Consider the following 111,163-nt stretch of genomic DNA (forward strand, 5'->3'; position numbering starts at 1 on the left):
GCGGCGGAGGCCCAGGAGCACGCCGAGGAGGCACACGGGCACGCGGCGGAGGCGCACCGGCGCGCGGCCGCACGGCACCGGGAGTCCGCCGGGCTGCACGAGCATGTGGCCGACGTGCTCGAGGGCCACGACCGCGAGCAGGAGGCGGCGGCGCACCGCCGGGCGGCCCAGGAGGGCCGCGCGGCGGCGCGCGACGCGCAGCAGTCCGCCCGGGACGAGTAGCCGTGCCACCGCGAGAGGACGACGACGCGGCCGGGCGGGGTGCCCCGGACGGCCGTTGCGGAACGTCCGGTCCGGCGCGACACTCGTCGGTCCCCGCCGGACCGCACCGGTGGCCGCGGCGGGCGCGAGAGTGCTGGGGGAGCGCCGTGGAGGCGTGGGAGCGGTCGCTGTCGGGCGGCCTGAGGCTGAGGGTGCTGCGCACGGACGAGGCCGTCGTCGTACTGGCCCTGGCCGGCGAGATCGACCTGGCGAACTGCACGGAGCTCGACGTGCTGACCGCGCAGGTCGCCGCCGACCCCACCGTCGAGGACCTGGTCGTGGACCTGACGGACGTCGGGTTCCTCGCGGCGTGCGGCGTGCGGTGCCTGGTGCGCACGCGGAACCGGGCGTCCGCGCGCCACCGGCGGATGCTGCTGGTGGTGGCGCCGGACGCCGGCCTGCTGCGGAGGGTGCTGACCCTGGTGGACGGCTTCGAGATCGTCGACTCGCTGGCGGAGGCGGGGGTCGCTGCCGCGGACCTGCCGTAGTCCCACCCCGGTCCTCCGGTTCCGCCGCGTCGAGCCCGCGGGTTTCACTCGGCCCTCCCCGGGCAGCACTGCGGACACCGGACGGAGGGAGGAGCGGGATGTCCGCGACCACCGGGGGGCCGACGACCGTGGCGACGCAGAGCGTCGCGCAGCTGGGCGGGCCGCTGAGCGTCCTGGCGCGGCAGCGCGCCGATCACGAGAAGCTCGACGCGCTGATGGCGCGGGCGCGGGAGACCCTGCGGGAGGGCGGGGCCGAGCACGCCCGAGCCGTGCGGGCCATGGCCCGGCTCGTGTTCACCCACGCCTTCGCCGAGGAGGCCGTCCTGTTCCCGGCCGCACGCCGCGTGCTCCCCGAGGGCGACCCGCTGACCGTGCGCATCGAGAGCGACCACCAGGAGGTCGACGAGCTGATGACGCGGCTGGACCGGTCCTCCGCCGACGACCCCGGGCACGCCGAGCTGCTGGAGCGGACGATCGCGGTGCTCGACCACGACGTGCGCAGCGAGGAGGACGAGCTGCTGCCCCGCCTGCAGGCCGAGCTGAGCCCGCGCGAGCTGCGCGGGCTCGGGCTGGCCTGGGAGGTCGTGCGGCGGATCTCCCCGACGCGACCGCACCCCACGGTCTCCCGGCGACCGCCGGGGCAGACCTTCTCGGCGCTCCCGCTCACGGTCCTGGACCGGGCGCGAGACCAGCTCCAACGGCTCGACGAGGTGACCGCGCGGCGCTTCAGCGGGCGGTTGGACACCGTCGACCAGGCGCTCGCCGGCCTCGCCGGAGCGGTCGAGCGGCTGCCGGTCATGCAGCGGGGGGAGCGACCCGAGACAGACCGCTGACCGGGCCGGCGCTGGTCAGCCCAGCAGCCCGGAGAGGATCCGCCGGAGCGCTGTGGGGAGCGGGTCGCCCTCGGCGGCCCCCGCCCGCAGGGCGGCGAGGTGCGGGTGCCGGCCCTGGGCAGCGACGTGCGCGAGGTACCGGGCGCTGCGCTCGGTGTCGACCCGGGCGGCCTCGGCCCGCGCGGCCGACGCGACGACCGCGGTCAGCATCGCCCAGGCCAGCATCTTGTCCCCGTCCGCGGCCGGATGGTCGGCGAGCACGGCGAGGACGTGCTCGGTGACGTCGGCGCCGTTCGGGCCGACGACCGCGCGGGTGAGCACCAGCTCCGGCAGCCACGGGTGACGGCGGTGGATCCCGCGGGCCTGCAGGCCGACGTCGACGAGATCGGCGAGCCAGTCGCCCGACGGCGGCGCGAGCTCGTACTCGGCGCAGACGTGGTCGGCCATCAGGTCGAGCAGGTCGTCCCGGGTCTCGACGTACCGGTAGAGCGATCCGGCGCCGGTGCCCAGCTCGGCCGCCACGCGCCGCATCGAGACCTCGGCCAGCCCGTCGCGATCGGCCAGCCGTACCGCCGCCTCCGTGATCTCGGCGCGGGAGCGGCTCGCGGGTCGCCCGGCACCGGACCTCGCCGGCCGCAACCAGATCGGCACGGGTGCCCGCGGTGGGGTGCCTTCCGGCTCCGTTCCCATCGCACCTCCGCGCCGGCCGTTCGCGAACACCGTACCCGGTGGCTGCGCGAGGGGCTCAGCTCCGGTCCAGTCCCGTCCCGAGGTGGGAGAGCGCCTCGTCGATCTCCCGGCGCAGGACGGCGAGGGGCGGGCTGTCCACCGGGTCGGAGGCGTGCTCGAGCCAGCGGTCGAGGACGACCCGCAGCGCGGCCAGCGCCGCGGCGGCGCACAGCTGCGGGTAGATCGACCCGGGGCCGTCCGCCGACGCGAGGCCGACGCGGTCGGCGACGGCGGCGGCGAGCGCCCGCTCCTGCGCGGTGAGCACCGCCATCTGCTGCGGCACGAGCGACGGGCTGTCGCGCATCAGCCGCAGGGCGCGGAGGTGGTCGCGGCCGGCGGCGTCGTGCCGGTCCATGACGACGAGCACCGCCTCGCGCAGCGCCCGCAGCACCGACTCGCCGGGCGGCCGGGCCCGGAACTCGGCCACCAGGGCCTCCGCGCCGGCGGCCGCGGCCGCGACCCCCGCCTCCTCCTTGCTGGAGTAGTGGTTGAAGAAGGTGCGCAGGGCGATGTCGGCCTCGCTCGCGATCTGCTCCACCGTGATGCGCTCGACGCCGTGCCGGACGGCGAGGCGCAGGGCCGCGTCCCGCACCGCGGCGCGGGTGGCCAGCTTCTTGCGCTCCCGGCGCCCGACCTCGTCCATCGCGACCTCAGGCCCAGGTCACCGGGAGCGAGTGCACGCCGAAGATCAGCATGTCGTTGCGCAGCGGCACGTCGGCGGCCTTCGCGGCGAGCCGCAGGCCCGGCAGCCGGGTGACGAGCTCGGCGAACCCCACCCGCATCTCGATGCGGGCCAGCTGCTGGCCCAGGCACTGGTGGACGCCGTGGCCGAAGGCCAGGTGCGGCACGCGCTCGCGGCCCAGGTCGAGCCGGTCGGGGTCGCTCCAGTGTCGGGCGTCCCGGTTCACCTCCGGAGTGGCGACGACGACGGTCGCGCCGGCCGGGATCTCGACGTCGCCGACGGTGACGGTCTCGGTGGCGATCCGCGTGACGCCGAGCTGGATGATGCTCAGGTACCGCAGCAGCTCCTCCACCGCCGTGTCGACCAGGCCGGGGTCGGCACGCAGCGCGGCGAGCTGGTCGGGGTTCTGCAGCAGCGCGAAGGTGCCCAGGGCCAGCATGTTCGCGGTGGTCTCGTGCCCGGCGCCGAGCAGCACCAGCGCGACGTCGATCAGCTGGGCGTCCGTGAGCGGCGGCGCGGCCTCGTGGACCAGGCCGGAGAGGATGTCGTCCGTCGGGCGTGGAGTCGGCGTTCGACGCCACGGCGGTGTTCTCCTGGAACCGCGCCCGGTCGGCGTGGTCGACGCCCAGCAGCTCGCAGATCACCAGCGACGGGAGGGGCAGCGCGTAGGCGGGGACGAGGTCGGCCTCGGTGCCGGCGGCCTGCATCGCCTCGATGTGCTCGACGGCGATCTCGGTGATCCGCTCCTCCAGCGCCTTCATGCGGCGCACGGTGAACTGCCCGGTGAGCAGCCGCCGGATCCGCGTGTGCTCCGGCGGGTCCATGAAGATGAACATGCCGTCCTGGCGCGACTCGATCGGCGCCGGGCACACCGGCTCGCCGCGCTCGGCCGCGTGCACGTCGTGCAGCGATGCACGGTGTGCAGCGACCGCGCTCCGGGTGCGCGGTGGCCGGCGTACTTCCCCTACTCCGGCCACCGCGCCGCCCGACCGTATCAGGCCCTCGAACATCAGTTCGACAGGAGGGTGGTGGTCCGTGTCCGGCCGCACCGCGGGCATCGCCGCCCTCGCCGTCACGTACCGCTCCCGAAGCTCGACGCACCGTTTTCGTCGGACCCCCGACCTAACCTGGCCGCGTGGATGCCGGCCGCCTCGAGTCGTCACGGTCGCCGCACGCGGTGGATGCCGGGCGTGCGGCGCTCGTGCGGGCCTTCGCCGAGCTCCGCGGCAGACCGGTCGACGAGACCGAGGTGCGGGCGGTGCTCGAGAAGGCCGACGGGCTCACCCGCGTGGAGCTGAACGCCCTGTGGCGCAGGCACGAGCGGGCCCCGCACACCGTGGACTACCGCTCGCAGCTGGCCCTGGTGCTCCGGTTCGTCGAGCTGGGGGGCCCGGAGCGCCCAGGCTGAGCCGAGGGGTCAGCCGGCCGGCGTGTAGGTCAGGTGCACCACGCCGTTGGCCAGGCCCCGGCTCCCGGCCAGGGTCATCGCCCGCCGCGGCCCGCCCTCGGGGAACAGCCGCGGGCCCTCGCCGACCGCGACCGGGTAGACGAACAGGTGCAGCTCGTCGAGCAGGCCGTCCGCCAGCAGGGCGCGCACCAGGGTGCCGCTGCCGCTGACGTAGAGGTCGCCGTCCACCCGGGCCTTGAGGTCCCGGATCGTGTCCGGGTCGTACTTGCCGATGATCGTCGAGTTGTTCCAGTCGGCGGTCTCCAGCGTGCCGGACACGACGTACTTGGGGGACTCGTTGAAGAACGGCGCGCCCGGGTCGTCCTCGGCGGTCCGGCCGGACCAGGCCGGCGCGAACTCCACGAAGGTGTTGCGCCCCAGCAGGATGCCGGTGCACGAGGACATGAAGCCGCCGATCTCGGCGCCCAGCTCGTCGCTGAACTCGTAGTCCAGGGTCCACATCGGCGCGCCGATGACGCCGTCGAGGGTGGTGAACTCGTGGACCTTGATGCGTCCCATCCGTGGCCTCCTGGGTCGGGCGGTGCCGGGGGCTTGCCGCCTCTCGTGTCGTCGGACGGTGGACCGCCGACCACCCCCGATCTCATCGGTCGTCGCGCAGCGGGGCGCGCGCGGGGGGTGCCCGAGGCGTCCGGATGGGCCGTGTGGACCAGGGGGCAGCGGGTACACGGGCCCGTGACCGACACGCAGCAGGAGGATCTGGCCGGTCGGTTCCTGCAGGTCGCACGGGAACTGGAGGCGGAGCCCGGATCCGTCGCGACCCAGGAGCGGATCACCCGTGCCGCGGTGGACGACGTGCCCGGCTGCGACCACGCCGCGCTGTCCGTCGTGCTCCGGCACGGCCCCATCCGCACCGTCGCCGCGACCGACGAGCTGCCGGAGCAGGTCGATGCCGTCCAGTACCGGACCGGGCAGGGGCCGTGCCTCGGGGCCATCGAGGACCGGGAGCCCTACTGCACGGGCGACCTCGCGACCGAGCGGCGGTGGCCGCAGTTCGCCCGCGCCGCCGTCGCGGAGACGGGCGTCCGCAGCATGCTCTCCTTCCGTCTCTTCGTCCGCGACGACACGATCGGCGCGCTGAACCTCTACTCCCGCGCGACGGACGCCTTCGACGACCGATCGTTCGCCCTCGGCGCGCTGCTGGCCGGGCACGCGGCCCTCGCCGTGAGCGCGGCCCGCGCCAAGGAGCACGCGGGCGAGATGGACCGGGCCCTGGCGACCAACCGCGAGATCGGCATCGCCATCGGCATCCTCATGGCGGGGCGGCGGCTCACGCGGGACGCCGCGTTCGAGGAGCTGCGCCGCACCTCGCAGGCATTGAACACCAAGCTGCGCGCCGTGGCCGAGTTCGTCGTCGCGACGGGTGCGCTGCCCGGCAGGCCCGCGTCCGGGCGAACCGGGCTCCGGCGTCGGGTTTGACCCGCCGTCCCGGGGGCACAGGGTGCCCGGGCGCTGGACAGCCGTGGTGGGCGCCCTGGGTGCCGGGAGGTGGTGCTCCCGGTGCACGAGGAACCCTGCGGGGAGCGCTCCGCAGGGTTCCTCCGTGTCCCGGGCCGTGTACCGCCTGCGGCGCAGGAGGTTCGAGCTCACCGGGGCGGGTACGCGCCTGGCGTCCGCACGATCCGACGACCGGAGGTGACCGCCATGGCGACCGGGGAGACCGGCTTCAGCGACGTGATGTACGACCTCGTGTCCGTCCAGTACCACGCCCTCAAGGGGGGACACGACTACGGCCAGTACGTCCGGGACGCCCGCAACGCGGGCTACGACGACGTCGCGTCCTTCTTCGAACAGGTCATGGAGGAGGACTCGCGCCGCGCAGCCCGCTGCCACGAGCTCCTGCGCGACCTCTCGGGCAAGGAGGACACAGGGAGCACGTCCTGAGGTGGTGAGCGTCCTCGACACGACGGCCGTCGAGCCGCCCGCCGCGGGCGTGCTCGACGGCCTCTCCGCACGGGGAACCCGGCTGGACATGGTCAGCGGTGCCCTGCTGCAGCGCGGGCAGCCCGGTCACCTCCGTCTTCAGCCGCCGGGACCGGGTCGGCCCTGGCGCTCCTCCCGCGACCCGCACGCCACGAACGTCGAGATCGGCGGCAGCCACCTCGGCCTCCTCTCCGACACCGACGCCAAGCGGCGGTGGCCGTGGCGCTCGCCGCGCACGAGAAGGAGGCGGCCGGCACCGGCCGTCCGGGGGCAGACGCCGGCTGAACCCGGACCCCTGAGGACGCCGGGTCACGACGCGTGCCGCCGGTGGACGGTGTGCGGTTCGTCGTCCCGGGGTGGGGTACTCCCGGCCGGTGGCGATCATCCGGGGACTCCTGAACGGGGCGATGGCGGGCGCGGCCGGCACCACGGCGCTGAACGTGGTCAGCGGTACGGATGCGCTGGTCCGCGCCCGGCCGGCCAGCCGCGTGCCCGAACAGCTGGTCGCGGCCGTGGCGGGCCGGGCCGGTGTGGCCGTGCCCGGGGGCCGGGCCGAGCGCCGCAACCGGCTGGCGGCGCTGGGTCCGTTGGCCGGCACCGCGACCGGGGTGGTGGTCGGCGCCGTCGCCGGTGGGCTGCGGGCGGCCGGGCTGCGGCTGCCGGGGCCGGTCGGCGGACCGCTGCTCGGTGCAGCCGCCATGCTCGCGACCGACGGCCCGCTCGCCCTCACCCGGGTCTCGGACCCGCGGACCTGGTCGGCCGCGGACTGGACCGCGGACGTGCTGCCGCACCTGGCCTACGGCGTCGCGACCCACGCCGCGCTCGTCCGGCTCGAGCGCGGCTCGCCGGTCGCCGCGCCGACCGCCCCGCTCGCGCGGCCGTCGACGCTCGTGCGGGCCGCGGCCCTCGGCGCCGCGAGCGGCGCCCGCAGCTCGGCGGGCACGGCCGCCCTCGCCCTGACCTCACGCCCGACGGACGCGGGCGCCGCCGCCCGGATCGGCTCGCGGCCGGGCACGACCGTGGCCGGCCTGCTCGCGGCCGGCGAGGCGGTCGTCGACAAGCTCCCGATGGTGCCCAGCCGCCTCGGCGCGCCGGGCCTGGTGCCGCGGCTGGCGCTGGGCTCCACGAGCGCCGCCACGATGGCCCGCCGGGACGGCGAGGACCCGGCGCTGCCCGCCCTCGTCGGGATGGCGGGCGCGGCCGGTGCGGCGGTGCTCGGCGTGCGGGCGCGGGCCGCCGCCGCGCGCCGCCTCGGCTCCGACCGGCCGGGCGCGGTCGCCGAGGACGTGCTCGCGGCCGCACTGGCCTGGTTCGGCGCCCGCCGGCGCTGAGGCCGGCCGCACGCCGGCGGTGAGGTCCCGACCGGCGGGACCTACCCGTCCTGCCGGGCCTCCGCGCCGGACTCGCCGGCCATGCCCTCGTCCTGCCCCGCGGGCCGGCCGACGAACTCCTCCGAGGTCCCCGTCCCGGTGGTCGAGGCGGCGTCGCCGCGCTCGGTCGGGCGTCCGCCGGTCTCCCGCGAACGGGCGGTGTGGGTGTCCGGGCTCACATCGTCCTCGGACGTCTTCGGTCGGCCGAACACGTTGCGGATCTTCTCGAACATCCCTGGTGGATACCCCGGCGGGAAGGGCGGGAACCCGTCGGTCACGGACCGTCACAACAACTACGGAGAGTAGTAGTCGGGGAGGAGGAGTTTGCCCTGATCCCCAGCGGTGATTCGTCCACCATGACTCCGGCTTGGACTCCGCCGGCCGCGGTCCTCTTCGACCGCGACGGCACGCTCGTGGTGGACGTCCCGTACTGCGACGACCCCTCCGCGGTGCGGCCGATGCCCAGTGCGCGCCGCGCCCTCGGCATGCTGCGCGCGGCGGGGATCCCGGTCGGCGTCGTGTCCAATCAGTCCGGCATCGGCCGGGGCCTGCTGCGCCGCACGGACGTCGACGCCGTCAACCGCGAGGTCGAGCGGCAGCTCGGGCCCTTCGCCACCTGGCAGATCTGCCCGCACGCCCCCAAGGACGGCTGCGCCTGCCGCAAGCCCGCCCCCGGGATGGTGCTGGCCGCGGCCGCGGAGCTGGGCGTGCCGGCGCGACGCGTCGCGGTGATCGGCGACATCGGTGCGGACGTCGGCGCGGCCCACGCCGCGGGCGCCGCCGCCGTGCTGGTGCCCACGCCGGTGACGCGCGTCGAGGAGATCCACGCCGCCCCCGTCGTCGCCCCCGACCTGGTCCGGGCCGTCGACCACCTCCTGTACGGCCCGTTCGGGGCGGTCGCGTGAGGGAGGTACTGGTCGCGAGGCTCGACGGCGCGGGGGACGTGCTCCTCGCCGGCCCCGCGGTGCGGTCGATCGCCCACTCGGCGCGGGTGACGATGCTGGTCGGGCCGGCGGGGGAGGAGGCCGCACGGCTCCTGCCCGGCGTCGCCGAGGTGCGTGTGTGGGCCTGCCCCTGGGTGCTGGGGGACCCGCCGCCGGTGCGCCGGGAGGAGATCGACGCCCTGGTCGGCGACCTGTCCGGGTTCGACGAGGCCGTGGTGCTCACCTCGTTCCACCAGTCGCCGCTGCCGCTGGCCCTGGTGCTGCGGATGGCCGGCGTGCCGCGGATCACCGGCGCCTCGGTGGACTACCCGGGCGCCCTGCTCGACGTCCGGCTGCGACCGGGCGAGACGCTCGACGAGGACCAGCCCGAGCCCGAGCGCATGCTCGCGATCGCCGACGCCGCCGGGTACCCGCTCCCGCCGGACGACGACGGCCGGCTGCACGTCCGGCTGCCGTCCCGGCAGCGGGTCGCGGACGTGGTGGTGCACCCCGGCGCCGCCGTCGACGCCCGCCGCTGGCCCGCCGGGCACGCGGCCGAGGCCGTCCGGCTGCTGGCCGCGGAGGGGTGGCGCGTGGCGGTGACCGGCGGCCCCGGGGAGCGCCAGCTCACCGCGCAGGTCGCCGGCGACCACGCCCTCGACCTGGGCGGACGCACCTCGATGGCGGAGCTGGCCGCGATCGTGGCGGGGGCGGACGCGGTCGTCGTGGGCAACACCGCGGCCGCCCACCTCGCCGCGGCCGTCGGCACCCCGGTCGTCTCGCTGTTCGCGCCGGTCGTCCCCGCCGTGCGCTGGCGGCCCTACCGGGTGCCGCAGGTCCTGCTGGGCGACCAGGAGGCCCCCTGCCGCGACACCCGGGCACGCGAGTGCTCGGTCCCCGGTCATCCCTGCCTGGCCTCCGTACGGCCCGACGACGTCGTCGCGGCCGTGCGGGCGCTCGCTCCCCGATCCGTCCGCCGCACTGGGCCCCTCACGGAGGAGATCCCCGCGTGAACATCCTGATCTGGCACGTGCACGGCTCCTGGACGACGGCGTTCGTCCAGGGCCCGCACCGCTACCTGTTGCCGACCCTGCCCGAGCGCGGGCCCTGGGGCGGCGGGCGACCCGCGGCCTGGGACTGGCCGGCGTCCGCTGTGGAGTGCTCACCCGCCGAGCTCGCGGAGTCCGACGTGGACCTGGTCGTGCTGCAGCGGCCGGAGGAGCTCGAGCTGGCCGCCGAGTGGCTGGGCCGGATGCCCGGTCGGGATGTGCCGGCGATCTATTTGGAGCACAACGCCCCGCGCGAGGGCGCGGCGACCACGCGCCACCCGATGGCGGACCGCGACGACCTGCTGCTGGTGCACGTCACGCACTTCAACGCGCTCATGTGGGACGCCGGGAGCACCCCGACCGCCGTGGTGGAGCACGGCGTGCCCGACCCCGGGCACCGGTACACCGGCGAGCTGGCGGCGGCGGCGGCCTGCATCAACGAGCCGTTGCGGCGCAACCGGATCACCGGCACGGACATCGTGGCCCGGCTGGCCGCGGACGCCCCGGTGGACGTGTTCGGGATGGGCACGGACGGCCTCGGCGACGCGCTCGGCGTACCGGGCGTCCGCGGCTGCGGCGACCTGCCCCAGCACCGGATGCACGCGGAGCTGGCCCGCCGCCGGGTCTACCTGCACACCGCGCGCTGGACCTCGCTCGGGCTCTCGCTGATCGAGGCGATGATGCTCGGGATGCCGGTCGTGGTGGTCGGCACCACGGAGGCGCCCGAGCGCGTGCCGCCGGCGGCCGGCGTGGTCTCCGCCGACCTGGAACGGTTGCGCCACGGGCTGACCGAGCTCGTCGCCGACCCGGACGCGGCCGCCGCCGCGGGCCGGGCCGCGCGCGAGGCCGCCCTCGCCCGCTTCGGCGTCGAGCGCTTCCTGCGCGACTGGGAGGACGTCCTGGCGCGCCTCACCGAGGCCCCCCGCACCACCTCTCGCGCTGTCGCGGTGCCCAGCCCCGCTCTCACCGGAAGGAGCTGACCCATGCGAGTGGCCATGGTGTCCGAACACGCCAGTCCGTTGGCCGAGCCCGGCGGGCCGGACTCGGGTGGCCAGAACGTGCACGTCCGGGAGCTGAGCCTGGCGCTCGCCCGGGCCGGGCACGACGTCACCGTGTACACCCGCCGCGACGACCCGGACCTGCCGGAGGTCGTCGCGTTCGGGCCGGGTGCGCGGGTCCGGCACCTCACCGCGGGCCCGGCGCGACCGGTGCCGAAGGACGACCTCGTGCCGTTCGTCCCGCTGCTGGCCCAGCAGCTGGAGCGGGCCTGGCGGGCCGATCCGCCGGACGTCGTCCACGCGCACTTCTGGATGTCCGGGCTCGCCGCCCGGGGCGCCGGCGGTCTGCTCGGCCTGCCGCTGGTGCAGACCTTCCACGCGCTCGGGCACGTCAAGAAGCGCGAGCAGGGGGCGGACGACACCAGCCCCGCCGGCCGCATCGCGGCCGAGGAGACGTTGGTGCGCACCGCCGACCGGCTCACGGCGTCCTGTGAGGACGAGCTGTTCGAGCTGCTCCGCCTGGGCGCCAACCGCCGCCGCATCTCCGTGGTGCCGTGCGGGGTGGACCCCGAGGAGTTCGGCCCGGAGGGCCCGATCCCGCGGCGCGGCCGGCGCAAGCGGCTGCTCGCGCTCGGCCGGGTGGTGCGGCGCAAGGGCGTCGACGAGGTCGTGGAGGCGCTGCGGGAGGTGCCCGACACCGAGCTCGTCGTCGCCGGTGGCCCGCCGGCCGGGGTGGACCTGATGGCCGACCCGGAGCTCACCCGGCTGCGCGAGCTCGCCCGCCGGATGCGGGTGGCCGGCCGGGTGCGGTTCCTCGGCGCCGTCCGCAGACCCGACGTCCCGGCCCTGATCCGCTCGGCCGACGCCGTGGTCTGTGCGCCCTGGTACGAACCCTTCGGCATCGTGCCGCTGGAGGCCATGTCCTGCGGCCGGCCCGTCGTCGCGACTGCGGTCGGCGGCATGAAGGACACCGTCGTCGACGGGGAGACCGGGCTGCTCGTGCCGCCGCGGGATCCGAACGCGCTGGCCGAGGCGCTGCGCGCGCTCCTGGAGGACCCGCAGGCGGTCGCCGAGTTCGGCGCCGCCGGGCGCCGCCGGGTGCTGTCCCGCTACACGTGGGCCAAGGTCGCCGCGTCCACGGCGACCGCGTACCGCGAGGCGATCGCGGGCCGCGAGGGCGGTGCCGCGGGCTCGGTGGGCTCCGTGTCCGCCTCCCGCGAAGCGTGGACGGGGGTGCGGTGATGGCCGACGAGCCCCCGACCACCCCGACCCCGCACCAGGTGCTGGGCGGCCACGTCGACCGGCTGGAGGCGGCGCTGCCGGCGCTGCGTGCCGCGGCGCCGGCGTTCGTCCGCTGGGGTGCGACCCTGGCCCGGCTGCTGCCGGCCGGCGGGCGGCTGCTCGCCGCGGGCAACGGCGGCAGCGCCGCCGAGGCCCAGCACCTCACCGCGGAGCTGGTCGGCCGGTTCGACGGCGAGCGGCAGGCGTTGTCCGCCATCGCCCTGCACGCCGACACCTCGTCCATGACCGCGATCGGCAACGACTACGGCTACGAGGAGGTGTTCGCGCGGCAGGTCCGCGCGCACGGCCGGTCCGGCGACGTCCTGCTGCTGCTGTCCACCAGCGGCCGCAGCCCCAACCTGCTCGCGGCGGCCGACGCCGCCCGCGAGCTCGACATGGAGTGCTGGGCCCTCACCGGGCCCGGCCCGAACCCTCTGGCCGGGCGCGCCACCGACGCCGTCTGCCTGCCGGGTGACACCGCGACGGTGCAGGAGTCGCACCTGGCCGCGGTGCACATGCTCTGTCGGGCCCTCGAGGCGCAGCTGCCCGCAGCGCCGGGTGTCCCGGCCGAGCTGGTGACCCGGCACCACCTGACCCACCGCCGGGCACCCGCCCTCGACCCGACGATCTCGAGGAGACCCGCATGACCCTCACCGACACCACGGCACCGGCCGCGAGCTCCGCGGCCACCCCGCAGCTGCCCACCTCGCGCCCGCTCGGGACCGTGCTCGTCACCGGCGCGGCCTCCGGGCTGGGCCGCGCCGTCGCCGAGGCGGTCGCGACCGCCGGCGGCACCCCGCTGCTGATCGACCGGGTGGACCCCACCCACGGCCTGACCGAGGCGGCCGATGCCGCGCACGCGGTCGCCGACCTCGCCGACACCCGCGCCGCGGAGGAGGCGGTCCGGTCGTTGGTCGAGCGGGCGGGCGGCGTCGACGGCGTCGTCACCTGCGCGGGCACGGACGCCTGCGGACGCATCGACGACGTGTCCGCCGAGGACTGGGAACGCGTGATCAAGGTGAACCTGCTCGGCACCGCCGCGGTCGTCCGCGCCGCGCTGCCGAGCCTCAAGGAGCGCCGGGGGCGGATCGTCACCGTGGCCTCCACGCTCGCCCTGCGCGCCCTGTCCGACGCGTCGGCCTACTGCGCCTCCAAGTTCGGCGTGCTCGGGCTGAGCCGCGCGCTGGCCGCGGAGCTGAAGGGCGAGGTCGGGGTGACGACCCTGATCCCGGGCGGGATGAACACCGCATTCTTCGACGGCCGCACCGAGCAGTACCGGCCCGGTCCGGACGCCAAGCTCAACGACCCGCGCAACGTCGCCGCCACCGTCCTGTTCGCGCTGACCCGGCCCGAGGGCTGTGAGGTCCGCGAGCTGGTGGTGTGCCAGTCCGAGGAGCCGTCGTGGCCGTGAACCCGTCGCCGGGCCCGGCGCAGGGCCGGGCCCGGCCGCGCCCGATCGCGTGCGCCCCGCCGGCGCCCGTCAGCGCCGCCGCCCGGATCCGGGACCGGCGGCCCCGCGTGCTGGTGCTCGGCGACGTGCTGCTCGACGGCTGGATCCGCGGCAGCGCGCGCCGAGTCGCGCGGGACGGGCCCGTGCCGGTGGTCGAGCCGTCGTCCGTCGAGGTCGCCCCGGGCGGGGCCGGCAACGCCGCGGTGGCGCTCGCCGCGCTCGGCGCCGACGTCGAGATCGTCTGCACGGTCGGCGACGACCCGGACGGCCGCACCGTGCGTTCGGCGCTCGCCGAGGCCGGCGTCCGGACGGACCGGTGCGTGCTCGACCCGGCCCGCGCGACCGCGGCCAAGCGCCGCATCGTCGCCGGGGACCCGCCCGGGCAGCCCGTGGCCCGCTACGACGTCGTGCCCCCGGGCCTTCCCGGCAGCGCCACGATCCGTGCGCTGGCGGACCAGGCCACCGCGGCGCTGGCCGACGCGCCCGACGCGGTGCTGGTCGCCGACTACGGGCTCGGCGCGCTGTCGCCGGCCGTGCGCCGACGGATCGCGCGGGCCCGGACCCGGATCCCGCTGCTCGTCGTCGACGCGCACGACCTGGCGCCGTGGGCCGGCCTCGAACCCGACGCGGTGACCCCGAGCGTCGAGGAGGCCGCGGCCGTGCTCCGCGTCGACCTGCCCGAGCAGGACCGGCTCGCCTGGGGGCTCGAGCACGCGGAGGCGCTGCGGACGGCCACCGGCGCCCGGGAGGTGCTGCTGACCCTGGACGTCGACGGCTCCGTGCGGCTGCCCGGCAAGGACCTGGGCGGCACGCCCGCGCGCCGACCGGCGGGGGAGCACGCCCCGCCGTCGGGCGCCTGCGGGGCCGGCGACGTGTTCGCCGCGGCCTGGACCGCGGCCGTCGCCTCCGGGACCTCCCGGGATCAGGCGCTGTCGCTGGCGCAGACCGCCGCGGACGTCGTCGTGACGTTGCCGGGCACCGCGGTGTGCACGGCCGCGGCGCTGACCTGCCGGCTCGCCGCGGGCGACCCGGGGACCGTGCTGTCGCACCGGGACCTGCTGACCGTGCTCGGCGAGCACCGCGCGGCCGGGCACCGGATCGTGTTCACCAACGGCTGCTTCGACGTGCTGCACCGCGGCCACGTGGCCTACCTGCGGGAGGCCGCCGAGCTCGGGGACGTGCTGGTCGTCGCGCTGAACAGCGACGCCTGCGTGACCCGGCTCAAGGGCCCGACGCGGCCGGTCAACCCGCTCGAGGACCGGGCCGGGGTGATCGGTGCGCTGGCAGCCGTGGACCTGGTGACCTCGTTCGACACCGACAGCCCGGTCGAGCTGCTCGACCTGGTCCGGCCGGACGTCTACTGCAAGGGCGGGGACTACACGCCGGAGATGCTGCCGGAGACGCCGGTGGTGGAGCGGCTGGGCGGGGAGGTCCGGATCCTCGGCTACCTCGCCGACCACTCCACGAGCGCCATCGTGGCGCGGGCCGCCGAGGGGGCGGCCCGGTGAGCCGGGCGGGTGCCGGGGCCGGTGTCGTGGTGGTCGGCGACGTCCTGCTGGACGTCGACGTGCACGGCACCGTCGAGCGGCTGTGCCCGGACGCGCCGGTGCCCGTCCTCGACGTCGCCGGCGAGGTGGCGCGGCCGGGCGGAGCCGGGCTGGCGGCGGCGCTGCTCGCCGGATCCGGGGCGGCGACGACGCTGGTCACGGCGCTGGCGGACGACGCCGACGCCGACCGGCTGCGCGGGATGCTCGCTCCGGGTCTGGCCGTGGTGAGCGGGCCCGCGACGGGCGGGACGCCGGTGAAGTGCCGGTGGCGCTCGGCGGACGGGCCGCTGCTGCGCACCGACCGGGGCTCCGGGCGGCCCGCCGACGACTTCGGTGCGGCCGTGCGGACCGGACTGCGCCGGGCGATCCTGCGCGCCGGAGCGGTGCTGGTGTCGGACTACGGCCGCGGCGTCACGGCCGACCCGCAGGTGCGGCGGCTGCTCGCCGACGCGGTGGCGGCCGGGACGCCCGTGGTGTGGGACCCGCACCCCAAGGGCTCCGACCCGGTGCCGGGCGTGATCATGACGCCCAACGCCGGGGAGGCGGCGGGTGCGCTCGGCTTGCCGGGCGGGGATCCCGTCGGCTGCGCGGCGGAGCTGCGGCGCCGCCGGGAGAGCCGTGCGGTCGTGGTGACCCGCGGCGACCGGGGCGCGGTGCTCGTGACCGCGTCCGACCGCGTCGCGGTCCCCGCGCTCGACGTCACCGGCGGCGACCCCTGCGGTGCCGGCGACGCGTTCGCGGGCCGGCTCGCCGCCGCGCTCGCCGCCGGGGCCGCGCTGCGGACCGCCGTGGAGAGCGCGGTCGAGGCGGCCGGCCGGTTCGTCGGGGCCGGCGGTGCCGCGACCGTCCGGTGCGTCGACGGACGGTGGACGCAGGTGGCGGCCGGGGTGACCGAACGCGCGTCCTGAGCCCGTGAGCGCGAAGTGCCGCCAGAGCGGCACTTCGCCCTCACGACCCCGTTGTGCCGCGGGAACGTGATCAGCCGCGCGGGGCCTCGTCGTCGTCGATCGGGACCTCGCGGTGCTGCTCGAGCACGTCGTACGGGTCGGCCTCGGTGTTCGGGTCGATCTCCTCGGCGTCGAGACCGGTGCCGCGGTCGTTCACGTCCTCGAGGTCCGCGGCGGGATCGGTCGCGATCTCGTCGTGGCCGATCATGTCGGGCCGGGTGACGTCGTCAGGGGTGCTGTCGCGGGTCGGCTCGTTCATGAGGCCTTCGTACCCGCGGCGGTCGGCTCGACACACCCCGTCGGGCCGGTGACGTCCAGGCAGGCCGCCTCGACCTCGTCCACCCCGATCGCGAGCAGGGCCGGGTCGGGGTCGTCGGCGAACGGGTCGCCGCGGCGGACCTCCGCGTGCGTCAGGGCGCGGTGCGGACCCGCGGGCGGGCCCCACCGCTCCGGGCCGACCGGCCCGAACAACACCACGGACGGCCGACCGAACGCGGCGGCGAGGTGGGCGATCCCGGTGTCCCCGCTGACCACGAGCGCGGCCCCGGCGACCAGCGCGGCGAACTCGGCGATCGAGGTCCGCCCGGCCAGGACGCGGTCGTCGGGCAGGCCGGCACCCGCGGCCACCCGCTCGGCGAGCGTCCGCTCCGCGGGCCCGCCCGTGACGACGACGGGCCCGAGCGGGGCGAGTCGGCGCGCCAGTGCGGCGAAGCGGTCGGCGGGCCAGCACTTGGCGCCGAAGGCGGCCCCGGGATGGACGACGACGGGCCGCGGCGGTCCGGGCGGGGTGTGCGGGGGTGCCGGGAGGCGGAGGTCCTCCGGGTCGGCCGGGGTTCCGTGGGCGGCGAGCACGCTGCACCAGCGGACCCGCTCGTGCAGCACGTCGAGCTCCTCGGCGGGCGGTCCGAGCCAGCCGAGCTCGGGCCGGCCGAGCCCGATCCGGAGGCGGGGGTCCAGGGCGTCGAGGGCGCGGTGGCTCTGTGGGCCGGCGCCGTGCAGGTTCACAGCGATGTCCACGGGACCGGGGAAGGCGAGGGCGTCCGGCGCGGGGGTGGGCAGCACCTCGTCGACCGCGCCGGTGAGCGCGGCGAGCGGCTCCAGCACCCCCGCGGTGGCCAGCACGACGCGGTGGTCCGGGTGGTGCCGGCGCAGGGCCCGCAGCGCGGGCACGACGGTCAGCAGGTCGCCGAGGTTCAACGCGCGCAGCGCGAGCAGGACGGGAGCCGACACGGTGATCGACTACCCGCTGGCCACCGCACCAACCGTCAGCGAGAACGCTGAAGCCCGGAGCCCGACTCGCTGAAGCCCGGAGCCCGACTCGCTGAAGCCGAGAGCGCGACTCGCGGGAGCCGAGAGCCCGACTCGCTGAAGCCCAGAGCCCCGACTCGCGGGAGCGGGCCTACTTCAGCGGGGCGAGCTGCACCCGCTCGGCCAGCACCTGCACCGCCTCCTCGCCGCCCGTGCCCAGCCCGTGCCGCACGACGTTGAGCGCCCCGCAGGCCGCCCCGGTCCGGAGGATCTCCTCCCAGGACCCACCTGCGGCCAGCCGCGCCGTCATCCCGGCGGTCTGCGAGTCGCCGGCCCCGCGCGGGTCGTTGGCCTGCACGGGGGGCGGGGTGATCGTGAGGATCTCGTCGGCCTCGCCGTCGAGGGCGAGCGCCGGCTCGCCGGCCCGGCTGACGACGACGGCCCGCGCGCCGTCCTTGATCAGCTGCCGCATCGCCGGCACGACGTCGTCGATCTCGGTGGACGAGGCCCGCTCGTGCGCCACGAGCTCCTCGTCGCTCACCTTCAGCAGGTCGACGCCGGCCTCCACGACCGCCTCCATCCGCTCGCCGGCCAGGTCGGCGACGACCCGCACGTCGTTGGCGCGCAGGTCGCCGGCCAGCCGCCCGTACAGCCGGGCGGGCACGACGGTCTCGGACTGCGGCCCGGACAGCAGCACCGTGCCGGCGCGCAGGCCCTCGGCGAGGGTGAGCTCGTAGAGGCCGTCGAGCTCGTGCCGGTCGAGCGGCGCCGGGAGCTCGGCGGCGATCTCGACCCGGCCCTCGTCCTCCGGCTGCCGCCGGTCGTGGACGTAGCCGCCGTTGCGCGCCGCGGTCTCGACGTACCGCAGCTCGACGCCGTCGATCGCGATCATGCGCTCCAGCAGCCGGCCGGTCTCCCCGCCCAACCCGGCGCACAGTCGCACCGGCGCGCCCAGCGCGGCGAGCATCCGGGCCTGCCACACGCCCTGTCCACCGGCGTGCACGTGCAGCTCGGGCTGTCCGGCACGGTCCTCGATGGTCACGGTGACGATGGGGGAGGGAGCGAAGACGACGACGGGCGGGCACGAATCCGACATACCGGTCCCGTACCCGCCCCTCCGCACCCCTACTCGGGGCCCGGGCTCACGTGTCGACGCGTCGCACGTGGTCCGGCCGGCTCGGGGACGCGGTGTCGGCGTGGTCGCGGCACCGGTCGGTCTCGGGCCGCACCTCCAGCCTCTCGTCGTCGATCTCCTTGCCGCACACGGCGCAGCGGCCGTACTCGCCCGCGTCGATCCGCTCCAGGGCGGCGACGACCTGTGCGCGCTGCATCCGCAGGGTGCCGCGGGACAGGTCGTTCTCCATCGCCTCGGCGGCCCGCGACCCGCGGTCGCCGAAGTCCATGCCGCCGGCCAGCTCGTCCGAGTCGCGCTGCTCCGCCTGGTCGCGCGCCTCCTGCTCGGCCTCGTGGTCGAGCCGCTCGAGCTCGGCGGTCAGCTTGTCGCGGGCCTCGGTGGTGTTCATGCACTGGTCCTCTCGTCGGTCAGGCGCGCGGCACGGGCGAGGCGCTCGGGGACGAGCAGATCGGGGTCCTCGGTCAGGCCGCGCAGGGCGGTCAGGGTCGGGTGGCCGGCGTCCAGCAGGGCGCGGTCGCTGCCCGGCTCGGCCCGGTCGCCGGTCTCGACCTCGCGCAACAGCAGGCCCTGGCCGTCGGAGTCGTCCACCAGGGTCTGCACGACACCGCGCGGGTCGAGCGGGGCGAGCCGCAGCTCGCGGTGCTCCTCGAGGGGCCGGTCGGGCACGTTGAGCGAGAGCGTGGTCCCCAGCGGGCTGTCGAGCAGCAGCTCCAGCACGCGCGGGAGGTAGCTCACCGCGGCGTCCCAGTGCTCCTGCTCCTCGGCACCGAGCGCCACGTTGAGCGACACGGCCAGGCCGCGCCGGTCGTGCAGGCCGGCGGTCAGGGCGGCGCCGACCGTGCCGGAGTGCAGCACGGCCCGTCCGACGTTGCCGCCCCGGTTGATCCCCGAGAGGACCAGGTCCGGCCGCGGGTCGAACCAGCCCTGCAGGCCGGCGACCACGATGTGGGCGGGCGCGGCCCGCACCGCGTAGGCGGGCAGTCCGGACGGGCCCTCCACCTCCCGCACGACGGTCCGGCCGTCCTCCTGCACGGCGGTGATGGAGGCGCTGGCCCCGGAGAACTGGTGCTCGGGGGCGGCGATCACGACGTCGAGCCCGGCCTCGCTCGCGGCCTCGGCCAGCACGGCCAGGCCGGGGGAGTCGATGCCGTCGTCGTTGGTCACGAGGGCACGGGTGGCGCGCGTCATCGTCGGGGAGTACCCGCCCGCCCGGCTCCGACACCGCCGTCCGACCCGCCGTCCGACCCGCCGTCCGGGTGTCCGCCCGGGTCCGGTGCGGGATCGGTGTGCTCGTGCCAGCGCTCGGCTGCGGCCTCGTCGAGCCCGGTGAGCCGGCGCAGCCAGCGGGGCAACGGGGCGGTGTAGGCCGGGCGCGGCGGCTCCCCGGTGCCGGCCGGCCCGGGCAGCAGCCGCTCGACGGCGGTGATCAGTCGCAGGGTCGTCGACGGCGCGAGCGCGTGCACCCGCGACCCGACGTGGGCCAGCGGGGTGAGGATGATCTCCGGTGTGCCGCGCAGGGTGGCGCGGACGAGCCGGCGGGCGGCGTGCTCGGCGTCCGACGAGACCAGCGGCAGCGACGCGCCGACGGTGAACCAGGACCGCTCGGCCCGGGCCTTCCCGGTGACCAGCGCGTTGCGCGAGGACCCGGTGCGCATCAGACCGGGCACGGCGACGGTCACCGAGACCCCCTGCCGCCCGGCCTCGAGCCGCAGCCCCTCGGCGAACCCGACGGCGGCGTGCTTCGCGGCGGTGTAGGGCAGCAGGTGCGGGGCGGGCAGCTTCCCGCCGATCGAGGTCACCGCGAGGATCCGGCCGCCGGTGCGGGCCAGCAGCGGCAGCGCCGCGAGCGCGGGCCGGACCAGGCCCCAGAACATGACGTCCATGGCCTGGACGTAGTCCTCGTCGCGCAGGTCCGGCTGGGGTCCGACCTGGATGATGCCGGCGTTCGCGACCAGCACGTCGAGCCGGCCGAACTCGCGCTCGGCGGTCCCGACGAGCTCCTGCGCCGCCTCCGGCCTGCCGACGTCCGCGCCCACCGTGACGACCCGCGCGCCGCGGGCCTCGAGGTCGGCGCGGGCGGGCCGGAGCCCCTCGACGTCCCGGGCGCAGACGACGAGGTCGTGGCCGCGGTCGGCGAGCTCGCGGGCGATCAGGAAGCCGAGGCCGCGGCTGGCGCCGGTGACCAGGGCGACCGGGCGGGCGGCTGCGTCGGTGGAGGCCATGCCTGAGGGATGCCCGGCACCGCGCCGTCGACACACCGGCGCTGCTCGCATCCCGGGCCGCTCGTCCCGCTCACACGAGGAACAGCTCGGCGTCCGCGCATCCCGCGCCGGTGTCCGCGCGGCCCTCGGCCAGCTCGGCGACGGCCCGGTCCTTGCGGTTCAGGGCCGTGCCCGTGAGGGCGACGGCCGCGAGCCACGGGTCACAAGGGCCGGGCACCACGACCCTCACCGTCCCCCGGAGGCGCCCACCTGCACGGACACACCTGCGCGTCTACCCGGTCGACCGGCGGCCATGCCCCGCGCGCACCCCGACCGGGGCATCGACGCATGCGGGCGGGCCGCCCGGGTAGCCGCCGGGACGAACAGTCCCCGACCCCGAGAGGTGGACGAGCATGCAGGCCGTCGTGTGCGACGACGAACGGGACCGGGCGGCGTGAGCGCCCCGGCGGGTGCCGGCCGGATCGAGCCGGAGGAGCGGCCCGGGGCGGGGGCGCAGGTCGCGGCGGAGATCGAGGTGCTGGTGCCCACCCGCAACCGCCCCGTGGAGCTGGCCACCACCCTGGCCGGCCTGGCCGCGCAGGACCATCCCTTCGACGTCGTGGTCTCCGACCAGTCCGACGACGCCGCCTCCTACGACACCGAGCCCGCGCAGGCGATGATCCGGGTGCTGGAGCTGCGGGGGCACCGGGTCCGCACCCGGCGGCACCTGCCGCGCCGTGGCGTCATCGAGCACCGGGCGGCCCTGCTGGCGAGCTCGTCGGCGCGGTACGTGCTCTATCTCGACGACGACGTCTGGCTCGCCCCCGGCACGATCGCGCTGCTGCACGAGGCGATCACCGAGCTGGGGTGCGGCGTGGTCGGCGCGGCGATGCAGGGCCTGTCCCACGTGGACGACGAGCGCCCCGCCGAACAGGAGCCGTTCGAGCGCTGGGACGGGCGCCCGGTGCCGGAGACGCTGCACCCGGACACCCCGGAGTGGGAGCGCTGGCGGCTGCACAACGCGGCCAACCCCGTCCACCTCGCCCGCCGGCACCTGCGGCCGGGGGAGCGGTGGCTGGCGTACAAGATGGCCTGGGCCGCCGGCTGCGTCCTCTACGACCGCGCGGCGCTCGAGGCGGTCGGCGGCTTCGACTTCTGGCGCGAGGTGCCGCAGGAGGCCGTGGGCGAGGACGTCGTGGCCGAGCAGCGGGTGATGGCGAAGTTCGGTGGGGCCGGGATCCTGCCGTCGGGCGCGGTGCACCTGGAGTCGGACACCACGATCCCGGACCGCCCGATCACCGCCGACACCCTGCTCAGGCGCTGAGCACCGGGAGCGCCGCGCGCACCGCGGCCGCCACCGCCGCCGGGGGGATGTCGGCCATGCAGGCGGGCCCCCCGGCCGGCGGGGTCAGCGGGCACCGGGCCTCCCACCAGCACACCTGCTCGGTGATCGCCGTCGGGCGGCGGTGCGGGCAGCCCGGCAGGCCCTGCAGGTTCGTCGCCGGGTCGTCGAGCCCGTAGCGGGCGGCGAGGGTGGGGCCGAACAGCCCGACGGTCCGGGCCCCGACCGCGGCCGCGACCCGGGCCGGCCCGGTGTCCCCGCCGACCACGACGCCGCCACGGCGGGCGACGGCGGCGAACCGGGCCGCGAGCCCGCGCAGGTCGGTGGCCGGGAGCTGCGGCACCGGCGCACCCTCGCCGACGGCGACCACCGGCACCGTGCCCAGCAGGTCCACCAGCTCCGCCCAGTGGGGCCAGAGCTTGACCGCCATCCCGGCGCCGGGCACGAGCACCACGGGGACACCCGCCGGCAGGTCCGCCTCGGCCTCCGCGACCTCCGCGCCGGTGAGGTGGATCCGGGGCGGCCGGTACCCCGGGGCGACCAGGCCCTCCTCGGCGAGGATGCGGACGTAGCGGCGGGAGACGGGCTCGTCGGGCGGCGGGGAGCGCCACAGGTTCGTGACGCCCGGGATGCCGCGCTCGGCGACGAGGTCCGGGATCCCGTGCAGCCGCGTGGTGCTCACGAGGAGGTCCGTGCGATCGAGCGCGGCGTCGACCGCCTCCCGCTCCCGGCCCTTCTCGGCGCGCAGCACCTCGGTCACCGCCGGGTCGGTGTCGAGCAGGGTGGCGCCGGGGTCGTGGGTGAGCACGCGCAGCGCGGCGCCGGGGAAGCGCTCGGCGAGCCCGTGCACCACGGGCAGGGCCATGACCAGGTCGCCCAGGCCCCCGAGCAGGTCGATGACGAGGACGTCGGCGGGCTCACGCACGGCCACGGACCTCCGCGTAGACGTCCCGGTGCAGGGCGGCGATCCGCTCCCAGCTCCGTTCGGCCCCGACGGCCTCGCCGCCCGCGGCCACGCGCAGCCGCAGCGCCGGGTCGTCGAGCAGCCGGCGGAGGGCCTCGGCCAGCGACGCGCCGTCCCGGACCTTCGGCGCGGCCACCACGGTCTCCCCGTCGACCAGCTCCGGGTCGGGCGGGTCGGCGCGGGTGACGACCGTCGGCAGGCCGTGCGCGAAGGCCGACAGCAGCGCGCCGCTCTTCGTGGTGGCGCCGGCCGTGAGCGGGAACGCGGCGAGGTCGGCGGCGTGCAGGGCGGCGGAGACCTCCTTCTCCGGCAGGTGCCCGGTCACCGTGACGTGCTCGGCGACGCCCGCGGCCTCGATCTGGCCGAGCAGCTCGGCGCGGAAGGCCCGGGCCTCGTCCTCGGGCAGCGCGAGCGACGTGAACCCGCCGACGACCAGCAGGTGCAGCCGGTCCCGGCCCTCGGCGCGCAACCGGGCCAGCGCCTCGGCGAGGTAGCGGATCCCCTTGACCGGGTGGACGAAGCCGAAGAACGCGACGACCTCGGCGTCGGCGGGGACGCCGAGCCGCTCACGCGTGTCCTCCCGTGAGGCCGGGCCCAGGTCCGGCACGTTGGGCGCCAGCGGCACGAGGACCGGCGAGACCCGCATCCGCTCGCGCAGCGTGCGCTCGTGGCTCGCGTTCGTGGTGAGGACGGCCGCGCTGCGGGGGACGAGCCGCCACGTCTCCCGGTCGAACCCGCGCGGCTCCACGGCGCGCCAGACGACCCCGGGCATCCAGGAGGGGGCGGCCCACCAGCCGTACTCGTGCACGGTCGTGACGACGGGCGCCCGCACGAGGTCGGGGAGCAGGCCGGGCCAGGGGGAGAACCCGAACGCCGAGGGCGCGAACTGCACGTGCACCACGTCGGGGTCGAGCGCGCGGATCCGGCGCGCCGCGTGGGCGACGCTCGCGGGCGACCCGGCCACGCTCACGGGCTCCACCTGCTCCCCGGTCCGGCGCAGCGCGTCGACCAGGTGGGCGGTGTAGTCGGCCACGCCGTCGCGGGCGGGATCCCCCCCGCCCTGCACCATCACGATCACCTGTGGACGGTTCCCGAGGAGCGGCCCGGGAAACGCGCTCGGACGAGCGGTGGTCCACTGTGCGGGGTTGACGGGGAGCAGGACGGGAACAGAACGATCGTGTTCGAACATCCGGCGGCCCTGGCGGGCGCCCCCGTGAACTGGCCGGCGCTGCGCCGGATCCTGGTCGTGCGGCCGGACAACCTGGGCGACGTCCTGCTCACCGGCCCGGCGCTCGCCGGGCTGCGGGCGGCCGCCCCACACGCCCGGATCGACCTGCTCGCCTCGCCGGGCGGAGCTGCCGCGGCCACGCTGCTGCCCGAGATCGCGGAAGCCGTGGTCGCGCGGGTGTCCTGGCAGCAGATCGACGGGCCGACCGGGCAGGACCCGGACCCCGACGCCGACCTGGTCGCCGAGCTCGCGGGCCGCGGCTACGACGCCGCGGTGCTGCTGACCTCGTTCTCGCAGTCCCCGTGGCCCGCCGCCGAGATCTGCCGACGGGCGGGCATCCCGATCCGGGCCGGCCTCTCCAAGGAGTTCGGCGGGACCGCGCTCACGCATTGGGTCCCCGCACCCGACGACGGCCTGCACCAGGTCGACCGGGCTCTGCACCTGCTCGGCCGGCTCGGGGTCCCCACCACCGCCGGCACACTGCACGCCGCCGTCCCCGCCGCGGGTCGCGGTCACGCGCGGGCCGCGCTCGCCGAACTCGGGGTGCCGGCCGGGCCGTACGCCGTCCTGCTGCCCGGCGCCTCCTGCCCGTCCCGCCGCTACCTGGGCTTCCGTGAGGTCGCGGCCGGGCTGGGGAGCCGGCTCCCGGTCGTCGTCTCCGGGCCGGCGGCGGAGGACGAGCTGGTCCGGTCCGTCGCCGACGGGCTGCCGGACGTGCACCCGCTGGCCGGGGCGCTCGACGTGCCGGGCCTGGCCGGCCTGCTCGCCGACGCGGCCGTGGCCGTGACCAACAACAGCGGCGGGATGCACCTGGCCGACGCCGTCGGCACGCCGGTGACCGTGCTGTTCGCCGGTACCGAGGACGTCGACCAGTACCGGCCGCGGTCCGTGCCCGCCGCCGTCCTGCGCCGTCCGGTCTCGTGCAGCCCGTGCCGCCAGTTCCGGTGCCCCTTCGCGCTGGAATGCCTCGACGTGCCACCGGCGGACGTGATCGCCGCCGCCCTGGAGCTGGTCGCGGTCACCACATCGGAGGTGTCCGGTGTGGAAGCGCGCCCGACGGGAATCCCTGTCCCATGAGTACTCCCCGCAACGCACAGGACGAGCCCGAGGTGCGCGACGTCATGGTCCCCGAGGAGCAGGTCCACCCGGACCACCGGGAGCACGCCAAGACGCCGCACCCGGTCGACGACGACGAGCTCGCCGCCCGCACCGAGCACGAGCGCCGGCAGGTCGACGCCGACCGCTGAGCAGGGCAGGGAAGGGGCGCGACCCGATCGGGTCGCGCCCCTTCCGCATGTTCCGAGAGCGACCCCCGCCGCCGTCGCCGGGCAGCACATCTCGCTGCTCCGTCCCAACGTCATGATCGCCGCTCGGGACCGTTGAACCGCCATGTTCGTCGCTTCTCGTCCCGAGCAGCGATCATGGGCCGTCGGGCAGCCCCACACACGAGAAGGGGCGCGATCCCACGGATCGCGCCCCCTGTCCTGTCGAGCGAGGTCTCACCTGCGGCGCCTGCTGAGCGCCACCAGCAGGAAGGTCAGCACGGCGGCGCCGACCCCGGCCCCCGCGAGCACCGGCGTCCGGTTCTTGCCCTGCAGCGCGGTGTCGAGGGTGCTCCGGACCGTCCCGACGGCGTGCTTCGCGGTGTCGGTCGTGCGGCCCAGCAGCTCGCGCCCACGGTCCGGGGCCTGCTCGACGGTCGTCTTCACCCGCTCGACCGCCTGCTCGCGGGCGGCCCGGGCCCGGGAGCCGACGTCGACCCGCTCGGCCAGCGCCGACGCCGTCCGGGCGAGCTCCTCGCGCTCGGCGGCGATCCGCTCGCGCAGCTCCTCCGGCGTCGGTTCGCTCACCGGTGCACCTCGCGCCGGATCGCCTCGACGTCCCGCTTCGTGCTGTCGATCGCCTGCTCCGGCACCGGCGGCGTCGCCTGGCTGATCTGCTTCTTCGCCACGAGGGCCAGCAGCCCGCCCAGGGCGACGAGCACCGCACCGACGATCAGCGCCGAGGCCCACACGGGCAGTACGAGCGCCAGCGCGGCGATCGCCGCGGCGACGAAGGCGAGGCCGCCGGCGAGCGCGAGCATCGTGCCGGCGCCGGCCAGCCCGGCCCCGACGCCGACCTTCTTGCCCTTGGCCGTCACCTCCGCCTTCGCCAGCTGTACCTCGTCGGTCACAAGGGTCCGGACCTGGTCGGTCAGCTGCCGCAGCAGGTCGGCGGTCGACAGCTCGGCGGGGTCGGGCCGGGCGGTCCCGTTCAGCGGGTCTGGGTGGAGTGGCCTGCTCATGGTGTTCGGCTACCCCCGCTACCGGGGGGTACACACCGCGGGTCACCCGGTCGGTCGCACCACCCGCAGCCGCACGCCGAACGGGTTCACCCCCGCCGGCAGCTGGGCCTGCGGGTCGATCTCCGGGCTCGTCAGCTCGAGCTCCCGGCCGCGCAGCAGGTGCGCCAGGAACAGCGAGGTGGTGAACAGGACCAGCTCCCGGCCGGGGCAGCGGCCCGGACCGGCGCTGAAGGGTACGAGGGCGGGATCCGCCTGCGCGGCGCCGTCGAGCCACTGCTGCGGGTCGAAGCGCTGCGCGTCGGCGCGGGCGCGGCCGTCCCGGTGCAGGAACCAGGTCGGGATGATCAACGCGGTCCGCCCGTCGAGCCCGCCGCCGTCCCACTGGACCGGGCGGGTCGTCTCGCGCAGCAGCAGGGGCGTGGTGGGCCAGAGCCGCACCGACTCCAGGACGGCGGCGCGCAGCCGCGGCAGGTCCTGCGGCAGGGCGAGGTCGCGGTCGCCGATCTCCTCGCGGGCCCGGGCGAGCTCCGTGGGGTGCGCGACGAGCACGGCGAGGGCCCGCAGCGCGACCGCGCCCGCGGGGTCGAAGGCGAAGAGCCACTGCGGCACCTGGTCGACGGGATCGACGTCCGGGTCGGCGGGGATGCCGGCGATCATCTCGGCGAGGCTCCCCGGCTCGGCCCGCTCCAGGTGCTCCCGCAGCCGCGCGCGGAACCGTTCCCGCCGCACACGCCGCCGGGGGAGCAGGAAGGACCAGTTCGCGGCGTTGCGCAGCCGGGTCAGCTCGTCGGTGAGGTCGTGGTCGTCGCGGGCGCCGTCGCCGAGCACGACCCGGCGCACCACCCGCCACCAGGCGCGGATGAACGCGTCCCAGTCCAGCTCACCGGTCCCGTCCACCTCACGGCCGAGCAGCTCCGCCTCCTGGGCGACCGCGCGGGCCATGACGGCGGCGTTGCGGTGCAGCGGATGGCCGGAGTCCAGGACGGCCTCGTTGAACCGCCGCCGCTCCGCGCGGACCTCGCCGTCCGAGACGAGGACGCCGTGCGGCTGGAACTGGCCGAGCGCCTTGCGTTTCTCCCAGGTGTCCGGGGCGAAGGGCTCGGGCGTCCCGTCGAGCACCCGCCGGACGTCGTCGGCGTCGAGCACCAGCGCGGCACGGCGTCCGGGCAGCCGCAGCCGCACCGGACCGTGCCCGTAGCGGGTGGCGAGGTCCTGGAAGATCCGCACCCCGCGGCCGTCGAGATCGGCCTTGCCGGCCAGCGCGACGACGCGCGGCCGGCGCGCGATCACCCCCTGCGCGATGATCGGCAGGATCGCCGCCGCGGCGCGCAGGGTGTCGCGGCCGGAGGCGAGCGGGAGGCCGTCCGGGGTGGTGTCGCCCCCGGTGACGGTCGGGTCGTCGGGCATGGTCTGCCGGGTGGTCATGGCAGGGCCGTACCCGGTGCCGGGCCCTTCTCACGCGGAGCCGGGCACACGGCGGCGCCGGGACCCGCGGTCCGGGTCCGGCGCCGGTGCCCGTCAGGGGCCTCAGTCGCGGCCGGCGTCCTCGGTGTCCTCCGGCATGTGTCCCTGCGCGGCCGGCACGTCCACCTGTGGCCCGCCGGGCACCTCGGCCATGGGCTCGACGCCCCCGGCCTGGTCGTCGACCTCGGATCCCCGCGGGGCGGCCGGCGACCGCTCCCCGGTCTTCGTGTCGTGCAGCGTGCGCACCCGCTCGGGGCGCCGGTCCTCGTCACGGCTCATGCCGTGGAGCTACCCGGCGCGTCCGGGTCCCACTCGGGGCGCGGGTGTGACCGTCTCGTGACGATGTGGTGCCCGAGTGCGCATCGGGGGCCGGGGCCGGTCACCATCTTCCGTATGGCAGCAGCCTCGGGAACGGACACGACCGCGGCGGAGGTCGGCGCCCTGCACGGTCTCACCGTGGGCGTGACGGCCGCGCGCAAGGCCGAGGAGCTCGCCGGGCTCCTGGAGCGCCGCGGCGCACGCGTGCTGCACGGGGCGGCCGTGCGGATCGTCCCGGTCGAGGACGACGACCGGGTCGTCGACCTGACCCGCGGCCTGCTCGCGGCACCGCCGGACGTCACGGTCGCGACGACCGGGGTCGGGTTCCGCGGCTGGCTGGCCGCGGCCGAGCGGTGGGGGCTGCGGGAGGAGCTCGTCGCGGCCCTGGGGCGCGGGGAGATCCTGGCGCGGGGGCCGAAGGCGCGGGGCGCGATCCGCGGCGCCGGCCTCACGGACGCCTGGTCCCCGGCCACCGAGTCCTCCGCGGAAGTGCTCGAGCACCTGCTCGATCGTGGTGTCGCGGGCCTGCGGATCGCCCTGCAGCTGCACGGCGACCCGCTGACGGACCTGGTCGACGCGCTGTCGGCCGCGGGCGCCGAGGTCGTCACGGTCCCGGTGTACCGCTGGGAGCTGCCGGCCGACCTCGGCCCGGTCGACCACCTCACCGACCGGCTGCTGGCGGGCGGGCTGGACGCCGTGACCTTCACCAGCGCCCCCGCGGTGGGTGGCCTGCTCCGTCGTGCCGCCGAGCGTGACCTGCGGGCGCAGGTGCTCGACGCCCTGCGCCGGACCCTTGTGGTCTGCGTCGGACCGGTGACCGCCGCCCCGCTCGAGGCCCACGGCGTGCCGAACATCCAGCCGGACCGCGCCAGGCTCGGCCCGATGGTGCGGGCGCTGGAGGCGGCGGTGGCCACCCGGGCCTGACGGCGTCAGGCCCGGGTCCGGCGGAGCACGGCCACCAGGACCCCGCTCGCCAGCCCGGCACACCCCAGGGCCAGCACCTCGTAGGAGGTCGCGGCGACCGTGACGCCCGCGACGGACCCGCCCAGCGCGCCGCTGAGGTTCACGACGATGTCCGCCCGGCCCTGCAACCGCGGTCGCCCGGCGGGCGGGACGGCGTCCACCAGCAGGGCCGACCCGGCCACCAGCGCCGCCGACCAGCCGAGCCCGAGGAGCACGAGCCCGGTCGTCAGCCGCAGGTGGTCGTGCGGGTCCGCGGTGCCCGCCACGATCCCGGCGGCGACCAGCAGCCCCGCGCCGGCCGCGAGGACCGGCAGCCGCCCGAACCGGTCCGACGCCCAGCCGAAGACCGGGCTGAGCGCGTACATGCCGGCGGCGTGGGCGCCGATGGCGAGCCCGACGACGCCGAGCCCGGCCCCGCCGTGCTCCAGGTGGACGGGTGCCATCGACATCACGGCGATCATGACCAGCTGCGCGACGACGACCACGGCGAGGGCCAGGGCGAGGGGCGCGATCGGCGTCCCCGCCCCCGGCTCCCCGGGCCCGGGCTCCGCGGCACGGTGGTGCGTGCGGGCGAGCCGCAGCGGATCCGGGCGCAGGCCGGCCGCGACGGTGGCCGCCGCCGACCCGAACAGCAGGGTGCAGAGCAGGTAGGGGCCGGCGCCGGGCGCCACGCCGGCCGCCGCGGCGGCCTGTTGGGCCGGAGCCGCCAGCAACGGGCCGCCGACGGCACCGACGGTCGTCGCCGCGAGCACCACGGCCAGGGCGCGACCGCGGCGGTCCGGTGCTGCGAGGTCGGTGCCGGCGAACCGGGCAGCCAGGCTGGTGGCCGTGCCCGTGCCGAAGGGCACGCAGCTCAGGAGCAGCAGCGGCCAGCTGCCGACGGCGACCGCGAGCGCCCCGCCCGCGGCGCCCGCCGTCGCCGTCACCCAGCCACCGGCCAGGGCGGCGCGCCGCCCGAACCGGGTCGCGGCCCGGGCGAGCGGCACCGCGGCCAGCGCCGCGCCGAGCACGGTGCAGGTCAGTCCGAGGCCGCCGACGAGGTCGGAGCCGGAGAGCCGCGCCGCCGACAGGGCCGCGACCGCCACGCCCGTGGTCACCCCGGCCCCGCCGACGACCTGGGCCACGACCAGCACGGACAGGGTCCGCCGCTGCACCCGGCCGAGCTCGACGGGCACCGCCGTCGCCGTGGTCGCCGTCGTGGTCATGGTCGCGCCCTCCCGCGGCCTCCCGGGCGGCGGCCTCGGGACCGAGGATCGGGCGCGTGCCCGGCGGAGCCATCGGTGTCCGTCACCCATTCCCGGGGCACGACCACCCAGGCCGGGCCGCGGCCCCGGGTCAGCCCGGCGTGTGGGCGAACTCGAGCTGGATGTTGTCGGGGTCGCGGAAGACGAGCACCGAGTACGGGATCGGATCGGTCTCGTCCGCCACCGCTCGTGCGGGATGCCCAGCCCGTCCAGCCAGGTGGCCCAGCGGTCGAGGTCACCGCGCTCCCGCACCGCGAACGCCAGGTGGTCGAGCCCGGTACGGCGCTCGTCGGCGACGGTCCGCTCGTGGTCCTCGTGGTGGTGCAGGCCGACCGCGACTCCGCTCTCCGGGTCCAGGAGGTCGCGCGGGGCGGAGAGGCCCCGCACGGGCGACGGTGGCCCCGCGCCCCTCCCGGCTCCATACGGACTTCTCCGTAGCGACGCGGGGGAGTGGAGAGATGGGTAGGCGCGGGCGATACCTAGGTGGTCGTCCACCCATGTCCGGAAGGCCCGCGGCGCCCAGACTCGGTCCCGGCGGCGATGCGGGGAGGGGCACGGTGGAAGCACGGCGGGAACTGCTCGAACGCGACGCGGCGCTGGCGGCCCTGCGGACGGCGCTGGCCGACGCGGGGCGCGGCGAGGGCCGCGTGGTCCTCGTCGGCGGCGAGGCCGGCATCGGCAAGACCAGCCTGGTGCGGGCCTTCGCCGGCGAGGCGACCGCGAGCGGGACGGTGCGGGTGCTGCGCGGCTCCTGCGACCACCTCCTGACGGCGCGCGAGCTCGGCCCGTTCCACGACGTCGCCCGGCTGGCCCGGACCGACCTGGCCGGCGCGCTCGCCGCGGGCTCGGCCGACGAGGTGCGCGACCTCCTGCTGGCCGAGCTCGCGGTCCCGACCACCCTCCTCGTGATCGAGGACGTGCACTGGGCCGACGAGGCGACGGCCGACACGCTGGCCTTCCTGGCCCGCCGGGTCGAGACCCTGCCCGCGGTGCTGGTCCTCACCTGCCGGGACGACGAGGTCCTCCCGGGCTCGCCGCTGCGCCGGCTGCTCGCGCTCGTCCGGCCGCCCGCCGGGATCCGGCTCGCCCTGAACCCGCTGTCGGCCCGCGCGGTGTCGGCGCTGGCCGGCGAGAGCGGGCTCGGGCTCCGGCTGCACGCCCTCACGAAGGGCAATCCGTTCTTCGTCACCGAGCTGCTGGCCGCCGAGGTCGAGGGCGTCCCGGCCTCGGTCCGGGACGTCGTCCTCGAACGCGTGGCGACCCTGCCCGAGCGGACCCGGTCGCTGCTCGACCTGCTCGCGGTCGTCCCGGGGCGCATGGACCGGGCCCTGCTCGACGCCGTGCACCCCGACTGGGCCCGGGACGCCGAGCCCGCCGAGCGCCGCGGGATCGTCCGGCTCGGCGACGCCGGGCTGGACTTCCGGCACGACCTGTCCCGGATGGCCGTGGCCGACGTCCTGCCGGGCGCCCGCCGGCTCGGGCTGGGCGCCGCGGTGCTGGCCGCGCTGCTCGCCCAGGAACCCCGCGACGAGGCGCGGATCCTGCACCACGCGGTGTTGTGCGGCGACGCCGAGGCCGTCGCGGCACACGGTCCGGGTGCCGCGCGCCGCGCCGCCCGCACGGGCGCCCATCAGCAGGCCCTGTCCCGCTACGAGCAGCTGCGCCCCTACGTCGGCCTCCTCGCGCCCGAGGAGCGGGCGACGGTCACCGAGGAACACGCCTGGGAGCTGTACAACGCCCTGCGGTTCGACGAGGCCGTCGCGCTGTCCCGGGAGGCGGTCGGGCTGCACCGCGACCTCGGTGAACCCGCGCACCTGGTCCGCGCCCTGGTCGGCCTCGCGTGGCACCGCTACCTCGCGGCCGACGTCCCCGGCGCCGTCGCGACGATCGACGAGGCCGTGCGAACCGCCGGCGCGGTCGACGACGTCGACCACGCCGGCGAGGTCGTCGAGCTCGCCCGGTCCTACCGAGGGTTCCTGCTGGTCCTGGCCGACCGGGAGCGGGAGGGGCTCGCCGAGCTGGACTCGGTGGGGGAGTCCGGTGGCCTGGCCGCCGCCCGCACGATCTACCGCGGCCTGGCGACCGCCTTCCTCGGCGACCCCGCGGGCCTGGAGATCCTCGAACGCGGGGTGGCCGACGCCGACGGGCACCGCGAGTTCGTCGCGCTGGGGTACACCGCCCTGGTCAAGGCCGCCCGCCGGCTCGGACGGGACGGCGAGGTGCGCGGCCACGCCGAGCGGGGCGCCGCGCGGACCTCCGGGATCGAGCTGCGCGCCCACGGCTACACCCTCGAGGCGCACCTGTGCCAGCTGCGGGCGCAGGAGGGCCGCTGGGACGAGGCCGAGGAGGGCTTCCGCGAGCTGCTGGAGGCCGCGCCGCAGGCGGGCGTCCTGCACCGCGAGACCCTCCCGCACCTCGGCCGGCTGCTGCTGCGCCGCGGCGACCCGGAGGCCGCCGCGCTGCTGGAGCGGTCCTGGGCGCTCGCCGAGCGGGCGGACATCCTGCCCGTGCTCGTCCCGGCCGGCCTCGCCCTGGTCGAGCGGGCGTGGCTGGCCGGGGACCCGGCGTCCGAGCACGACCGGATCCGGCTGCTCCTGGACCGGCTGGACCGGCCGGGCGTCGAGCGCCAGCGCGGCGAGCTGCTGCGGTACGCGCGCCGGTGCGGGCTGCCCGTCGAGCCCTTCCCGGGCTGCCGCCCGGAGCACCTGCTCGGGCTGCGCGGCGACTGGCGGGCCGCGGCGGAGGCGTGGCGGCGGATCGGCGACCCCTACGAGCGGGCCCTGGAGCTGGCCGGGTCCGGCGAGCCGGGGCCGACTCTCGAGGCCCTGGCGATCCTCGACGAGCTCGGCGCCGGGCCCGCGGCCCGGCTCGTCCGCGGCAGGCTGCGTGAGCTCGGCGTCGACCGGGTGCCCCGCGGACCCCGCCCGGACACCCGCGCGCACCCGGCCGGGCTCACGGCCCGCCAGGGCGAGGTGCTGGAGCTGCTGGGCGAGGGCCTGACGAACGCCGAGATCGCCGACCGGCTCGTCGTGTCCGTGCGGACCGTCGACCACCACGTCTCGGCGGTCCTCCAGAAGCTCGGTGTGCCGAGCCGCCGCGCCGCCGCCCGGCTGGCCCGCCAGGCCGCCGCCGGACGGCTCGCCCCCGTCGCCTGCTGAGGACCGACACCCGAAGGAGACCCCGTGTCCCGCACGTCGTTCGGCCTGTTCCTCGCGCCCTTCCACTGTCCCGCCGGGCAGAACCCGGCCGCCGCCTACGCCGCCGATCTCGACGTCCTGGAGCTCGCCGACCGGCTCGGCTTCGACGAGGCGTGGATCGGCGAGCACCACTCGTGCGGCAGCGAGCTGGTCCCCGACCCGTTCCTGTTCGTCGCGCACGCCCTGCACCGGACCCGGCACCTGCGGCTCGGCACCGGCGTCGTCTCGCTGCCGTACCACAACCCGCTCTGGACGGCGGACCGCGCGCTGTTCCTCGACCACCTCGCGCGCGGCCGGTTCCTGCTCGGGGTCGGGCCCGGCGCCCTGCCCACCGACGCCGCGATGATCGGGATGGCGCCGGAGGAGCAGCGCGAGGCGTTCGAGGAGGATGTCGCCGTGCTCGTCCGGCTGCTGCGCGGCGAGACCGTCAGCCACCGCACCCGCCGGTACACGCTCGTCGACGCCCGGAGCCAGCTCGCACCGTACGGCGACGGGATCGAGGTCGCCGCCGCGGCCGTCGCCTCGCCGACCGGAGCGCGGGTCGCGGCGCGGCACGGGCTCGGCCTGCTGTCGCTCGGGGCCACGACGCGGGCCGGGTTCGACGCGCTCGCGCTGCACTGGGACGTGATGGAGGAGCAGGGCGCGCGGTACGGCCTGCCACCGCGCCGGGACCGGTGGCGGCTGGTCGGGCCGATGCACCTGGCCGAGACCCGCGAGCAGGCCGTCGAGGACGTCCGGTTCGGGCTCGACGACTGGGCCGACTACACCCAGGACGTGATGGCCGCGCCGCACTTCCGGGCCGCCGGCCGGACCTTCGACGAGCGGCTGGCCTGGGTCACCGGCACCGGGCTCGGCGTGATCGGCACCCCGGACGACGCCGTCGCACAGATCGAGCGGCTGCAGGAGCAGTCCGGCGGTTTCGGCACCTATCTGCTGATGCACCACGAGTGGGCGCGGCCCGCGGCGACCACGCGCAGCTACGAGCTCTTCGCCCGGTACGTCGCGCCGCGCTTCCAGGGCACCGGGCCGCGGCTCGTCGAGTCCGCCCGGCTCGCCCGGTCGCGGCGCGCGGAGCTCGACCGCCGGCAGGCCCAGGCCGTGGCCGCCGCGACGGCCCGGCACGCGGCGGATCAGGCCCGGTCGGCCCCGTCCCGGCTCACGGCGTCGAGGTAGGCCGCGGCCTCCCGCCGCCCGGCGACGCCGAGCTTGCCGAGGATCGCCGAGACGTGGTGGTCGACCGTGCGGATCGAGAGCACGAGCTGCGCCGCGATCTCGGTGTTGGTCCGGCCCGCGGCGACCAGCTCGAGGATCTCCGCCTGCCGCGGGGTCAGCCCGGCGGGGTGCGCCCGGGTGGCAGCCCGCGCCCCGCGCGGGACCTGCCGCACCCCGAGCCCGCGCAGCTGCGCCCGCACCCGGGCGGCGGCCGCCCGCGCGCCGAGCCGGTCCAGGATCTCCAGCGCCGCGGCGGCCGGGCCGGGCTCGCCCGACGCGCCCAGCTCCAGCGCCCGCTCGTAGGGCGCGCCGATCGCCGCCCAGCCCGCCGCGGCCGCCCTGTGATCGCCGGACAGGGCGGCGACGGTCTCGGTCGGACAGCCCGGGAAGGTCGCGACGGGCTCGCCGAGCCGGGCCAGCCCGCGCAGGACCTCGGCGCGTTCCCGCTCCCGCCCGGGCCGGTCGGTGCCGGCGAGGAGCTCGCGCGCGGCGCCGACGGCCCCGGGCGCCGGTTCCCCGGTCAGCCAGGCGTGCTCCAGGGCCGTCGCCACCACGGGCAGCAGCTGGAACGGGCTCGCGGAGGCCTCGACGTAGGCGAGGGCCTCGGCCACCAGACGGGCGGCGTCGTCGTCGCCGCGGCGGACCGCGAGCCGGGCGAGCCCGGGCAGGCCGTACCGGAGCAGGACGCCGCGGCCGCCGGACCGGTCGAGGATCTCGCGGTAGCCCGCCTCCGCGCCCGCCCAGTCGCCGCGCAGCGCCCGCAGCCGGAGACGGTAGGAGCGGCAGGCGTTGTCGAAGAAGGGGAAGTCGCGCCCCCGGCCGAACTCCTCCCGCTCGGCGAGCAACGCGTCCATCTCGTCGTACCGGCCGCGCTGCCACAGCGCGATCGCGGTGTTGAGATAGCCCATCATCGCGGCGTCGTGGTCGCCGGCCTCGCGGGCGAGCGCCAGGCCGCGCCGGGCCTCGTCGTACCCGGCGTCGTCACCGAGCGCCATCCGCGCCCGACCTCGGAACACGAGCGGGACGGGCGGTGGGCGCCCGTCCACCCGCTGCGCGACGGCGACCGCCTCCTCCAGCGGCCCGAGCGCCTCGGCCTCCCGGTCCAGGTTGACCAGCAGGGTGCCGAGGTGGGTGAGGGCGAAGACGCGTTCGCGGCAGTCTCCGGCCGCCGCGAGCCCCGCCGCGCGCGTCGCCGAGGCCAGCGCCGCCTCCGGCTGCTGGTCCGACCACTGCTGCACGGACAGCACGGCCAGGGCGTGCGCGAGGGCGCGCGGGTCGCCGCCCTCGCGCAGCCGGACCGCCTCGGTCGCGGCCGCCACCCCCTCGCCGCCGCGGTTGGCGTGGAACAGGGCCCAGGCGTAGGCGTCCTGGACGGCCATCCGGGTGGGCCCGTCGAGCAGGTGCGCGACCCGCAGCACCTCCTCGTAGAGCCGGGCACCCTCGGTCTGCGCGCCCGCCCGGCAGGCCTGCGCGGCGGCCTCGGGCCCGTGCTCGGCGACGGCCCGCTCGTCGCCCGCGGCCACCGCATGGTGCACCACGCGGACGAGGTCGGGCGCGGCCCGGTCGAGCAGCGCGGCGACCACCGCGGCGTGGTGCCGCATGCGGTCCAGCACGGGCAGCGCGTCCTCGACGGCCCGGCGGGCCAGCTCGTGCCGGAACGCGACGGCGTCCGGCCGGACCTCCAGGATCCCCCGGCGCTCCGCGTCGGCCAGCACCGTGATGTCACCGAGCAGCGCCCGGGCCAGCGGCAGCTCCACCCCGCCCGGCACGACGGCGAGCCGGTCCAGGGCGTCCCGCGCCGGTGCGTCGAGCACCCGGATCCGGGCGAGCACGGCGTCGACGACCGTGGCCGGCGGTGTGTCGGCGGCCGGGGCGCCGGCGGCGATCACCTCGGTGAGGAAGAAGGGGTTCCCGCCGGTGGAGCGGTGCAGCTCGGCGACGTCCGCGCCGGTGCCGGCGCTGAGCCGGGCGACGGCGGCCGGGGACAGCGGCCGCGGTGCGAGGCGGCGGACCGCGGGCCCGGTGAGGGCGCCGAGCAGGGTGGGCAGGGGGTGGCCGGGCGGCGCCTCGCCGTCGCGGTAGGTGAGCACGAGCACCGCGGGCAGGTCGGGCACCCGGCGCCCGGCGTGGCGCAGCACGTCGAGCGTCCCCGCGTCCGCCCAGTGCACGTCCTCGACCACCAGCACGGTCGGCGGCCCCGGCCCGGCCAGCTCGTCGATCACCGCGGCCATGACGAGCTCCCGGTCGCCGGAGCGGGCGGCCGCGGCCAGCGGGCCCCGCGCGTGCCGGGCCGCGTCGCGCAGCGGACCGAGCGGCCGTGGGGAGAACAGGTCGTCGCACGCCCCGGCGAGGACGCGGGCGTGGCCGGACACCCGGCTCGCGAACGCGCGGACCAGGCTGGTCTTGCCGATGCCGGCCTCGCCGGCCACGAGCACGACCGAGCCGGCGCCCGAGGCCGCCCCCGCGACCGCCGCCTCCAGCGCCTCGAGCTCCGTCCCGCGCTCGAGGAGCGACCCCATCGACCGATCGTGACAGCCCGGCCGGCCCGCGCGGAAGGCCGTCCGCAGGGGCCGGCCGGGCCGGGGGTCACGGCATGCTCGGCCGCCGCGACGGCGGCACCACGAGCGCGCCCAGCTGGAGCAGTCGCTGCAGGTCCTGCGCGGTGCGCCAGATCCGGTCCACCCGGCCGTCGACGATCCGGAAGACGAACGTCGCGGCGAAGACCTGCTCGATCCCCGCCGCGGGCACGCCCAGGAACTCGTCCTGCTCGCAGTGGTTGGTGGCCCGGACGACCACCCGGTCGCCCTCGGCCACGACGTCGTCGACCGTCCAGGTCTGCCTGATCCGGCCGAACGTCGCGACCAGCGCGCGGATGCCGTCGGGCCCGGGCGGCAGGCCCGGCGGGCCGCCGATCATCGTCCAGGTCGGGGTGACGGTGGCGCAGAGCCCGTCGACGTCGCCGGCGCCGACCAGGTCGAGCCAGCGCACGGCGAGCTCCTTGTTGGTGGCCGTGGTCCCGGTCTGCAGGGTGGCGTGCATGGGTCCTCCTCGGGTGGGTCGTCCGACCCGCCCGACGCTAGGCACGCCGCGGCCCCCGGCCATCGGTGAACGGTGCCCATGTCGGCCGCCCGCGCTGCCCCCGTCGGCACCGCGTCCGCGGCGGTTACGCTGGATCACGACGCGTGCCAGGGGGCCGCGGCGGAGGGAGTGCGCAGGTGGTGCAGGTCGGATCGGCCGAGCGGGTGGCGGGGGACGTGCTCGCGGAGGCCGGGCGGCGGCGGTCGTTCGCGGTCATCTCCCATCCCGACGCCGGCAAGTCCACGCTCACCGAGGCGCTCGCCCTGCACGCCGAGGTGATCGACTCGGCGGGTGCGGTGCACGGCAAGTCCGGCCGTCGCGGCGTCACCTCGGACTGGATGGAGATGGAGCGCCAGCGCGGCATCTCGGTGTCCAGCGCGGTGCTGCAGTTCGAGTACGGCGGCGCCGTGATCAACCTGCTGGACACCCCGGGGCACGGCGACTTCTCCGAGGACACCTACCGCGTGCTCGCCGCCGTCGACGCCGCGGTCATGCTGCTCGACGCCGCGAAGGGCCTCGAGCCGCAGACCCTCAAGCTGTTCGACGTCTGCCGCTCCCGCAAGATCCCGGTGCTCACCTTCGTGAACAAGTGGGACCGCCCCGGCCGGGAGCCGCTCGAGCTGCTCGACGAGGTGGAGCAGACGATCGGGCTGCGGCCGATGCCCGTGACCTGGCCGCTCGGCGTCGCGGGGGAGCTGCGCGGGCTGATCGAGGTCGCCACCGGCGAGTTCACCCGGTACACGCGCGCCGCGGGTGGGGCGACCCGGGCGGCTGCGGAGGCCGTGCCGGCCGAGGTGATCGCCGCCGAGGAGCCGCAGTTCTGGGCCACCGCGCAGGACGAGCTCGCCCTGCTCGAGGAGATCGGCGCGCAGTTCGACGAGAAGGACTTCCTGGCCGGCACCGCCACCCCCGTGCTGTTCGGCGCGGCGCTGTCGAACATCGGCGTCGCCCGGCTGCTCGACGCCCTGGTCGAGCTGGCCCCGCCGCCCGGCGAGCGGGAGGACGCCGAGGGCCGCCCGCGCGCGCTCGACGCCCCGCTGTCCGGGCTGGTCTTCAAGGTCCAGGCGGGCATGGACAAGGCGCACCGCGACCGGATGGCCTTCCTGCGGATCCACTCCGGGCGGTTCGAGCGCGGCATGGTGCTCACCCACGCCGCCACCGGCAAGCCCTTCGCCACCAAGTACGCGCAGTCGGTGTTCGGCAACCAGCGCACCACGGTCGAGGAGGCCTTCCCCGGCGACATCGTCGGCCTGGTCAACGCCAATGCGCTGCGCCCCGGCGACACCCTCTACGCCGCCGAGCCGGTGCACTACCCGGCCATCCCCAGCTTCGCGCCCGAGCACTTCGCCGTGGCCCGCGGTGCCGACGCCGGCAAGAGCAAGCAGTTCCGCCGCGGCATCGAGCAGCTCGACGGCGAGGGCGTGATCCAGGTGCTGCGCTCGGAACGGCGCGGTGACCAGGCGCCGGTGCTCGCCGCCGTCGGTCCCCTGCAGTTCGACGTCGTCGCCGCCCGGATGGAGTCGGAGTTCTCGGCCCCGATCACGCTGGAGCACCTGCCGTACCAGATCGCCCGGGTGACGGACGAGGAGGGCGAGCTCGCGCTGGCCCGCCAGTCCGAGTGCGAGGTCCTGACCCGCAGCGACGGGGTGCGGCTCGCGGTGTTCAGCAACAAGTGGCGGATGGACGTGGTGATCCGGAAGTTCCCGGAGGTCCGGTTCGAGCCGCTGCTCGCCGGCACCGTGGCCTGAGCACGGCCGTGACCTGGTCGAACTGGGCCGGCAACCAGCGCACCCGACCCGTCCGGGTCGTCGAGGCGCGAGACGCGGGCGAGGTCGCCTCGGCCGTGAAGGCCGCCGCCCGGGAGGGCCTGCGGGTCAAGGCGCTGGGCAGCGGCCACTCGTTCACCGGGATCGGACTGCCCGACGGCGTGGCGGTCCGGCCGCCCGCCGATCCGCGGCTCACCCTCGACGGCGACCTCGTCACGGTCCCCGCGGGCGTGCGGCTGCGCGTGCTCAACGCGCTGCTCTGGCAGCACGGCCGGGCACTGCCCAACCTCGGCGACGTCGACGCGCAGACGATCTCCGGCGCGATCTCCACCGGCACGCACGGCACCGGCGCGCGGTACCGGGGGATCGCCGCGCAGGTCCGCGGCCTGGAGATGGTGCTGGCGGACGGGTCGGTGCTGCGCTGCACGGCCGAGGAGAACGGCGACGTGCTGCACGCCGCCCGCGTCGGGCTCGGCGCGCTGGGCGTGCTCACCTCGGTGACCCTGGAGACCGTGCCCGCGTTCCGGCTGCACGCCGTGGAGCGGGCGGTGCCGCTGGCCGAGGTCCTGGACGGGCTCGACGAGCTCGCCGCCGCGAACGACCACGTCGAGTTCTACTGGTTCCCGCACACCCAGATCGCGGTGCTCAAGCGGAACAACCGCACGGAGGCGGACGGGCCCCGGCGTGCCCGGGTGACGGAGTGGGTCGGCGACGAGCTGCTCGGCAACGCCGGGTTCGCGACGGCCTGCGGGCTGGGCGCCCGGGTCCCGGCGCTGGTGCCGCGGCTGAACCGGCTGATGGCGGGGCGGATGGCCGCGCCGGAGTACGTCGACCGTTCCTACCGGGTCTTCTGCAGCCCGCGGCGCGTGCGCTTCCTGGAGATGGAGTACGCGGTGCCCCGTGAGGCGCTGGGGGAGGCGTTCGCCGGGCTGCGGACCGCCGCCGCACGCCACGCGCAGGAGGTGACGGTGCCGGTGGAGGTGCGGATCACGGCGGGCGACGACATCCCTCTGTCGACGGCCGTCGGCCGCGACACCGCCTACCTCGCGGTCCACGTCGCGCGGGGGCGCCCGCACGAGGCGTACTTCGGGGCCGTCGAGGCGGTGATGACCGCGCTCGCCGGGCGCCCGCACTGGGGCAAGCTGCACAGCCGGACCGCCGCGCAGCTCCGCGGCCTCTATCCCGGTTTCGACGCGTTCGTCGCGCTGCGGGACCGGCTCGACCCCGAGGGCCGCTTCCGCAACGCCTACCTGGACCGTGTACTGGGCGTTCCCGAGCTGTGAGACGTGTCCGAAATTGAGATTCCGCTTGTTTTGTAGGGGTGGCCAGGGGTAGCTGTTAGACATGGCTAACGCGAGGCCGGCGGTCCGGGAGTTCCGGGCGCTCCGCCGGGCCTGCCTGGCACCGTCCGCCCCTCCCGTCCAACGGTTGCGGCGCCGCGTCGCCGAGCCCTCGGTCCGGCTCGCCGTGGTCGCCGCGGTGGTGATGGTGGTGCTCGCCGGAGGCCTCCTCGCGGCCGTGTCGGCCGGCGCGCCCGCCGCCCTCGTCCTCGGCCTCTGCGTGGCGGCGCTGCTGGTCCGGCCGCTCGCCGTGCTCCGCCACCGCCGCGCCGCCGGCCGCCGCTGACGGGTCGACTCGCTACCCGAGCGGCGGCATCACGCCGCAGCGCTGCAGCCAGCCGAGCCAGTCCCCGAAGTGCCAGACCTCGATCGGCACGTCGTCGTACCAGTGGATGATGTGCGCGCCGGTGGCCTCCGTCGCGAGGCCGGTGGGAGCGAGCGGGAGCAGCGGGGACGCCCCGGTGAACGTGGCGGAGCAGCTCCACCGGGCGGTGGTCGTGCCGCCGTCGCGCGTCTCCTCGTGGATGGTGAGCGCGAAGTCCGGGAAGGCCTGGTGGAAGCCGCTGATCAGCTGCTTCAGGCCCGCCCGGTCCATGTCCTCGAAGGGCGGCATGTGGTAGGCGACGTCGGCGGGCAGGAGCTCGTCGAGGACGTCGACCTTGCCCGTCCGCCAGACGTCGCCGAAGCGGGAGAAGAAGTCGGTCTGCGAGGACATGACACCCCCTGCGGAGTCGCGCCGGTGGAGCGTGGAGCCGTGCCGGCGTCGCGCGGTCGCGTGCCGGGCCGCCCACCGTCCTCGCGCCGGTCGGGCAGGTCAAGCGGCGCTCGGCCCTTGCGGAAGGCGCCCGGGCTCGGTGCTGCAGGTACAGGGCCCGGCCACCCCCGCGCCCGCCGGTAACGTCGCGGGGTGGCCCGCCGGACCCGTACCGCCAAGACCCGCCCCGACCCGCCCGACCTCCCGTCGTCCTACGACGCGGCGACGGGGCCGCCGGAGCCGGGGGACCTGTGGGACGGGATCGAGGCCGGGCCGGACCTCGTCCTGCCGGAGCACGTCGCGGACCTGCGGCTGCACGAGTGCCGGTTCTCCGGCGTCGACCTCGCCGGGCGCACGCTGGGCGGGCTGCACCGTCGCGACACCGAGTTCCACCGCTGCGACCTCTCCGGCGCGGTGCTCGACGACGCCGTGTTCACCCGGGTCACGTTCACTGACTGCCGGTTCACCGGCGCCGAGCTGAACGGCGCGGGGCTCAACGACGTCCGGATCTCGGGCTGCCGCGCGGACCTGGCCCGGCTCCGGATGGCGACCGGCACGTTCCTGCACGTCGAGGACACGTCGTTGCGGGGCGCCGATCTCTACCGCTTCACCGCGCGCGACTGCGCCTTCCTGCGCTGCGACCTCGGCGAGGCCTCGCTCGAGGACGCCCGGCTGGGCTGGCACGGACCTGCACGGCTCGACCGTCGACGGGCTCCGCGGCCCGCTCGCGCTGCGCGGCCGCCGGATCGGGCCCGACCAGCTCGTGCCGGTCGGGGCCCTGCTGCTCGCCGCGCTGGGCGTGGAGATCACCGACCGGCGCTGAGGCCCCCGCCCGGCTGCCGGGGCGGCCGGGGCGTCTCGTGCAGGATCGCCGACACACGCTGCCGGCTGACCCCGAAGAGCTTGCCGATCCGGGTGATCGACACCTCCTCGCGCTGCAGTGCGCGGGCCTCCTCGCGGCGGAACCGGCCGCCGACGGTCCCCAGGTCGTCGAGCGCGCGGGTGAGCGCCTCGACCACCAGCGGGCGCTCCTCCTGGGCGACGATCTCGTGCCAGCTCAGCCCGCTGGCGCGCAGCCGCTCGAGCTGGTCGACGCGCCGACGGGCCTCGGTGAGGTCGGTCAGCGTGCGGTCGAGCTGGGCGCCCAGCTCGCGGAGGGCCTGCACGGCGGGATCGCGGACGGCATCGGTCACCGCAGCGCCATCAGGGCGGTCGCCACCGGCTTCCAGCGCTCGGCGTAGGCCTCGAGCTCCGGCGCCTCGGACCAGGTGGCGTCGATCAGGTACAGGCCCGGGAGGGCGCACGTGCCGCCCAGCTCGGACAGCACCGGCTTGAGGGTCAGGTCCGGCGCCATCGCGTGCCCCGGCCCGGCGCCCAGCATCAGCGGCACGGCCACGACGTCCTGCAGCCCGGTGCCGCCGGCGAACTGGTCCAGGAAGAGCTTGAGCAGGCCGGTGTAGGTGGCCTTGAAGGTCGGGCTGGCGAACACCACCAACGAGGACGCCTGCACGGTCTTGACGGCCGCGGCGACGGCCTCGTCGCCCCAGCCCAGCAGGCCCGGGCCCAGCTCGACGAGGTCGATCACGTGGTCGGGGGCGGCGCCGGTGAGCTTCTCGGCCAGCGCGGCGCCGGCCTGGAGGGTGCGGCTGGCGGGCTTCGGGTTGCCGACGACGACGGTGACGGTCACGTGCGCTCCTGCTCTCGATCTCCGGTGGTCCTCGGAATCAGCATCGCATCCCGGCGACCCGGCGCGCGCCGCCCACCGATCGACGACGCGCGTCCACCGCACGGCCGGGAACCGCCGGACCGGGCACGGCGAAGGGTGGGCGCGGGCCCGCGCCCGGCGTGAGCAGCGGCGTCGCGCGGACGTCGACCCGGGGCACGGCCCTCACCCGGCCGTGGCCACGTGTGCACGCCCGTCACCCTTTTGAGACCGTGTGGGTGTCCGCCCCCAGTCCGCACGTATCTCGGGAGACGCACGTGAAGAACCTCGGACGCGCACTCGGCAAGTTCAGCGCCGGCCTCCTCGACGCCCTGGGCATCCTGGGCGGCTGGAACCGGGGCCGCCGCGCCCGCTGAGTCCGGCAGGCCTGCCCGGCCCGGCACGTCGACCGGCCGGGCGGGCCCTCCCGGTCCGTCCCGCGAGTCTCCCCCGCACTTCTCCCGGGCCTCCCCGACGCCCCTCACCGAGCCCCGGGCGTGGACATTCCTGCCCGCCGCACCGCCCCGCCCGCGGGTAGGGCGCCACCCGGTGTTGCTCGCCCGTCCGGCCCAGCGCCTGTTACCGCGCCGTTTCGGGTTCGGATCGAATCCGGACATCGTGTTCCGTGTGTCGTCACACCCTTGACAGTGGGCGACGTCTGGCCTCAACTTGTTGCGTGTGATGCTGCGTGTTCCGCAGTACGCACAGCCCCCGCCTGTCACCCCGGCATCCGAGGACGCGGCACATGAACTACGCCTGCCAGCTCGCCGATCTCCCGCGCGGCGCCTCCCTGCGACTCACGGACCTTCCCGGCAGTCCGCCCGTCGCCCTCTTCCACACGGACGACGGCGAGCTCTTCGCCGTCGACGACACCTGCACCCACGCCGACGCCTCCCTCGCCGACGGGTTCGTCGAGGACTGCGCCGTCGAGTGCCCGCTGCACGCCGCGATCTTCGACCTGCGCACCGGCGAGGCCGACGGTCTCGTGGCGCAGTACCCGGTCCGCACGCACACCGTGGTGATCGAGGACGGCGCGGTCTACCTGCAGCTGTCGGAGAAGATCCCGCACCTGCCCGCGGGCGCGCAGCGGTACGTCGCCTCATGAGCCGGCCGGGATCCCCTCGCGTCGTCGTCATCGGGTCCGGGGTCGTCGGAGCCGCCGTCGCCGACGAGCTCACCGGACGGGGCTGGACGGACGTGACCGTGCTGGACCGGGGCGCCCTGTCCCTGCCCGGCGGGTCCTCCTCGCACGCGCCCGGGTTGGTGTTCCAGGCGAGCCCCTCCCGCACCCTGGCGCGGTTCGCGAAGTACACCGTCGAGAAGATGTCCTCCCTCGACCTCGACGGGCAGTGGTGCTTCAACCAGGTCGGCGGCCTGGAGGTCGCCACCGAGCCGGCCCGCGTCGACGAGCTGTGGCGCCGGCACGGGTTCCTGAGCTCGGTGGGCGTGGAGTCGACGGTCGTCGGTCCGGACGAGTGCGCCGCGCTGCACCCGCTGGTGCCCGCCGACCGCGTGCTCGCCGGCCTGCACATCCCGACGGACGGGTTGGCCAAGGCGCCGCGGGCGGTCGAGGCCCAGGCACGGCGGGCGATCTCGCGCGGCGCGCGGTTCCTCGGCGAGCAACGTGTGGTGGAGGTGCTGCGGGACAAGGGCCGGGTGACCGGGGTCCGGACGGAGACCGTCGGCGGGCGGGGCGACACCTTCCCGGCCGACGTCGTCGTGCAGTGCACCGGGTTCTGGGGGCCGCTGACCGGGGCGCTGGTCGACCTGCCCACCCCGCTGTTGCCGATGGCGCACCAGTACGCCCGCACCGCGCCGGTGCCCGGGCTGCGGGACCTCGGGACGCAGGAGGCGGCCGCGCCGATCCTGCGCCACCAGGACCGCGACCTGTACTTCCGGGAGCACGGCGAACGCCTCGGCATCGGCTCCTACGCCCACCGCCCGATCGCGGTCGACCCGGCGAACCTGCCGACGCACACCGAGATGCCGTCGTCGTTCGACTTCACGGCCGAGGACTGGGCGCCCGCCTACGCCGACGCGCAGGCGCTGCTGCCCGCCCTGCAGGGCGTCGGGATCGAGCACGGCTTCAACGGCGTGTTCTCCTTCACCGCCGACGGCATGCCGCTGCTCGGCGAGCACCCCGACCTGCGCGGGTACTGGGTCGCCGAGGCCGTGTGGGTCACGCACTCCTGCGGCGTCGCCCGGGCGCTGGCGGAGTGGCTGGTCGACGGGCACCCGTCGCTCGACGTCCACGCCTGCGACCTCAACCGCTTCACCGAGGCCCAGCGCTCGCCGGGGTACGTGGCGCAGCGGGCCGCGCGGAACTTCGTCGAGGTGTACGACATCCTGCACCCGCTCGACCCGCCGGCCGGGCCCCGCCCGATGCGGACCAGCCCCTTCCACCTGCGCCAGCAGGAGCTCGGTGCGGTGTTCACCGAGATCGGCGGCTGGGAGCGGCCGCTGTGGTTCGAGTCCAACGCGGGGCTGCCCGAGGTCGCCCGGATCCCCGGCCGCGGGGAGTGGGCGGCGCGGCACTGGTCGCCGGTCGCGGGGGCCGAGGCGCTCGCGACGCGGGACCGGGTCGGGCTCTTCGACATGACCCCGCTGACCCGCGTCGAGGTGTCCGGGCCCGGCGCCTGCGCCTTCCTCGACGGCCTGACCAGCAACAAGGTCGACGTCGCGGTGGGCCGGGTCGTCTACACGCTCATGCTCACCGAGAGCGGCGGGGTGCTGTCCGACCTCACCGTGACCCGGCTGGGGGAGGAGCTGTTCCAGGTCGGGGCCAACGGCGAGGTGGACGTCGACCGGCTGCGGCGCCTCGCCCCGGCCGGGGTGTCCGTGCGCGACGTGACCGCCGGGACCTGCGGGGTCGGCCTCTGGGGTCCGCGCGCGCTCGACGTCCTCTCGGCGGTGAGCACGGACGACCTGTCGTTCGGCTACTTCCGGGCCCGCCGGATCCACGTCGGCGCCGTCCCGGTGCTCGCGCTGCGCGTCTCCTACGTCGGCGAGCTGGGCTGGGAGCTCTACACCACGGCCGACCAGGGCCTCGCGCTCTGGGACGCGCTCTGGGCCGCCGGTTCCGAGCACGGCATGGTCGCGGCGGGCCGGCACGCCTTCACCAGCCTGCGCCTGGAGAAGGGCTACCGGGCCAGCGGCGTGGACATGACCAGCGAGGACCTGCCCGCCGAGGCGGGACTCGCGTTCGCGGTCAAGCCGGGGGACTACCCCGGCGCCGCAGCCGTGTCGGCCGACCCGCGCCGCCGGCTGGTCCCCGTCCTCCTGGACGACCCGACGGACGTCGTCATGGGCGCCGAGCCGGTCTACTCCGGCGACACCGCCGTCGGGTACGTGACCAGCGCGGCCTACGGCCCCACGATCGACGCCGGCATCGCCTACGCCTGGCTGCCGGCCGACCTCGCCGCCCCGGGCACCCCGGTCGCCGTCGAGTACTTCGGTGCCCGGCTGCCCGGCGTCGTCGCCGCCGAGCCCCTGTTCGATCCCGAGGGGAAGCGTCTCCGCCCGTGACCGCACTCGAGCAACCCCCGGTCACCGCCCCGAGGGTCGGCTCCGCGGGCTCCGCCTCCGCCGGCAGCCTCGTGCCCACCCTGCCGGGGCACTGGTACACCGATCCCGCGATCTTCGAGGCCGAGCAGGAGCGCATCGTCGAGGCGGGATGGGTGTGCGTCGCCCTCTCCGCGGACCTCGCCGAGCCCGGGGCGTACCGGACCGTGCAGGTCGGCCGGGAGTCTGTCGTCGTCGTGCGGGGGCGGGACCGGGCGGTCCGCGCCTTCTTCAACGTCTGCCGGCACCGCGGCGCGCGGCTGTGCGTCGAGCCGGAGGGGAAGGTCCGCAACAAGCTGCAGTGCCCGTACCACGCGTGGACCTACGACCTGGCCGGCAAGCTCATCGCCGCGCCGAACCTGACGCAGATGCCGGACGTCGACCGCATCGGGTACGGCCTCGTGCCCGTCGCGGTGCGGGAGTGGATCGGCTACGTGTGGGTGTGCGTGGCGCCGGAGCCCCCGTCGTTCGAGGAGGAGGTGATGGGGGCGGTGGTGACGCGGCTCGGCGATGTCGAGTCGATCGACCACTACGGCATCGAGGGGCTCGCGCTCGGCCGGCGGATCTCCTACGACGTGGCGGCCAACTGGAAGCTCGTCGTCGAGAACTTCATGGAGTGCTACCACTGCGCGACGATCCACCCCGAGCTCACCGAGGTGCTCCCGGAGTTCGCCGACGGGTACGCCGCGCAGTACTACGTGGGGCACGGCGCCGAGTTCGGCGAGCAGGTCCGGGGCTTCACGGTCGACGGCTCGGCCGGGCACACCCGCATCCCCGGGATCGCCGAGGACCAGGACCGCAGGTACTACGCCATCACGATCCGCCCCGGCGTGTTCGTGAACCTCGTGCCCGACCACGTCATCGTGCACCGGATGACGCCGGTCGCCGCGGACCGGACGCTCGTGGAGTGCGACTGGCTGTTCCTGCCCGAGGTCGTACGGTCCGGTGTGGACCTGGACCGCTCGGTGGAGCTCTTCCACCGGGTCAACGCGCAGGACTTCGCCGCCTGCGAGCGCACCCAGCCCGCCATGTCCAGCCGCGTCTACGCCCACGGCGGCGCGCTGGTCCCCAGCGAGCACCACATCGCCGAGTTCCACCACTGGGTGCAGGCCCGCCTGGCCTGATCCCTCGACACATCTCGGTGACCGGGACGCGCGCGCGGCCCGGGCACGCATGATCGTCGGTCGTGGAGCGGGACGGTCGAACTCCGACCGGTCCCGTCCATGTTCGACGATCATGGGCACGTGTCGGGCGCGGTCGGCGCCACTGCCGGAAGGTGGGGCCGTCCGTCGTGAGCGGGCGTCGCCCTACTCCCACCACCCCATCCTGCGGCTGATGTCCCGGGCGGCCTCGAGGACGGTGGGGGCGAGGTCGTCGAGGCGCTCCGGCGGGAGGCGGTAGCTGGGGCCGGAGAGGGACAGGGCGGCGACGACCCCGCCGCTCTGGTCGCGGATCGGGGCGGCGACGGCGTTCAGCCCGATCTCGTACTCCTCGACGACGACCGCGTACCCCGCCCGGCGGACCCGCCCCAGGTCGGCGTCGATCGCGTCACGGGTCGTGAGGGTGTTCTCGGTGAACCGCTCCGGGTGCTCGAGGACGTCCTTGAGCAGCGGGGTCAGGTCCGCCGGCTCGAGCCAGGCGATCAGCGCCTTGCCGCTGGAGGTGCAGTGCAGCGGGGTGATGCGCCCGATCCAGTTGTAGGTCAGGACCGTCGACGGGCCGCGGGCCTGGTGGACGTTGACGGCGTGCCGGCCCTGCAGCACGGCGATGTTGACGGTCTCGCCGAACTCCTGGGCCAGCCGCTCGCAGGACTCCCGGCCCAGCCGCGTGACGTCGAGCCGCCCGGACACCGCCCCGGCCAGCGGGATCAGCCCGAACCCGAGGGTGTACTTGCCGCGGTCCGTGGCCTGCTCGACGAGCCCCCGGTCCTCCAGCGCGCCGAGCAGCCGGAACGCGGTGGACTTGTGCACGTCGAGCTCCCCGGCCACCTCGCTGACCCCGGCCTCCCCGCGGCGGGCCAGGATCTCCAGGACGGTGATGGCGCGGTCCACGGACTGCACGCCTCCGTCCCGCGCGCGCTCCGTGTTGCCCATGACGGAACTATAGGGGCCGAAATGCCCGGTCTGCTTGACCCTGTACAGGGTTCGGAGCACGCTTCGCGCCGTGCCTGACCTCTTCGTCGACGGCGTGTGGACCTCCGGATCCGGCGGATCCGCGCAGGTGGTGAACCCTTTCGACGCCTCGGTGGTGCGGTCGGTGGACCAGGCCGCGGCGGCTGATGTGGACCGTGCGGTGGCCGCCGCCCGCCGGGCCTTCGACGACACCTCCGGGGCCTGGCGCACCACGGAGGCCCCGCAACGCGGCGCCCTGCTCCACCGGATCGCCGACCTCCTCGTGCGCGACAAGGAGGAGATCGCGCACACCGAGACCCTCGACACGGGCAAGACGCTGACCGAGAGCCGTATCGACGTCGACGACGTCACCGCGGTCTTCCGCTACTACGCCGACCTCGCCGACAAGGACGCCGGACGGCTGGTCGAGACCGGGATCCCGGCCGTCGTCAGCCGGGTCGTGCACGAGCCGGTGGGCGTGTGCGCCCTGGTCACGCCCTGGAACTACCCGCTGCTGCAGCTGTCGTGGAAGGTCGCGCCCGCCCTCGCCGCCGGCAACACGATGGTGATCAAGCCGAGCGAGGTCACCCCGCTGACCTCGATCCACCTCGTGAAGCTGTGCGAGGAGGCCGGGGTGCCCGCCGGCGTGGTCAACATCGTGCTGGGCGACGGGCCCACCGTCGGCGCCCCGCTGACCGGGCACCCGGACGTCGACATGGTCAGCTTCACCGGCGGCCTGCAGACCGGGAAGGCGATCATCCGCGCCGCGGCCGAGACGATCAAGCGCACCGCGGTGGAGCTCGGCGGCAAGAACCCGAACATCGTCTTCGCCGACACCGACTTCGAGGTCGCCGTGGACTACGCCATGCTCGCGGTGTTCCTGCACTCCGGGCAGGTGTGCTCGGCCGGTGCGCGGCTGATCGTCGAGGACACCCTGCACGACGACCTGGTCGCCGAGATCGCCCGCCGCGCCGCCCGGATCCGGCTGGGCAACGGCCTGGAGGAGGGCGTCGAGGTCGGGCCGCTGGTCTCCGAGGCGCACCGGGCGAAGATCGAGGGCTTCGTGGCGTCGGCGCGGGAGGAGGGTGCGACGATCGTCTGCGGCGGCGCCCGCCCGGACGACCCCGGCCTGGCCAAGGGCTTCTTCTACCTGCCCACCGTGATCACGGACGTCCGGCGCGACATGCGGGTGATCCGGGAGGAGACCTTCGGGCCGATCCTCACCGTGGAGCGGTTCAGCACCGAGGAGCAGGCGCTCGAGCTGGGCAACGACACCGAGTACGGCCTGGCCGGGGCGGTGTTCACCCGGGACATGGGCCGCGCGCACCGGGTCGCCTCCGCGCTGCGGCACGGCACCGTGTGGATCAACGACTACCACCCGTACGTGCCCGGTGCGGAGTGGGGCGGGATGAAGCGGTCCGGCAACGGCCGCGAGCTCGGGCACGCCGGCCTCCACGAGTACCAGGAGGCCAAGCACGTCTGGCACAACACCGCCCCCGCGCCGCAGGGGTGGTTCAAGGGCTGAGCACCGGAGGCCTGTGTGAGCACGACCGAGAACGAGCAGCACGACCACGGACTCTCCGAGTTCGGCTACAGCCAGTCGCTCGACCGCAGCATCGGCAAGTTCGCCAGCTTCGCCGCCGGCGTCAGCTACATCTCGATCCTCACCGGCACGTTCCAGCTCTTCTACTTCGGCTTCGGCTTCGGCGGGCCGATGTACTGGTGGTCCTGGCCGATGGTGTTCGCGGGCCAGATCATGGTGGCGCTGTGCTTCGCCGAGCTCGCCGGCCGCTACCCGGTCGCCGGGTCGGTCTACAACTGGTCCAAGCGCCTGGCCGGCCCGACGACGTCCTGGCTCGCCGGTTGGATCATGTTCACCGCGTCCGTGGTCACCCTGACCGCGGTGGTGTTGGCCTACCAGGTCACGCTGCCGCAGATCTGGTCCGGCTTCCAGCTCGTCGGCGACGGCACCGGCGAGACGGACTTCGCCGTCAGCGCCGTGATCTGGGGCGCGATCCTGATCCTGTTCACGACGCTGGTGAACGCGTTCGGCGTGAAGCTGATGGCGCGGATCAACAGCACGGGGGTGTTCATCGAGCTGATCGCGGCGGTGCTGCTGGTGATCCTGCTCGGCGTGAACATCGTCAACCCGCCGTCGGTGCTGCTCGACACGAACGGGATCGGCGCCGGGCAGCCCGGCGGGTACTTCGCCGCGTTCCTCGTCGCGGCGCTGGCCAGCGCCTACGTGATGTACGGCTTCGACACCGCCAGCTCGCTGGGTGAGGAGACGGTCGACCCGCGGCGGACCGCGCCGACCGCGATCCTGCGTGCCGTGATCGCCTCGTTCGTGATCGGCGGGCTGATCCTGCTCTTCGGCATCCTCGCCGCGCCGGACCTGGCCGACCCCGCCCTCGGCGAGAACGGCGGCGGCCTGCAGCTGATCGTCATCCAGGCGCTCGGCTCCACCCTGGGCAAGATCTTCCTGGTTACGATCATCGTCGCGATCACCGTCTGCGCGCTGGCCGTGCACACGGCGGCCATCCGGCTGATGTTCGCGATGGCCCGCGACAACGCGCTGCCGGGCGGCGCGCGGCTGGCGCGGATCGACCCGAAGCGCAAGACGCCGGTCGTCCCGGCCGTCCTGATCGGCGTGGCGTCGGTGCTGATCCTGGTGGTGAACATCGGCTCGCCGGCGATCTTCACCGCCGTCACCAGCGTCGCGATCATCATGATCTACCTGGCGTATCTGCTGGTCACGGGCCCGATGCTGCTCAAGCGGCTCCGCGGCGAGTGGCCGGGTCCCGACGCGCGCACGAGCGGCTACTTCTCGCTCGGCCGGCTCGGCCTGCCGATCAACATCCTGGCCGTGCTGTGGGGTGCGGCGATGGCGCTGAACCTGGCTTGGCCGCGGGCCGACGTTTACGGCGAGGGCGTCCTGCGCTGGATCGCGTTCATCTTCATCGGGGCGGTGGCGTTGATCGGGTTGCTGTGGTTCCGGCTCAAGGGCCGCCACCAGCTCGGCACCCTGCCCGAGCACATGGCCGAGCAGATGAAGCAGATGGAGGGGGAGCTGCCGTGACGGGGATCCACATCGGGGAGGCGCCGGGCGCCGGCGAGGCCGGCACGTTCGACTACGTGGTGGTCGGCGGGGGCTCGGCGGGCTGCGCGCTCGCGGCCAGGCTGTCCGAGGACCCGTCGGTCACGGTGTGCCTGCTGGAGGCCGGCCCGTCGGACGTCGGGGACCCGGCGATCCTGCGCCTCGAGGACTGGATGTACCTGTTGGACTCCGGCTACGACTGGGACTACCTCGTCGAGCCGCAGGAGCACGGCAACTCCTTCCTCCGGCACGCCCGGGCCAAGGTGCTCGGCGGCTGCTCCTCGCACAACTCCTGCATCGCGTTCTGGACCCCGCGCGAGGACCTCGACGAGTGGGCGTCCCTGGGCTGCGACGGCTGGACGGCCGACGAGTGCTGGCCGCTCATCCGCCGGCTGGAGACCAACGACGGCCCGTGGGAGGGGCACGGCCGCTCCGGCCCGGTGAACCTCATGCAGATCCCGCCGGACGACCCGTGCGGCGTCGCGATGCTGGAGGCGTGCGCGGCGGTCGGGATGCCGACGGTCCGGTTCAACGAGGGTGTCACGATCACCGAGGGCGCCGGCTTCTTCCAGATCAACTCGTTCCCGGACGGCACGCGGGCGTCGGCCTCGGTCAGCTACCTGCACCCGGTCATGGGCACCCGACGGAACCTCGAGGTCCGCACGGACTCGTGGGCCTCCCGGGTGCTGTTCGACGGCCCCCGGGCGACCGGAGTCGAGTACCAGCGCGGGATCGGGCCGGGCCGCCAGATCGTGCGGGCGAGCCGTGAGGTGATCCTGTCCGCGGGCGCGATCGACACCCCGAAGCTGCTCATGCTGTCCGGGATCGGGCCCGCCGAGCACCTGAAGGACTTCGGGGTGGAGGTGCTGGTGGACGCTCCCGGCGTCGGGGCGAACCTCGACGACCACGTCGAGGGCCTGGTCATGTGGGAGGCCGCCCGCCCGATGGTCGACCGGTCCACGCAGTGGTGGGAGATCGGGCTGTTCCACTGCACCCGGCCGGGCCTGGACCGGCCGGACCTGATGATGCACTACGGCTCCGTGCCCTTCGACCTCAACACGGTGCGCTGGGGCTACCCGAGCACGGACAACGGCTTCTGCCTCACCCCGAACGTCACCCGCGGCCGGTCCCGGGGCACGGTGCGGCTGCGCAGCCGGGACTTCCGCGACCGCGCCCGGGTCGACCCGCGCTACTTCACCGACCCCGAGGGCCACGACATGCGCGTGATGACCGAGGGCATCCGGCTGGCCCGGCGCATCGCCGAGCAGCCCGCGCTGAAGGAGTGGGTGGCCCACGAGCTGGCGCCGGGGCCCGAGGCCGTGCGCGACGACGAGATCGAGGACTACGTCGTCAGGACGCACAACACCGTCTACCACCCGGCCTGCACGGTGAAGATGGGCCCGGCGACGGATCCGAAGGCTCCGCTGGACCCGCAGCTGCGGGTGCGGGGGGTGGAGAACCTGCGGGTGGCCGACGCGTCCGTGCTGCCCTTCCTGCCCGCGATCAACCCCAACATCACCACGATGATGGTCGGCGAGAAGTGCTCCGACCTGCTGAAGGCGAGCCGGTAGGAGCGGGCACGGCGAGGGCGCCGGCGAGGACCGCGCCACGGGGACCCCGTGGGCCGTCCTCCTGGCGCCCGTCGGCGACCTTGCCGCACACCCCGGTCGTGAGCGATGCTCACGAGAATGCCGAGCAGCGCCGCCAGTCCCGCCAGTCCCGCCAGTGCCGTCAGTGCCGTCAGCACCGTCAGCACCGCTCTCGCCGTCCGACTGCGCGAGCTCGCCGCCGCCGGGCCGGACCGCCCCGCGCTGACCGACGAGCGCGGCGGCGTCACCCGCCGGGAGCTCGACGAGCGCTCCACCCGGCTCGCCCGCCGCTTCGCCGGGCTCGGGGTCGGGTACGGGGACTTCGTCTCCATCGCGCTGCCGAACGGGATCCGGCACGTCGAGTGCTCGCTGGCCGCGTGGAAGCTCGGTGCGGTGCCGCAGCCGCTGTCCCACCGGCTCCCGCCCGCGGAGCTCGCCGCGCTGGTCCGGATCGCCGACCCGGCCCTGGTCGTGGGGCTGGACCCGGGCGACGGGCGGCCGTGGCTGGCCGGGGACGAGGACCTGTCCACCGGCGACGCGACGCCGCTGCCGGACGTCGTCGGACCGTCGTGGAAGGCGCCCACCTCGGGCGGCAGCACCGGCCGCCCCAAGCTGATCGTGGCGGGGCAGCCGGCGAGCGTGGAGGCCGTGCTCGCGCGCGCCCCGCTGCTGCGGATCGACCGGGACGGGGTGTTCCTGTCCACCGCGCCGCTCTACCACAACGCGCCGTACATGTTCTCGCTGATGGCGCTGCTGCAGGGCCACCACGTCGTCCTCATGGGACGGTTCGACGCCGCCCGCGCGCTGGACCTCGTCGCCGCGCACCGGGCGACGTGGCTGTACGTGGTGCCGACGATGATGGGCCGGATGCTGCGGCTGCCCGCCGAGGTGCGGGAGGCCGCGGACCTGTCGTCGCTGCGGACCGTGCTGCACGTCGGCGCGCCCTGCCCGCCGCACGTGAAGCGGGGCTGGCTGGACTGGGTGGGGCCGGAGACGGTGATCGAGCTGTACTCGGGCACCGAGGCGCAGGCGAACTGCATGATCGACGGCCGGGAGTGGCTGGAGCGGCCCGGCTCGGTCGGGCGGGTGCAACGCGGGCGGATGAGCGTGCGCGGCGAGGACTTCCGCGAGCTCCCGCCGGGCGAGGTCGGCGAGATCTGGATGCGGCCGGACGGGGAGGCGACGACCTACCGGTACATCGGCGCCGAGGCGCGCGAGCGCGACGGGTGGGAGTCGTTGGGGGACATGGGCACCTTCGACGCGGACGGCTACCTCTACCTCGCCGACCGGCAGACCGACATGATCCTGGTCGGCGGCGCGAACGTGTACCCGGCGGAGGTCGAGGCCGCGCTCTGCGAGCACCCGGCGGTGCTGTCGGCCGCCGTGATCGGTCTGCCCGACGAGGACTACGGCAGCGTGGTGCACGCGATCGTGCAGGTCGCGGGGGAGCAGCCGGGGGAGGAGGAGCTGCGCGGGTTCGTGCGCGGCCGGCTCGCCCCGTACAAGGTGCCGCGGACGGTCGAGCTCACCGCCGAGCCCCTGCGCGACGACGCCGGCAAGATCCGCCGCAGCGCCCTGCGCGAGGCCCGCCTCCCGCAGGCGTCCTAACCCCGCAGGGCCTCCGGCAGCACCCGCGCGGCCTCCACCAGGCTCGGCCCGTACCAGGTCAGCAACCGCCCGCTGACCAGCACGGACGGAGCGGTGAAGGCCTCCGGGCCGTCGTCGGCGGTGAAGAGGTAGGGCTCGTCCGGCAGCACGACGAGGTCGTGCGCGGGCAGGTCGGCCGGGTCGAACCGCGGGTAGCGCTCGGGGGAGTCGGCGAGCACGTTGTCCACGCCGAGCCGGGCGAGCACCGCGCCGGTGAAGGTGTCCGAGCCGCAGGCCATCCACGGCCTGCGCCAGATCGGGACCACCGCGCGGCGCCGCTCGGCCGGCTCGGGCAGGGCGGCCCACAGGCGGCGGGCCTCGGCGAGCCACACCGGCTCGTCGAACCCGCAGGCGGCGAGCATGCGGCCGAGCGAGTCCAGCCCGCCGTCGACGGTCCGGATGTCGGTCACGTAGACGGCGAGCCCCGCGTCGCGCAGGCGCTGCAGGTCGCCGGGCCTGTTCTCCTCCTGGTTGGCCAGCACCAGGTCCGGCTCGAGCGCGACGATCGCCTCGACGTCGGGGTTCTTGGTGCCGCGCACCCGCGGCACGTCGAGGCCCTCGGGATGGGTGCACCAGTCCGTCGCGGCCACCAACCGGGAGACGTCCGTGGCCCCGACCGCCTCCGTCAGCGACGGCACGACGGACACGATCCGCTCGACCTTCGCCGGCACGTCGACGGCGCGGCCCTCGTCGTCGACCGTCACGAGTCGATCACCACGGGGTCGATCACCGTCCGCATGCCGCCCAGGCTAGTCACTCCACGAGGGCGAGGCTGATCACCGGGACGAAGGTGACGATCAGCAGGGCCACCAGCAGGACCCCGGCGCTGGGCAGCGCCGCGCGCGCCACCCGCAGCACGCTCATCCGCGAGATCCCGCTGGCCACGAACAGGTTCAGGCCGAGCGGCGGCGTGATCATGCCGATCTCCAGGTTCATCACGATGATGATCCCGAGGTGGATCGGGTTGACACCCAGCTCCGTCGCGATGGGGAAGAGGATCGGGGCGAGGATGAGGATGGCGCTGGAGGTCTCCATGAAGCAGCCCACGATGAGCAGCAGCACGGTGACCAGGAGCAGGAACTGCCACGGCTGCAGGTTCAGGCCCAGCAGCGCGCCCGTCACCTCGCCCGGGATCCGCTCGTAGGTCAGCACGAAGGAGAACAGGATGCCGTTGGCGATGATGAACATGACCATCGCGGACGTCCGGGCCGAGCGCAGCAGGATCGGCCCGATGTCGCGCCACGACAGCTCGCGGTACACCAGCAGGCTGACCAGCAGCGCGTAGAACACGGCCATGGCCGCGGCCTCGGTCGGGGTGAAGAAGCCGCCGTAGATGCCGCCCAGCACGAACGCGGGCAGCAGCAGCGACAGGATGGAGTCCCGGAAGGCGCGGACCTTCTCGGCCCGCGTCATGTCGACGGCGTCGGCCCCCGTCCCGTAGCCCCGCCGCCGGGCCACGACCACGACCATGACCAGCAGGAACGCCCCCGCCAGCAGGCCGGGCAGGATCCCGGCGAGGAACAGGTCGCCGATCGAGGTCTCGGTCGCGATGCCGTAGACGATCAGCGGGATGGACGGCGGGATGAGGATTCCCAGCGACCCGGACGTGGCGATCAGCCCGGTCGAGAAGTCCCGGCCGTAGCCCGCCCGGATCATCGCGGGGATCAGCAGGGTGCCGACGGCCACCACGGTCGCCGGGCTCGAGCCGGAGATCGCGGCGAAGAAGACGCAGGACAGCACGGCCGTCATCGCCAGCCCGCCGCGGTACCCGCCGACGGCCGCGAGCCCGGCCTCGGTCAGGCGCCTGCTGATCCCGCCCCGGCTCATGATCGTGGCGGCGAGGACGAAGAACGGGATCGCGACGAGCGGGAAGCTGTTGAGCGCGTTGGTGAGGGTCTCCGGGACCTGCGTGAGCGGGATGGTCGTGAAGTAGAAGAAGTAGAGGAAGGTCGTGAGCCCGAGCGCCACGGCGATCGGCGCCGAGGACAGCAGCAGCACCACCAGGGTGACCAGGAGGGCGATCGCGGCGGCGCTCATCGGCCGGCCTCGCCGCGGCCCGGGCCGTCGTCCGTGGGCCCCTCGTCCGGTGGGCGCCCGATCGCGCCCTCGGCCTCCAGCTCCGCGGCCTCCTCGGCCTCCCGTTCGGCCGTCCGCGCGGGGTAGGGATCCCGGCCCGAGAGCATGCGTGAGGCGATCTCGCAGGCGCGCAGGAACATCAGCGTGAAGCCGACCGGGACCGGGAGGGTCGCGAGCCAGAGCGGCAGCTTCAGCGCCGGGGTCAGGGTCAGCCGGGCGTACGGCTCGGCGAGGACCAGCCAGGCGAAGGCGCCGACGATGCCGAGGTAGACCAGGGTGACCGCGATCCCGATCAGCGCCAGCACCCGCTTGCCGCGCTCGGACAGGAACAGGGCCACCAGGTCGACGTTGACGTGCTCGTCGTAGCGCAGGGTCACCACGGCGCCGAGGAAGGTCGAGGTGATCACGAGGAGGATCACGGCCTCCTCGGACCAGAACAGGATCTGTCCCGTGGTCGTGCGCAGCAGCACCGCGACGATCGCGACCAGCGCGGCGAGCCCCAGCGACCCGGCCGCCAGCACGTTCTCGACCCGGGTGAGGACACGGTCGAAGGCCGCCATCACGCACCGCCCGCCCGGCGCTGCGCCAGCAGCTCGTCGACGACGTCCCGGCCGATGACGTCCGCCTGCTCGTCCCACACCCGGGGGACCACCGAGGCCTCGAACGCGGCCCGCTGCTCGGGCGTGAGCTGCACGATCTCCGTGGTGCCGGCCTCGGCGATCGTCTTCTTCGCCTCCTCGTTGAGCTGGGCGGCGACCTCGCGGTTGTACCGGGCGGACTCCGTGGCCGCCTCACGGACCACCTGCTGCAGGTCCGGCGGGAGCTCCTCGAAGAACGGCCGGTTCACGGTGAGCACGTAGCCGACGTAGCCGTGGTTCGACTCGGTGATGTACCGCTGCACCGTGTGCATGTTCTGCGACTCGATGTTCGACCAGGGGTTCTCCTGGCCGTCGATGAGCCCCTGCTGCAGGGCGTTGTAGACCTCGGCGAAGGCCAGCGGGGTGGACTGGGCGCCCCAGGCGGCGAACTGGGCGCGCAGGACGTCCGACGGCTGGATGCGGAACCGCAGGCCCGAGAGGTCCTCGGCCGCCGTCATCCGGGTGTTCGAGGACAGCTGCTTGAGGCCGTTGTCCCACAGCTCGAGCACCAGGATGTCGCGGCGGGCCAGCTCGGGGTTGCCGAAGATCGCGCGCCCCACGGCGGTGTCCGGGGAGGCGACGCGCGGGATGTCCTCGACGTCGCGGAACAGGAAGGGCAGGTCGAGCACCTGCAGCGCGGGGGCGATCGTGGTGAACTTCGCGCTGGCCGGGGCCAGCATCTGCACCGCGCCGGACTGGAGGGCCTGCAGCTCGTCCTCGTCGCCGAAGAGCTCGGAGTTCGGATAGATCTCGACGGCGATCCGGCCGCCGGAACGCTGCTCGACGATCTCCTCGAACCGCTGGGCCGCCTTGCCCTTCGGCGTCTTGGCCGTGACGACGTGGGAGAAGCGCAGCACGTACGTGTCGCTGCCGCCCGCCTGCCCGGCGCCGCGAAGCCCGCAGCCGGCGAGGAACACGCACAGGACCGCGAGCAGCCCTCCGATCGCGCGACGCCGCATACCCGACCCTCCTCACCGAGGACGGGACGCCGGAATGCGGCGCCGTCGCCCATTCCGGACGGAAGGTAGGAAGCGCCGGAGAGGCTGTCAAACGCTGGCGAACAGCGGGGCGTCCCGGTCCAGCAGGAACCGGCGCAGCGCCCGCACCGGCGCGCTGGCGGGCCGGTCCCGCGACCACACCACGCCGATCACGCGGCTCGTCCGCGGGCTCGTCACCGGGAGTTCGACGACGCCGGGTGGCGGCTCCCGGTGTGACACCGGCAGCAGGGCGACGCCCAGGCCCGCCCCGACGAACCCGCGCAGCGTCGCGGTGTCGCCGCCCTCGAAGGCCAGCCGCGGGGTGAACCCGGCCTCCCGGCACCAGGCGTCGACGATGGTCCGCAGGCCGTACCCCGGCAGGAAGCCGACGAAGGCCTCGCCCGCGGCGTCGGCCAGCGGGATGCCCTCGCGGCGGGCGGCCAGCGGGTGGTCGGCGGGCACCGCGAGCCGCAGCTCCTCCTCGCCCAGGGGCTGCGCGGCGAGCCCGGCCTCCTCGGGCAGCGGGGAGGTGAGCGCGAGGTCGGCCTCGCCGGCCCGCAGCCGCTGCAACAGGACCGCGTGCGCATCCTGGACGAGGTCGAACCGGATGCCGGGGTGCCGCGCGCGGAACTCGCCGATCACCCCCGGGACGACATCGGCGCCCAGCGTCGGCAGGAAGGCCAGCGTGACCCGGCCGCGGACGCTGTCGACCTCGCCGGCCAGCTCGCGGGCCCCGGTGGCCAGCTCGGCGAGGGCGCGTTCGGCGTAGCGCAGCAGCAGCCGGCCCTCGCGGGTGAGCCGCACGGAGCGGCCGCTGCGGACGAATAGCGAGGTCCCCAGCTCCCGTTCGAGCCGGGCGATCCCGCGGGAGAGCGTGGACTGCGGCACACCCAGCTCGTCCGCCGCGTGCGTGACGTGCTCCGCCCGCCCGACCGCGACGAACCAGCGCAGCCGGGGTGCGAGCGCGGTCAGGAGCACCGGCTCATCCACTCCTGCATCATCGCACGGGCTCTCTTGCATTGGACGCATACTGCCCCCGGTCGTACGGTCGTTGGCGATGACAACGACAGCCCCTGCACCCCTCACCTCCGCCCTCGGTCACGAGCGCGGCAGCCCGGGCTACCGCCGGCTCGGGCTGGCGATGTGGTGCACCGGGCTGGCGACGTTCGTGCTGGTCTACGCGGTGCAGGGGCTGCTGCCCACGCTCGCCGACGAGTTCGGCGTGTCCTCGGGGACCTCCAGCCTGGCGCTCTCGGCAACCACGCTGACCCTGGCCCTCGCGATCGTGCCGCTCTCGGCGGTGGCCGAGGCCTGGGGCCGCGCCCGCGTGATGACGGTCGCCCTGGCCGCGTCGGCCCTCCTCGGCGTGCTGGCCCCGCTCGCCCCGACCTTCGGGGTGCTCGTCGGGATCCGGGCGGCGCAGGGCGTGGCGCTGGCCGCGCTGCCGGCGCTGGCGATGTCCCACGTGACCCGCGAGGTGGCCCCGCGGCACCTCGGCGGCGCGGTCGGGCTGCTCATCGCCGGCAACACCATCGGCGGACTGTCCGGCCGGCTGATCGCCACGGCGGTCGCGGACGTCGCGGGCTGGCGGCTCGCGCTGCTCGCCGTCGGGCTCGTGTCGCTCGCCTGCACCGTGGCCTTCCGGATGTTGCTGCCGCCGTCGGTCGCCCCGGCCGCGCCCCGCGTCCGGGTCCGCGAGCTGGGCGTGCCGATCCTGCGGCACCTGCGCGACCCGGGCCTGCTGTGCCTGTTCGGCATCGGCTTCCTGCTCATGGGCGCGTTCGTGACCGTCTACAACTACCTGGGCTTCCGGTTGCTGCGCGCACCGTTCGGGCTGCCCGCGGCGCTCGTCGCGCTGATCTTCCTCGGGTACCTGGCCGGCTCCTACGCGTCGACGGCCGCGGGCCGGCTCGGGGACCGGTTCGGCCGTCGGAAGGTGATGTGGATCGGGATCGCCGTCGCCGCCGCCGGCGCGTGGGTCACCACGCCCGCCTGGCTGCCGACGGTCCTCGCCGGGCTGCTCCTCGTCACGGTCGGGTTCTTCGCCGGCCACTCGCTGGCGAGCAGCTGGGTGGGGCGGCGCTCGTCGATGCTGGCCGAGGGCTCGCCGGGCATCGCGTCGTCGCTGTACCTGTTCGGCTACTACGCGGGCAGCAGCGTGGGCGGCACCGTCGGCGGGGTGGTGTTCGACCACGCCGGCTGGACCGGGGTCGTCGGCTACCTCACCGTGCTGCTCGCCGGCGCGCTCGCCCTGGCCCTCGCCCTCCGCCGGATCCCCGCCCCCCGCGTGACCCCCACCCGACCCCGGTGAACGGCACTCTCGCTCACACCTACTGAGCGAACGTGCCGGTCGCTCATCCTCGCCGGACGTACTCCGTGGTGTACGGGCGCGCGGCGGTGGTCGGCTCGCCGAGCGGGTACGCCCGCTCCCCGCGCCGGTTGGCCGCGAGCGCGGTCGCCCAGCTCAGCAGCGTGGTGAACCGGTTGTGCACGCCCGCGAGGAACGCGATGTGGATACCGCCCCACAGGATCCAGCCGGTGAACCCGTCGACCCGCAGCCGGCCCTTCTCCAGCAGGGCGTGCCGGCGCGAGATGTAGGCGGCGTTGCCGAGGTCCCGGTACCGGAACGGGCGCGTCGGCTTCCCGGCCAGCACCCGCCGGACGTCCTCGCCCGCGTGCCGCCCGGACTGCATCGCCACCTCGGCGACACCGGGGAGGTCGCCGAGGCTCATGACGTCGCCGACCACGCGGATCTCCGGATGCCCCGCCACGGTGAGGTCCGGCTCGACCGGGATCCGGCCCTGCCGGTCCTGCGTCACCCCGGTCTCCTTGGCGACGTTCTCCAGGAACGGGACCGCCTCGACGCCCGCGGTCCACAGGACCGTGCGGGCCTCGTAGCGGCGCTGCTCCCGCCGCCCGTCCGGGCCCGGCTTCTTCGCGGTGGTGACGATCCCGCGCTCGTCGACGTCCGTGACGTGCACGCCGAAGACGGTCTCGACACCGAGCTTGTCCAGGGCCTGCTGCGCCTTGTCGGTGAGGTTGTGGCCGAAGGACTTGAGCACCCGGTCGCCGCCGTCGAACAGCAGCACCCGCGCCTCCCGCGGGTCGATGTGCCGGTACTCGTGCTCGATCGCGTGCAGGGCGAGCTCGCGGATCTGCCCGGCCAGCTCCACCCCGGTCGGGCCGCCGCCGGCCACGGCGAAGGTGAGCCACTCCGCCCGGTCCCGCGGGTCCGGCAGGGTCTCCGCCATCTCGAACGCCCCGAGCACGCGGCGGCGGATGGCCAGCGCGTCGTCGATGGTCTTCATCCCGGGCGCGTGCACCGCGAACTCGGGGTGGCCGAGGTACGACTGCCGCATCCCCGCGGCGACGACGAGCTGGTCGTAGGGCAGCTCGAAGGTCGTCTCGTCCGGGCGTCGGGCGGTGAGCACGCGCGCGGTCGCGTCGAGGTCGCACGCCTCGCCGAGGACCACGCGCACGTTGCGGTGCCGGCGCATCAGGGTCCGCAGCGGGGTCGTGATCTGCCCCTCGGACAGCAACCCGGTGGCGCACTGGTAGAGCAGCGGCTGGAACAGCGAGGTCGTGGTCCGGTCGAGCAGCGTGACGTCCGCGTCCGCACGGGCCAGCCGGCGGGTCGCGTAGACCCCGCCGAACCCGCCGCCGACCACCACGACCTTCGGCCGCGCCATGCGTTCCCCTTCCCACGGACCGTCCGGGTCCGCATACCCGGCAGGGGCGGTGGGCATGCCGTCGTCCCGTTCCCACCCCGATGAGCGAACGGCGCTCTCGCTCACGCCTAGTGAGCGAGAGCGCCGTTCGCTCACAGGATCACCAGGTCTTGGCCAGCTCCCGGGCCCGGGCGTGGGCGGCCTGCCGGGCCGTGTCCGCGTCCGCGGTGACGAGGTTCGGGCGGAAGTGGATCTCCTCGACCTCCTCGATCCCGGCCCAGTGCAGCCAGTCGGTGAAGAAGGTGGCCTGGAAGTCGCGGCCGAACGCCGGGCCGCGGCCGGCGCCGTAGACCGCGCTGGTGTAGACGACGGCGGCCTTCTTCCCGTGGAGCAGCCCCGTGTACCCCTGCTCCGGGTCGAAGCCGAACACCAGGCCCGGTTGGCTGATCACGTCGATCAGCTGTTTGAGCACGTAGGGCACGCCGGCGTTCCACATCGGGACGCTGAACAGGTAGCGGTCGGCCGCGTCGAACCGGCGGAACTCGGCGGTCGCCGCGGCCCACGCCGCCGCGCCCTCGCCCTCGGGCTCCCGGCCGGCGAACACCGCCATCTTCGCCTCGGCGGCCGGGGGGCCGAAGGCCGGCAGCGTGCCGTCCCACAGGTCGCGGTGGGCGATCTCGGCGTCGGGGTGGGTCTCGGCGTAGACGTCGAGGAAGGTCCTCGCGATCGCGCGCGACTCGGAGGCGGCCCCGCGGGGCGAGGCGGCGACGTGCAGCAGGCGGGTCATGGGACTCCTTCGAGAAGAGGTGCGTGCGCACGCACAGGATAAGCACGATGTGTGCGCACGCACAAGCTATGCTGCGCGCATGGATCCCGACGACGCGGGCGTGGCGGCCTGGGCCGCGCTGCTGCGGACCCATGCCGCGGTGCTCCGCGAGCTGGAACGCGACATGGAGCGCTCCCAGGGCATGCCGCTGACCTGGTACGACGTGCTGCTGGAGCTCGGCTCGGCCCCGGACCGCCGGCTGCGGATGCAGGAGTTGGGGGAGCGGGCGGTGGTGTCGCGCTCGCGGGTCAGCCGGATCGTCGACGAGCTGGTGCGGGCCGGGCTCGTGGTGCGCGAGCAGGACCCGGCCGACCGGCGGGGGAGCTGGGCGGTCCTGACGCCCGCGGGCCGGGAGCGGCTGCGCGCGGCGGCTCCGGGCTACCTCGACGGGATCGGGCGGCACTTCGCCGACCACCTGACGCCCGAGGAGCGCGACGCGATCACGGCCGGCCTGCAGCGTGTCCTCGCCGCCCATGCCGCTGAGCGGCCCGGGCCGAGGTGAGCGAGCGGCGCTCTCGCTCACTAGGAATGAGTGAAAGCGCCGTTCGCTCACCGGGTCGTGAGAAGGGTGTCGCCCCGCACTGACCAGGTGCGGGGCGACGGGGGGTGGGAGGGGCGCCGGCTACATGTTGCGCCGGTACTGGCCCCCCACCTCGAAGAAGGCATCCGTGAGCTGCCCCAGCGAGCAGACCCGGGCGGCCTTCATCAGCTCGTCGAACACGTTGCCCTCGCCGGTGGCGACGTCCTGCAGCCGGCGGATCGCCTGCTCGGCCTCGGCCTTGTTCCGGGCCTGGAAGTCCGCCAGCCGCTGGAGCTGGGACTGCTTCTCGGCCTCCGTGCCGCGGGCCAGCTCGATCTCGACGGGCTCGTCCTCCTCCGGCTTGCGGAAGGTGTTCACGCCGATGATCGGGAGCTCGCCGGTGTGCTTGCGGTGCTCGTAGAGCATCGACTCGTCCTGGATCTTGCCGCGCTGGTAGCCCGTCTCCATCGCGCCCAGCACGCCGCCGCGCTCGGCGATCCGGTCGAACTCGGCGAGCACGGCCTCCTCGACGAGGTCGGTCAGCTCGTCGACGACGAACGAGCCCTGCAGCGGGTTCTCGTTCATCGACAGGCCCCACTCGCGGTTGATGATCAGCTGGATCGCCATCGCGCGCCGCACCGAGGACTCGGTCGGGGTGGTGATCGCCTCGTCGTAGGCGTTGGTGTGCAACGAGTTCGCGTTGTCGTAGAGCGCGCAGAGGGCCTGCAGGGTGGTCCGGATGTCGTTGAAGTTCATCTCCTGCGCGTGCAGGGACCGGCCCGACGTCTGGACGTGGTACTTCAGCTTCTGCGAGCGCTCGTTGGCGCCGTACTTCTCCCGCATCGCCACGGACCAGATCCGCCGCGCGACCCGGCCGATCACCGTGTACTCGGCGTCCATGCCGTTGGAGAAGAAGAAGGACAGGTTCGGCGCGAAGTCGTCGATGTCCATGCCCCGCGCGAGGTAGCTCTCCACGAACGTGAAGCCGTTGGACAGCGTGAACGCGAGCTGGCTGATGGGGTTCGCCCCGGCCTCGGCGATGTGGTAGCCCGAGATCGACACGGAGTAGAAGTTCCGCACGTTGTGCCGGATGAACCACTCCTGGATGTCCGCCATCATCCGGAGCGAGAACTCGGTGGAGAAGATGCAGGTGTTCTGGCCCTGGTCCTCCTTGAGGATGTCGGCCTGCACCGTGCCGCGGACGTTCGCGTAGGCGAAGGCGGTCAGCTCCTCGCGCTCGGCCTCGTCCGGCTCGCGGCCCTCCTCCTCGCGGAACTTGTCGATCTGCTGGTCCACCGCGGCGTTGAGGAAGAACGCCAGGATCGTCGGCGCCGGTCCGTTGATCGTCATCGACACGGAGGTCGTGGGCGAGCAGAGGTCGAAGCCCGCGTAGAGCTCCTTCATGTCGTCCAGCGTCGCGATCGAGACGCCGGACGTGCCGACCTTGCCGTAGATGTCCGGGCGGGTGTCCGGGTCGTGCCCGTAGAGCGTCACCGAGTCGAACGCCGTCGAGAGCCGCTTGGCCTCGGAGTCCGCGGACAGGTACTTGAACCGGCGGTTGGTGCGGAACGGGTCGCCCTCGCCGGCGAACATGCGGGCCGGGTCCTCGCCCTCCCGCTTGAACGGGAACACCCCGGCGGTGAAGGGGAACCTCCCGGGCAGGTTCTCCCTGCGCAGGAAGCGCAGCAGCTCCGCGTCCTCCGTGTAGCGCGGCAGGGACACGCGCGGGATCTTGTTGCCGGACAGCGTCTCCCGGGTGAGCTGGGTGCGCAGCTCCTTGTCCCGGACCTTCACCACGAGCTCGTCGCCCGAGTAGTCCTCGACGACCTGCGGCCAGGTGTCGAGCAGCTGCGCGGACTCGCTCGACAGGTCCTGCTCGGCCTTCTCCAGGGCCTCGTCGACGCTGTCGCCGACGAGCTCCCTGGCGGTGCGCAGGTGCTGGCGGACCCGGGCCTTGGTGGCCTCGGACTCGGTCTCGGCGTGGTAGTTGCGCACGGTCTCGGCGATCTCGGCCAGGTAGCGCACCCGCTCCGGCGGGATCACCGCGGCGTACTCGGTCGAGGTCTTGCGGTCCACCTTCGGCAGCCGGCCCTCGTGCAGCGTCAGGCCGTTCTCGGACAGCAGCTCGCCGAGCTCGTGGTACAGCGCGGTCACGCCGTCGTCGTTGAAGGTGGCGGCGGAGGTGCCGTAGACCGGCATGTCCTCCCAGCTCGCGCCGAACTCCTCGCGGTTGCGCACGAGCTGGCGGCCCACGTCCCGGCGCGCGTCCTCGGCGCCGCGGCGCTCGAACTTGTTGATCGCCACGACGTCCGCGAAGTCCAGCATGTCGATCTTCTCGAGCTGCGATGCGGCGCCGAACTCCGGCGTCATCACGTACAGCGAGCGGTCGACGAAGGGCACGATGCCGGCGTCGCCCTGGCCGATGCCCGGGGTCTCGACGACGACCAGGTCGAACCCGGCCGCCTTGAGCACCGAGATGACGTCGCCGAGGTTCTCCGGGATGACGCCGTCGTTCCCGCGGGTGGCGAGCGAACGGAAGTAGACCTGGTCGCCCTTGAGCGCATTCATCCGGATCCGGTCGCCGAGCAGCGCGCCGCCGCCCTTGCGCCGGGTCGGGTCCACGGCCAGCACCGCGATCCGGAGCTTGTCCTCCTGGTCGAGGCGGAAGCGGCGGACCAGCTCGTCGGTGAGCGAGGACTTGCCGGAGCCGCCGGTGCCGGTGATGCCCAGGACCGGGACCTGCTTCTCGGAGGCCTTGACCCGCTCCAGCACCTCGGCCGGCAGCGCGCCGGACTCGGCCAGGGTCAGCGCCCGGGCGAGGGTCGCGGTCTCGCCGGTGAACACGCCGTCGTACGACGCCGGGGGCTCGGCCGTGAGGTCGGTGTCGCACTCCCGGATCATCAGGTTAATCATGCCGGGCAGGCCCATGCTCTGGCCGTCGTCCGGCGAGAAGATCCGCGAGACGCCGCGGGAGTGCAGCAGCTCGATCTCCTCGTGGACGATCACGCCGCCGCCCCCGCCGTACACCTTGACGTGCCCGGCGCCGCGCTCGCGCAGCAGCTCGACGAGGTAGGAGAAGTACTCGACGTGCCCGCCCTGGTACGAGCTGATGGCGACGCCCTGCACGTCCTCCTGGATGGCCGCGGTGACGACCTCGTCGACCGAGCGGTTGTGCCCGAGGTGGATCACCTCGGCGCCCTGCCGCTGCAGGATCCGCCGCATGATGTTGATCGCCGCGTCGTGCCCGTCGAACAGGCTCGCGGCCGTCACGAAGCGGATCGGGTTCTTCGGGACGTAGAGCTCGCTGTCACCCATGGATCGGACCTCCTGCACGACGACGTACCCCGCACATTTAGTTTGACATCCTAGTATCGGACGTACAAGAGATCACGATGTGACGTCGGTCGGAGGCGTCCCCGCAGCTCAGCACGGGGTCGACGGGGCGGGGCGCCCTTCCGGAACTACAGGAGGGCGTCGAGCGCGGTGTGCACCTCGGCGAGCGTGGGGCGGGCGGCGGGATCGGTGAGCAGGCACCCGTCGAGCACCGACGCCACGCGCACCGGGAGCCGGCGCCGCGACCGGAGCCGGGGCGCGGCCCTGAGCAGCTGCGGGTAGAGCCGGCCGAGCTCGGCCCGCGGGTGCGTCGAGTCGGTGCGGGAGAGGCTGTGCGAGCCGGTCTGCTCCGGGTCAGCCACGCCGTCGGGGAAGGGGCGGACGCCGGTCGCGGCCTCGTGCAGGACCACGCCGACCGCCCACACGTCCGTCGCCGGCGTGACGATCCCGCCGAGGATCTGCTCGGGCGCCATGTAGCGCGCGCTGCCGACCTCGGCCGGCGCCGGACCGGGCGCGCGGGCGAGCGCGAGGTCGATCACCCGGGTCACGCCGGCGCTCACCACGATGTTGCTGGGCTTGACGTCGCAGTGCACCCGGCCGTGCTCGTGCAGGTACCGCAGTGCCGCGCCGAGCTGCTGGCCGAGGTGCGCGAGCGCGGCCTCCGGGAAGCGGCCGTAGCTGTCGAGCGCGTCGGACAGGGTGCCGCCGGGCAGCGACTCCAGCACCATCACGGGGTTCGGGCCGCGCTCGTCGACGAGGTCGAGCAGTCGCACGATGTAGGGGTGGCGCAGCGCGCGCAGCAGCTTGGCCTCGCGCAGCAGCCCGCGCCGGGTCCGGACGTCGCCCACCAGGTCGGGGCGGAGCACCTTCGCCACGGTGTGACAGTGGTGGACGGCGCTCCACGCGTCGTAGGTGTCGTAGTCCTCGCCGCGGCGCAGGTGCTGGACCACGGTGTAGCCCGGCGCGACCTCCCGGCCGGGCGGGAGCGGGGCGGGGCCGTCGAGCGCCGTGTCCGGCTCCGCCGTCGCGTCGACGTCCGACCCGACGGGCTCGGGAGCGGGCGCCGAGGTGGGCCCGGAGCCGGGTGCCGGAGGGGGCCCGGCCTGTGCCTCGCCGACGTCCGCGGGCGTGCGGCGGGGATGACGGCGCGTCGTCTCGGCGGCGACCCCGCCGGCGAGGCCGCGGCCGCGGCGGGCCCCGCCGACCCGCACCTCCCGGAGCTCGCCCGGAGCCGGGTCCGGCTCCAGGGCGGCGGCACTCATCGCGCGCACCGGTCCGGCCCGGGCCGGCGGTGACGCCGGCCCGGGCACGGGGCGACCCGGAGGTCGGTCACCGCCGACCGCCGTGGCGCGCGCTCCAGCCGGTGGTCACGCCGAGGTCCGCGCTGTCCGCTCCCCGCATCCCGTCGACCCCCGCACCGAACCCTGCGCCGTCGAATCGTGCGCCGTCGAATCCCACGCGGCCGATCCTCGCGCGATGCCGCCCGCCGGGCACCTCGGAGCTCCCGTCGACGGTGGCGAAGCGCTCCGTGGGAGCGGCGTCCGGTCCGGTCGTGGGGCCGCCCGACGGGCCCGTCACCGGCTCGACGACGGTCGTCCGGCGGGCCGGGAGCGCCCAGCGGGACAACGCCTCCGGTCCGGACACGGGCGCGAGCTCGGAGAGCCCGACGTGCGGGCCCGGGGTCCGGAAGGTCGGCAGCAGCGTGGTCTCGGCCCAGGGGTCGGCGGGCCAGGAGGCCGTGCGGGCGTCCGCGACGTCGTCGCCGAAGTCGTCGTCGCCGAACCTCGCGTCGAGCTCGGCGTCGAGCTCGTCGAGCGCCGCGAGCTGGGCGAGGTCGTCCCGCAGTGACGCCGGGAGCTCCTCGGCCGCGGGCTCCTCGCCGGGGTGGTGCAGCCGGTAGAGCTCGGCGTAGCCGAGGCTGCGGGTGAGCAGCTCGCGGTGCCGCCCCGTGGCGGTGATCCGGCCGTCCTCGAGATACACGATCTGGTCGGCGTCGGTCACGGTGAGCAGGTTGTGGCTGATCACGAGCGTGGTGCGGCCCGCCATCAGCCGGCGCAGCGGGGTGAGGACGCGCTCGGTCGCAGCCGCGTCGAGCCCGGTCGTCGGCTCGTCGAGGATCAGCACGGGGGCGTCCCGGACCATCGCCCGCGCGATCGCCAGCCGCTGCCGCTGCCCGCCGGAGAGCAGCCGGCCGCGCTGGCCGACCCGGGTGTCGTAGCCGTCGGGCAGGGCGGTGATGAACTCGTGGGCGTCCGCGGCCCGGGCCGCCTCGACGATCTCGGCCTCGCTCGCGTCGGGCCGGCCCCACAGGATGTTCTCGCGCACCGTGCCGTCGAACACGAGCGTCTCCTGCAGCAGCGCCGCCACGTTGCGCCGGACGTCCGCGAGCGCGAGCTCGCGGAGGTCGTGGCCGTCGAGGACCACCGAGCCGGCGTCCGGGTCGTAGAAGCGCAGCAGCAGCTTCGTCAGCGTGGTCTTTCCGGCGCCGCTCGGCCCGACCACCGCCACGGTGTGTCCCCGCGGCACGAGGATCGACACGCGCTCCAGCGCGGGCTCCGCGGTCCCCGGGTAGGTGAAGGTGACGTCCTCGAGCCGCAGGTCGCCGCGCGCCCGCTCGATCCGGACCGGGTCGGGCCGGTCGGTGACCTGGGGCTTCTCGTCCAGCAGTTCGATCACGCGCTCGGCGCCCGCCGCCGCGGCGTAGATCGTGGTGCCCATCTCACCGAAGCCGCGGACCGGCCCGAACAGCTGGCTCAGGTACCCGGTGAAGACGAGCAGGCCGCCGAGGGTCAGGTTGCCCCGGGACATCTGCCAGATGCCGACGCCGAGGACGGTCAGCACGCCGACGACCTCGAGCATCCCGACGAGCGGCCCGAACAGCGACTTGAGCCGCACGGCCACCATCTGAGCGGCGAAGGCGCCGCGGCTCTCCCGGTGGAACCGCTCGGTCTCGCTCGCCTGCCGGCCGTAGGCCTGCACGAGAGCGACGTTGCCGAGGCTCTCCTCCGCGACGGCCGCGATGCCGCCCGTGCGCCGCCGCTTCTCCCGGGACGCCGTCTTGATCCGGCGGGCGAAGAACCGCGAGGCGAGGCCGAACACCGGAGCGGCCGCGACGGCGATCAGCGCCAGCTGCCAGTTCAGGTAGAAGAGCAACGCGGTGAAGACGATCACCTGGACGCCGTACGTCACGGCCACCGCGACACCCGTCAGGACGAGTTCCTCGATCGCGCCGATGTCGCTCGACAACCGCGACATCACGTCACCGAGTTGGCGCCGTTCGAAGAATCCGAGCGAGAGTCGCTGCAGATGCGCGAACACGTGAGTGCGGAGGACGAGGACGAATCGCTCGCCGACCCAGGCGGAGATGTACGAGTCGAAATAGTCGATCACCCCGCCCACGACGGAGATCACCAGATAGGCGCCGATCACCCACGGCAGCAACGCATAGTTCTGCGGCGTGAGCACGTCGTCGATGAGGATCTTGAACAGCCACAGGCTCGCGGCGACGGCGAGCGGGCCGAGCGCGGAGAGGAACAGGCCCAGCGCGAAGCGGCCGCGGAAGCCCGCGGTGTGCGGCCAGAACCGGCGGAAGATCTGCCGGACCGTGAGGTGGGGGGCCTCGGGCAGCAGGGCCCCCGCGTCGCGGAGCGGACCGGCGGGGCCGGGATCGGGATCGGCGTCGGGGGCCGGCCGGCCGCCTGTGCCGGCGTCGTCGGCCGGCTCGACGGCGACGGCCGGGAAGGGCTCCGGGGTCGGTTCCGGCTCGACGACCAGGCTCGACACCGGGGGTCCGGTGACCGCGCCGACCTCGATGGCGGCGGTGGCCGCGGTGGTGTCGGCCTCGTCGCGCGCGGCGGTCTCCGGGAGAGCGTCGGCCGCACGGGCGTCGGTGGGCCCGACGGGCTCGATTGGCTCGACTGGCTCGGCGGGCTCGGCCGGCCCGGGCGCCGCAGCGGCCTCGAGGGCCGCGGTGAGCTCGGCGGCGGGCCGGGCCGCACGGCTGGATCCGCGCCTCGTCGCGCGGTGACGGGCGGTGGTGGACGGCATCGTCACGTGCCTCCGGTGGTCCGGGAGGGATCGGGGGAGTGCGGGGGCCGGATCGTCGGGGGAGAGGGTGGGGCGGGGCGACGGGGAGGGCGACGGGGAAGACGACGACGGCCCCTCCCACCGCAGCGCGGGAGGGGCCGCCGCACGAGCATCGCTCTCAGAGCACCCGGGTCACTTGTGCCCGTGCTTCTTGTGCTTCTTGCCGTGCGACTTGCTCCACGACTTCTTCGACTCCGAGCACTTGTCGTGCTTCTTCGGCTTCTCGGGACGGCCGGGGCCAGGGAACAGCAGAGCGAAGGGGTCCATCTCTCTTCTCCTCTTCCGGGGACGCGGCGCTATTCGCACCGCGTATCCCGCCTAAAGCGCGAGAGGGAAAGAGGTTGCGACGTTCTCGACACGCCACTCGATCGGGCTAAACGGTGGGTGATCGGAAGGCGTGCGGCGTCCGGGCGAGGCCGCCACGACCAGGTGATGTGATCGGGCCGTGATCGATCACCCGGAGCGTCGGAAGACCGTACTGCCTGCTGTGAGAGTCGTCACGACGGGTCGTCCCGGATGGTCCGGGTCGTCCCGTGGTCACTCTCCGCGGGGACCGGGGGAGATCTCGGGAGGTGCGGCGCCTCAGGCCGCGCGGCGCTCGGTCAGTGGATCGACGACGGACTCCACCGCCTCCTCGAGGGCGTCGGACACCTCGGACACCGTCTCCTTGACCGTGCCGACGACCTCGGCCCCCACGACCTCGACGACCTCCACGCCGCTCGCGCCCGTCAGCGCGGGCGGCGCACCGGCCGCGCGCCGCGCCCGGACCCGCCGGCGCAGGACCCGCGCCGCGACCGTGCCGGTCGCTCCGATGAGGGCGAGGGCGGCCCCGGACAGCACGATGGGGAGGATCCCTGCGTCGGGGAACACCGCGATGAGCACGAACGAGGAGAGGGGCCACCACAGCAGGGATCGTCCCGCACCGTGGCGCGTCCAGTCGTGATGCTCGGGCGCCATGGAGATCGCTTACCCAGGCCGGTGACGGATCATGCGTCGGGTCGGGAAGAAGGGGCGGCCGGCGGCGCGGTGTGGGTTAGGTTCCCGTCATGAGCGACACCGCCCCCACCACACCCGCGCTCGACGTCCGCGCCGCCCTCCTCGGGGAGAACGCCCGGTTCGCCGAGCTGGTGCGCACCGCCGACCACGGCACCGAGGTCCCGACCTGCCCGGGCTGGACGCTGACCCAGCTGCTGCGCCACGTCGGGCGCGGCCACCGGTGGGCGGCCACGATGATCACGGAGCGGGTCACGGAGCGGCTGGACCCCCGTGAGGTCCCCGGCGGGAAGCCGCCCGCGGACCTCGACGGGACCGTCGCGTGGCTCCGCGAGAGCGCGCAGGCCGTGCTCGACGCCGTCGACGCCGTCGGGCCGGACGCCCCCGCGTGGACCTTCACCGGGCCGAAGCCCGCCGCCTGGTGGATCCGCCGGCGGCTGCACGAGGAGACCGCACACCGGGCGGACGCGCAGCTCGCACTGGGGCAGGACAGCGACCTCGACCCGGTGCTCGCGGCCGACGGGCTGTCCGAGTGGCTCGACCTCGTGGCGGCCCGCCGCGGGCGCGAGCTGCTGCCCGAGGGCGTCACGCTGCACCTGCACGCCACGGACGGCGACCTCGGTCCGGCGGGGGAGTGGACGGTGCGCCCGGACGGCGAGGGCGAGCGGGCCGGGATCGCCTGGGAGCACGGGCACGCCAAGGGCACCGTCGCGGTCCGCGGGCCCGCCACCGTCCTCTACCTCGCCGCGCTGCGCCGGGTGCCCGCCGACGACCCCCGGCTGGAGGTCTTCGGCGACCGCTCCGCCTTCGACGCCTGGCTCGCCGCCACCCCGTTCTGAGGTCGCCGGCCCCGCCGGCGGGCGTCAGGCCGCGGCCGGCTCCGGCGCCTCCTCGGGCGCCGGCCCGGCCGTCCCGGCCCGCCGGGGGAGCAGCACGGTCAGCGCACCGGCGACGACGGTCGTCACCGCCACCACGACCAGCACCACCCGGAAGCCCGCGGTCATCCCCGCACCCGCGGTCACCTGGAACCACACCGTGCCCACCGTGGCGACCCCGACGGCGGCGCCGAGCTGCTGGACGGCGTTGAGCACGCCCGAGGCCGAGCCGACCAGGGGGCCGTCGACGCCGGCCAGCACGATGTCGAAGAAGGGCGCGAGCAGCACGCCCATCCCGGCGCCGCAGACGACCAGCGCCGGGGCCAGCGACCACCCGGTGACCGGGTTGGACCCGAGGGCCGGCAGCAGGCCGAGCACCCCGGCCGTCATCACGCCCGCCCCGAGCTGGATCGCACCGCGGCCCAGGCGCGGGGCGAGCACGCCCGCGCCGAGCACCGAGCCCGCCGCCACCCCGAGCGCCCACGGGGCCTGGGTCAGCCCGGCCTCCAGTGGGGTGAAGCCCAGCTCGAGCTGCAGGTAGAGGCCCAGCACCAGGACCAGCCCGGTCATACCCGCGAAGAACACCAGACCGACGACCGTGCCGCCGGTGAACGCCCGGATGCGGAAGAGCGCGGGCTCCACCAGCGGCGGGCGGCCCGCCCGGCTGCGCCGCACCTGGTGCCACCCGAACACCGCGAGCAGCGGGACCGCAGCCACCGGCAGTACCACCGCCCACACCGGCCAGCCGAGCTCCCGGCCCTGCACCAGCGGGACGACGGCCACGGCCAGGCCCAGCCCGGCCAGCAGCATCCCGCCGAGGTCGAGGGACCGGAGACCGCCCCGGACGTCCTCGGCCCGCGACTCCGGCAGCACGGCCCACGCCAGGGCCAGACCGGCGAGCCCGATCGGCACGTTGACCAGGAAGACCGCGCGCCAGCCGAGCCCGGCCACGTCGGCGGCGACGAGCGCGCCCGCCACGATCGGGCCCGCCACCGCGGCCAGCCCGATCGCGGGCCCGAAGGTCCCGAAGGCGCGGCCGAGCTCCGCGGGCGGGAACGCGGTCCGCACGATGCCGAAGCCCTGCGGGACGAGCACGGCCCCACACAGCCCCTGCAGCACCCGGAAGGCGATCAGCGCGCCCGGCGTCGTCGCCAGCCCGCAGAGGGCGGAGGTCAGGACGAACCCGGCCAGCCCGACCAGGAAGACCCGGCGCCGGCCGAGCAGGTCGCCGAGGCGCGCCCCGGTCACCAGCCCGACGGCGTAGGCGAGCGTGTAGCCGGCGGCGACCCACTGGATGGTGGTCGCGCCGCCGCCGAGGTCACGCTGAACGGACGGGGCGGCGACCCCGACGATCGTCGCGTCCAGCAGGTCCATGATCTCGGCGACCAGCACCGCGCCGAGCGCGAGCCACCGCCACCGGTACGGCGTGTCCACGACGTCCCCCTCCTGACGAACACTGTTCGAAGCGAACGCCGTTCTACTCCCGAACACTGTTCGCGTCAAATAGAATCGTCGATGTGGAGCACGACCTGCCCGAGCCGCCCTGGCGCACCCCGCGCAAGCAGCCGGCGCGTCGCTCCCTGTCGAGGGAGGCGATCGTCGAGGCCGCGATGGGCGTGCTGCGCAAGGAGGGGATCGACGGCGTGAGCATGCGCCGGGTCGCGACCGAGCTGTCGACGGGCGCGGCCTCCCTCTACGCGCACGTCGCGAACAAGGACGAGCTCGTCGAGCTGCTGTTCGACGAGGTCGTCGCGGAGATCCCGCTGCCGGAGCCCGACCCGGCACGGTGGCGGGAGCAGCTGACCCAGCTCTGGGTCGACTCGCGGGCCGCGCTGATGCGCTACCGGGACATCGCCCGGGCCGCGCTCGGGTCGGTCCCGCTCGGCCCCAACGCCCTGCGCGTCACCGAGACGACGATGCAGCTGCTGCGGCTGGGCGGGGTCCCCGACCAGGCGATCGCCTGGGCCACGGACGTCGTGGGGCTCTACGTCAGCGCGAGCGCGGTGGAGGGCGCGATGCGGGCCCAGCGCGAGGAGGGCCGGCTGGACGCACGGGGCCGGTACATCCAGGGCGAGGACCAGGCCCGCCAGCTGCAGGAGTACTTCGCGGCGCTGCCGGCGGACCGCTTCCCGACCTTCGTCGCGCTGCTGCCCCACCTGACCACGGGCACGGACGACGAGCGGTTCCGGTTCGGCCTGGACCTGCTGGTCGGCGGCCTGACGGGGCTGGCTACAGGTCCCCGGGCAGCAGGTCCATGAGCAGCCCGTCGTGCCAGGTGCCGTCGGCGGCACGCTCGTAGTTCCGCATCACGCCGACCCGCCGGAACCCGACCCGCTCGTAGCTGCGGATCGCCCGCTCGTTCGTCGCGGCCGGGTCGATGACGATCCGGTGGTGCCCGCGCACGTCGAACAGGTGCCGGGCGAGGGTGCGCACGGCGTCGGCCCCGAGACCCTGCCCGTGCGCGTCCGGGTGGAGGGCGACGTCGATGCCCGCGTGCCGGTAGTCGGGGTCCTCCTCCTCGTGGAACATGATCAGCCCGACGGTCTCGCGGTAGGCCTCGACGGCGTAGCAGTGCGGGCCGAGCAGCTCCCGGCGCACGCGCTCGAGGTCGTAGCCGGCCCACCAGCGCGCGACCTCGGGGTGCTGCAGGACCTGCAGGAACTCGCCGACGTGCCGCGGTTCGGTGGGCCGCAGCACCACGGTCTGCCCGGCCAGCGCGCCGGTGCCGTCCGTCTCGGGCGGCTCGTCGCCGCGCAGGGGGACCGCGCCGGGTCCCGGGTGTCCGAGCATGCTCATGCGTGGTCCTCCGCGCTGAGGGTGACGCGGGCCCGTTCGTGGAGCGCGGCGGCGGACCGGGGCTTCTCGAAGAGCACCTCGGCGCGCCTGCCGTCGACGAGCAGGGTCGCGATGTGGTTGCCGAAGAGGGGAGTGCCGACCCGGTCCCACCGCAGGCCGGGTGCCGGGGCGCCGTGGTGGGCGGCCCAGGCCCGGGCCCACGCGGCGGCGGGCTTCGACCAGGCGAGCGTGAACGCGGCCCGGATGGCGCCCGGGACGTGGTTGTGCACCGGGGAGCAGACGACCTGGTGGACGCGCGCCCCACCGGCGGGCACGTCGGGCAGCTCCGCCCGGGCCGTGTAGCTGTGGTGCACGTCACCGGACAATACCGTCACGGTCGCGGGCGGCCGCGGGCCGGCGACCCCGCGGGCGGCCCGCCCGACCAGCGCGCCCATCCGGTCGAACGAGGACCGGAACGCCGGCCAGTGCTCCATGTCCGCGGCCTGCCGGACGGCCTCGCCGATCCGGCCGCGGAGCCCGGGCCGGGCGGCCGCGATCTCGTTCACCGTCTCCAGGTCGCCGAGGGCGGGCGGGAGCAGCCAGGGCACGGAGGTGCCGAGCAGCACGTGGTCGACCGGCACGCCCCCGGCGCCCGGTGCCGTGACCTGCTCCTCGACCCAGGAGAACTCGCGGTCGCCGAGCATGAGGTGCTCGCCGCCGTCGAGGATCCGCGAGTTGCGGGAGTCGATCATCACCAGCCGGCTGCGGCCCATGTCCCAGCGGAAGCTGAAACGCAGCCCCTTGTTCCCGTCCTCCTCGGCGTCGGCGCGGTCGGCCAGGTCCACCAGCAGCGGCCAGACGTCGCCCTCCGCGGCCTGCACCTTCGTCCAGTCCGGGTTCTCGGCCAGCTCCTCGGGGGAGAGGTTGCCCAGGTGCTGGTAGACCCAGTACGAGGCCAGCGCCGAGCGGATGCGGTCGCGCCACCAGGGCGTGCGGGCCATCTCCGCGCGCCAGGTCGCCGAGGTGTTCCAGTCGTCCCGCACGTCGTGGTCGTCGAAGATCATCGCCGTCGGCACGGTCGACATCACCCAGCGGATCTCCGGGTCGATCCACGAGTCCCGGTACAGGCCGACGTACTCGTCGAAGCCCACGATCTCGTCGTCCGGCCAGTCGGGGTGCCGGTCCCGGCGCCCGGCGATCCGCCGGCGGGTCTGCGGGGTGAGCTCGTCGGCGTACACCTGGTCGCCGAGCAGCAGCAGCGCCGAGGGCCACTCCTCGGCGGGGGCGCCGGCCATCCGTGCGGCGTACGCGTCGAGCGCGTCGAGGCCGTAGAGCGCCGCCTGCTTCCGGTCGGAGAGCTTGACGTAGCGGCAGGACCCGAACACGACCCGCGCCCGCCCGGCGGTGCGCGGCCCGCGGGTGGGGATCACGCTCGGCGGGAACGGGCTGTGCGGCAGCGGCCACACCCGCTCGCCGTCGACGTGCACCTCGTACGGGATCCGGGCGTCCGGCTCGAGTCCGGTCACCGTGACCAGCGCGTAGTGGTGCCCCGCGACCTCGAAGGTGGGCGCGGTGCTGCCGAGGACCTCGACCGTGGCCGGTGCCGCCGTCTGCACCCAGACGAGCGCCGTGGTCTCGCCGACGTGCCGGAGGACGGGGCCGAGGAGGAGGGTCACCTGAGCACGCTAGCGGGTGACGGGGTCGTCGGCGTGGTCGAGCGCGAGCAGAGCCGCGCCGATCTTGCCGGCCGCGCTGCCGAAGGTGCTCGGCAGGACCGGGACCAGCGGCCGGACCGACTTCGCGTAGGCGAACTCGGCGGCGGCCTCGCGGAGCGGGGCGAGCAGCAGCTCGCCGGTGTCGACGACGCCCCCGCCGATCACCACCGCGTCGAGCTCGAAGATCGTGGTGACCGAGGCGATGCCGATGCCGAGCCAGCGGGCCAGGGTCTGGAACAGCCGCCGCGCAGTGGGATCGCCCTGCAGCGCCGCCTCCGTGACGACCTGCCCGGTGACCTCGGAGTTCTTCTCCCGCGCGAGCCGGGCGATCAGGCCGTCGGGCTCCGCGGCGGCGGCCTCGCGGCCGGTGCGGGTCAGCGCCGTGCCCGACGCGAGCGACTCGAGGCAGCCGCGGTTGCCGCAGCCGCAGAGCGGGCCGTCCGGGTCCACGATGATGTGCCCCAGCTCGGCGCCCAGCCCGCGCGGGCCGCGGTAGATGCGACCGCCCAGGACGATCCCGCTGCCCACCCCGGTCCCGACGGTGACCAGCACCATCTCCTTGTAGAGGGTGTCGCCGAGGCGCGCCTCGGCCAGCCCGGCCACGTTCGCGTCGTTGTCGACGACGGCGGGCAGGCCCGTCGCCTCCTCGATCTCCGCCCGCACGGCCCAGTCCCGGTAGGCGTTGTTCGGTGCCCACAGGATGCGCCCGCTCGGCCACGCGACGGTGCCCGCCGCGCCCACCCCCACCGCCGCGACCTCGGGGTTCTTGCCCCTGAGCGTGTCGACCATGCCGAGCAGCAGCCGCGACATGGTCGGCGCGTCCGAGGTCGCGGGAGTGGGTTCGGTCAGCTCGTCGACGACCGTCCCGTCCTCGGCCACCACGGCGCCGGCGACCTTGGTGCCGCCGATGTCCAACCCGATCGCGTGTCTCGCCACCCCGGCATGATTCCGAACCCGGGGGGTCGCCCGCCAGCGGTACCCCCGTGTTTGCCGCGCCCGGGCATGGGGAACGCGGCCCCATGCCTCTGTTGCGACGTGTGGCCCGTCCCATGCTGGCCGCCATCTTCATCTCGGGCGGAATCAACGCGTTGCGTCAACCCCAGGCGCACGCCGAGGCCGCCAAGCCCGTCCTGGACTACGCCGCGCCCGCGATCGACAAGGCCGTGGAGATGTCCCCGCTGGAGAGGCGCCCCGACGACGAGACGCTGGTGAAGGCCGAGGCCGGCGTCAAGGTCGCGGCCGGCACTCTGCTCGCGCTGGGGAAGCTGCCCCGCACCTCGTCGGCCGCGCTCGCCGCCACCCTGATCCCGACCACCCTGGCCGCCCACCGCTTCTGGGAGGAGTCCGACCCGGAGGCCAAGCAGGCCCAGCAGATCCACTTCCTGAAGAACGTCAGCCTGCTCGGCGGCCTGATGATCGCCGCGGCCGACACGCACGGCAAGCCGTCGGTCGCCTGGCGCAGCCGCAAGGCCGCCGAGGCCGCGGCGGCGGCGCTGGAGAAGCGCGCCGAGGCGATCTCCGGGGCCGCGCACAGCGCCACCGACTCGGTGTCCGGGCTGGTCTCCGGCCTCGGCGGGTCGGGCTCGTCGGCCGGGGGGTCGGACCTGGTCGGCAAGGCGTCCGCGCTGTCGGACTCGCTGTCGGCCACCGTCGCGGACAAGGCGCCGGTCGTGAGGGCGCGGGCCGCGGAGCTGAGCACCGTCGCGGCGGAGCGTGCCGCGGAGCTGAGCACCGTCGCGGCGGAGCGCGCCGCCGCCCTCGGCGCCGCCGCCACCGCGCTCGGGGCCACGGCCTCGGACCGCGCCTCGGGGTGGAGCGAGGACCTGTCGACGCGGGCCGCGAAGGCGGCGGCGCGCGCCGAGAAGCGGGGCGCGGCGCTGCGCAAGGAGGTCGACAAGCGCAGCGCGGCCTGGCAGAAGGAGCTCGACAAGCGCGGCAGGGCCTGGGAGAAGCTCGCCGACCAGAAGGGCGACGAGTGGGCGAAGGCCGCGGCGAAGAAGCGGGCCCAGTGGGAGAAGGCCGCGGACAAGAAGCGCGCCGAGTGGGAGAAGAGCGCGCGCAAGGCCGCCGCGAAGGCCCGTAAGCAGGCCCCCGGCTACGTCGACCAGCTGACCGCGCTGGCCGCGCACGCCGGTGAGCAGGTGTCGAAGTTCGGCAGCGACGTGGCCCACCGCGCCGCCGACGCCGGCACCACGGCCTCCGCCGCGGGCGCGAAGGCCGTCGAGGGGATCGCCCGGGACGCGCGCAAGCGCGCCAAGGCGCTCGCCTGAGCCGTTCCCCGGCCTCCGGCCCCGCCACCGACGTGCCCTGGTGGCGGGGCCGTCCCATGAGTCGCGCCGCTCGCGGACGGTCACGTACCGTGGCCGGATGCCCGCAGCCTCGGAGGAGGACTGGGACGACTGGGTCGCCGCCCGGACGCCCCGGCCGGACCCCGCCGACGAGACCCCGCCCGACACCTACTGGTTCGTCGGCGGCCCCCTCGACGGCCGGGTCCGCACCCGTCCCGCGGAGCAGGAGGCGCCGGCCGTCGTCCGGCACGTCCACCTGCACGGCGGTCCCAAGATCGTCCACCACTACGACCTCCACGAGGTCGCCGGGCACGGCGGCGAGTACCGGCTGCGCGAGGAGTGATCGTGCGGTAGGACTCGGGGAATGGGTCCTGCGTACGTGATCGGCACGCACGACACCAAGGGCGCGGAGCTGCGCCACGTCGCGGAGCTGCTCCGCGCCGCGGGCCTGGCCGTGACCTCGGTGGACGTGTCCACCTCCGACAAGGGCGCCGCGCGTGCGGACGTGCCCGCGGCCAAGGTCGCCGCGGCACACCCCGACGGACCCGACGCCGTCTTCACCGGCGACCGGGGCAGCGCCGTCGCGGCGATGGCCGTCGCGCTGGAGCGCTGGCTGCCGCCCCGGGAGGTCGGCGGCGTGCTCGGCCTCGGCGGGTCCGGCGGGACCGCGCTGGTCACCCCGGCGATGCGCGCCCTGCCCGTCGGCGTGCCGAAGGTGATGGTCTCGACGGTCGCCTCCGGCGACACCGCACCGTACGTCGGGGCCGCCGACATCGCGATGCTCTACTCGGTCACGGACGTCGCCGGCCTCAACCGCATCTCCCGGCGCGTCCTCGGCAACGCCGCGCACATGCTCGCGGGGGCGATGACCCACGAGGTCCCGGCGGGGGAGGACCGCCCGGCCGTCGGGCTGACCATGTTCGGCGTGACGACGCCGCTGGTCACCGCCGTCGTCGAGCGGCTGGGGTCCGAGGTGGACCCGCTCGTCTTCCACGCGACCGGCACCGGCGGGCGGGCGATGGAGAAGCTGGTCGACGACGGGCTCGTCTCGTCGGTCCTCGACCTCACCACCACGGAGGTGGCCGACCTGCTCGTCGGCGGGGTCATGGCCGCCGGGGAGGACCGGCTCGACGCGATCGCCCGCACCGGGGTGCCGTACGTCGGTTCGGTCGGCGCCGTCGACATGGTCAACTTCGGACCGCGGGACACGGTGCCGCCGCGCTTCGGGCACCGGCTGTTCTACGAGCACAACCCGCAGGTCACGCTCATGCGGACCACCCCGGAGGAGAACGCCGAGATCGGTGCCTTCCTCGCCCGCAAGATCAACGCGTTCACCGGCCGGGCGCTGGTCCTCGTCCCGACCGGCGGGTTCTCGCTGCTCGACGTGCCCGGCCTGCCGTTCCACGACCCGGAGGCCGACGCCGCGCTGCTCGCGGCGCTCGAGTCCGACCTGGTGCACCGGGCCGTCCTGCGGAGGGTCCCGGTGGCGATCAACGACCCCGAGTTCGCCGACGCGGTCGTGGCCGCGTGGCGGGAGGTGACCGCATGAGGTTCGCCCGGTCCGAGCTGATGGAGCGCTTCCACGACATGGCCCGCCACGGCGAGCCGATCGTCGGCGGGGGAGCGGGCACCGGGCTGTCGGCGAAGTGCGAGGAGGCCGGCGGGATCGACCTCATCGTGATCTACAACTCCGGCCGCTACCGGATGGCCGGGCGCGGCTCGCTCGCCGGGCTGCTCGCGTACGGCAACGCCAACGACGTCGTGGTCGAGATGGCCGCCGAGGTGCTGCCGGTCGTGCGGCACACGCCCGTCCTGGCCGGCGTCAACGGCACCGACCCCTTCATGCTCACGGAGCGGTTCCTGCGCGAGCTGGCCGACCTCGGCTTCTCCGGCATCCAGAACTTCCCGACCGTCGGGCTGATCGACGGCGTCTTCCGGGCCAACCTCGAGGAGACCGGGATGGGCTACGGGCTGGAGGTCGAGCTCGTCGCCGCGGCCCGGGCACAGGACCTGCTGACCACGCCGTACGTCTTCTCCGCCGACGACGCCCGGGCGATGACCCGCGCCGGCGCCGACGTCGTCGTGTGCCACATGGGCCTGACCACGGGCGGCTCGATCGGCGCGGAGACCGCGAAGACGCTCGACGACTGCGTCGCGCTGATCGACGAGTGGTCCGCCGCGGCGCTCGCCGAGCGCGACGACGTCCTCGTCCTCTGCCACGGCGGCCCGATCGCCATGCCGGAGGACGCCGCGTACGTGCTGGGCCGGACGACGGCCTGCCACGGGTTCTACGGCGCGTCCTCCATGGAGCGCCTGCCCACCGAGACCGCGCTGGTCGAGCAGACCCGCGCCTTCAAGAACGCACTCGTCACGAAGGAGTGACCATGCCCCGTCCCTACGCCAGTGGCGTCGTCAAGGCCCCCGCCGACCAGGTCTGGGCGCTGCTGCGTGCCTTCAACGGCCTGCCCGACTTCCTGCCCGCGATCGCGAAGAGCGAGATCGTCGAGGGCACGGACGGCGCGGTCGGGGCCGTGCGCAGGTTGACCCTCGCCGCGGGCGGCGACCCCTTCGACGAGAAGCTGCTCGCGATGGACGACACCGACCGCACCCTCACCTACGCCTTCACCGGCGCGAACCCCTTCAACGCGCGCCGCTACGTGTCCACGGTCCGCGTCGCCCCGATCACCGACACCGGCGAGTCGTTCGTCGAGTGGTGGTCGGAGTACGACGCGGACGCCGGGCAGGAGGAGGAGCTGAACCGGACCTTCGCCCAGGGCGTCTACGCCGGCGGCATCGACGGCCTGCGCAAGAAGCTCGCCTGATCAGCTCGCCGGCGCGAGCTTGAGCAGGAACTCGATCTGACCCGTCGGGTCGACCTTCACGAAGTCGCCGATGCTCGGCGGGGTCACGCCGAAGTCGGCGAAGGCGACGGGGACCGAGCCGGAGACGTCGATCCCGGTGCCGTTGCGGACCGCGGTGACCGGGAAGGTGACCGGCCGGGTCACGCCGCGAACGGTCAGCTCGCCGGTGGCGTCCGCCGTGGCGCGGTCGCCGCCGGTGAAGCCGGCCCCGAGGTCGACGGGCTGGGTCAGCCGGAAGGTCGCGGTCGGGTACTCGGCGACGTTCATGATGTTCCCGGTGAACTGGTTGTCGCGCCGGGCCTGGTCGCTCGTCACCGTCGCGAGCTGCACGGTGATCTCGCCGGCGGTGACCTGCGATCCGCTCAGCGTCGCCGAGCCCGACACGTCCCGGGTCCGGCCGACGGCGTCGATGCTCTGCCCGCCCAGGATCTCGTGCACCCGGTAGCCGGACTCGGACCCGGCCGACACGGTGTAGGTGCCGGACAGCTCGCCGGTCGCGGCGGTCTGGCCGGCGCCGACGGCGAGCGGCGCCGCGGCGTCACCCTCGATCACCCTGGCGTAGAACAGCGGCCCGCCGACCGCCAGCACCACCAGCAGCGCGACCGCGCCGAGCAGGTAGCGCTTCCAGTAGGTCCGCAGCTTCACGGGCACCCCCGATTCGTCTCGCTCGTTCCCAGTTGAAGGTTCAACGAGTGACCGTAGTGAAGGTTGCTGAGAGCGAGCTGAACATTCAACGAACGAGCGATCTCGGGCGGTGCTGCCCGTCAGTCGCGCCCTGGGCTTCCGCGAGTCGCGCTGTGGGCTTCCGCGAGTCGGGTGTTCCGGCAGCGCGAGTCGGGAGTTCTGGCAGCGCGAGTCGGGAGTTCTGGCAGCGCGACGCGCGCCGTGGATGTGGGCCGCTAGCCTGTCGCGCGAGGGGCAGTAGCTCAGTTGGTCAGAGCAGCGGACTCATAATCCGTCAGGTCGTCGGTTCGAGCCCGACCTGCCCCACTACCTGACCAGCGCCTTCGTGAGTAGCTTCGGTGGATGCACGGACCCGGTCACCAGGCGCCGACATGATCTCGTCGAGAACGTGCCCGAGGGCCCGGACGCCGCCCTGCGTGCCGAGAAGGCCATGACCAAAGGGCCACCGCAGGTGGTTTCGCGGATTCTGCGGATTTCTGCGGGCAGGTGTTCGACGACCGTGACGTGCGACGGAGATCGTCTACCCGCGGGGCATCACCGCCGCAGGGGATCGAGGTCTCGGACTCCCGCCTGCATGCCAGGGGCGGACGTGAGAACGGCGGCGGCTTGCGAAGCGGCCTCGACCCGGGCCCGGGAGAGAAGCCGAATGGTCGAGGTCCCCTTCGCAACGACCTGGCCCGCAGCGTCGAGCAGGCGGCCCTCGGCGAAACAGGTGGACCGGCCGTTCAGTTCGATCCACCCCTCCGCCGTGACCAGGCCCGGACGCGCCGGAGCGAAAAAGCTGATCTTGAGTTCGAGCGAGATCGGGGAGACGTCGTGGTCGCCGCGCTCGCCGTGCAGCCCGATGACCGCGTGGGCCATCGCCGCGTCGATCCAGCCGCTGACGAACCCGCCCTGCACCACACCCCCTGAGTGGCACATGTGCCTGCCGGCGAGGAACTCCAGGCTGGCGCGACCACCGCCCAACTCCACGATGCGCTGGAAGCCCAGCGTCTGCAGCATCTCGTGAGGAGAGTCCTCCGCTCCTTCAGACACTGCCTCGCTCCTTCCCCTCCGGCGACCGCGCTTTCAGTGAAGAGGCGGCCGACGGCGCTGAAAAGAGGGAAATCAGTGGTTCACCTCACAGCTCGGAAATCGTGCGACCACTCGCTGGTCGGGCTTCGCGTGCCACGGAGCATGCGTAACCGCAGGCCGCTGCCCTCCACGCAATCAGCGCTCAACCGCCGCCACGGCGCGCCTCCATCGAGGCCGGCTCGAGCTGTCGTACAGCCCGGGGCCGAGGTCCCCGATCGGCGCCGACCGGGAGCGCAACCGCGAGATCTCATCGCGGATCACTGTGCACACTTCTGTCGTCTCCCTCTCGCCGTGGGCGCCGATCCCTTCCGCAAGAAGGCCGGAGTGCGCGCCCTCGCCGACACTGCCGACGGGCGCCGGAGCTGCTGTGCCTGTTCCGCAGCGCCGTTGCCGACTCGACACCGGAACCGGCCGTACCGGCGCTCGTCGCGCAACCAGAAGGACGCCAACGCCGCGCACGCCCGCCAGCGCGGGCCGGGTGAGCGCGTCAACGCGAGCTGAAACAACTAGCGGATCCTGCGCGAGATCCGTTCGTGTTCCAGCCGGGCTTCGCAGCTCGTCGTCGCTGTTCAGACGCTCATGATCGCCGAGGCTTGATCAAGTTGGGAAAGCTCTCTGGCCCTCAGGGCCGCCGGCGGTAGGACAGCACCACCAATTCGGGCTGTCCTGTCGACGGGCGCCCAGTGGCGGCGCTGTCAGGCCGCGGGCTGAGCCGCGGTGGTCAGCAGCGGCTTGACCCGCTCGCCGAACTTCGTGACGCCGTCGACGAAGTCCGGCCAGGTCAGGAGGGCGCCGTCAACACCCGTGGTGGCGGCGATCTCGTCGAACTGGCGGGCGACGGACTCGTAGGAGCCCTTGACCACCGGCAGCGACAGGAAGGCCATGTTGCCCTCGTCGGCGGGTCGCGCGAGGCTGGCCAGCAGCTGCGCGGAGGTGCCGTCCTGGTTGGTGTCGAGCGCGGCACCGCCGAGCATCAGCGAGATCGCTTCGGTGTCGGCGTGGTCGAGGATGTGCTGGCACAGCCGCTCGGCCTCGGCGTCGGTCTCCTCGGCGATCACGCAGTAGAGGGCGAACGTTCCCACGTCCCGGCCCGCCTCCCGGCCGAACTGCTTCACCCCGGACGCGATCGACGCGACCTGGGATCGTTCGGCCATGATGAAGTTGCGGTCGCCGTGTTCCGCGGTGAAGCGCTGCCCCTTGGGAGACTGCCCGGCGCAGACGATCGGGACCTCGTGCAGCGGCTTGGGTCGCACGTCGCAGTCGGTCAGGGTGAAGTGCTCGCCGCGGAAGTCCGCGTTGCCCTCGCTCCAGAGCGTGCGCAGGACCTGCACGTACTCGGCGGCGTAGGTGTAGCGCTTGTCGAAGTAGTCGTCGCCGGGCCAGAGTCCCATCGACTCGTACTCGGGCTTGTTCCAGCCGGTGACGATGTTGAGCCCGCACCGCCCCTGGCTGATCTCGTCGATCGTGGCGACCATCCGCGCAGCGAGTACGGGGTGGGTGGCCAGCGTGGTGACGCTGGGGAAGAGCTGGAGCCGCTCGGTGTGCGCCGCCAGCGCCGCCATGAGGGTGAACGACTCCAGGCAGGCACCCCAGAAGTCGCTGCTTCCGGGGATGCCGTGGTGCTTCATCATCGACAGGACGAAGTCGAGACCCTGCTTCTCGGCCTCCTGGGTGATCGCCAGGTTGTGCGCGAAGCTCGGGCGGTACTGCGGGCTACCGGTGGAGATGATGTAGCCGTTGGTGGCGTTGGGAATGAACACGCCGTACTGCATGGGAGCCTCCTGGTCAGCCGAGGTGGGTCAGGACGTCGTCGAGGTCGACGACGTCGGCGTACTTGGCGTCGAGATCGGTGAGGTTGCGCTCGTGCAGGGCCGGGTCGCGATCGGCGCAGGCCTGCCGGACCACGAGCGCGCGCAGCCCGTGCTGCAGGCAGTCGGTGGCGGTCGCCCGCACGCAGCCCGAGGTGGACACGCCGGCGACCAGGACGCTGTCCGCCCCGAGAGCGGTCAAGGTGGCGGCGAGCGAGGTACCGGCGAATGCGGAGGCGTACTGCTTGACCACGACGGTCTCGCCGGGCGCCGGAGCGAGGGACAGCGCGCCCCAGTCGCCCGAGGCGCCCTCGGCGAACGCGGCCAGCGCGGGGACCTTCCGCACGAAGAGGCCGGCGTCGGCGAGGTCGGCGGCGTACCGGACCACCGTCCACAGCACGGGCACGCCCGTGGCGCGGGCGGCCTCCACCAGGGTCTGGGTGGCGGTCACCGGCGGGTCGGGTAGCGCGAACGGTCCGTCCGGCTCGGTGTAGGCCCGTACCAGGTCGACGACCAGGACCACGGGGCGCTCGCCCCAGCCCAGCCTGCCCGAGAAGGCGGCACCGTGCGGACCGTTCACGAGGCACTCCGGAGCATGACGGCGCGGGCGTTGCGCAGGTGGGCGACCATGATCGCCGCCGCCCAGTCGGAATCCCGGGCGCGCAGTGCCGCGACGAGCTCCTCGTGATGGGCGAGGCTGCGGCGCAGCGAGTCGTCGTCGTAACGATGGAAGTTGCGCAGCACCACGGGCGGGCGGACCGCGCCCGCGAGGGCCGTGGCCAGCGCCGGGGAGTCACCGGCGGTGACGATCAGGCCGTGGAAGCGGCGGTTCAGCGCGGCCAGCTCCTCCAGGTCCTGTCCCGGACCCGTCGGACCGCACCGGAGCATCCGGCTGCTGAGCCGGGCGAGCTCATCGGTCGCCGCCGGGGTGATCCGGTCGGCGGCCAGCGCCGCCAGCCGGGGCTCGGTGGCCTGGCGGACGTCGAACAGCCCGGCGAGCTCCGCGGCACTCCAGGTGCGGACCCGCGCACCCCGGTGCGGGACCAGCTCGACCAGCCCCTCCGCGGCGAGCCTGCCCAAGGCCTCCCGCACGGGCGTCCGGCTCACGTCCAGCCGCGCGGCGAGCTCCGACTCACCCAGGCGCGAGCCCGCGACGAGCTCGCCCCGCAGGATCAGCTCTCGGAGGGTCTCGACCGTGCGATCGGACTGGGTCGACTTCATTGTGTGCAATGTAGGCATCAGAGGCCCTGATCGCTAGACTACGCGCGCTGGTTGCATGCAAAATTCCTGTTTCGGAGGATCCCTCGTGTCCGGACTCTTGAGCTCGCGCACTCCCCGCGCCCGGCTGCGCGACCTGCTCTGCGGGCCCGGCCCGCTCCTCGCGCCCGGCGCCTACGACGCCCTGTCCGCCCGGCTCGTGGAGCAGGCGGGATTCGACGCGGTCTACATGACCGGGTTCGGGACGACGGCGGGCCTGCTGGGGCGCCCGGACGTCGGCCTGCTCACCGGGACCGAGATGGCCGACAACGCCCGGCGGCTCGTCGCGGCCGTCGACGTGCCGGTGATCGCCGATGGTGACACGGGCTACGGCAACGCGATCAACGTGCTGCGCACCGTGCAGACCTACGAGCAGGCCGGGGTCGCCGCGATCCAGCTCGAGGACCAGGTCACGCCGAAGAAGTGCGGTCACATGAGCGGCAAGGAGATCGTGCCGCTGCCGGAGATGCTCGGGAAGATCCGGGCCGCCACCGAGGCCCGCCGCGACCCGGAGTTCCTGATCATCGCGCGCACGGATGCGGTGGCCGTCGAGGGTGTCGACGCGGCGATCGAGCGGGCCCGGGCGTTCCGGGACGCGGGCGCGGATCTGCTGTTCGTCGAGGCGCCCACCTCGGAGGCGGACATCGAGCGGGTCGCGGGCGAGCTCGCCGGCGTCGCCCCGCTCGTCTTCAACTGGGCCGAGGGCGGGAAGACCCCGCCGCTGACCCTGGAGCGCATCGCCGAGCTGGGGTTCGCGCTGGTGCTCTACCCGATCGGCACGCTGCTCGCGGCCACCGCCGGGATCCGGTCGCTGCTGGAGACGCTGCGCAAGGACGGCACGCCGCAGGCCGCGCTGCCCGGGCTGCCCGCCTTCGACGAGTTCACCTCGCTGGTCGGGCTGCCCGAGGTGCAGGAGCTGGAGCAGCGGTACCGCTGAGCCGTCAACCGCTTGCCGAGTAGCGTCTGAACCAGCACGACCACCACGCCGAGAACTGCGGATATGACAGACGCGCCTGGTTCTGGCTGTTGCGCCGCGCCTTCGCCTGTTCGAAGGGCTTCAGGGTGAGTCCTTCGCGACCAGCACCTCGCCCTCGAGCCCGTCCGGTCGCGGAAGAAGAGGCTGTGGACGCGGCCGAAGTCGTTGACGGTGCCATCGCTTGCTCCGGCGTCGATGAGTCGGCGGCGGATCGTCGCGAAGGCCTCGGGTGAGGCCGCCTGGAGACCGACGTGGTCGATCCGGCCGCGGCCCCACATCGGTGTCTGGCGCTGGGCCTCGGTGTTGCCGGGGATGACGAAGATGTTCAGCTCGGTGTGGGGGCCGATGCGGATGACCGTCATGGTCTCGCGGCCGTCCTCGCCGTGTGGGCGGGTCGGGCCGACCTCGGCGTCGAAGATCTCGGAGTAGAAGCGTCCCAGGCGTGCGACGTCGTTGGAGATCCATGCGATGTGGTTGATTCCGTCGAGCAACATGTCGTCCCCCTGTTCCTCGATCGCGGCGCAGCAGCGGCACGGCGTGTTTGATGGCAGCGGACTGTGCGGCCGGGTGCAAGTCGCGCATCGCCTGTGGGCGGTGGGCGGTGGTCGGGCACCTCGGGGTCGCGATGGGTCCGGTCGAGGGGTGCGTCGCGGCGTTGCTGGCCCGGATGCTCGACGGAACCGGCGCGCTGGCGCTGAGGTACGACGTGGGCATTCGCCCTGAGATCACGACCCTTGAACGCGTCCGGCTCTCCGTCCTTCTCCCCGCCGGACACCCCGTCGCGGTGCCTGGGTCGAGGTTGCTGCGCGAGCTGACGGACGAGCCATGGTCAGGCTCACCAGGCCCCCAGCGCGGCGATGTTCCGCGAGGTCCTCGCGGCCGTCGGGGTGGACCAGACGTGCGCTTTCCACCACTCACTCCGAGTCGGGTTCCTGGTCGCCGGCGGCGCGGGCTACGTGCTACAACGCCCGTCCCGGACGCCACATGCACCGGCCCGCCGTGATCCACGGCGCGATCCTCGATGAGCGCGGCACGATCACCCGCAACAGCCGCCGACGTGGCCGATCCGGCCCTAGTCAGCTAATCAGCACTCCGAGCTGGCGGGGGAACCTCAGCCGCACGAGGGTGCGGTGGAGGTGGCCGGGTCGGTCCGAGGCCGGGGACGGCGCCGGGCGCGCTGGCCGCGTCGTTCACGCTGGCCGGGCTGGACGGTGGGTGTGCTCGACGATCCGGATCCTCTGGGACCGCGGGGGCCAGGCGAGATCTTCTCGCCCGGCCCTACGGGCCGTCGCAATCGAGCTGGCGCACCGTGCTGGTTGACCGCAGCGCGCCGGCACCCGGTTCGGCGCGGTGCCGGAGGGCCGCGCTCAGGAGCGGGATGGCGCGGACGCGGGTGCCGATGAGTTCTGCCCACTCAGGGCGTCTACACCCCGAGCACACCCCACGACGGCTGGAGCCTCCGATGACCGAGATCACCGCCACCACCACCGCCACCAAGTCGCGCGCCGCGAACGTCGGCCTCTGGACGCTGCAGGTGCTCCTCGCCGCCGTCTACGCCTTCTCCGCGTTCGGGAAACTCACTGCCGACGCGCAGAACGTCGCCGGCTTCGAGGCCATGGGCCTGGGCACCACCGGCATGTACCTCATCGGCGCCTTGGAACTGGCCGGCGCGATCGCCATGTTCGTCCCGCGCCTGACCGGGCTGGCCGCGCTGTGCTTCGTCGCCCTGATGATCGGGGCAGTGACGATCACCTGGATCGCGGTGGGCGGTGCGCTCGTCGTGATCCCCGCGACCGTCGGTGTCCTGGCCGCGGTGGTCGCCTGGGGCCGCCGCGACAGCACCCGACGGCTGCTCGCACAGCTGCGTCGCTGACCAGCCGGACAGGGCAGGCCAGACCCGGACAGGGCAGTTCAGACTCCGGACGTGGACACGGCCGGGCTCCGTCCGGAGCGGTACCCTCCCCGGTCCGGGTACGCGCCGCGGCAGCGTTGAACGAGGACACCGCCTGCACGGCGGAGAGCGCGTCGAGCAGGCTGGTCCGGCGCATCTCGGCGAGGGCGACCCGGCGGTCGGCCGGGTCGACGTCGTGGTCGAGTAGGTGGGTGCCCACCACCTCGGCCCTGAGCATGGCCGCGCCCGGCAGCAGGGCCGCCGTCGCGACCAGCCCGGGAGCCGGAGTGCGGCCGAGCGCTCCCAGGGTGATCCGGCCAGTTCGCGCCGTCGCGCACAGGACGAGCCCCGCGGTCAGCCCTGGGTGACGCCGCCACAGCAGTTGAGATCGGCGGTGAGGGTGACGCCGTGCAGCAGGACCAGGGTGGTCCCACTCGCGGCGCCGGGCACCTCCCGGACCGTCGTAGGTCCGCGTCCGGGAAGCTCGAGCACCCGCAGGTGCGACGGATGCCCGATGGTGCTCGCCTGCATCGTCGACTCCTTCCCGGAGTACGCCGACACTCGGTGGTCCACGCTCCGAGCAGGAGTGTGCGCGAAGGGAGCGTGCTCGAGCGAGCAGGCGCGGGACCGCCGGCCGTCGTTCCGGCGCAACGGCCATCAGGGTCGTTCGGCCGGGGGACCCAGGGCCCTTCGTCGTGTTGTCCCGCTGTGCCGCACCGGTGACCGTGGGGATCGCGCCGGTGACCGTGGGGACACGGCAGCCACGGCACCGCGTGCCCACGGGGTTACGTGGGGCACCTCGCGCCGGACGCTCACCGCCTGCCCCGGCCCGTCGGTCGGGGCCAAGAGAGGACAGTATGCCGACGACCGTGCGGACCGACCCTTCACGCGTCCTGTCACCCGTCCTGCCCGCCTACGACCGCGGCGCCACAAGCTACGACTCGCGCACGGGTCTGTTCGCGTCCTATCGCCGGCGCCTGGTCGACCTGCTCCCGTTACGCGCCGGCGACGTCGTCCTCGACGTCGGGTGCGGGACCGGCCTGTGCTTCGCGCGCATCGAGGAACGCATCGGACCTGGCGGTCGGATCGTCGGGGTTGATTCCGCGCCGCGGATGCTGGACCTCGCCGCGAAGCGGGCCGCCGCACACGGCTGGCACAACGTGCTGGGGATCGAGGCCCCTGCGGCCGAGGCCGAGCTGCCGACCGTCGACCACGTGCTGTTCTGTGCGGTCCACGACGTACTCCAGTCGCCGGCCGCGCTGGACAACGTGCTCGCCGCGGTGCGCCCGGGCGGCACGGTGGCCGCCGGAGGTGGCAAGTGGGCCCCCGGGTGGGCGCTGGCCGTCAATGCCGCCGTGTTCGCCCTGCACGCTCCCTACGTCACGAGCCTGCAGGGCTTCGGCCGACCGTGGGCCCTGCTCGCCGAGCGTGTGCCGGATCTCGCGGTGCAGGAGGTGGCCATGGGTGGCGGGTACCTGGCCCGGGGTCGACTGCCGGCCTAGGTTGCGCTGGTCGGCGTCCGGTCGGTTCGAGCCCGACCTGCCCCACGGCGAACTCCCGTCGCAGATCAAGGCTCCGGAGCCCGCGACCGGACGGGTTCGTGACCTCAGCCCTGTCCTTCCTGCGGGTGTGAGTCGTCGTTCCGGCGGGATCGGGCTGCCCGGGGACGGAGCGTGGGGTCGACCCAGAGCAGGACGAGCAGCGGTAAGCCGACCATGAGGACCAGGGCGAGGACCAGTCCGAACCAGTCGGCGGGCACCAGGACCAGGACCATGGCGAGGACCGCCAGGGCCTGCACGACCCGGTCCACCTTCATCCGCGTCGGCGAGCGGGTCGCCGGCGGCCTGGAGAGTTCGGCACCGAGGCTCGGGTCGTCGGCCTGCAGTTCGGCGCCGAGCTCGGCGAGGACCTTCTTCTCCCGCTCGGTCAACGGCCGGGCCGGGTCGGGCTCGGACGACGGGGAGGAGGGTGGTGGTGGCGGCGCCGTAGGCATCGTGGGCTCCGGGCACGTCGGCGACTCGGTCGCCGACCAGACTTCCCGGCACGCCCCTGCCCACTTTACCGGAACGTCCGGTTGCGGCCAGGGGTCGACGGTGCAGTGCCATGGTCGGCAAGGTCGGCCCGGGGAAGACGTGTCCTGCCACTGATCGGACCCTTCTGGGCGTCCGGCACCGGCGCTACACTCCGCCCCAGGTGAGCCGGGAAGCCTGGTCGGCAGCAGTGGACGGTTGGTGCTCTGTTGCCGGAGGTGGCCCGTGTCGTCGTTGTCCCGTGCCTGGTCCGTGGACGCCCCTGTGGTCCGGACCGAGGGTTTGTGCAAACGCTACGGACGGACGCGCGCGCTGGACGGGCTGGATCTGTCGGTCCCGGCGGGGCAGGTCTTCGGGTTCCTCGGCCCGAACGGAGCGGGGAAGTCCACGACCATCCGCCTGCTGCTGGGGCTGGCCCGCCCGAGCGCAGGCCGGGCCTGGGTGTGCGGGGTCCCGGCCGCGGAGGTCGCCCGCGCGCACCGCTTCCTCGCGTACGTACCCGCCGACGTGGCCCTGTGGCCGCAGCTGACCGGCGCGGAGACCCTCGAGCTGCTGGGGCGCCTGGGGCCGGGGGTCGACCCGGCGTACCGGGACGAGCTGGTGGAGCGGTTCGCGCTCGACCTCTCGACGCCGGCGCGGGCGTACTCGTCGGGGAACCGGCAGAAGGTCGCGCTGGTCGCGGCGTTCGCCACGCGGGCGCCGCTGCTGGTCCTCGACGAGCCCACGAGCGGGCTGGACCCGCTGATGGAGCAGCAGTTCCGGGCGGCGGTGCGGGAGGCCCGGGAACGCGGTCAGACCGTGTTCCTCAGCTCGCACCAGCTCGCCGAGGTCGAGGCGATCTGCGACCGGGTCGCGATCCTGCGCAGTGGACGGTTGGTCGACGTCGCCGAGGTGACGGCGTTACGGGCGTTGCACCGCACCGAGGTCGAGGCCGGGTTCGGCGGGGCGGTGCCGGTCCTGGACGACCTGCCCGGGGTGGCCGACGTCGAGGTGCCGGCGCCCGGGCGGGTGCGGTTCACCCTGACCGGGCCGCCGGGCCCGGCGTTACAGGTGCTGGCGTCGGCCGGTCCCGACTACCTGCGGGTGCGCGAGCCCGGTCTCGAGGAGATCTTCCTCGGCTACTACGGGAGCACGAACGGCGGCATGCGATGAGCACGCTCGCGCCCCGCGCGACCCGGGGGCCGGCCGCGCGCCGGCTCGACGCGCGGCCCGGCCGGGCGGTGGCGGGTCTCGCCGCACGGAGCGTCCGGCGTGGCGCCACGGTCCTCGTCGTCGCGGCGGCCGCGATGAGTGCGGTCGTGGCGTTCACCTACGAGAGCGTGGTCGGCGGCGCCCCCGGTGGCGCGGCATCCCTGGCGGTTCTGGCGCAGAATCCCGCCATCCGCACGCTCTTCGGCGAGCCGGTCGCCCTGGACACCGCCGGCGGGTTCACCGTCTGGCGGACCGGCGCCGCGCTCGGGGTGCTGACCGGGATGTGGGCGCTGCTCGCGGCCACCCGGCTGTTGCGCGGCGAGGAGGACTCCGGCCGGTGGGCCCTGCTGGTCGCCGGCACCCTGCCGGCCGAGCGGGCGACCGCACGTGTCCTCGCCGTCGTCACCGCCGTGCCCGTGCTCGCGGGTGCGGGAGTGGCGCTCGCGCTGGTCACGGCCGGGACGCCGGTCCGCGGGGCGGTCCTGCACGGGGCGGGCCTCGCTCTCACCGGGATCTTCTTCGGCGGCCTCGGCGCGATCGCCGCGCAGGTGGCCGGCCGCCGGGCGGCGGCCACGGGCGCGGCGACGGCGGTCCTGGCCGCCGGGCTGCTCGCGCGGATGATCGGCGACGGCGTACCCGCCCTGGGCTGGCTGCGCTGGCTGTCCCCGTTCGGGCTGACCGCGCAGGTCGCGCCGTTCCACGCCGACCGGGTCGGCCCGATGGTCGTGCTCGCGGTCGCGGCCCTGCTCGTCCTGGCTGTCACGCCGGCACTGGCCGGACGGCGTGACGTCGGCGAGGGGCTCGTGCGTCCGGCCGGCGCCCGGCGGCCTCGGCGTGGGCTGCTCGGCTCCCCGGAGGCGTTCGCGATGCGCACCGTGCTCGCTCCGTGGGCGGGCTGGTGCACCGGTGTCGGGGCCTACTACCTGCTCGTCGGGCTGCTCACCGTGTCGCTGACCGGATTCCTCACCGCGAACGCCGCCTTCGCCGACCTCGCGGCCGGCGCGGGATTCGCGGGGCTCGACACCGCGCGCGGGTACGCGGCGACGTTGTTCGCGCTGCTGGCCATGCCCGTCGGCGGGTTCGCCGCGGTCCGGATCGGGGCGCTCGCCGCCGACGAGGCCGCCCGGCGTCTGCCGCTGCTGCTGGCCGGACCGCTCACCCGCACCCGGCTGCTCCTCGGGCACGGCGCCGTCACCGCGGTGGCCGCGGTGCTGCTCAGCGGCGCGGCCGGGCTCGCGTTCTGGGCGGGCGCCGCACTGGTCGACGCGCCACTCGGACCCGGTGAGGCGGTGGCAGGGGCCCTCAACACGGTGCCGGTCTCGCTGCTCGGGCTCGGCGCGGCGGTTCTGGCACTGGGCTGGAGCCCGCGGCTGGTGGTGGCGGCCGGGAGCATTCCCGGCGTCGGCGGCTTCCTGTGGCTGGTGATCTCCCAGAGCATCGACGCGCCGCGCTGGGTGACGACCGTCTCGCCCTTCGCCCACCTGGCCGCCGTACCGGCCGCGCCGGCGGCGGTCACGGCGACCACGGTGATGCTGCTGGTCGCGGCGTGCCTGGCCGGGCTCGGGGTCGTCGGCTACCGCCGCCGTGACCTCCGGCCCGCCTGACGGTTCGGGCGGGATGTCTGTTTGATCGGTCGGTGCCGGGCTATCACGCGGTCATGCCGATCGCGAACCACCTCCTGCCCTGCATCGACCGGTGGACCGTGGGCGCGTAGCCGCGTGGACCTGCTCGACCTGACCTACGCCCTGGTCGGTGTGGGTGCCCTGCTGGCGGGCCTGCTGCCACGCCTGCTCGCTCGTCGTCCCCTGTCGATGCCGATCGTGTTCCTCGGTCTGGGCGTGGTGCTCTTCGCGCTCCCGTTGGGCCTGCCCGACCCGGACCCGCTCGCCCATCCCGGGATCGCGGAGCGCCTCACGGAGCTGACCGTGATCGTCGCGCTGATGGGTGCCGGGCTGAAGCTCGACCGGCCGTTGTCCTGGCGGCGCTGGTCGTCGACGTGGCGGCTCCTGGCCGTCGCGATGCCGCTGAGCATCGCGGCCGCGGCACTGCTGGGTTGGTGGTGGATCGGGCTCGCCCCCGCCGCGGCGATCCTGCTCGGGTCCGCGCTCGCTCCCACCGATCCGGTGCTGGCCTCCGACGTGCAGGTCGGTGAGCCCAGCGAGGACGAGGACGGCGAGGACGAGGTGCGCTTCGCCCTGACCTCGGAGGCGGGGCTCAACGACGCGCTGGCCTTCCCCTTCGTCTACCTGGCGGTCACGCTCGCGACGGTCGGCGCCACCGCCGGCGGGTTCGGCACCTGGTTCGCCGAGGACGTGATTCTCAAGGTCCTGATCGGCGTGGTGGGCGGCGTCGTCACCGGGCGGCTGCTCGGCCTGCTGTTCTTCCGCCCGCGGTCGACGGTCCTGCACATGGCCTCGCACGCCGAGGGGTTCACCGCCCTCGCCGCCACCTTCCTGTCCTACGGGCTGACCGAGGTGGCCGGCGGCTACGGGTTCCTCGCGGTGTTCCTCTGCGCCCGGTCGATCCGGGCCGCCGAACGCCGCCACGACTACCACCAGGTGCTGCACGACTTCGTCGAGCAGATCGAGCGGCTGCTGACGGTCCTGTTGCTGGTGCTGCTCGGCGGGGCGATCGTGCGGGGGTTGTTCGAGGGACTCGACTGGCGGATCGCCGCGGTCGCTCTGGTCGTCGTCCTCGTCGTCCGGCCGCTGACGGCGACGCTCGCACTGTGGCGGGGACACGGGGACCTGGGCGAGCGGACGGCGATCGCCGTGTTCGGCATCCGCGGGATCGGCACCTTCTACTACATCGCCTACGCCACGTCCGAGGCCGGCTTCGGCGGTGTCGAGCAGATCTGGGCGACGGCCGGGCTCGTCGTCGTCCTCTCCGTCGTCCTCCACGGCATCGCGGCGACCCCGGTCATGACCCGGCTCGACCGGAGGCGCCAGGCCAGGAGCGAGCATTCCCCGCGACCGGGACGGGGCGTGGGGGAATGACGATGCGCCCACAGCCCGACATCCGGCAGCCGCACCGGCTGCCGGATGGCGTCGCGCTACTGCTCGCCGTGCCCCGTCAGGGCCGGCGATCCCGAGCTACTTCTTGAACACGTCCTTGGCGGCGTCCTTCACCTTCTCGCCCGCCTGCTTGACGTGCCCCGACGCCTGGTCCCCGCGGCCCTCGGCCTCGAGACCCTCGTCGTCCGTGGCGCGACCGACGCCCTCCTTGGCCTTGCCCTTCAGCTCCTCGGCCTTGTTGTCGATCTTGTCGTCCGTGGCCATGGTCCACTCCTCCGGTCGGTTCGCCCGAGCTGATGCTGCCTGACAGCACGTGGGCTACCCGGAAGTCGACGCCGCGGAACGTCTCCTCCGGGGTCAGAGCGAGCAGTCGAGGAACAAGGCGACCCGCGCGCCTCCGCCCGGCCGGGCACCGATGACCAGGTCGTGACAGAGCTGGCGGGCGAGCCAGAGCCCGGAGCCGACGACCCCGGTCCGGTCCGCGGCGAGGGGCGCGTCGACGCCGGTCCAGGGATCCGGGACGCCGGGCCCGCGATCGGTGACGACACAGAGCCACTGCCCGTCCCCACGGTGGAGGTTGACCCCGACCGGCGGCCTCCCGTGCTGCAGGGCGTTGCTGACGACCTCGTTCACGGCGGCGACGAAGTCCTGCGCGCGCTCCCGCTCGACGCCGGCCTCCCGCAGGGCGTGCTGCACGGCCCGTCGGGCCGCGGCGGGGGAGCGGCAGTCGAGCAGGCCGACCAGGGCGGGGCCGCTCTCGAGGGGGTGGCGGTCCGGCCGGGCGAGCTGGTCGAGGACGTCGGCGGCGGTGCGGGCCCGGGGGCCGGGTCGGGTGCCCTCCGCCGTGACCACGTGCTCGTGGGTCGCCAGGGCGAGGTCGAGCAGGGCGGGCGGGGTGGTGCGGGTGTCGTACCGGCACTGGCCGTAGAAACCGAACGGTCCGAGGACCCGGCCGACGAGCGCCTCGTAGCGCATCCACTCGGCCTGCGACGCCGGGTCCGGGCCGAGGGGGACGACGCCGCTGGAGCGCACCCGCCGGCCGGCGGCGTTCTCCTGCGCGCACAGCCGCTGGTACTGCCCGACCGTGGCCATCATGTGCTGGTAGCGGCCGGTGTTCGGGGTGAAGACGACGCGCGGGTCGTCGCCGACGCTCGCGCGCAGCACCTCGACCTCGTGCTCGGGTCCGTGCACCAGCACCAGGTCGCCGGCGGCGATCCCGTCGACGATGAACTCCCGGCTCGCCGCCGCCAGGTCGGCGTCCGAGCCGAACAGCACGACGTCGTGCCGGTAGCCGGGGTGCTGACCGCCGGCGGGCTCACGCACGGTGGACGACATGGTGGTGCGCTCAGTGCTCCTCGACCGACGATCAGCACCGGCCGCAGGGTGACCCTCGGTCGACCCGCGCCGGGCTCGAGGCGGTTGCCTCCCGTGCCGGGACCGGCTGCTGCGGTCCCGACAACCCTACGACTCTAGCCCGGCCCCGCCTGCCGCCGTCGCACCGCTCGCGCCGGGAGGGCCGGCTCAGGGAGTGCCGGTCGACCGGGGTGTGGCGGCGCTGCCCTCGTGGGCGCCCCGTTACTGCTCGGCGGGCGTGGCCTCGCGGGTCGCGGCGAAGAGGCCCAGGATGTTGCCGTCCGGATCGGCGAACATCGCGATCTCGCCCATGTCGCCGACGGGGGCCGGGCCCATCACCCGACGCGCCCCGAGCTCCTCGGCCCTGCTCAGGGACTTCTCGAGGTCGTCCACCCCCACGTAGACGGTCACCCAGGGCTGCATGCCCTCGGGGGCCTGCATGATCCCGCCGCCGATCCCGGTGCCGGAACCGGTGTCCACCACGCCGTAGTCCTCGCCGCCCGGGAAGGGGGTCACGGTCCACCCGAACAGGTCGGCGTAGAAGCGGCGGGACCGGTCGCCGTTGGCGGCGCCGATCTCGAAGTGCACGACGGGCGCGCCCATGCGCCACCTCCTCGCTCGGCCGGCGGTTCGGCCGGCTCGGTCACGTGATCAGAGGATCGCGAGCGTCTCGTCGTGACGCGAGGGCCGCTGGTCCCGACCAGCTGCCCCGGAGGTCCCGGGGCGGGCGGCACCGCGGCGTCGGTGGCGCCGTGCCACCCCGCGTACCGCAGGTCCCCGGTGCTCCGGTCCGACGGTCCGGGCTGTCGGGCCGGTGGTCCGGAGGCCCGGGTCCTTCGACACCTGCCGCGCATCCCGTCGGCGGTCGACCGTGGACGGGGACGACGCTCCGCGGTGGACGCGTCGGGACCGGGAGGACGTGATGAAGGTTCGCGACGCCATGGCTGCGTCGGTCACGACGTTGCGGCCCGACACGCCGCTGCAGGCGGCGGCGTCCATCCTCGCGGCCCACGGTCATCGCGCGGCGCCGGTGGTCGACGACGAGGGGCACCTCGTCGGCGTCGTGGGCGAGGCCGACCTGACGTGCGGGCACCTCCCGAACGGCTGGGCGGTCGAGATCGACCCGGAGTGCGTGGTCGCCGCGGTCATGACGCACCGGCCCCCGTCCGCCGGTCCGGACGACGACCTGGCCGACGTCGTGAACGAGATGCTGGAGAAGGGGGTGCGTGCGGTGCCGGTGGTGGACGGGCACGACGTGGTGGGGATCGTGACGAAACAGGACGTCCTGCGTCTCGTCGCCGACCCACGACTGTCGTGCGGGCAGACCGGGACGGAACGCGGCGGCGACGGCCGCCGTGACCGGAGGACCACGTGATCGAGAAGTTGACCGGACTGCCGGACGGCGTCCTCGGCCTGCGGGCCGGGGGCCGGCTCACCCAGCAGGACTACGAGGACGTTATCAGGCCCCTGGTCGAGGAGGCCGTGCGGGAGGGCCGCCGGCTGCGTTGCCTGATCGAGATCGACGACGACTTCGGCGGCCTGACACCGCCCGCGGTCGTCGACGACATGACCCTCGGCCTGCGCACCGTCGGGGCCTTCGACGGGGTCGCGGTCGTCACCGACCTCGCCTGGATCCGGACGCCGACGCAGTGGGCGGCGTTCGTGGTCCCGTTCCCGATGCGCGTGTTCCCGAGGACGGATCGGGGCCCGGCGGCCGAGTGGCTCGCCGCGCTGCCGGCCGGGGCCAGGATCGAGGTCACTCTCGACGAGACCACCGGCGTCGTCACCGCTGAGGTGAGCGAGGCCCTGCGGATCGAGGACTTCGAGCGCCTCGCGGCGACCGTCGACCCGTGGATGCACGCGCACGGCGAGCTGCCCGGCGTCGTGCTCCACGTCCGCCGGGTCCCCGGGTGGACGAGCCTGGGCAGTCTGCTGCGGCACGTCCGGTTCGTGGTGGGACACCAGGGCAAGGTCGGGCGCCTCGCGCTCGCCACGGACGTCCCGGCCGCCGAGGTCGTGGCCTCCGTCGCCGGCCAGGTCATGCACCCGCAGATCCGCGCGTTCGGCTACGAGGACCTCCGGGCGGCGCAGGTCTGGGCCGCCGGCCCCTGACAGAGGCCCGGGGTCCTTCGGCCTCGGGGAACGGGCCGGAGCGCCGCTGTGCTCCGGGCCCCGGCCGACCGACCGTGGGGCGATCGTCCGGACACCGGGAGGAAGCATGGCGGGCATGGTCGGCGGCGCGGTCGTCGTGGGGATCGACGGCTCGGATCACGCCCTGGAGGCGGTGCGCTGGGCGGCGCCGGAGGCGCGCGGGCGGGGCGTGCGGCTGCGCCTGGTCGCCGCCGTCCGCCCACCCCGGGCCGATCTGGTGCTCCCGCCGCGGGAGGCGGACACGCAGCACCTGGCCAGGATGCAGGCGGCCCGGAAGTCGGTCGAGACGGCGGCCGCCGCGGCCGCCACGGCCGCGCCCGGTCTGGAGATCGACGGCGAGGTGGTCGGCGGGATGCCGGCCGCCGTCCTGGCCGAGGAGTCGCGGACCGCGGCACTGGTGGTCGTGGGCAACCGGGGCCGCGGCGGGTTCACGGGCCTGCTGCTCGGCTCCGTCGGGCTCACGCTGGCCGCGGAGGCCACGTGCCCGGTGGTCGTGGTGCGCGGCCGCACGGACCGGGGACGGGGCGTCGTGGTCGGAGTGGACGGCACGCCCCTCGGCGACGCCGCGCTGGGCTTCGCCTTCGCCGAGGTCGCGGAGCGCGGCGGCCTGCTCGTCGCCGTCCGGGCCTGGGCGGAGGCGGCGCTCGACCCGTTCCTGGAGCCGCTGCTCGACTGGGACGCGATCGCCGCGGACGAGCGCGAGGTGCTCGACCGGGCGCTGGCGCCCTGGGAGGAGAAGTTCCCCGGGGTCGGCGTGCGCCGCGTGCTGGTGCGGGAGAACGCCGCGAAGGCGCTGATGGAGCAGGCGGGGACCGCCGCCCTCGTGGTGGTCGGGTCGCGCGGGCGGGGCGCCGTCCGCGGCCTGGTGCTCGGGTCGGTCGGGCAGGCCCTGCTGCACCACGCGCCGTGTCCGGTCGCGGTGGTCCATGCACCGGTCGCCGCCGAGGGCCCGACCGCGAACGAGTCGACCGCCACGGAGTCGACCGCCACCGATGCCACACAGGAGGTCGTGCGATGAAGCCGCTGGACCCGCGTTGGATCCGGCTCCTGTCCGAGGTCACCGCGGCCGACGCCCCGGTGGTCGGCGCCAAGGCCGCGAACCTGGGCGAGCTGGTCGCGGCCGGCTTCCCCGTTCCGAAGGGGTTCGTCCTCACCGCCGACGCCTACCGGGACTCGACGGCGGCCGCGGGCGTCCAGGAGGAGCTCGGGACGCTGTACGGCGAGGCGATCCGGGCCGCGTTCGAGCGCCAGCGCCAGACGACGCTCGCCGGTCTCTGCGAGCGGATGCAGGACCTGGTGCGCAAGGTGGGCCTGCGGCCCGAGCTGGTCCAGCAGGTGCACACGGCGTACGCGGGCCTGGGGATCGAGGACCTCGGCCCGGTGAGCGTCGCCGTCCGCTCCTCCGCCCTCGGCGAGGACAGCTCCGCGACGTCGTTCGCCGGCGTGCACTCCACGTTCACGGACGTCCGAGGCGCGGGCGAGCTCGTCGAGCACATCGCCGACTGCTGGGCGTCGGCGCTGTCACCGCGGGCGCTCGTCTACCGCGCGGAGTTCGGCGACAACACGCAACCTGCAGTGGCCGTCGTCGTGCAGCTGATGGTGAACGCCCAGCGCTCCGGCGTCGCCTTCACCGCCGACCCGACGACCGGACGGCGCGACCGGGTGGTGGTCGAGGCCGCGCTCGGGCTGGGCGAGGTCGTGGTGAGCGGGGCCGTCGAGCCCGACACCTACGTCATGGCCGTCCCGGACCTGAGTGTGCAGTCGGTGCGGATCGGGCACCAGACCCACGAGATCGTGCCCGGGGCGGACAGCCGCGGCGTGAGCGTGCGGCTCACCGACGAGCGGGCCGGGGCCCGGGTGCTCGGCGACGCGCAGGCGCAGGCCGTCGCGCGGCTCGCCGTGCGGGTCCAGGAGCATTTCGGCCGTCCCCAGGACGTGGAGTGGGCGATGGCGGGGCAGCAGCTCTGGCTGCTGCAGACCCGACCGGTCACCACGAAGCTGGGACCCGAGGAGCCGACCGAGGAACCGGTGACGGCGGGCCCGCCTCGCGGCACCGTGCTCGCGGCGGGTCTCGGCGCCGCACCGGGCCGGGCGTCCGGGCCCGTCCGCGTACTGCACGAGCCGCGCGACGGGGATCGGTTGCGCACGGGGGACGTGCTGGTCGCGCCCCGGACCGACCCGGACTGGTTGCCGACGCTGCGCCGCGCCGCCGCCGTCGTCACGGACCAGGGCGGGGTGACCTGCCACGCGTCCATCGTGGCCCGCGAGCTCGGCATCCCCTGCGTCGTCGGGGCGCGCACCGCCACGGCGGACCTGCCGGAGGGCGAGCCGGTCACCGTCGACGGCGACACCGGCGAGGTGACGCGCGAGGGCGAGGCACGGGTGGTGCCGGCCGCCACCACCGAGGTCCGGGCGGGCGAGCCCGCTCCGGCTCCCGCGCGGATCCCGACCGGCACCGAGCTGCACGTCAACCTGGCGATGCCGGAGGCCGCCGAACGCGTCGCCGCGCTGGACGTCGACGGGGTCGGGCTGCTGCGCGCGGAGCTGGCCCTCACCTCGGCGCTGGACGGCCGGCACCCGCGGGCGGTGCTCGCCGCCGGCGACGAGGCGGGCTTCGTCGAGGCGATGGCCGGCGCGGTCGGCCGGATCGGGGCGGCCTTCGCCCCGCGCCCGGTGCTCTACCGCACGACCGACCTGCGCAGCAGCGAGTTCCGCGGGCTGCAGGGCGGGGAGGCGTACGAGCCGGTCGAGCGCAACCCGGTGATCGGCTACGGGGCGCGTACCGGTACCTGCGGGAGCCGAATCTGTTCGCGCTCGAGCTGCGGATGCTCGCCGAGGTCCGCGAGCGCCACCCCAACGTGCACCTGATGATCCCGTTCGTGCGGACCCGGTGGGAGCTGGCGGCGGTGCTCGACCTCGTCGACGGCAGCCCGCTGGGACGGCAGCGTGGCCTGCAGCGGTGGTTGACCGCCGAGGTGCCGTCGGTGGTGCACTGGCTGCCGGAGTACGTGGGCCTGGGCATCGACGGCGTGTCGATCGGCAGCAACGACCTCACCCAGCTGGTGCTGGGCGTCGACCGCGACTCCGAGCGGCTCGCCGAGCTCTTCGACGAGTCCGACCCCGCGGTGCTCGCCGCGATCTCGTCGATCATCGAGCAGGCCACCATGTCGGGTGTGCCGACGTCGTTGTACGGGCAGGCGCCGAGCCGGGAACCCGGCTTCGCCGAGTTCCTGGTCCGCGCCGGGATCACGTCGATCTCGGTGAACCCGGACGCGGTCGGGGCCGCGCGGGCCGCGATCGCCGCCGCGGAGCAGCGGGTGCTGCTCGAGTCGGCCCGGCGGACGGAGGGACGACCGTGACCCCCGTCGACCTGCGGGCCAGGTCGGGGACTGGCTGGTGGTGCCGCCCGGACCGCACGAGTCCCACGGCCGGCGCGGCCAGGTCGTCGGCCCGGCCCACCCCGACGGGTCGCCGCCCTACCGGGTGCACTGGCTCGACGACGACGAGAGCCTGGTCTTCCCGCCGCCCGACGCCCACCTCGAGCGGCACCCGCACCACCCCGTCGAGGGGGCCACCGGCAGGTGACCGCCCGGGTCCACCGGCCCCCTCGCCGAGGACCCGCGACCCGTCTCGCCCGCGACCCCGCGCGCGGAAGGCTCCCTCCCGAAGGCCGGGACGAGGCCGGCGCGGGAAGGGGACGAACCGTGGACGCACCGACGATCGTCGTGGGGGTGGACGGCTCGGCCGGCGCGCGGACCGCCCTCGAGCACGCCCTGCGCGACGCCGCCCGGCGGGGCGCACGGGTGCGGGTCGTGATGGCCTTCGAGGCACCCGACTACTGGCCGGAGTTCGACCGGGTGACCGCGCCGCCGACCCCCGCCGAGGTCACCGACAGGATCGAGAGCGGCCTGCGCGAGGCGGTCGCCGAGGCCCGGGCCGATCTCGTCCCGGGCGACGCGCGCGTCGCCGACGTCCCGGTCGACGTGCTCGCGCTGCCGGGATCCCCGGCCCCGGTGCTGCTGGCCCAGGCCCGGGACGCCGATGACCTCGTCGTGGGGCACCGGGGCCGCGGAGGCCTGGCGAGCACGCTGCTCGGCTCGGTCGGCCTGCAGTGCGTGCTGCACGCGCCCTGCCGGGTCACCGTGGTCCGCCCGCCCCGGACGGCGCCGGTGTCCGGCGGGACGACCCGGACATCGGGAGGTGCGCGTTGACCGCCCCGCCCTTGCGGCGGACCCTGGTCCGCGACGTGATGTCCACACGCGTGGTGTCCGTCGGGCCCGACACCGAGTTCGACGAGGTCGCACGTCTGCTGGCCCTGCACGCCGTCCGTGCCGTCCCGGTCCTCGAGGGCACCCGGCTGCTCGGGGTCGTCTCCGAGGCCGACCTGCTGCGGACCGCCGAGTTCGGCGACCCGGCGGTACCCGAGCGCCTGCGCTGGCGCGAATCGGGGCGACCGACGTCGGCGCGGACGCTGATGAGCACCGCGGTGGTGACGGTGCGACCGGAGGCGTCCGTCGCGGAGGCGGCGCGCCGGATGCGGGAACGCGGGGTGGGCTGGCTGGCCGTGACCGAGTTCCACGGCACGGCCGAACACGTCGTCGGGGTGGTCGGCCGGACCGACATCCTCGGCATGTTCCTGCGCGACGACGCGGAGCTGCGCGCCGAGATCGTCGACGGCGTGCTCCGCCCGCTGCTCGGCGCCGCCGCGGACGCGGTGACCGTCGAGGTCGAGCGCGGTGTCGTCACCCTGCGCGGCGCCGTCCCCCGCCACGGTCACACGTCCCGGGTGGCGGCGCTGGTGGGACGGCTGGAGGGCGTCGTCGCCGTCCACGCGGAGCCGGCGTCCGAGGAAGCGACCGACCCGGCCGAGGGCCCGCGCGGGGTGGGTCCTCCGGCCGCGGGGACCGGGCCCGGTGTCCCTGCCGCCCCGGCTCCCCGCGGCGAAGGCTGACGACCATGACGAACTCCGCGTACCCGGTCCGGGTCACCGGTCGGCTCGAGGGCGAGCCGTCGCGCTGGCTGTGGCTGCTGAAGTGGCTCCTGCTCGTACCGCACCTGATCGTGCTGGCCGTGCTGGGGCTCGCGTTCTGGGTCCTGACCGTGGTCGCGTTCGTCGCGATCCTCGTCTCGGGCCGCTATCCCCGGGCGATCTTCGGGTTCAACCTCGGGGTCCTGCGCTGGGGGTGGCGGGTCGCCTACTACGGCTACGCCGCGAACGGCACGGACCGCTACCCGCCGTTCACGCTCGCCGACCGCGCGGACTACCCGGCGCGGCTCGAGATCGACCACCCGGAGCGGTTGTCCCGCGGCCTCGTGCTGGTGAAGTGGTGGCTGCTGGCGCTCCCGCACTACCTCGTGCTGGTCTTCCTGATCGGTGCCGGCGGCACCGTCGTGTGGCGCGTCGGCACCACGGGGGCGACCGGCTTCGACGGCGGCCTGGTCTCCGTGCTGGTCCTGTTCGCCGTCGTGGCGTTGCTGTTCACCGGGCGCTACCCCCGCGGGTTGTTCGACCTCACGCTCGGACTCGACCGCTGGGTGCTGCGGGTGGTCGCGTACGCGGCCCTGATGACGGACGCGTACCCGCCGTTCCGGCTCGACCAGGGCGGGGACGAACCGCTCCCGCTGCCGCCGCCCCTGCCGTCCGGCGGGCCGGGCGAGGCCGCGGTCCCGCCCGCCCCGCAACCACCCGCCGTCACACCCGGCGCGCCGCCGGCCGCGCCCCGCTCCGGTGGTGCCGCGGTCCTGGACCGGCCCGTCGGCGCCGGCGCCCCTCCGGCCCCGCCCGTCGCGCCGGCGCGGACGACCTCCGTGCCGCCGCCGTCGGCCGGCCGGTCCGTGCTGCTCGTCCTCGGCGCGGTCGTCACGGCGATCGCGCTGGGCCTGACCCTGGCCGGGTTCACCGGACTGGTCACCGACCGGGTCGGTCGGGACGCCGCGGGGTTCATCGACTCGGGCGTCGGGACGGCCTCGACCCGCGGGGCCGCACTGCGTACGGAACAGGTGCTGATCGACACCGGGGCGGACACGGACGCGGTCGCGCGCGTCGCCGGAGAGGTCGCCCTGCGTGCCACCTCCCGCACCGGCGACGTGTTCGTCGGGATCGGCCCCAGCGCCGCGGTCGACCGCTATCTCGCCGGCGTCGCGCAGGGCGTGTGGCGCGGCGAGGCCGTCGCGGGCACCCCGCGGGTCGTGACCCGGGTCGACGAGCTCGGCGGCGGGGCGCCGGCGACCCCGCCGGCGGCGCAGACCTTCTGGGTGGCCTCGGCCTCGGGCCCGGGCACGCAGACCGCGCTGTGGACGCCGGAGTCGGGCAGCTGGACCGCGGTGGTGATGAACGCCGACGGCACCGCCCCGGTGGCCGCGGACGTCCAGGTCGGGGCCCAGGTGCCCGTGCTCGGCGCCACATCGGCCGTGGCCCTGTGGACCGGCCTCGGCCTGCTGGCCGTCGGGATCGGAGTGATCGTCGCAGGCGCGCGGACGCGCCGGGAACAGGAGGCGGTCCGTTGATGTGGCAGGCCGTTGCGGCGATCGCGCGCGAGCACGCGCCGCCCGGGTGCTCCCGGTCGACGACATCGCCGCCGTACTCGTCGCCTCGCTCGGGCACGGGGTGACGACGCCGACCGGCCACCCCCGGTCCGGGCACGGACCAGCGGAGCGGCGCCTGAGGCGTCGCTCCGTCCGCAGCACCGTCGACAGAGGAACCGCAGGGAGCACCAGGAGGACACCGTGCACGAGGCGAAGCACTGGACCGTGTCGATCGACATCGACGAGTACGAGGGCAGGACGCGCGCGGTGGCGCGGCTGCACACCCGCGACAGCGACCGTGTGGTGGGGACCGGCCTGGCCCGGTTGAACCCGGCCGACCGGGACGTGCCCGAGATCGGGGACGAGCTGGCGGCGGCGCGGGCGCTGTCGGAGCTCGCCCACCGGCTGCTGGACATCACCGCGAACGACCTCGAACGGGCCAACGCGCCGGTGCGGCACGGCGGTTGACCGCGTCGAGGGCGGTCGCCCCTGATCCCCGCCCGTGCCGCACTCGCCCCTGATCCCCGCCCGTGCCGCACGGAGCCGGACCGGCGGCGACCGACCTGCGGCCCGGGGTGCGGGACCGGCGGGATCAGGGCCCGGGCGTCGGCCCGGGTTCGGGTGGCGGCCCGGGCTCGGGAGGGGGTACGGGTGGTTCGGGCTCGGGTGGCGGCCCGGGTTCCGGCGGGGGGACTGGCTCGGGCGGCGGGAACGGCGGCCGCGGCCCGGGCGGTGGTTGCGGTGGGGGCGGTGCCGGGGTGGGCTCGGGTGGCGGGACCGGCGGCACGGGTGGCGGTTCGGGCCCGGGCGGACCGGGCGGCCGGGGGCCGGGTGGCGGCTGGGGCCCCCGTTCGGCTCCCGCTCGCAGGGTCGCGAAGGCCGTGACCGGCCCGCCGGCGGCCGGGTCCCGGACAGGCCCGCCGGCGTCCGGGTCCAGGACGCCGGTCACGCCCGCCTCGCCGACCGCCGGATGCGGTACGAGCGTGCTCTCGACCTCGGAAGGCCCGACCAGGTGGCCGGCGGACCCGACGACGTCGTCGGCGCGGCCGACGAACCAGTACCAGCCGTCGCGGTCGCGGCGGGCGATGTCGCCGGTGAGGTACCAGCCGGCGGCGAAGCAGGCGGCGTACCGCTCCGGCTCCCCCAGGTAGCCACGGAACATCGACGGCCACCCCGCCCGCAGGGCCAGCTCGCCCTGCGCCTCGCCGTGCAGCACCTTGACCCGGCCGTCGGGGGCCACGAGCGCGCGCCCGCCCGGGCCCTGTTCCAGCAGCCCGGCGCCGATGCCCGGCACCGGCCTGCCCATCGAACCGGGCCGGATGTCCGAGCCCGCGAAGTTGGAGATCATGATCGCGCCGGTCTCGGTCTGCCACCACGTGTCGTGCACCGGGCGTCCGAGCACCGTGTCCGCCCACACCACGACCTCGCCGTTGAGCGGCTCGCCGACACTGGCGATCAGCCGCAGGGCCGACAGGTCGTGCCGCCGCGCCTCCTCCGGGCCGGCCGCCATGAACATCCGCAGCGCGGTCGGGGCGGTGTACCAGACCGTCACGCGCTGCTCGTCGAGGACGCGGTACCAGCGGCGCACGTCGAACTCGCGGGCGTCGGCGACCAGCGTCGCGCCCACCACGAGAGGGGCGACGATCCCGTAGGAGGTGCCGGTGACCCAGCCGGGGTCCGCAGTGCACCAGTAGACGTCGTCGGGCCGCAGGTCCAGCGCCTCGCGGGCGGTGGCATGGTGGGCGACCACCGCCTCGTGCACGTGCAGCGCACCCTTGGGGGTGCCGGTCGTGCCGCTGGTGAAGTGCAGCAACGCCGGGTCCCCCGGGTCGGTGGGACCGATGCGGTACTCGGGGCTCGCCGCGTCCAGCAGGGCGTCCAGCGAGCAGCCGTCCTCGCCGGGCGGCCCGACGAGCAGCACGTGGCGCAGCCCCGGCAGGGCGGCCCGGATCGGGGCGACGCTCCGCCGGTACAGGGCCGACGTGGTGACCAGGACCGCGGCCTCGCCCAGCTCCAGCCGGCGGCGGACCGGTTCCGGGCCGAAGGCGGAGAACAGCGGGGCCAGCACCGCCCGCGCCTTCAGCGTCCCGAGGGCGGTGACGTAGAGTTCGGGCCTCGTGCCGAGCAGGGTGAAGACGCGCTCGCCGGGCCGCATCCCGAGGGCGTCCAGGACGTTGGCGAACCGGTTGCTGCGGCGCGCGAGCTCGCCGTAGGTCAGCTCGTGGACCGTGCCGTCGCGGTCCAGGAACCGCACGGCCGTCCGGCCGCGGCGGGCCGGGTGCGTGGCGTGCCGGTCGACCGCCTCGTGGGCGATGTTGAGCCCGGCTCCGCCCGGCAGCCCGGACAGCTCCAGCCGGGCGTGCGTCCAGCTGAACTCGCGCCGGGCGCGCGCGTAGTCACCCATGATCGCGGCGCGCCGCACGTGGTCCGGCTTGCCGATCGTCGCGGAGGACATGCGACGAGCCTGGCGGGGACGGCGCCGACGTGGCAGGGGCACGGGGCCTCGCGCCGGGGGGACCTCCGACCCCGACGCGGGACGCCCTCGGGCCGTCCGGCTCGCCGCCGGGCGCTCAGCTCACGGGTTGGGCGAGCGCGGACCAGGCCCCGTACCCGCCGATCAGGTCGGACACGTCGGCGAACCCGGCGCGGCGCAGCAGCGAGGCGGCGACGCTCGAGCGGTAGCCGCCGGCGCAGTAGGCCACCACGGGCCGGCCCGGCGGGATCTCGGCGAGGCGGTTCGGCAACTGCGCGAGCGGGATGTGCCGGGCGCCCGGGATCGCGCCCTGGGCGAGCTCGCCGCGGTTGCGGACGTCGAGCAGCACCGGTGGCACCGCCCCGCGCACCGCGCCGGCCAGCTGCGGAGCGGTGACCCGGCTGGCGCGGGCGATCCGTTCCGGCGTGCCGAGGAACGCGCCCTCGGGTTCGCGCAGGTAGCCCGCGACGCGGTCGAACCCGATGCGGGCGAGCCGGACCACGATCTCCTCCTCGCGGTCCTGCGGGGCGACCACGACGACCTGCTCGTCGGGGCGCACGACCGTGCCCGCGGTCTCGGCGAACCGGCCGTCTGCCGGGACGTTGAGCGACCCGCGCAGGTGGCCGACGGCGAACTCCTGCGGGTCACGCGCGTCGACCACCACCGCACCGGCCTCCTGCAGCCGGAGCACCTCGGCCAGGTCGAGCGGCTGCGCGTGGCGGGCGGGGTCGAACACCTCGTGGGCGCGGCGGTTGAGCACCGCGTCGTAGACGAAGTAGCCCGGCATCGCCGGCTGGCCCGCCGTCACCAGGGCGACGAAGTCCTCCTCGGCCATCGCCTGGCACGCGTAGTTCCCGGTCCGCTGGTCGCCGATGGTCGACGAGCGCTCGGTGGAGAGGTTCTTCCCGCACGCCGAGCCGGCGCCGTGGGCGGGGAAGACCCGGACCTCGTCGGGCAGGGTCATCAGCCGCCGGACCGACGCGTACAACATCCGCGCGAGCTCCTCGGCGGTGTGTCCGGCGGAGGCGAGCAGGTCCGGCCGCCCGACGTCGCCGATGAACAGCGCGTCCCCGGTGAGCACGCCGTAGGGCACCTCGTCGCGGTCGTGCTCGTGGACCAGCACGCTGATCGACTCGGGGGTGTGCCCGGGGGTCTCCCAGATCTCGAGGACCACGTCGCCCAGCGCGACGCGTTCACCGTCGGCGAGGTGGCGGACCGGGAACTCCGCCCGGGCCCGGGAGCCGAACCCGATCCACGCCCCCGTCGCCTGGGCGAGCTCGAGGTGCCCGGCCAGGAAGTCGGCGTGGAAGTGGGTGTCGATCACCCCGACGATCCGCAGCCCGTGCGCCTGCGCGTCGGCGAGGTACTCGCCCACGTCGCGACGGGGGTCGACGACGACCGCCTGCCCGGTCGTCTCGTCCCCGACCAGGTACGACGCCTGGGACAGACAGTCCAGGTAGTACTGGGTGAAGATCATGACCGGCACTCCTCGCTCGGCGGCGGTGCTGTCACCCGGGGAACCCTCGGGGGCGTGCCTCTCCTTCCCGCCGATCTGCCCGTTCCCCGGGGGCCGAGGACCCGACGCCCGGGACAGGACGACCCGACCACGCCTCCGGGTCCGACGGTAGGGGCTCTCGTCCTGTCCGCGGACCTCCGGACGCGTCAGGCGGGGAGGAAGAGCCGGCCCCGGACGCTGCCGTGGGCGGTGCGGGCG

106 protein-coding genes, 1 tRNA gene and 3 pseudogenes (1 of these 110 only partly in view) are annotated in these 111,163 nt (G+C 74.9%); 57 read left to right on the forward strand and 53 right to left on the reverse strand.

All coding sequences use genetic code 11. The features are described 5' to 3' along the window. The 3 genes from ABD990_RS03485 to ABD990_RS03495 all read left to right on the forward strand — a co-directional run. On the forward strand, positions 1-222 hold the 3' portion of the coding sequence (locus tag ABD990_RS03485; RefSeq protein WP_345378266.1) for a hypothetical protein. Its footprint begins 198 nt before the window's first position; only the last 222 of its 420 coding nucleotides appear in the window; its start codon lies beyond the left edge, outside the window; it ends in the stop codon at positions 220-222. A gap of 146 nt (positions 223-368) precedes the next feature. Next, on the forward strand, positions 369-749 hold the full coding sequence (locus ABD990_RS03490; protein ID WP_345378267.1) for an STAS domain-containing protein: 381 nt from the start codon (positions 369-371) through the stop codon (positions 747-749). Between the two features lie 98 nt (positions 750-847). Next, positions 848-1,582 carry a hemerythrin domain-containing protein gene (locus ABD990_RS03495; RefSeq protein ID WP_345378268.1) on the forward strand — a complete coding sequence of 245 codons (735 nt, stop codon included), beginning with the start codon at positions 848-850 and terminating at the stop codon, positions 1,580-1,582. 15 nt (positions 1,583-1,597) lie between these two features. Here the strand turns inward: ABD990_RS03495 and ABD990_RS03500 are convergent, their stop codons facing one another. Genes ABD990_RS03500 through ABD990_RS03510 form a run of 3 tightly spaced genes read right to left on the reverse strand, consistent with a single transcriptional unit; the run spans position 1,598 to position 3,468 of the window. Next, positions 1,598-2,272 carry a TetR/AcrR family transcriptional regulator gene (locus ABD990_RS03500; protein ID WP_345378270.1) on the reverse strand — a complete coding sequence of 225 codons (675 nt, stop codon included), beginning with the start codon at positions 2,270-2,272 and terminating at the stop codon, positions 1,598-1,600. Positions 2,273-2,327: 55 nt separating this feature from the next. Further along, the gene (locus tag ABD990_RS03505) at positions 2,328-2,954 is read right to left on the reverse strand and encodes a TetR/AcrR family transcriptional regulator (RefSeq protein WP_345378272.1); all 627 of its coding nucleotides are present in this window, start codon (positions 2,952-2,954) and stop codon (positions 2,328-2,330) included. 7 nt (positions 2,955-2,961) lie between these two features. Beyond that, positions 2,962-3,468 (reverse strand): cytochrome P450, encoded by a 507-nt coding sequence (locus ABD990_RS03510; protein WP_345378273.1) that lies wholly within the window; start codon positions 3,466-3,468, stop codon positions 2,962-2,964. Between the two features lie 660 nt (positions 3,469-4,128). Between ABD990_RS03510 and ABD990_RS03515 the strand changes: the two genes are divergently transcribed. Beyond that, the gene (locus tag ABD990_RS03515; RefSeq protein WP_345378274.1) at positions 4,129-4,401 is read left to right on the forward strand and encodes a hypothetical protein; all 273 of its coding nucleotides are present in this window, start codon (positions 4,129-4,131) and stop codon (positions 4,399-4,401) included. 9 nt (positions 4,402-4,410) lie between these two features. On the opposite strand, the gene ABD990_RS03520 is transcribed toward ABD990_RS03515, so the two are convergent. Then, positions 4,411-4,959: a dihydrofolate reductase family protein gene (locus ABD990_RS03520; RefSeq protein ID WP_345378275.1), complete on the reverse strand. Its 549-nt coding sequence runs from the start codon at positions 4,957-4,959 to the stop codon at positions 4,411-4,413. Between the two features lie 174 nt (positions 4,960-5,133). Between ABD990_RS03520 and ABD990_RS03525 the strand changes: the two genes are divergently transcribed. From ABD990_RS03525 to ABD990_RS03535, 3 genes are all read left to right on the forward strand, one after another. Then, positions 5,134-5,877, forward strand: coding sequence for a GAF and ANTAR domain-containing protein (locus ABD990_RS03525; protein WP_345378277.1), 744 nt, complete (start codon positions 5,134-5,136; stop codon positions 5,875-5,877). Positions 5,878-6,102: 225 nt separating this feature from the next. Next, entirely contained in the window at positions 6,103-6,342 is a 240-nt protein-coding gene (locus ABD990_RS03530) for an acyl carrier protein (RefSeq protein ID WP_345378279.1), read from the forward strand. Between the two features lie 413 nt (positions 6,343-6,755). Next, complete coding sequence (locus ABD990_RS03535; protein WP_345378280.1) at positions 6,756-7,712, forward strand: hypothetical protein; 957 nt, start codon at positions 6,756-6,758, stop codon at positions 7,710-7,712. Positions 7,713-7,753: 41 nt separating this feature from the next. On the opposite strand, the gene ABD990_RS03540 is transcribed toward ABD990_RS03535, so the two are convergent. Beyond that, positions 7,754-7,984, reverse strand: coding sequence for a hypothetical protein (locus tag ABD990_RS03540; RefSeq protein ID WP_345378281.1), 231 nt, complete (start codon positions 7,982-7,984; stop codon positions 7,754-7,756). 123 nt (positions 7,985-8,107) lie between these two features. Here ABD990_RS03540 and ABD990_RS03545 point away from each other — a divergent pair, with 123 nt between their 5' ends. The 8 genes from ABD990_RS03545 to ABD990_RS03580 are packed head-to-tail and all read left to right on the forward strand — an operon-like array spanning position 8,108 to position 15,907. Continuing rightward, positions 8,108-8,656, forward strand: a complete 549-nt coding sequence (locus ABD990_RS03545) for a D-glycero-alpha-D-manno-heptose-1,7-bisphosphate 7-phosphatase (protein ID WP_425569383.1) — start codon at positions 8,108-8,110, stop codon at positions 8,654-8,656. Next, complete coding sequence (locus tag ABD990_RS03550) at positions 8,653-9,687, forward strand: glycosyltransferase family 9 protein (protein ID WP_345378282.1); 1,035 nt, start codon at positions 8,653-8,655, stop codon at positions 9,685-9,687. Before ABD990_RS03545 ends, ABD990_RS03550 begins: the two co-directional genes overlap by 4 nt. Next, complete coding sequence (locus ABD990_RS03555) at positions 9,684-10,703, forward strand: glycosyltransferase (RefSeq protein ID WP_345378283.1); 1,020 nt, start codon at positions 9,684-9,686, stop codon at positions 10,701-10,703. The genes ABD990_RS03550 and ABD990_RS03555 overlap by 4 nt, the downstream gene beginning before the upstream one ends. Positions 10,704-10,706: 3 nt before the next feature. Then, positions 10,707-11,963 (forward strand): glycosyltransferase, encoded by a 1,257-nt coding sequence (locus ABD990_RS03560; protein WP_345378285.1) that lies wholly within the window; start codon positions 10,707-10,709, stop codon positions 11,961-11,963. Further along, on the forward strand, positions 11,963-12,649 hold the full coding sequence (locus ABD990_RS03565) for a D-sedoheptulose-7-phosphate isomerase (protein ID WP_345378286.1): 687 nt from the start codon (positions 11,963-11,965) through the stop codon (positions 12,647-12,649). The genes ABD990_RS03560 and ABD990_RS03565 overlap by 1 nt, the downstream gene beginning before the upstream one ends. Beyond that, complete coding sequence (locus tag ABD990_RS03570; protein ID WP_345378287.1) at positions 12,646-13,413, forward strand: SDR family oxidoreductase; 768 nt, start codon at positions 12,646-12,648, stop codon at positions 13,411-13,413. Before ABD990_RS03565 ends, ABD990_RS03570 begins: the two co-directional genes overlap by 4 nt. Next, complete coding sequence (locus ABD990_RS03575; RefSeq protein WP_345378289.1) at positions 13,404-14,960, forward strand: PfkB family carbohydrate kinase; 1,557 nt, start codon at positions 13,404-13,406, stop codon at positions 14,958-14,960. The genes ABD990_RS03570 and ABD990_RS03575 overlap by 10 nt, the downstream gene beginning before the upstream one ends. Then, positions 14,957-15,907: a PfkB family carbohydrate kinase gene (locus ABD990_RS03580; protein ID WP_345378291.1), complete on the forward strand. Its 951-nt coding sequence runs from the start codon at positions 14,957-14,959 to the stop codon at positions 15,905-15,907. The genes ABD990_RS03575 and ABD990_RS03580 overlap by 4 nt, the downstream gene beginning before the upstream one ends. Positions 15,908-15,977: 70 nt before the next feature. Here ABD990_RS03580 and ABD990_RS03585 read toward each other — a convergent pair whose 3' ends face one another. The 7 genes from ABD990_RS03585 to ABD990_RS03615 form a co-directional block, all read right to left on the reverse strand. Next, complete coding sequence (locus ABD990_RS03585) at positions 15,978-16,205, reverse strand: hypothetical protein (protein ID WP_345378292.1); 228 nt, start codon at positions 16,203-16,205, stop codon at positions 15,978-15,980. Further along, on the reverse strand, positions 16,202-17,176 hold the full coding sequence (locus ABD990_RS03590; RefSeq protein ID WP_345378293.1) for a glycosyltransferase family 9 protein: 975 nt from the start codon (positions 17,174-17,176) through the stop codon (positions 16,202-16,204). The genes ABD990_RS03585 and ABD990_RS03590 overlap by 4 nt, the downstream gene beginning before the upstream one ends. Positions 17,177-17,345: 169 nt before the next feature. Then, positions 17,346-18,236: a 1-phosphofructokinase family hexose kinase gene (locus ABD990_RS03595; RefSeq protein ID WP_345378294.1), complete on the reverse strand. Its 891-nt coding sequence runs from the start codon at positions 18,234-18,236 to the stop codon at positions 17,346-17,348. A gap of 100 nt (positions 18,237-18,336) precedes the next feature. Continuing rightward, entirely contained in the window at positions 18,337-18,717 is a 381-nt protein-coding gene (locus ABD990_RS03600) for a TraR/DksA family transcriptional regulator (RefSeq protein WP_345378295.1), read from the reverse strand. Continuing rightward, positions 18,714-19,517, reverse strand: coding sequence for a 5'/3'-nucleotidase SurE (gene surE / locus ABD990_RS03605; protein WP_345378296.1), 804 nt, complete (start codon positions 19,515-19,517; stop codon positions 18,714-18,716). Before surE ends, ABD990_RS03600 begins: the two co-directional genes overlap by 4 nt. Beyond that, positions 19,514-20,551: an SDR family NAD(P)-dependent oxidoreductase gene (locus ABD990_RS03610; RefSeq protein ID WP_345378297.1), complete on the reverse strand. Its 1,038-nt coding sequence runs from the start codon at positions 20,549-20,551 to the stop codon at positions 19,514-19,516. Before ABD990_RS03610 ends, surE begins: the two co-directional genes overlap by 4 nt. A gap of 70 nt (positions 20,552-20,621) precedes the next feature. Further along, the gene (locus ABD990_RS03615) at positions 20,622-20,771 is read right to left on the reverse strand and encodes a hypothetical protein (protein WP_345378298.1); all 150 of its coding nucleotides are present in this window, start codon (positions 20,769-20,771) and stop codon (positions 20,622-20,624) included. 213 nt (positions 20,772-20,984) lie between these two features. Here ABD990_RS03615 and ABD990_RS03620 point away from each other — a divergent pair, with 213 nt between their 5' ends. After that, entirely contained in the window at positions 20,985-21,854 is an 870-nt protein-coding gene (locus tag ABD990_RS03620) for a glycosyltransferase family 2 protein (RefSeq protein WP_345378299.1), read from the forward strand. On the opposite strand, the gene ABD990_RS03625 is transcribed toward ABD990_RS03620, so the two are convergent. Together ABD990_RS03625 and ABD990_RS03630 are read right to left on the reverse strand one after the other, a co-directional pair. Continuing rightward, positions 21,844-22,797 (reverse strand): glycosyltransferase family 9 protein, encoded by a 954-nt coding sequence (locus ABD990_RS03625; protein ID WP_345378300.1) that lies wholly within the window; start codon positions 22,795-22,797, stop codon positions 21,844-21,846. The genes ABD990_RS03620 and ABD990_RS03625 overlap by 11 nt on opposite strands. Continuing rightward, positions 22,790-23,905, reverse strand: coding sequence for a glycosyltransferase (locus tag ABD990_RS03630; protein ID WP_345378301.1), 1,116 nt, complete (start codon positions 23,903-23,905; stop codon positions 22,790-22,792). Before ABD990_RS03630 ends, ABD990_RS03625 begins: the two co-directional genes overlap by 8 nt. Before the next feature lie 108 nt (positions 23,906-24,013). Between ABD990_RS03630 and ABD990_RS03635 the strand changes: the two genes are divergently transcribed. After that, on the forward strand, positions 24,014-25,141 hold the full coding sequence (locus tag ABD990_RS03635; protein ID WP_345378302.1) for a glycosyltransferase family 9 protein: 1,128 nt from the start codon (positions 24,014-24,016) through the stop codon (positions 25,139-25,141). Further along, the gene (locus tag ABD990_RS03640) at positions 25,138-25,311 is read left to right on the forward strand and encodes a hypothetical protein (RefSeq protein WP_345378303.1); all 174 of its coding nucleotides are present in this window, start codon (positions 25,138-25,140) and stop codon (positions 25,309-25,311) included. Before ABD990_RS03635 ends, ABD990_RS03640 begins: the two co-directional genes overlap by 4 nt. Positions 25,312-25,563: 252 nt before the next feature. Here the strand turns inward: ABD990_RS03640 and ABD990_RS03645 are convergent, their stop codons facing one another. The 4 genes from ABD990_RS03645 to ABD990_RS03660 form a co-directional block, all read right to left on the reverse strand. After that, a complete protein-coding gene (locus ABD990_RS03645; protein ID WP_345378304.1) occupies positions 25,564-25,914 on the reverse strand; it encodes a DUF3618 domain-containing protein in 351 nt (116 codons plus the stop codon). Further along, a complete protein-coding gene (locus ABD990_RS03650; RefSeq protein ID WP_345378305.1) occupies positions 25,911-26,348 on the reverse strand; it encodes a phage holin family protein in 438 nt (145 codons plus the stop codon). The genes ABD990_RS03645 and ABD990_RS03650 overlap by 4 nt, the downstream gene beginning before the upstream one ends. Positions 26,349-26,390: 42 nt before the next feature. Then, positions 26,391-27,773: a cytochrome P450 gene (locus ABD990_RS03655; RefSeq protein WP_345378306.1), complete on the reverse strand. Its 1,383-nt coding sequence runs from the start codon at positions 27,771-27,773 to the stop codon at positions 26,391-26,393. A 102-nt stretch (positions 27,774-27,875) separates the two neighbouring features. After that, positions 27,876-28,091 (reverse strand): hypothetical protein, encoded by a 216-nt coding sequence (locus tag ABD990_RS03660; RefSeq protein WP_345378307.1) that lies wholly within the window; start codon positions 28,089-28,091, stop codon positions 27,876-27,878. A gap of 114 nt (positions 28,092-28,205) precedes the next feature. Between ABD990_RS03660 and ABD990_RS03665 the strand changes: the two genes are divergently transcribed. Beyond that, positions 28,206-29,054 (forward strand): uroporphyrinogen-III synthase, encoded by an 849-nt coding sequence (locus ABD990_RS03665; RefSeq protein WP_345378308.1) that lies wholly within the window; start codon positions 28,206-28,208, stop codon positions 29,052-29,054. Positions 29,055-29,059: 5 nt separating this feature from the next. Here ABD990_RS03665 and ABD990_RS03670 read toward each other — a convergent pair whose 3' ends face one another. Beyond that, positions 29,060-30,298, reverse strand: coding sequence for an MFS transporter (locus tag ABD990_RS03670; RefSeq protein ID WP_345378309.1), 1,239 nt, complete (start codon positions 30,296-30,298; stop codon positions 29,060-29,062). A 596-nt stretch (positions 30,299-30,894) separates the two neighbouring features. Between ABD990_RS03670 and ABD990_RS03675 the strand changes: the two genes are divergently transcribed. Both ABD990_RS03675 and ABD990_RS03680 read left to right on the forward strand, forming a co-directional pair. Next, positions 30,895-33,495 carry an ATP-binding protein gene (locus ABD990_RS03675; RefSeq protein ID WP_345378310.1) on the forward strand — a complete coding sequence of 867 codons (2,601 nt, stop codon included), beginning with the start codon at positions 30,895-30,897 and terminating at the stop codon, positions 33,493-33,495. Positions 33,496-33,519: 24 nt separating this feature from the next. Next, the gene (locus tag ABD990_RS03680; RefSeq protein ID WP_345378312.1) at positions 33,520-34,707 is read left to right on the forward strand and encodes an LLM class flavin-dependent oxidoreductase; all 1,188 of its coding nucleotides are present in this window, start codon (positions 33,520-33,522) and stop codon (positions 34,705-34,707) included. Here ABD990_RS03680 and ABD990_RS03685 read toward each other — a convergent pair. Together ABD990_RS03685 and ABD990_RS03690 are read right to left on the reverse strand one after the other, a co-directional pair. Next, positions 34,665-37,265, reverse strand: coding sequence for an ATP-binding protein (locus ABD990_RS03685; protein WP_345378313.1), 2,601 nt, complete (start codon positions 37,263-37,265; stop codon positions 34,665-34,667). The two genes, ABD990_RS03680 and ABD990_RS03685, sit on opposite strands and share 43 nt — an antisense overlap. Positions 37,266-37,332: 67 nt before the next feature. Then, on the reverse strand, positions 37,333-37,785 hold the full coding sequence (locus tag ABD990_RS03690) for a nuclear transport factor 2 family protein (RefSeq protein ID WP_345378314.1): 453 nt from the start codon (positions 37,783-37,785) through the stop codon (positions 37,333-37,335). Positions 37,786-37,964: 179 nt separating this feature from the next. Here ABD990_RS03690 and ABD990_RS03695 point away from each other — a divergent pair, with 179 nt between their 5' ends. From ABD990_RS03695 to ABD990_RS03705, 3 genes are all read left to right on the forward strand, one after another. Continuing rightward, complete coding sequence (locus ABD990_RS03695) at positions 37,965-39,572, forward strand: peptide chain release factor 3 (protein ID WP_425569421.1); 1,608 nt, start codon at positions 37,965-37,967, stop codon at positions 39,570-39,572. 8 nt (positions 39,573-39,580) lie between these two features. Then, positions 39,581-40,873 carry a D-arabinono-1,4-lactone oxidase gene (locus tag ABD990_RS03700; protein ID WP_345378316.1) on the forward strand — a complete coding sequence of 431 codons (1,293 nt, stop codon included), beginning with the start codon at positions 39,581-39,583 and terminating at the stop codon, positions 40,871-40,873. Between the two features lie 61 nt (positions 40,874-40,934). After that, on the forward strand, positions 40,935-41,216 hold the full coding sequence (locus ABD990_RS03705) for a hypothetical protein (protein WP_345378317.1): 282 nt from the start codon (positions 40,935-40,937) through the stop codon (positions 41,214-41,216). 12 nt (positions 41,217-41,228) lie between these two features. Here ABD990_RS03705 and ABD990_RS03710 read toward each other — a convergent pair whose 3' ends face one another. Further along, positions 41,229-41,645 (reverse strand): ester cyclase, encoded by a 417-nt coding sequence (locus ABD990_RS03710; RefSeq protein WP_345378318.1) that lies wholly within the window; start codon positions 41,643-41,645, stop codon positions 41,229-41,231. A 192-nt stretch (positions 41,646-41,837) separates the two neighbouring features. Here ABD990_RS03710 and ABD990_RS34280 point away from each other — a divergent pair. Next, positions 41,838-42,161, forward strand: a pseudogene (locus ABD990_RS34280) (pentapeptide repeat-containing protein); the annotation flags it as partial. Positions 42,162-42,490: 329 nt separating this feature from the next. Here the strand turns inward: ABD990_RS34280 and ABD990_RS03715 are convergent. Together ABD990_RS03715 and ABD990_RS03720 are read right to left on the reverse strand one after the other, a co-directional pair. Beyond that, positions 42,491-42,877 carry a hypothetical protein gene (locus ABD990_RS03715; protein ID WP_345378319.1) on the reverse strand — a complete coding sequence of 129 codons (387 nt, stop codon included), beginning with the start codon at positions 42,875-42,877 and terminating at the stop codon, positions 42,491-42,493. Beyond that, positions 42,874-43,371 carry an NADPH-dependent FMN reductase gene (locus tag ABD990_RS03720; RefSeq protein ID WP_345378320.1) on the reverse strand — a complete coding sequence of 166 codons (498 nt, stop codon included), beginning with the start codon at positions 43,369-43,371 and terminating at the stop codon, positions 42,874-42,876. The genes ABD990_RS03715 and ABD990_RS03720 overlap by 4 nt, the downstream gene beginning before the upstream one ends. 760 nt (positions 43,372-44,131) lie before the next feature. Here ABD990_RS03720 and ABD990_RS03725 point away from each other — a divergent pair. The 3 genes from ABD990_RS03725 to ABD990_RS03735 all read left to right on the forward strand — a co-directional run bounded on the left by ABD990_RS03725 (position 44,132) and on the right by ABD990_RS03735 (position 48,071). After that, complete coding sequence (locus ABD990_RS03725) at positions 44,132-44,491, forward strand: bifunctional 3-phenylpropionate/cinnamic acid dioxygenase ferredoxin subunit (RefSeq protein WP_345378321.1); 360 nt, start codon at positions 44,132-44,134, stop codon at positions 44,489-44,491. After that, positions 44,488-46,911: a GcvT family protein gene (locus ABD990_RS03730; protein WP_345378322.1), complete on the forward strand. Its 2,424-nt coding sequence runs from the start codon at positions 44,488-44,490 to the stop codon at positions 46,909-46,911. The genes ABD990_RS03725 and ABD990_RS03730 overlap by 4 nt, the downstream gene beginning before the upstream one ends. A 71-nt stretch (positions 46,912-46,982) precedes the next feature. Next, complete coding sequence (locus tag ABD990_RS03735; protein WP_345378572.1) at positions 46,983-48,071, forward strand: aromatic ring-hydroxylating oxygenase subunit alpha; 1,089 nt, start codon at positions 46,983-46,985, stop codon at positions 48,069-48,071. Between the two features lie 183 nt (positions 48,072-48,254). Here the strand turns inward: ABD990_RS03735 and ABD990_RS03740 are convergent, their stop codons facing one another. Next, positions 48,255-49,040, reverse strand: coding sequence for an IclR family transcriptional regulator (locus ABD990_RS03740; protein WP_345378324.1), 786 nt, complete (start codon positions 49,038-49,040; stop codon positions 48,255-48,257). Positions 49,041-49,110: 70 nt separating this feature from the next. On the opposite strand from ABD990_RS03740, the gene ABD990_RS03745 reads away from it, so the two are divergent. The 4 genes from ABD990_RS03745 (at position 49,111) to ABD990_RS03760 (ending at position 55,352) form a co-directional block, all read left to right on the forward strand. After that, on the forward strand, positions 49,111-50,583 hold the full coding sequence (locus ABD990_RS03745; RefSeq protein WP_345378326.1) for an aldehyde dehydrogenase family protein: 1,473 nt from the start codon (positions 49,111-49,113) through the stop codon (positions 50,581-50,583). Between the two features lie 15 nt (positions 50,584-50,598). Next, positions 50,599-52,137 carry an APC family permease gene (locus tag ABD990_RS03750; protein WP_345378328.1) on the forward strand — a complete coding sequence of 513 codons (1,539 nt, stop codon included), beginning with the start codon at positions 50,599-50,601 and terminating at the stop codon, positions 52,135-52,137. Further along, on the forward strand, positions 52,134-53,726 hold the full coding sequence (locus ABD990_RS03755; protein WP_345378329.1) for a GMC family oxidoreductase: 1,593 nt from the start codon (positions 52,134-52,136) through the stop codon (positions 53,724-53,726). Before ABD990_RS03750 ends, ABD990_RS03755 begins: the two co-directional genes overlap by 4 nt. Before the next feature lie 117 nt (positions 53,727-53,843). After that, positions 53,844-55,352 carry an AMP-binding protein gene (locus ABD990_RS03760; protein WP_345378330.1) on the forward strand — a complete coding sequence of 503 codons (1,509 nt, stop codon included), beginning with the start codon at positions 53,844-53,846 and terminating at the stop codon, positions 55,350-55,352. Here ABD990_RS03760 and ABD990_RS03765 read toward each other — a convergent pair. From ABD990_RS03765 to ABD990_RS03785, 5 genes are all read right to left on the reverse strand, one after another. After that, positions 55,349-56,095, reverse strand: coding sequence for a helical backbone metal receptor (locus tag ABD990_RS03765; RefSeq protein WP_345378331.1), 747 nt, complete (start codon positions 56,093-56,095; stop codon positions 55,349-55,351). The genes ABD990_RS03760 and ABD990_RS03765 overlap by 4 nt on opposite strands. Positions 56,096-56,144: 49 nt before the next feature. Beyond that, positions 56,145-57,428 (reverse strand): TRAP transporter large permease, encoded by a 1,284-nt coding sequence (locus tag ABD990_RS03770; protein WP_345378332.1) that lies wholly within the window; start codon positions 57,426-57,428, stop codon positions 56,145-56,147. Beyond that, positions 57,425-58,027 (reverse strand): TRAP transporter small permease, encoded by a 603-nt coding sequence (locus ABD990_RS03775; protein WP_345378333.1) that lies wholly within the window; start codon positions 58,025-58,027, stop codon positions 57,425-57,427. The genes ABD990_RS03770 and ABD990_RS03775 overlap by 4 nt, the downstream gene beginning before the upstream one ends. Continuing rightward, positions 58,027-59,064 (reverse strand): DctP family TRAP transporter solute-binding subunit, encoded by a 1,038-nt coding sequence (locus tag ABD990_RS03780; protein ID WP_345378335.1) that lies wholly within the window; start codon positions 59,062-59,064, stop codon positions 58,027-58,029. Before ABD990_RS03780 ends, ABD990_RS03775 begins: the two co-directional genes overlap by 1 nt. 87 nt (positions 59,065-59,151) lie before the next feature. Then, positions 59,152-60,072: a LysR family transcriptional regulator gene (locus ABD990_RS03785; RefSeq protein WP_345378336.1), complete on the reverse strand. Its 921-nt coding sequence runs from the start codon at positions 60,070-60,072 to the stop codon at positions 59,152-59,154. Positions 60,073-60,139: 67 nt separating this feature from the next. Between ABD990_RS03785 and ABD990_RS03790 the strand changes: the two genes are divergently transcribed. Then, positions 60,140-61,393: an MFS transporter gene (locus ABD990_RS03790; protein WP_345378338.1), complete on the forward strand. Its 1,254-nt coding sequence runs from the start codon at positions 60,140-60,142 to the stop codon at positions 61,391-61,393. Positions 61,394-61,436: 43 nt separating this feature from the next. Here the strand turns inward: ABD990_RS03790 and ABD990_RS03795 are convergent, their stop codons facing one another. Further along, complete coding sequence (locus ABD990_RS03795; RefSeq protein ID WP_345378340.1) at positions 61,437-62,771, reverse strand: NAD(P)/FAD-dependent oxidoreductase; 1,335 nt, start codon at positions 62,769-62,771, stop codon at positions 61,437-61,439. Positions 62,772-62,910: 139 nt separating this feature from the next. Continuing rightward, positions 62,911-63,537, reverse strand: coding sequence for an FMN-dependent NADH-azoreductase (locus ABD990_RS03800; RefSeq protein WP_345378341.1), 627 nt, complete (start codon positions 63,535-63,537; stop codon positions 62,911-62,913). A 79-nt stretch (positions 63,538-63,616) separates the two neighbouring features. Here ABD990_RS03800 and ABD990_RS03805 point away from each other — a divergent pair, with 79 nt between their 5' ends. Continuing rightward, the gene (locus ABD990_RS03805) at positions 63,617-64,078 is read left to right on the forward strand and encodes a MarR family winged helix-turn-helix transcriptional regulator (protein WP_345378342.1); all 462 of its coding nucleotides are present in this window, start codon (positions 63,617-63,619) and stop codon (positions 64,076-64,078) included. Positions 64,079-64,198: 120 nt separating this feature from the next. Here ABD990_RS03805 and icmF read toward each other — a convergent pair whose 3' ends face one another. The 5 genes from icmF to ABD990_RS03830 form a co-directional block, all read right to left on the reverse strand. After that, a complete protein-coding gene (icmF, locus tag ABD990_RS03810) occupies positions 64,199-67,411 on the reverse strand; it encodes a fused isobutyryl-CoA mutase/GTPase IcmF (protein ID WP_345378343.1) in 3,213 nt (1,070 codons plus the stop codon). 146 nt (positions 67,412-67,557) lie between these two features. Continuing rightward, complete coding sequence (locus tag ABD990_RS03815) at positions 67,558-68,691, reverse strand: serine/threonine-protein kinase (RefSeq protein WP_345378345.1); 1,134 nt, start codon at positions 68,689-68,691, stop codon at positions 67,558-67,560. Between the two features lie 67 nt (positions 68,692-68,758). Further along, the gene (locus ABD990_RS03820) at positions 68,759-71,476 is read right to left on the reverse strand and encodes an ABC transporter ATP-binding protein (protein WP_345378347.1); all 2,718 of its coding nucleotides are present in this window, start codon (positions 71,474-71,476) and stop codon (positions 68,759-68,761) included. Positions 71,477-71,647: 171 nt separating this feature from the next. Beyond that, positions 71,648-71,782: a hypothetical protein gene (locus ABD990_RS03825; protein ID WP_345378348.1), complete on the reverse strand. Its 135-nt coding sequence runs from the start codon at positions 71,780-71,782 to the stop codon at positions 71,648-71,650. 315 nt (positions 71,783-72,097) lie between these two features. Then, positions 72,098-72,472: a hypothetical protein gene (locus ABD990_RS03830; RefSeq protein WP_345378349.1), complete on the reverse strand. Its 375-nt coding sequence runs from the start codon at positions 72,470-72,472 to the stop codon at positions 72,098-72,100. A gap of 89 nt (positions 72,473-72,561) precedes the next feature. Here ABD990_RS03830 and ABD990_RS03835 point away from each other — a divergent pair, with 89 nt between their 5' ends. After that, the gene (locus ABD990_RS03835; RefSeq protein WP_345378350.1) at positions 72,562-73,347 is read left to right on the forward strand and encodes a maleylpyruvate isomerase family mycothiol-dependent enzyme; all 786 of its coding nucleotides are present in this window, start codon (positions 72,562-72,564) and stop codon (positions 73,345-73,347) included. 24 nt (positions 73,348-73,371) lie between these two features. Here the strand turns inward: ABD990_RS03835 and ABD990_RS03840 are convergent, their stop codons facing one another. Then, positions 73,372-74,817 (reverse strand): MFS transporter, encoded by a 1,446-nt coding sequence (locus tag ABD990_RS03840; RefSeq protein ID WP_345378351.1) that lies wholly within the window; start codon positions 74,815-74,817, stop codon positions 73,372-73,374. An 83-nt stretch (positions 74,818-74,900) separates the two neighbouring features. Here ABD990_RS03840 and ABD990_RS03845 point away from each other — a divergent pair, with 83 nt between their 5' ends. Then, on the forward strand, positions 74,901-75,641 hold the full coding sequence (locus ABD990_RS03845; protein WP_345378353.1) for a TetR/AcrR family transcriptional regulator: 741 nt from the start codon (positions 74,901-74,903) through the stop codon (positions 75,639-75,641). Here the strand turns inward: ABD990_RS03845 and ABD990_RS03850 are convergent. Genes ABD990_RS03850 through ABD990_RS03860 form a run of 3 tightly spaced genes read right to left on the reverse strand, consistent with a single transcriptional unit; the run spans position 75,613 to position 78,809 of the window. After that, the gene (locus ABD990_RS03850; protein WP_345378355.1) at positions 75,613-76,179 is read right to left on the reverse strand and encodes a GNAT family N-acetyltransferase; all 567 of its coding nucleotides are present in this window, start codon (positions 76,177-76,179) and stop codon (positions 75,613-75,615) included. The genes ABD990_RS03845 and ABD990_RS03850 overlap by 29 nt on opposite strands. Then, the gene (locus tag ABD990_RS03855) at positions 76,176-77,834 is read right to left on the reverse strand and encodes an alkaline phosphatase D family protein (protein WP_345378356.1); all 1,659 of its coding nucleotides are present in this window, start codon (positions 77,832-77,834) and stop codon (positions 76,176-76,178) included. Before ABD990_RS03855 ends, ABD990_RS03850 begins: the two co-directional genes overlap by 4 nt. Before the next feature lie 9 nt (positions 77,835-77,843). Continuing rightward, complete coding sequence (locus ABD990_RS03860; protein WP_345378357.1) at positions 77,844-78,809, reverse strand: ROK family protein; 966 nt, start codon at positions 78,807-78,809, stop codon at positions 77,844-77,846. Positions 78,810-78,922: 113 nt separating this feature from the next. Between ABD990_RS03860 and ABD990_RS03865 the strand changes: the two genes are divergently transcribed. From ABD990_RS03865 to ABD990_RS03885, 5 genes are all read left to right on the forward strand, one after another. After that, a complete protein-coding gene (locus ABD990_RS03865) occupies positions 78,923-80,143 on the forward strand; it encodes a DoxX family protein (protein ID WP_345378358.1) in 1,221 nt (406 codons plus the stop codon). Between the two features lie 97 nt (positions 80,144-80,240). Further along, positions 80,241-80,504 carry a hypothetical protein gene (locus ABD990_RS03870; protein WP_345378359.1) on the forward strand — a complete coding sequence of 88 codons (264 nt, stop codon included), beginning with the start codon at positions 80,241-80,243 and terminating at the stop codon, positions 80,502-80,504. A 21-nt stretch (positions 80,505-80,525) separates the two neighbouring features. Further along, positions 80,526-81,710: a Tm-1-like ATP-binding domain-containing protein gene (locus tag ABD990_RS03875; RefSeq protein ID WP_345378361.1), complete on the forward strand. Its 1,185-nt coding sequence runs from the start codon at positions 80,526-80,528 to the stop codon at positions 81,708-81,710. Then, complete coding sequence (locus tag ABD990_RS03880; protein ID WP_345378363.1) at positions 81,707-82,543, forward strand: phosphoenolpyruvate hydrolase family protein; 837 nt, start codon at positions 81,707-81,709, stop codon at positions 82,541-82,543. The genes ABD990_RS03875 and ABD990_RS03880 overlap by 4 nt, the downstream gene beginning before the upstream one ends. A gap of 2 nt (positions 82,544-82,545) precedes the next feature. Continuing rightward, positions 82,546-82,983, forward strand: a complete 438-nt coding sequence (locus tag ABD990_RS03885; RefSeq protein ID WP_345378364.1) for an SRPBCC family protein — start codon at positions 82,546-82,548, stop codon at positions 82,981-82,983. Here the strand turns inward: ABD990_RS03885 and ABD990_RS03890 are convergent, their stop codons facing one another. Beyond that, positions 82,984-83,673, reverse strand: a complete 690-nt coding sequence (locus tag ABD990_RS03890) for a YceI family protein (RefSeq protein ID WP_345378365.1) — start codon at positions 83,671-83,673, stop codon at positions 82,984-82,986. It abuts the gene before it with no gap. A 264-nt stretch (positions 83,674-83,937) separates the two neighbouring features. Between ABD990_RS03890 and ABD990_RS03895 the strand changes: the two genes are divergently transcribed. Next, positions 83,938-84,012 (forward strand) — tRNA-Ile (locus ABD990_RS03895). A 228-nt stretch (positions 84,013-84,240) separates the two neighbouring features. Here the strand turns inward: ABD990_RS03895 and ABD990_RS03900 are convergent. The 4 genes from ABD990_RS03900 to ABD990_RS03915 form a co-directional block, all read right to left on the reverse strand. Next, positions 84,241-84,708: a PaaI family thioesterase gene (locus ABD990_RS03900; RefSeq protein ID WP_345378366.1), complete on the reverse strand. Its 468-nt coding sequence runs from the start codon at positions 84,706-84,708 to the stop codon at positions 84,241-84,243. A 767-nt stretch (positions 84,709-85,475) separates the two neighbouring features. Then, positions 85,476-86,552: an LLM class flavin-dependent oxidoreductase gene (locus ABD990_RS03905; RefSeq protein WP_345378367.1), complete on the reverse strand. Its 1,077-nt coding sequence runs from the start codon at positions 86,550-86,552 to the stop codon at positions 85,476-85,478. 13 nt (positions 86,553-86,565) lie between these two features. Then, positions 86,566-87,168: an isochorismatase family protein gene (locus ABD990_RS03910; RefSeq protein ID WP_345378368.1), complete on the reverse strand. Its 603-nt coding sequence runs from the start codon at positions 87,166-87,168 to the stop codon at positions 86,566-86,568. Then, on the reverse strand, positions 87,165-87,809 hold the full coding sequence (locus tag ABD990_RS03915; protein WP_345378369.1) for a GntR family transcriptional regulator: 645 nt from the start codon (positions 87,807-87,809) through the stop codon (positions 87,165-87,167). The genes ABD990_RS03910 and ABD990_RS03915 overlap by 4 nt, the downstream gene beginning before the upstream one ends. 85 nt (positions 87,810-87,894) lie before the next feature. Between ABD990_RS03915 and ABD990_RS03920 the strand changes: the two genes are divergently transcribed. Further along, positions 87,895-88,782, forward strand: a complete 888-nt coding sequence (locus ABD990_RS03920) for an isocitrate lyase/PEP mutase family protein (protein ID WP_345378370.1) — start codon at positions 87,895-87,897, stop codon at positions 88,780-88,782. A gap of 1,501 nt (positions 88,783-90,283) precedes the next feature. Beyond that, positions 90,284-90,694, forward strand: a complete 411-nt coding sequence (locus ABD990_RS03925; protein WP_345378372.1) for a DoxX family protein — start codon at positions 90,284-90,286, stop codon at positions 90,692-90,694. Between the two features lie 372 nt (positions 90,695-91,066). Here ABD990_RS03925 and ABD990_RS03930 read toward each other — a convergent pair whose 3' ends face one another. Beyond that, complete coding sequence (locus ABD990_RS03930; protein WP_345378374.1) at positions 91,067-91,243, reverse strand: hypothetical protein; 177 nt, start codon at positions 91,241-91,243, stop codon at positions 91,067-91,069. Positions 91,244-91,569: 326 nt separating this feature from the next. Here ABD990_RS03930 and ABD990_RS03935 point away from each other — a divergent pair, with 326 nt between their 5' ends. Continuing rightward, positions 91,570-92,214 (forward strand): class I SAM-dependent methyltransferase, encoded by a 645-nt coding sequence (locus ABD990_RS03935; protein ID WP_345378376.1) that lies wholly within the window; start codon positions 91,570-91,572, stop codon positions 92,212-92,214. A gap of 104 nt (positions 92,215-92,318) precedes the next feature. On the opposite strand, the gene ABD990_RS03940 is transcribed toward ABD990_RS03935, so the two are convergent. Continuing rightward, entirely contained in the window at positions 92,319-92,705 is a 387-nt protein-coding gene (locus tag ABD990_RS03940) for a DUF3040 domain-containing protein (RefSeq protein ID WP_345378377.1), read from the reverse strand. Between the two features lie 289 nt (positions 92,706-92,994). On the opposite strand from ABD990_RS03940, the gene ABD990_RS03945 reads away from it, so the two are divergent. The 3 genes from ABD990_RS03945 (at position 92,995) to ABD990_RS03955 (ending at position 96,929) form a co-directional block, all read left to right on the forward strand. Then, the gene (locus tag ABD990_RS03945; RefSeq protein ID WP_345378378.1) at positions 92,995-93,894 is read left to right on the forward strand and encodes an ABC transporter ATP-binding protein; all 900 of its coding nucleotides are present in this window, start codon (positions 92,995-92,997) and stop codon (positions 93,892-93,894) included. Then, the gene (locus tag ABD990_RS03950) at positions 93,891-95,537 is read left to right on the forward strand and encodes a polyketide antibiotic transporter (RefSeq protein ID WP_345378379.1); all 1,647 of its coding nucleotides are present in this window, start codon (positions 93,891-93,893) and stop codon (positions 95,535-95,537) included. The genes ABD990_RS03945 and ABD990_RS03950 overlap by 4 nt, the downstream gene beginning before the upstream one ends. Positions 95,538-95,651: 114 nt before the next feature. Next, the gene (locus ABD990_RS03955) at positions 95,652-96,929 is read left to right on the forward strand and encodes a cation:proton antiporter (protein WP_345378380.1); all 1,278 of its coding nucleotides are present in this window, start codon (positions 95,652-95,654) and stop codon (positions 96,927-96,929) included. Positions 96,930-97,025: 96 nt separating this feature from the next. Here ABD990_RS03955 and ABD990_RS03960 read toward each other — a convergent pair whose 3' ends face one another. From ABD990_RS03960 to ABD990_RS03970, 3 genes are all read right to left on the reverse strand, one after another. Beyond that, on the reverse strand, positions 97,026-97,211 hold the full coding sequence (locus tag ABD990_RS03960; RefSeq protein ID WP_345378382.1) for a CsbD family protein: 186 nt from the start codon (positions 97,209-97,211) through the stop codon (positions 97,026-97,028). Between the two features lie 93 nt (positions 97,212-97,304). Beyond that, a complete protein-coding gene (locus ABD990_RS03965) occupies positions 97,305-98,270 on the reverse strand; it encodes an MEDS domain-containing protein (RefSeq protein ID WP_345378383.1) in 966 nt (321 codons plus the stop codon). Between the two features lie 252 nt (positions 98,271-98,522). Next, a complete protein-coding gene (locus tag ABD990_RS03970; protein WP_345378385.1) occupies positions 98,523-98,903 on the reverse strand; it encodes a VOC family protein in 381 nt (126 codons plus the stop codon). A 319-nt stretch (positions 98,904-99,222) separates the two neighbouring features. Between ABD990_RS03970 and ABD990_RS03975 the strand changes: the two genes are divergently transcribed. The 9 genes and pseudogenes from ABD990_RS03975 to ABD990_RS04015 all read left to right on the forward strand — a co-directional run bounded on the left by ABD990_RS03975 (position 99,223) and on the right by ABD990_RS04015 (position 107,444). Beyond that, positions 99,223-99,675 carry a CBS domain-containing protein gene (locus ABD990_RS03975; protein WP_345378386.1) on the forward strand — a complete coding sequence of 151 codons (453 nt, stop codon included), beginning with the start codon at positions 99,223-99,225 and terminating at the stop codon, positions 99,673-99,675. Continuing rightward, positions 99,672-100,412, forward strand: coding sequence for a SpoIIAA family protein (locus ABD990_RS03980; RefSeq protein WP_345378388.1), 741 nt, complete (start codon positions 99,672-99,674; stop codon positions 100,410-100,412). Before ABD990_RS03975 ends, ABD990_RS03980 begins: the two co-directional genes overlap by 4 nt. Before the next feature lie 106 nt (positions 100,413-100,518). Continuing rightward, a complete protein-coding gene (locus ABD990_RS03985) occupies positions 100,519-101,469 on the forward strand; it encodes a universal stress protein (protein WP_345378389.1) in 951 nt (316 codons plus the stop codon). After that, positions 101,466-103,810 (forward strand): annotated as a pseudogene (ppsA, locus tag ABD990_RS03990) (phosphoenolpyruvate synthase). Before ABD990_RS03985 ends, ppsA begins: the two are co-directional and overlap by 4 nt. A 31-nt stretch (positions 103,811-103,841) precedes the next feature. Further along, positions 103,842-104,036, forward strand: a pseudogene (locus ABD990_RS03995) (DUF1918 domain-containing protein); the annotation flags it as partial. A 119-nt stretch (positions 104,037-104,155) separates the two neighbouring features. Further along, the gene (locus ABD990_RS04000) at positions 104,156-104,662 is read left to right on the forward strand and encodes a universal stress protein (RefSeq protein WP_345378390.1); all 507 of its coding nucleotides are present in this window, start codon (positions 104,156-104,158) and stop codon (positions 104,660-104,662) included. Further along, a complete protein-coding gene (locus ABD990_RS04005; protein WP_345378391.1) occupies positions 104,659-105,402 on the forward strand; it encodes a CBS domain-containing protein in 744 nt (247 codons plus the stop codon). Before ABD990_RS04000 ends, ABD990_RS04005 begins: the two co-directional genes overlap by 4 nt. A gap of 5 nt (positions 105,403-105,407) precedes the next feature. Continuing rightward, complete coding sequence (locus tag ABD990_RS04010; protein ID WP_345378392.1) at positions 105,408-106,958, forward strand: DUF4389 domain-containing protein; 1,551 nt, start codon at positions 105,408-105,410, stop codon at positions 106,956-106,958. A gap of 219 nt (positions 106,959-107,177) precedes the next feature. Further along, complete coding sequence (locus ABD990_RS04015) at positions 107,178-107,444, forward strand: DUF1876 domain-containing protein (RefSeq protein ID WP_345378393.1); 267 nt, start codon at positions 107,178-107,180, stop codon at positions 107,442-107,444. 124 nt (positions 107,445-107,568) lie between these two features. Here the strand turns inward: ABD990_RS04015 and ABD990_RS04020 are convergent, their stop codons facing one another. Together ABD990_RS04020 and ABD990_RS04025 are read right to left on the reverse strand one after the other, a co-directional pair. Then, the gene (locus ABD990_RS04020; RefSeq protein ID WP_345378395.1) at positions 107,569-109,431 is read right to left on the reverse strand and encodes an AMP-binding protein; all 1,863 of its coding nucleotides are present in this window, start codon (positions 109,429-109,431) and stop codon (positions 107,569-107,571) included. A 115-nt stretch (positions 109,432-109,546) separates the two neighbouring features. Further along, positions 109,547-110,926 (reverse strand): rhodanese-like domain-containing protein, encoded by a 1,380-nt coding sequence (locus ABD990_RS04025; RefSeq protein WP_345378396.1) that lies wholly within the window; start codon positions 110,924-110,926, stop codon positions 109,547-109,549. Positions 110,927-111,163: the final 237 nt, after the last annotated feature.

Origin of the sequence: Pseudonocardia yuanmonensis, assembly GCF_039542425.1 — a bacterium.
GTDB classification, from domain to species: Bacteria; Actinomycetota; Actinomycetes; order Mycobacteriales; family Pseudonocardiaceae; genus Pseudonocardia; species Pseudonocardia yuanmonensis.

Excerpts from the sequence above, each read along its gene's own strand:
- icmF (WP_345378343.1), bottom strand. The coding sequence starts at position 67,411 with ATGGGTGACAGCGAGCTCTACGTCCCGAAGAACCCGATCCGCTTCGTG.
- ABD990_RS03685 (WP_345378313.1), bottom strand. The coding sequence starts at position 37,265 with ATGGGGTCGCTCCTCGAGCGCGGGACGGAGCTCGAGGCGCTGGAGGCG.
- ABD990_RS03865 (WP_345378358.1), top strand. The coding sequence starts at position 78,923 with ATGCTGGCCGCCATCTTCATCTCGGGCGGAATCAACGCGTTGCGTCAA.
- ABD990_RS03820 (WP_345378347.1), bottom strand. The coding sequence starts at position 71,476 with ATGCCGTCCACCACCGCCCGTCACCGCGCGACGAGGCGCGGATCCAGC.
- ABD990_RS03880 (WP_345378363.1), top strand. The coding sequence starts at position 81,707 with ATGAGGTTCGCCCGGTCCGAGCTGATGGAGCGCTTCCACGACATGGCC.
- ABD990_RS03885 (WP_345378364.1), top strand. The coding sequence starts at position 82,546 with ATGCCCCGTCCCTACGCCAGTGGCGTCGTCAAGGCCCCCGCCGACCAG.
- ABD990_RS03655 (WP_345378306.1), bottom strand. The coding sequence starts at position 27,773 with ATGACCACCCGGCAGACCATGCCCGACGACCCGACCGTCACCGGGGGC.
- ABD990_RS03670 (WP_345378309.1), bottom strand. The coding sequence starts at position 30,298 with ATGACCACGACGGCGACCACGGCGACGGCGGTGCCCGTCGAGCTCGGC.
- ABD990_RS04025 (WP_345378396.1), bottom strand. The coding sequence starts at position 110,926 with ATGATCTTCACCCAGTACTACCTGGACTGTCTGTCCCAGGCGTCGTAC.
- ABD990_RS03630 (WP_345378301.1), bottom strand. The coding sequence starts at position 23,905 with ATGGTGCAGGGCGGGGGGGATCCCGCCCGCGACGGCGTGGCCGACTAC.
- ABD990_RS03930 (WP_345378374.1), bottom strand. The coding sequence starts at position 91,243 with ATGCAGGCGAGCACCATCGGGCATCCGTCGCACCTGCGGGTGCTCGAG.
- ABD990_RS03805 (WP_345378342.1), top strand. The coding sequence starts at position 63,617 with ATGGATCCCGACGACGCGGGCGTGGCGGCCTGGGCCGCGCTGCTGCGG.
- ABD990_RS03800 (WP_345378341.1), bottom strand. The coding sequence starts at position 63,537 with ATGACCCGCCTGCTGCACGTCGCCGCCTCGCCCCGCGGGGCCGCCTCC.
- ABD990_RS03710 (WP_345378318.1), bottom strand. The coding sequence starts at position 41,645 with ATGTCCTCGCAGACCGACTTCTTCTCCCGCTTCGGCGACGTCTGGCGG.
- surE (WP_345378296.1), bottom strand. The coding sequence starts at position 19,517 with ATGACGCGCGCCACCCGTGCCCTCGTGACCAACGACGACGGCATCGAC.
- ABD990_RS03660 (WP_345378307.1), bottom strand. The coding sequence starts at position 28,091 with ATGAGCCGTGACGAGGACCGGCGCCCCGAGCGGGTGCGCACGCTGCAC.
- ABD990_RS03795 (WP_345378340.1), bottom strand. The coding sequence starts at position 62,771 with ATGGCGCGGCCGAAGGTCGTGGTGGTCGGCGGCGGGTTCGGCGGGGTC.
- ABD990_RS03520 (WP_345378275.1), bottom strand. The coding sequence starts at position 4,959 with ATGGGACGCATCAAGGTCCACGAGTTCACCACCCTCGACGGCGTCATC.
- ABD990_RS03915 (WP_345378369.1), bottom strand. The coding sequence starts at position 87,809 with ATGAAGTCGACCCAGTCCGATCGCACGGTCGAGACCCTCCGAGAGCTG.
- ABD990_RS03905 (WP_345378367.1), bottom strand. The coding sequence starts at position 86,552 with ATGCAGTACGGCGTGTTCATTCCCAACGCCACCAACGGCTACATCATC.
- ABD990_RS03530 (WP_345378279.1), top strand. The coding sequence starts at position 6,103 with ATGGCGACCGGGGAGACCGGCTTCAGCGACGTGATGTACGACCTCGTG.
- ABD990_RS03770 (WP_345378332.1), bottom strand. The coding sequence starts at position 57,428 with ATGAGCGCCGCCGCGATCGCCCTCCTGGTCACCCTGGTGGTGCTGCTG.
- ABD990_RS03850 (WP_345378355.1), bottom strand. The coding sequence starts at position 76,179 with ATGAGCATGCTCGGACACCCGGGACCCGGCGCGGTCCCCCTGCGCGGC.
- ABD990_RS03730 (WP_345378322.1), top strand. The coding sequence starts at position 44,488 with ATGAGCCGGCCGGGATCCCCTCGCGTCGTCGTCATCGGGTCCGGGGTC.
- ABD990_RS03970 (WP_345378385.1), bottom strand. The coding sequence starts at position 98,903 with ATGGGCGCGCCCGTCGTGCACTTCGAGATCGGCGCCGCCAACGGCGAC.
- ABD990_RS03875 (WP_345378361.1), top strand. The coding sequence starts at position 80,526 with ATGGGTCCTGCGTACGTGATCGGCACGCACGACACCAAGGGCGCGGAG.
- ABD990_RS03690 (WP_345378314.1), bottom strand. The coding sequence starts at position 37,785 with ATGCACGCCACCCTGCAGACCGGGACCACGGCCACCAACAAGGAGCTC.
- ABD990_RS03705 (WP_345378317.1), top strand. The coding sequence starts at position 40,935 with ATGGCTAACGCGAGGCCGGCGGTCCGGGAGTTCCGGGCGCTCCGCCGG.
- ABD990_RS04020 (WP_345378395.1), bottom strand. The coding sequence starts at position 109,431 with ATGTCCTCCGCGACGATCGGCAAGCCGGACCACGTGCGGCGCGCCGCG.
- ABD990_RS03830 (WP_345378349.1), bottom strand. The coding sequence starts at position 72,472 with ATGGCGCCCGAGCATCACGACTGGACGCGCCACGGTGCGGGACGATCC.
- ABD990_RS03500 (WP_345378270.1), bottom strand. The coding sequence starts at position 2,272 with ATGGGAACGGAGCCGGAAGGCACCCCACCGCGGGCACCCGTGCCGATC.
- ABD990_RS03725 (WP_345378321.1), top strand. The coding sequence starts at position 44,132 with ATGAACTACGCCTGCCAGCTCGCCGATCTCCCGCGCGGCGCCTCCCTG.
- ABD990_RS03835 (WP_345378350.1), top strand. The coding sequence starts at position 72,562 with ATGAGCGACACCGCCCCCACCACACCCGCGCTCGACGTCCGCGCCGCC.
- ABD990_RS03825 (WP_345378348.1), bottom strand. The coding sequence starts at position 71,782 with ATGGACCCCTTCGCTCTGCTGTTCCCTGGCCCCGGCCGTCCCGAGAAG.
- ABD990_RS03665 (WP_345378308.1), top strand. The coding sequence starts at position 28,206 with ATGGCAGCAGCCTCGGGAACGGACACGACCGCGGCGGAGGTCGGCGCC.
- ABD990_RS03650 (WP_345378305.1), bottom strand. The coding sequence starts at position 26,348 with ATGAGCAGGCCACTCCACCCAGACCCGCTGAACGGGACCGCCCGGCCC.
- ABD990_RS03600 (WP_345378295.1), bottom strand. The coding sequence starts at position 18,717 with ATGAACACCACCGAGGCCCGCGACAAGCTGACCGCCGAGCTCGAGCGG.
- ABD990_RS03640 (WP_345378303.1), top strand. The coding sequence starts at position 25,138 with ATGAGTACTCCCCGCAACGCACAGGACGAGCCCGAGGTGCGCGACGTC.
- ABD990_RS03975 (WP_345378386.1), top strand. The coding sequence starts at position 99,223 with ATGAAGGTTCGCGACGCCATGGCTGCGTCGGTCACGACGTTGCGGCCC.
- ABD990_RS03740 (WP_345378324.1), bottom strand. The coding sequence starts at position 49,040 with ATGGGCAACACGGAGCGCGCGCGGGACGGAGGCGTGCAGTCCGTGGAC.
- ABD990_RS03960 (WP_345378382.1), bottom strand. The coding sequence starts at position 97,211 with ATGGCCACGGACGACAAGATCGACAACAAGGCCGAGGAGCTGAAGGGC.
- ABD990_RS03935 (WP_345378376.1), top strand. The coding sequence starts at position 91,570 with ATGCCGACGACCGTGCGGACCGACCCTTCACGCGTCCTGTCACCCGTC.
- ABD990_RS04010 (WP_345378392.1), top strand. The coding sequence starts at position 105,408 with ATGACGAACTCCGCGTACCCGGTCCGGGTCACCGGTCGGCTCGAGGGC.
- ABD990_RS03925 (WP_345378372.1), top strand. The coding sequence starts at position 90,284 with ATGACCGAGATCACCGCCACCACCACCGCCACCAAGTCGCGCGCCGCG.
- ABD990_RS03570 (WP_345378287.1), top strand. The coding sequence starts at position 12,646 with ATGACCCTCACCGACACCACGGCACCGGCCGCGAGCTCCGCGGCCACC.
- ABD990_RS03985 (WP_345378389.1), top strand. The coding sequence starts at position 100,519 with ATGGCGGGCATGGTCGGCGGCGCGGTCGTCGTGGGGATCGACGGCTCG.
- ABD990_RS03540 (WP_345378281.1), bottom strand. The coding sequence starts at position 7,984 with ATGTTCGAGAAGATCCGCAACGTGTTCGGCCGACCGAAGACGTCCGAG.
- ABD990_RS03565 (WP_345378286.1), top strand. The coding sequence starts at position 11,963 with ATGGCCGACGAGCCCCCGACCACCCCGACCCCGCACCAGGTGCTGGGC.
- ABD990_RS03940 (WP_345378377.1), bottom strand. The coding sequence starts at position 92,705 with ATGCCTACGGCGCCGCCACCACCACCCTCCTCCCCGTCGTCCGAGCCC.
- ABD990_RS03505 (WP_345378272.1), bottom strand. The coding sequence starts at position 2,954 with ATGGACGAGGTCGGGCGCCGGGAGCGCAAGAAGCTGGCCACCCGCGCC.
- ABD990_RS03560 (WP_345378285.1), top strand. The coding sequence starts at position 10,707 with ATGCGAGTGGCCATGGTGTCCGAACACGCCAGTCCGTTGGCCGAGCCC.
- ABD990_RS03815 (WP_345378345.1), bottom strand. The coding sequence starts at position 68,691 with ATGAGTGCCGCCGCCCTGGAGCCGGACCCGGCTCCGGGCGAGCTCCGG.
- ABD990_RS03495 (WP_345378268.1), top strand. The coding sequence starts at position 848 with ATGTCCGCGACCACCGGGGGGCCGACGACCGTGGCGACGCAGAGCGTC.
- ABD990_RS03775 (WP_345378333.1), bottom strand. The coding sequence starts at position 58,027 with ATGGCGGCCTTCGACCGTGTCCTCACCCGGGTCGAGAACGTGCTGGCG.
- ABD990_RS03610 (WP_345378297.1), bottom strand. The coding sequence starts at position 20,551 with ATGGCCTCCACCGACGCAGCCGCCCGCCCGGTCGCCCTGGTCACCGGC.
- ABD990_RS03545 (WP_425569383.1), top strand. The coding sequence starts at position 8,108 with ATGACTCCGGCTTGGACTCCGCCGGCCGCGGTCCTCTTCGACCGCGAC.
- ABD990_RS03900 (WP_345378366.1), bottom strand. The coding sequence starts at position 84,708 with ATGCTGCAGACGCTGGGCTTCCAGCGCATCGTGGAGTTGGGCGGTGGT.
- ABD990_RS03585 (WP_345378292.1), bottom strand. The coding sequence starts at position 16,205 with ATGAACGAGCCGACCCGCGACAGCACCCCTGACGACGTCACCCGGCCC.
- ABD990_RS03760 (WP_345378330.1), top strand. The coding sequence starts at position 53,844 with ATGCCGAGCAGCGCCGCCAGTCCCGCCAGTCCCGCCAGTGCCGTCAGT.
- ABD990_RS03790 (WP_345378338.1), top strand. The coding sequence starts at position 60,140 with ATGACAACGACAGCCCCTGCACCCCTCACCTCCGCCCTCGGTCACGAG.
- ABD990_RS03870 (WP_345378359.1), top strand. The coding sequence starts at position 80,241 with ATGCCCGCAGCCTCGGAGGAGGACTGGGACGACTGGGTCGCCGCCCGG.
- ABD990_RS03780 (WP_345378335.1), bottom strand. The coding sequence starts at position 59,064 with ATGCGGCGTCGCGCGATCGGAGGGCTGCTCGCGGTCCTGTGCGTGTTC.
- ABD990_RS03950 (WP_345378379.1), top strand. The coding sequence starts at position 93,891 with ATGAGCACGCTCGCGCCCCGCGCGACCCGGGGGCCGGCCGCGCGCCGG.